Genomic DNA, 111,506 nt, shown 5'->3' with positions numbered 1-111,506 from the left:
TAGCCTTGGCATCGGCCGCATCGGTCTTGTTCGTCTGCACGAACGGTCGCACGTACCTGGCGTGCAACAGCACCGGCTCATGACCCAAGGCTTGCAGTTGGCGGGCCCACCAGTGCGCGCTGCCACATGCTTCGAGCGCGATACGCCCGGGCTCGCGATTCGAGAGGAACTCCAGCAGCTTGGGCCGGCTGAAGCGGCGGTTGGAACACTTGCCCGAAGGCTCGACCCAATAGAGCTGGAAGACAGTCTTTGCAATGTCCAGGCCGTAAGTCGTAGTATTCATCTCGGGTCCCTCCATCCTCGCGTGGTTGGTCACACTCCCACTCTGGCACATCGATGCCGTTTCGTGATGGGGGACCCGCCTACCCTGTCACGTTTCCCCGGATGCACAGCTGAACTACCGGCGCCTTTGATCGGAGGGCCGGGGTGCGTTCATTCCATCTTTTTGTCGCTCGGACAAAAAGTGACCCGCCCAGCAGGGCGGAACCAGGCGGTCCAACCTACGACAACATCGAACCCGACCGACATACCCAAGCACGCCAACAAGCAGGAGCCCCGCCGGCTACGCCGGCGAAACACCCCACGCCAGCCAAGAACGATATCGAATCAAGTCGCCATAAAACAAAAGCGGCCCAAAGGCCGCTTTCATATCACATAGCAGAACAGGCAAAAAATTACTTCAACGCCTCAAACACCCGTGCAGTAATCTCATCCACATTCCCCACCCCCAGGATCTTCCGATACTTGGGCGGCGCCACCTTGGCCGAAGCATCGCCCTTGGCAGCCCAGTCGGAGTAGTAATCCACCAGCGGACGGGTCTGCTGCGAGTAGACATCGAGACGCTTCTTGACGGTCTCTTCCTTGTCATCGTCGCGCTGGATCAGCGCCTCGCCAGTCACGTCGTCCACACCTTCGGTCTTGGGCGGGTTGTACTGGACGTGGTAGGTGCGGCCCGAGGCCACGTGCACGCGGCGGCCGCTCATGCGTTCGATGATGGCGTCGAACGGCACGTCGATTTCCAGCACGTAGTCAATTGCCACGCCCGCGTCCTTCATCGCCTCGGCCTGCGGAATGGTGCGCGGGAAGCCGTCGAACAGGTAGCCGTTCTTGCAGTCGTCTTGCTTCAGGCGGTCTTTCACCAGGCCGATGATGATGTCGTCCGACACCAGTCCGCCCGCGTCCATGACCTTCTTGGCTTCCACTCCCAGCGGGGTGCCAGCCTTCACCGCGGCGCGCAGCATGTCGCCCGTGGAGATTTGCGGAATGCCGAACTGCTCGCAGATGAACTTGGCTTGCGTGCCTTTGCCGGCGCCAGGCGCGCCCAACAGGATCAAACGCATTTACGGGTCCTCAGAGTTTTCAATCTGGTATGGCGGGAGATCAGAAGGAGGGTAACGCCGTAACTTGACGCAGGACTTACTGCGGTCCTGTCGCGTTCTGACTGCGTTCAGCGCGGGCGCTGCTCAGGCGCGCCCACGCGTACGGCCGGTGGCGGCTGCCAGGGGGATGGCGGCGCGGCGACCGGACGGGCTCTATCTTTATCTCCCCACCGAGCCTTGGCCGGCGGCGCGATTGCTCGCGCCAGCCGGGCGGCTCTGTATCGGCATGCATTATGCCATGAGGCGGCGCGAAATCGGCCTGAAATCCGCCCCCCGGTTCAGGTTGCAGCAGTATGAACCTGAGCGGGCAGGCGCCCGCGCGGGGATTTTTATCAGGGGCCTTCCTGGGCCATCGACTGCGCCCACAGCGCGCGCACCCGTTCCAGGTCGGCCGGGGTGTCGACGCCGGGGGCCGGCGCGGCGCTGGTCTGCAGCACTGCAATGCGCTCGCCATGCCACATGGCGCGCAGTTGCTCGAGCGCCTCGGTCTGCTCCAGCGGCGCCGCCGCCAGGGTCGGGAAACGCCGCAGGAAACCGGCGCGATAGGCGTACAGGCCGATATGGCGCAGCACCGGCATGCCGGGCAGCGGCACCTGGGCCAGCGCCGCGGGCACAGCCGGCACGCCCGACCAGGCATCGCGCGCCCAGGGGATCGGCGCGCGCGAGAAATACAGCGCGCGGCCGGCGGCGTCGCACACCACCTTGACCACGTTGGGATTGAAGACGTCGGCGATGTCCTGCAGCGGGTGCGCCGCGGTGGCGATGGCGAAGTCGGCGTGATGCGCCAGGTGCAGCGCCACCTCGTCGATCAGCGACGGCTCGATCAGCGGCTCGTCACCCTGCACGTTGACCACGATGGCGTCGTCGGCCAGGCCCAGTTGGGCCGCCACTTCGGACAGGCGGTCGGTGCCGGAAGGGTGGTCGGCGCGGGTCAGCACGGCTTCGATGCCATGCGCGGCGCAGGCCTGCGCCACCGCGGGCGCGTCGGTGGCGACCACGGTGCGCTGCGCCGACGACGCATGCGCGCGTTCGGCCACGCGCACGATCATCGGGCGTCCGCCGATATCGGCCAGGGGCTTGTCAGGCAGGCGCGTCGAAGCGAGCCGCGCGGGAATGACGACGGTGAACGCCGGGACAGTCATGGTGCGCTCAGTTGCCGGCGGCAGGGGCATCCGGATTGACCACGCGGCCAGGCACCGACTGGCGGGCCTCGTCGGCCAGCATCACGGGGATGCCGTCGCGGATCGGGTATGCCAGCTTGTCGGCATGGCAGATCAGCTCCTGCGCGGCGCGGTCGTATTCCAGCTTGCCCTTGCACAGCGGGCAGACCAGGATTTCAAGCAGCCGGTTGTCCATCTCGGTGTTCCTCGTTGCGGCCGGCGGCGCCGGCGGTGGCAGCCGGCGCGGTCGGCGCGGGTTTGATTTGCGCCAGCACGGCGCGGCGGATTTTGTCGATCAGGCCGGCATCGATCATGGGCCTGGTGGGGACGACCCAGATGCGCGGGTCGTCGAAGCGCTCGCATTTTACGGCATCCTTCTCGGTAATCAGGATCACGTCGGCATCGAGCGCGTCGGGATGATCGGCGAACGGGTCGGCGACAAAGTCATAGTGGTCCGGCAGCGGCAGCGTCTTAGGCGTCAGGCCCGCCCCGCGCAGGCTGGCGAAGAAGCGCTCGGGGTTGCCGATGCCGGCGGCGGCCAGCACGCGCCGGCCGGCAAAGGCGCCGACCGGCCGGGCCATGGTGGGATCGGCGAGCTGCCAGGCGTCATCCAGTTCCAGCCGCATGCCGTACACGCCGGGCCGGTCGGGCGTGGCGCGGAAGTCGGGGTCGTTGATCAGGGTGGCGTCGCGCGGGCGCGAGAGCGGCTCGCGCAGCGGGCCGGCCGGCAGCAGCAGGCCGTTGCCGCCCATGCGCGAGTCGAACATCACGATCTCGAAGTCGCGCTGCAGCTTGTAGTGCTGCAGGCCGTCGTCGAGCAGCAGCACGTTGACGCCGGGGTGCGATACCAGCATGGCCTGCGCGCACAGCGCGCGGTCGGGGAAGACCCAGACCGGCACGTCGGTGGCGCGCGCGATCAGCAGCGGCTCGTCACCGACGTCGGACGCTTTCGAGGTCGGCTTCACCCGGCGCGGATGCTTCAGCTGCACGCCGTAGCCGCGCGATACCACGCCGGGCCGCAGCCCGGCTTCGGTCAGCGCCTGCGCCAGCGCGATCACCGCCGGGGTCTTGCCGGTGCCGCCCACGGTCACGTTGCCGACCACCACCACCGGCATCGGCAGCCGCGTCGACTTGAACCAGCCGCGCTGGTAGCCATGGCGGCGTACCCGCGCGATCAGTCCGAACAGCAGCGAGAACGGCAGCATCACCCACGCGAACCAGCCGCGGCGTTGCCACTGGGCGGTCACGAAGTCGGCAAGGGCATGTCGGGGAACGGGCATGGGCGCGGCGGGCGGTGGGTCCGAGGTGGCAGGCGGTGGTCGGGATGCGATTGTAGTGCGCTCGCGGCTTCGCCCCTCGGGCGGCCCAACCATTATGGGCATTGCACAGCGCATGCGGCAAGCCCGCGGGCCGCATGCGCGTGCGTGGCAGGGGATCAGCGCGGCTGCGCGCTCTGCGTGGCGAAGGTCAGGCGCGACAGCCCGGCCAGCCGCGCGGCTTCCATCACGTTGATCACGGCCTGGTGGCTGGCCTGCGCGTCGGCGTTGACGATCACCACCGGCGGCTGGCCGCTGGCGTTGCCGCCCCTGGCGGCGCGCAGCTGGTCGGCCAGGCTGGTGACGTCTTTCTGCTCCATCACCTGCCGGTTCACGGAATAGACCCCGCGCGAGGACACCGACACTACGATCTCCTGCGGCCGCTGCTGGGCGCGCTCGGCGTCGGCGGTGGGCAGCTGGATCTGCAGCTCGGTAAAGCGCGAATACGTGGTCGTGATCATCAGGAAGATCAGGATCACGAGCAGCACGTCGATCAGCGGGATCAGGTTGATCTCCGGCTCTTCGCGCCGCTGGCGGGAACGGAAGTGCATGGTGTTCGGTTCCGTGCGGCGATCAGGCGCGGCGCTGCGGCAGGATCGCGTCGAGGAACGACGTGGCGCGGAATTCCAGTTCGGCCACGTAGTCGTCCACGCGGCGGCGGAAGTAGCGCCAGAAGACCAGCGCCGGGATCGCCACGATCAGGCCGAAGGCGGTGTTGTACAGCGCCACCGAGATGCCATGCGCAAGCTGCTCCGGGCTGGCGCCGGTGCCGCCCTGGTTGCCGAAGATCTCGATCATGCCGATGACCGTGCCCAGCAGCCCCATCAGCGGCGCCACCGACGCAATCGTGCCGAGCGCGTTCAGGTAGCGCTCCAGTTCATGCGCGACCACGCGGCCGGCTTCCTCGACCACGTCCTTGGCGGCATCGCGCGAGGTATGCGGCTGCAGCACCACGTGGCGCAGGCCGGCGGCCAGCACCCGGCCCAGCGGCGAGTTCTGTTCCAGGGTGTTGACCACTTCCGGCGTGGCGCGGCGTTGCTGGGCGGCCGCCAGCGCTTCTTCGTAGAGTTTGGAAGGCAGGACCTTGCTGCGCTTGAGCGTAAGAAAACGTTCGACGATCAGCGCCAGCGCGATGATCGAGGCGAGCAACAGCGGCCAGATCGGCCAGCCGGCCGCTTGAATGATGGAAAACAATTGGACCCCCGCGATCGACAACCGGATAACAAAACCCCAAACCACCTGTCGGCATGCCTTGAGGCGCGTCTGGATGATGCCTTGCTGCGCGCTCCGGCATTGCTCTGAAAAATCAGGCGCCACTCTAACCTGCGGCCTGTCGCGCGGCAAGGGACGGCATGCGCGGCTGTCTCGGGCGCGCATCGCGCGGCCACCGCTTTCCACAGCGCGCAGGGACAGTGCTGTGGATCGATTGTGGAAAGCTGGCTGACAAGCCTGCTAACACATTGATCCGTAAGGGTAAAGGTGATGCTGCTTAAATTTTATGCAAAAGCCCGCCAACGGCCCTGCGGCGCATCGTGCACGTTGAAAATCCTGCCTTTCCACAGACGTGCAGAGTGCGTCAGTGCGCTGGCGCACCTTTGGGTGAGGCTTTCCACACAGCAGCGGGACAGTGCTGTGGAGGGCTTGTGGAAAGCTGCCTGAGAGATCACCTAAGTCGTTGATTTTAAAGATGCCATGTAGGTGTGCTTAAAAAACAGGCAAACAGTCGTATCAGTCTGGACGGTGCACTTCCCAAGCCCTGGCGCGGCCGGAACCGGTTTTTTCCACAATCCGCAGGGAGAGGATTGTGGACGGCCTGTGGATAAATCCGGGAGAAGATATCCAAGTCGTTGATTTTTATGGCTTCACCCAGGCCTGCCCGGAAATTGTGCAATCGCAGCAAAGCCGTTCCGATCCGGCCGGCAGGCCGAACTGCCGGGTGCCACGCGCAGGGTGCGGCGCTTTCCATGAGAGCGCAAGCGCTGCAAAGGCCACTCGCGCCAGAAAAGTGGGTATTGCAGCGCCTTTTATCCAGAGAAGCTGTGGATAACTTTGTGAACAAGCCTGGCGGGCGCCATGTAAGTCGTTGACGCAAAAGAGAAATGGTTATATTGCCTAATTTTTGTTTTGCTTCTAAATCGCATAAGAATCAACGGGTTGCACGAGTTCATGCGGCTTTCGGGGCAGGGCTCTGGCATCAGCGCTACCCCCTTGACATAGCGGTTATGCTGTGGACATGTCCCATTCACGCCGCTTCCCGCCGCTGCTCCATGTCTGACTTGCCGAATTTTTCGCGCGATCCTTCCTCCACCGCGCCGCGTAGCGGCCGCGATGTCATCCCCGTCGGTGAGTTGAACCACAGCATCGCCAGGGTGCTTGAACGCAGCTTTCCGCTCGCCTGGGTACGCGGCGAAATCTCAAATTTCACGCGTGCGGCGAGCGGACACTGGTATTTCTCGCTGAAGGATGCGCGGGCGCAGATCCGCTGCGTGATGTTCCGCGGGCGCAATCAGCATGTCGACTTCCAGCCGCGCGAGGGCGAGGCAGTGGAGGTGCGCGCCGTGGTCACCATGTACGAGGCGCGCGGCGAACTGCAGCTGGGCGTGGAGGCGATGCGCCGCGCGGGGCTGGGCAACCTCTATGAGGCTTTCCTGCGGCTGAAGGAGAAGCTGGCGCAGGCGGGGCTGTTCGCGCCGGAGCGCAAGCGCCCGGTGCCGGCGCATCCGCGCACGATCGGCGTAGTCACATCGCTGCAGGCAGCGGCGCTGCGCGATGTGCTGACCACGTTGCGCCGGCGCGCGCCGCATGTGCCGGTGGTGGTCTATCCGGTACCGGTGCAGGGCGCGGGCGCGGCGCAGAAGATTGCCGACATGATCGATGCGGCCGGCGCGCGGCGCGAATGCGATGTGCTGATCCTGTGCCGGGGCGGGGGCAGCATCGAAGACCTGTGGTCGTTCAATGAAGAGGTGGTGGCGCAGGCGATTGCACGCTGCGTGCTGCCGGTCATCTCCGGCGTGGGCCACGAAACCGACTTCACCATCGCTGACTTTGTCGCCGACGTGCGCGCGCCCACGCCGACGGGCGCGGCCGAACTGGTCAGCCCCGATCGCGCGCACCTGCTGGCGCAGGCCATGCGCGCGCGCGACGCGCTCACGCAAAGCATGCGGCGCGGGATGGACCTGCGCGCGCAGCACCTGGACTGGCTGGCGCGGCGCGTGCGCAGCCCGCAGGCGCAATTGCAGGAGCGGCGCGTGCGCGTCGACAATCTGGCGCGACACTTGCGGTCGGCATTGCGTGACACCGTAGTGTCGCAGCGCCACCGGCAACAATTGCTGGCAATGCGCTGGAGCGCGTGCCGCCCCGATGCCAGCGTGGCCCATGCCCACGTGACACGCCTGTGGCAACGGCTGCAGGCCGCCGCTGCGCGCCAGCACGAGCGCGCCGGCCAGCGCCTGGCGCGCAGCGCCGGCGCGCTGGAACTGCTGGCGCCACAGCGCACGCTGGAACGCGGCTATGCAGTGCTGCTCGACCAGCGCGGACGCGCGCTGCGTTCGCCCGCCGAGATCCGCGCCGGCAGCGTGCTTGAAGCGCATCTGGCCGAGGGTGTGGCCGACCTGGCGATTGCCGGCGTGCAGGCCAAGCTGCCGGAATTCTGAGGGCTCGCGCGGCGCCGGGAACGCCTCCCATTCGCGTCAGACAGGCCCGCCGGAAATCTCCCGGAAACCCCCGCGCGGACAAACTAACATCGGAGCAGGGGGCTTTGTCCCGTGGTTTGCGCGGGTCTTGCAAGTCCCCTACAATCGGCAATTCCGGACCTACAACCCCAACCCACAGAGACAGAACAATGGAACACAAGCTCCCCCCGCTCCCGTACGCGCATGATGCCCTGGCTCCGCACATCTCCAAGGAGACCCTGGAGTTCCATCATGACAAGCACCACCAGACCTACGTCACCAACCTGAACAACCTCATCAAGGGCACCGAGTTCGAGAACTCGACCCTGGAAGAGATCGTCAAGAAGTCGTCGGGCGGCATCTTCAACAACGCCGCCCAGGTGTGGAACCACACCTTCTACTGGGAATCGATGAAGCCCAACGGCGGCGGCCAGCCGACCGGTGCCCTGGCCGATGCCATCAACGCCAAGTGGGGCTCGTTCGACAAGTTCAAGGAAGAATTCACCAAGACCGCGGTCGGCACCTTCGGTTCGGGCTGGGCCTGGCTGGTCAAGAAGGCCGACGGCTCGCTGGACCTGGTGTCCACCTCCAACGCCGCCACGCCGCTGACCACCGACGCCAAGCCGCTGCTGACCTGCGACGTGTGGGAACACGCTTACTACATCGACTACCGCAATGCCCGCCCGAAGTATGTCGAGGCATTCTGGAATGTCGTGAACTGGGACTTCGCCGGCAAGAACTTCGCTGGCTGATCCGCGGACCAACCGCACCGCAAGAAAGGGCCGTCTGGCCCTTTTTTGTTTTCAGGCGCATCGTCGGCGCCGGGACGGGCAGCCGGATCGGCTGCGCAGACCGTCGTCGACAACTGTCCCTGCGAGCGAAGACCTTCAGCGGATTTGAAGAAGTCGCACAATGGGGCCCGTCCCGGGGCCGCGGGCGGGACCTTACGATGATGCGGTCATTACCCGCCGTATCGCAACTGCCCCATGACTTTTGTCGTGACCGATGCCTGCATCCAGTGCCGCCATACCGATTGCGTCGAAGTCTGCCCGATGTCGTGCTTCCACGAAGGACCCAACTTCCTCGCCATCGATCCTGACCAGTGCATCGACTGCTCGATGTGCGTACCGCTGTGCCCCGTCGGTGCCATCTACTCGGAGCATGACCTGCCCGAGGACCAGCGCCACTTCATCGCGCTCAATGCCGAACTGTCGCGGCGCGCGGACTGGTTGCCGCTGTTGAAAGCCAAAGGCCCGATCCCCGGCCATGAGCAATGGGCCGGTCATCCTGACCGTTTGTCGTTGCTCAAGCACTAGCGCTGCGGCGTGGCGCCGTAGTCCGGAAAGGCTTCTTCCAATGTCAGCACGGTGCCGGTCAGCGTGCCGTCATAGCCGGGCAGCGCATTGACGCGCAGGCGGAAGGCCTCGCTGGTGAGCGCGTCCACTGCGCCGGCCAGTGCCGCGCTGCGCAGCTTGGCACGCTCGATCGCAAAGAAGTAGCGCTCCTTGATCACGGGCACGAACTCGAGCCCGAAGCGCCGCGCCGCGGTTTCCACGCCAAAGCCCACATCCGCCATGCCGCTGCCGATATACGCGGCCACCGCGGCGTGCGTGAACTCGCCATTGCTGTAGCCCTCGATGCGCGCCGGGTCGATGCCGCGCGCGGCCAGCATCAGATCCAGCAGCAGCCGCGTGCCCGAGCCCACCTGGCGGTTGACGAAGCGCACCTCGCGCCGGGTCAGGTCCTCCAGCGTGCGGATGCCCAGGGGGTTGCCCGGCCGCACGAACAGGCCCTGGCTGCGCACCGCCAGATGCACCAGGCAGTGGGTGTCGGGCTTGAGCCAGGTGGTGAAGTGCCGCCACATGCCGTGCTCGAACTCGCCCACCGGCACATGGAAGCCGGCGATATCGCAGGCGCCTTCGGCCAGAGCCGCCACGGCCTCGACGCTGCCGCAGTACTTCAGGTCGTGCCGCACCTGCTGTTCGTCGAGGAAGTCGCGCAGCGCCGCTACCGCGAAGCCGTGGCTGGCATGCAGCCGCGCCGTGGCTTCGGGCTGCTCCATCAGCTTCTTCAGCTCGATCTCAAGCTCAGACGCCAGGCTGTCCAGCGTCGGCGACAGCCGCGCGCCGATGCGCTTGCTGGCCCACACCAGCTGCTGCGCCAGCGGCGTCAGCGCGCTGCCGCGCCCGCGTGTCTTGTCGATCAGCGGGCCGCCGAACAGTGCCTCGGCGTCGCGCAGGATGCCCCAGGCGTAGCGGTAGGACAGCGAGACCGCCTGTGCCGACTGGCTGATGCTGCCGGATTCCTCGATATGGCCAAGCAGGGCCACCAGCCGGGACACGTCCAGCGCCTCCCCTCCAGGGCTGGTGTCGTCCCGGATCTGCAGGTGCGGGTGGATCGAAATGCGGATCATATGTAGAAAATAGCTTATTGAAGGGGCGCTGTCACTCTCATATAGTCCTTCCAACGGGAAAAACGGCAACGCCAATGCCCGTAAATAGGAAAAAAATAGCATATAAGAGGCCGCACTGCCGGTCTGTGCGACGCCTCACAGGAGACGCTATGCCAGAAATTGCCCCCCACGCACCGGCATCGGTCGATGCCACGCGCATCGCTGCCATCGTGGCGGCACGACAGGACATGCCGGGCGCCCTGCTGCCGATCCTGCATGAGATCCAGGACACACAGGGGTATATCCCCGACGCCGCCGTGCCCGTGATTGCCCGAGCGCTGAATCTGTCGCGCGCCGAAGTGCACGGCGTGATCACCTTCTACCACCACTTCCGCCAGCAGCCCGCCGGGCGCCACGTGGTGCAGGTCTGCCGCGCCGAAGCCTGCCAGTCGGTCGGTGCCGAAGCGCTGGCCGCGCACGCGCAGCGCGCACTTGGCTGCGGCTTTCATGAAACCACCGCGGACGGGCAAGTGACGCTGGAACCGGTCTATTGCCTGGGCCAGTGCGCCTGCGGCCCGGCAGTGATGGTCGGCGAGCAACTGCACGGCTATGTCGACGCGAAGCGCTTCGACACGCTGGTGCGCTCGCTGCGCGAGTCATCCGCGGAAAAGACCACGGCAGCGGCGGAGGCACAGGCATGATCACGATCACCACCATCTTCGTGCCGCGCGATTCCACCGCGCTGGCGCTGGGCGCCGACGACGTGGCCCGCGCCATCGCGCGTGAGGCCGCCGCGCGCGGCGAGCACGTGCGCATCGTGCGCAACGGTTCGCGCGGCATGTTCTGGCTGGAGCCGCTGGTCGAGGTGCAGACCGGAAGCGGCCGCGTGGCCTACGGCCCGGTCAGCGCCGCGGACGTGCCGGCGCTGTTCGACGCCGGCCTGCTGCAAGGCGGCCAGCACGCGCTGTCGCAGGGCCTGACCGAAGAAATCCCCTTCCTGAAGCAGCAGGAGCGCCTGACCTTCGCGCGCGTCGGTATCACTGACCCGCTGTCGCTGGATGACTACCGCGCGCATGAGGGCTTCGCCGGCCTGGAGCGCGCGCTGTCGATGCAGCCCGCCGAGATCGTGCAGGAGGTCACCGACTCGGGCCTGCGCGGCCGCGGCGGCGCCGCCTTCCCGACCGGCATCAAGTGGAAGACGGTGTTGGGCGCGCAGTCGGCGGTCAAGTACATCGTCTGCAATGCCGACGAAGGCGACTCGGGCACGTTCTCCGACCGCATGGTGATGGAAGACGACCCGTTCATGCTGATTGAAGGCATGACCATCGCCGCCCTCGCGGTCGGTGCGGAGCAGGGCTATATCTACTGCCGTTCCGAATACCCGCACGCGATCGCCGTGCTGGAAAGCGCGATCGGCATCGCCAACGCCGCCGGCTGGCTCGGCGACGACATCCGCGGCAGCGGCAGGCGCTTCCACCTGGAAGTGCGCAAGGGCGCCGGCGCCTATGTCTGCGGCGAGGAAACTGCGCTGCTCGAAAGCCTGGAAGGCCGGCGCGGCGTGGTGCGCGCCAAGCCGCCGCTGCCGGCGCTGAAAGGGCTGTTCGGCAAGCCCACGGTGATTAACAACGTAATTTCGCTCGCCACCGTGCCGGTGATCCTGGCGCGCGGCGCGCAGTACTACCGCGACTACGGCATGGGCCGTTCGCGCGGCACGCTGCCGTTCCAGCTGGCCGGCAACATCAAGCAGGGCGGGCTGGTGGAGAAGGCGTTCGGCGTCACGCTGCGCGAGCTGCTGGTCGACTACGGCGGCGGCACGCGCAGCGGCCGTGCTATCCGCGCGGTGCAGGTGGGCGGGCCGCTGGGCGCCTACCTGCCCGAGTCGCGCTTCGACGTGCCGCTGGACTATGAGGCCTATGCCGCCTTCGGCGGCGTGGTCGGCCACGGCGGCATCGTGGTGTTCGACGAGACCGTCGACATGGCAAGGCAGGCCCGCTACGCGATGGAGTTTTGTGCAATCGAATCGTGCGGCAAATGCACCCCATGCCGGATCGGATCGACCCGCGGTGTCGAGGTGATGGACCGCATCATCGCCGGCGAGCAGCCAGTCAAGCATGTCGCGCTGGTGCGCGACCTGTGCGACACCATGCTCAATGGCTCGCTGTGCGCGATGGGCGGCATGACGCCGTACCCGGTGCTGTCCGCGCTGAATGAATTCCCCGAGGACTTCGGCCTCGCATCCAATCCGGCCAAGGCCGCCTGAGCAACAGGTCCAGCAAGAGACACGGGAGACAAACCGCCATGAATGCCCGCAACGAGATCGATTTCGGCACGCCCGCCAGCGAATCCACTGAACTGGTCACCCTGGAGGTCGATGGCGTCAGCGTCACCGTGCCCGCCGGCACCTCGGTGATGCGCGCCGCGATGGAAGCGCAGATCGCCGTCCCCAAGCTGTGCGCCACCGACAGCCTCGAAGCCTTCGGCTCCTGCCGGCTGTGCCTGGTCGAGATCGAAGGCCGCCGCGGTTATCCGGCATCGTGCACCACGCCGGTCGAAGCCGGCATGAAGGTCAAGACTCAGAGCGACAAGCTGGCCGACCTGCGCCGCGGCGTGATGGAGTTGTATATCTCCGATCACCCGCTCGATTGCCTGACCTGCCCGACCAACGGCAACTGCGAGCTGCAGGACATGGCCGGCGTGGTCGGCCTGCGTGAAGTGCGCTACAACGACGGCGGGCCGGAACTCGGCTCAAGCGCCGCGCCGATCGCGACGCACACGCAGATGAAGAAGGACGAGTCCAATCCTTACTTCACCTACGACCCCTCCAAGTGCATTGTCTGCAACCGCTGCGTGCGCGCCTGCGAGGAAACGCAGGGCACCTTTGCGCTGACCATCAGCGGCCGCGGCTTTGATTCCCGCGTCTCGCCCGGCACCAGCCAGTCGTTCATGGAATCGGACTGCGTCTCGTGCGGCGCCTGCGTGCAGGCCTGCCCGACCGCGACCCTGACCGAGACCTCCGTCATCAAGCTGGGCCAGCCCTCGCACAGCACCGTGACCACCTGCGCCTACTGCGGCGTGGGCTGCTCGTTCAAGGCCGAGATGAAGGGCAATGAAGTGGTGCGCATGGTGCCGTACAAGGACGGCAAGGCCAACGAAGGCCACGCCTGCGTCAAGGGCCGCTTTGCCTGGGGCTACGCCACGCACAAGGACCGCATCCTCAAGCCGATGATCCGCGCGAAGATCACCGACCCGTGGCGCGAAGTGTCGTGGGAAGAAGCGATCGATTACGCTGCGTCGGAGTTCAAGCGCATCCAGGCGAAGCACGGCAAGGATTCCATCGGCGGCATCGTGTCGTCGCGCTGCACCAACGAAGAAGGCTACCTGGTGCAGAAGCTGGTGCGCGCGGCATTCGGCAACAACAACGTCGACACCTGCGCGCGCGTGTGCCATTCGCCGACCGGCTACGGCCTGAAGCAGACCCTGGGCGAATCGGCCGGCACGCAGACCTTCAAGTCGGTGGAGAAGGCGGACGTGATCATGGTGATCGGTGCCAACCCGACCGACGGCCACCCGGTCTTTGCCTCGCGCATGAAGAAGCGCCTGCGCGCCGGCGCCACGCTGATCGTGGTCGATCCGCGCCGCATCGATTTGGTCGATTCGCCGCATATCCGCGCCGACTATCACCTGCAACTGCGCCCGGGCACCAATGTGGCGCTGGTGACCTCGCTGGCCCACGTGATCGTCACCGAAGGGCTGCTCAATGAAGCGTTCATTGCCGAGCGCTGCGAGGACCGTGCCTTCCAGCAATGGCGCGATTTCGTCTCGCTGCCGGAGAACTCGCCGGAGGCCATGGAAAGCGTCACCGGCATTCCGGCGCAGCAACTGCGCGGCGCCGCGCGCCTGTACGCCACCGGCGGCAATGCGGCGATCTACTACGGCCTGGGCGTGACCGAGCATGCGCAAGGCTCCACCACCGTGATGGGCATTGCCAACCTGGCCATGGCCACCGGCAATATCGGCCGCGAAGGTGTGGGCGTGAACCCGCTGCGCGGGCAGAACAACGTGCAGGGTTCCTGCGATATCGGCTCGTTCCCGCATGAGCTGCCGGGCTATCGCCACGTGTCGGACTCGACCACGCGCGGCCTGTTCGAAGCCGCGTGGAACGTCGAGATCAGCCCGGAGCCGGGCCTGCGCATCCCGAACATGTTCGAAGCCGCGCTGGCCGGCAGCTTCAAGGGCCTGTACTGCCAGGGCGAGGATATTGTCCAGTCCGACCCGAACACGCAGCACGTGTCCGAGGCGCTGTCGTCGATGGAATGCATCGTGGTGCAGGACATCTTCCTGAACGAGACCGCCAAGTACGCGCATGTGTTCCTGCCGGGATCGTCGTTCCTGGAGAAGGACGGCACCTTCACCAATGCTGAACGCCGCATCTCGCGCGTGCGCAAGGTGATGCCGCCCAAGGCGCGCTATGCCGACTGGGAAGCGACCATCCTGCTGGCCAATGCGCTGGGCTACCCGATGGATTACAAGCACCCGTCCGAGATCATGGACGAGATTGCGCGCCTGACGCCGACCTTCGCGGGCGTCAGCTACAAGCGCCTGGAGGAACTGGGCAGCATCCAGTGGCCATGCAATGCCGAAGCGCCGGAAGGCACGCCGACCATGCATATCGATGCCTTCGTGCGCGGCAAGGGCAAGTTCATCATCACCAAGTATGTGCCGACCACCGAGAAGATCACGCGTGCCTTCCCGCTGATCCTGACCACCGGCCGCATCCTGTCGCAATACAACGTCGGCGCGCAGACGCGCCGCACCGACAACGTCTACTGGCACGCCGAAGACCGGCTTGAGATCCATCCGCACGATGCCGAGGAGCGCGGCATCAAGGACGGCGACTGGGTCGGCGTGCAGAGCCGGGCAGGGGATACCGTGCTGCGTGCGATCGTCAGCGAGCGCATGCAGCCGGGCGTGGTCTACACCACCTTCCACTTCCCGGAATCCGGCGCCAACGTGATCACCACCGACAACTCCGACTGGGCCACCAACTGCCCGGAATACAAGGTCACCGCGGTGCAGGTGCTGCCGGTGGCGCAGCCGTCGGCGTGGCAGCGGGAGTACCAGGAGTTCAACACCCAGCAGCTGCAACTGCTGGAAGCCGCCAGCGCCGACCCGGCGCAGGCCGCGGGCTGAGCGGAGGGCCACGCCATGATGCGCTGCATGCAGTCACCGGAAGTCGAGCCCGCCGCGGCGGAAGACGCCGTGCCCGCCACCCACAGCACCTTCGCCGTCAGCCGCTGGCGCAGGGGCGAACTGATGCTGAGCCCCGATGAAGTCGCCGAGGAAGTGCCGGTCGCGCTGGTGTACAACGGCATCTCGCACGCGGTGATGCTGGCCACGCCGGCAGACCTGGAGGACTTCGCACTCGGCTTCAGCCTGAGCGAAGGCATCGTGGCCAGTGCGCGCGACGTCTATGACATCGAGGTCGAAACGCGCGAGCAGGGCATCGCGGTGCAGCTCGATATCGCATCGGAAGCCTTCATGCGGCTCAAGGACCGGCGCCGCTCGCTGGCCGGGCGCACCGGCTGCGGGCTGTGCGGCACCGAATCGCTGGAGCAGGTGATGCGGTCGCCTGCGCCGGTGCAGAGCGATGCCAGCTTCCACACCGACGTGATCCAGGCCGCCTTCGTGCAACTGCAACTGCGACAGGCGTTGCAGCAACACACCGGGGCTACTCACGCCGCTGCATGGCTGCGTGCCGACGGCCATGTATCGCTGGTGCGCGAGGACGTGGGCCGCCACAATGCGCTGGACAAGCTGGCGGGCGCGCTCGCGCGCAGCGGCGAGGACATTTCCGGTGGCGCGGTGCTGGTAACCAGCCGCGCGAGCTATGAAATGGTACTGAAGACCGCCGCCATCGGCGCCGGCGTGCTGGCCGCGGTATCCGCACCGACCGCGCTTGCGGTGCGCCTCGCCGAGCAGGCCAACATCACTTTGGCCGGCTTCGTGCGCGCGGGTGCGCACGTGGTCTACGCCCATCCCCAACGTCTGCAGCACGAAGCGAGTCTGGCATGAAGATCGACAACCTCATCACCATGGCCAACCAGATCGGCAGCTTCTTCGAGGCCATGCCGGATCGCGAGGAGGCTGTTTCGGATATTGCCGGGCATATCAAGCGGTTTTGGGAACCGCGGATGCGGCGGGCTTTGCTGGGGCATGTGGATGCCGATGACGGGAGCGGACTGCTCGAGATTGTGCGGGAGGCGCTGGGGCGGTATCGGGGGGTGTTGGAGTAGGGGGGCGCTTGGCGGGTGTGGGCTGTTTCGCTGGTGTAGCCCGGCGGGGCTTGCTGCTCGTTGGCTTGGTTATGTCGGTCGGGTTTGATGTTGTCGTAGGTTTGACGGCCTGGTTCCGCCCTGCTGGGCGGGTCACTTTTTGTCCGAGCGACAAAAAGTAACCAAAAAACGCGTCGCCTCAGGCGGCTGGCCACCAATTCCACGGTGTTGGTGGGTCGGGCGGTGGTGATTTCCGGTCGATGGGGTAGGTGGTTCGACCCTGCTACGCTCCCGGGATGTGCCTTGCGTCCAGGGACTATTGGACGAACCCGACTTTAGGCCGTTGGCAGCCTGCTAACCAAGTCGTCGGTCGGACGCCTACGGCTGCGCTGCGCGCACTCAGTATCGTAGGTCGGGTGCTCGGGCACGGAGTGCGTCGCTGCGCTCGCACTGCGCTGTCGCGGATGATGCCGGGCCAAAGGAAAAATCAGGACGTGGCCGCTGGCTCTGCCACGTTAGGACGTGCGCGAAGCGCAGCCGAAGGCGTCCGACCGACGCCGTGGTTAGCAGGCGGCCAATAGCCTAAAGTCGGGTTCGTCCAATAGTCCGTTGATGTGGGCACAGACAGGGTGCGTAGCAGGGTCGAACCACCATCCCCATCGACCGGAAATCACCGCCGCCGGAACCACCCCCGCCGAGGAATTGGTGGCCAGCCGCCAGAGGCGACGCGTTTTTTGGTTACTTTTTGTCGCTCGGACAAAAAGTGGCCCGCCCAGCAGGGCGGAACCAGGCGGTAAAACCTATGACAACATTGAACCCGACCGACATAACCAAGCCAACGAGCAGCAAGCCCCACGAAGAGCCCCAATCCCCCCTCTAGCCACCAAACAGAAGCACCACTCACTTCAACCTCAGCGGCTCCAGCAACGCCCCATCATATTCCCCCCGCGAAATCCTCCCAAGCTCCAGCATCCGCTTCAGGATATAAACCTGCCGCTGCCGGGCCCGCCTGGGATTCGCCACCGGATTGTTGGCCGAAGGCGCCTTGGGCAGCCCGGCCAGCATCGCGCACTCAGCCAGCGTCAACTGGTCCAGCCGCTTGCCAAAGTAGGTCCGCGCCGCATCGGCAAAGCCATAGGCCCCCTGTCCCAGGTAGATCTTGTTCATATACAGCTCCAGGATCTCGTCCTTGCTCAGCGCCTTTTCAATCCGATAGGACAGCAGCACCTCATACAACTTGCGGGTATAGGTCTTGTCGCGCGACAAGTAGAAATTGCGCGCCACCTGCATGGTGATGGTCGACGCCCCCTGCGACAGCTCGTCCGACAGGTTGGCAACGCCGGCGCGGATGACGCCGATGTAGTCGATGCCGTCATGCACGTAGAAGCGTTCATCCTCGATCGCCACCACCGCTTCGGTCAGCTCGCGCGGGATCTTGTCGATGGGAACGTAGTCGGGTGTATGGCGGAAGGCGGTAAGCGCATCGAGCGATGGCAACTGCCGGTTGGCGGTCAGGATGGCGATCGCGGCCAGCAGTGCGCCGCCGATCACGGCGAGCACCAGCAGCTTGATGAAGGCGGACCAGAGGTTTCTCATGGCACGTATTGTGCCAGCCGCGGCCGGCCGCGATGGCCTCAGGCAAGATCAAATCCACGCGAGATCCATGGATACCCGGCCTGCCGCACGCGTCATACCCGTGAGAGGCCCGCCATATAAGGCCTGGCGGTGGTTCGTGTGCCCAACCGCCGCGCGCTGGCCCCGCCGGGTGATGCGTGAGCCGGAGTGATCTGAAATAATCGGAGCCGACCATGAAGGTTTGGTTACGTGGACTGAAAGCGGGGCAGGACGCGGCGGCGCTGCGCGAAGCGCTGGCGCGGTATGCGAAGATCCGTTCGGTGGAACTGGTGGAAGCGGGCGACCCCAGGCACCCGTTGGCGTGGGTCGATATCGATGCCAGTGCGCTGACGGTGTGGAAGCTGGTGGCGCGGCTGGGCCGGCGCTATATCGTGGGTTGCCACCTGCACTGGCATGTGCCGGCGTACCGCGCGCGCTGAAGCGGCGGCACGGCAGTGGCCCGCATCGCAAGGACAATCGGGAAAGAAAAATGATCAAGTGGCTTCAACGCGCAGGATGCCTGCACGCCAATGCGGTCGTGCCGCAGGCCCCGGCGAGCGCCGGCAGCGAGCAGGGCCGGCATGACCTGGTATTCGACACCATCAGCAATGCGCGCGACCTCGGCGGGCTGGCTGGTGCAGGCGGACGCCGCGTGCGCCAGGGCCGCCTGTACCGCAGCGGCAACCCCGCGCTGGCCAGCGCCGCGGACCTGGACCGGCTGCAGGCGCTCGGGCTCGACATGGTGGTGGATTTCCGTTCGCCCGGCGAGAAGTCGCCAGACGAAGCCGCTTTCGGCCAGCGTTTCCACTGGAAGGCGGTGCCGGTGCTGGAAGGCAGTATGGCGATGGAGGTGCTGATGCCGCGCCTGCGCGCCGGCACGCCGGCGCAGATGGATGCCTTCATGCTGGAGGTCTACCGCGATTTCCCGGTGCGCTACCGCGAAGCCTTCGGCGGCTTCATGCACACGGCGCAGGGCGGCAAGACGCTGCTGTTTCACTGCACCGCCGGCAAGGACCGCACCGGCTTTGCCGCGCTGTTGCTGCTGGCGGCGCTGGGGGTGGCGCAGGACGATATCCTCGCCAACTACCTGGAATCGAACCAGCGCAACGCGCAGTTCAACGAGTCGGCGCTGGCGCGCATGGCCGGGCTCGGCGTGGACCCCGCAGTGATGATGCCGCTGCTGGAAGTCCGGGCCAGTTATCTCGATGCCTCGATGCAGGCCATCGATGCGGCCTGGGGCAGCGTCGACAACTACCTGCGCGACGCCCTGGCAGTGGACGTCGCGCAACTGCGCGAGCACTACCTGGCAGACTGACTCAGAGCCTGGCGCTCTCACGCAGGATGCGGGCGGCGCTCAGCGCGATCATCTGCATTGACGTCGCGCCTGGCGCCGGCCGCGCGCGGCAGGATTGCTGCGATGCGCAAAGCGCACCGCGCCAGTATAGGCGACGATTCTTTCGCGTCGATGACCGGGCGCCCCTGCCAGCAGTGCGCCATTTCGCGCCACCCATCCGTGGGTTGCAGCGCGCTGCAGCGGCTGGTACGCTTGTTTTTGCTGCAGAGCAACATGCGTCACTCCGGCCGCTCCGCCAAGCGCGCGGATACGCCGGGCGGGGCGCAAACCAGGGGAGTGGAATGACCGCACGCGAACGCGCCGTCCTGCCGCAGGACAGCACCGCCACCTCGACCAGTCTGCCCATGCAGGCCAACCCGTTTGCGGCACTGGCGCAGCCGGTGCTTGAATACACCCTGGACGCCTGGCAGCGCACCGTGCTGCTGCTCGACATCCTGCGCCAGCGCGGCAACGAGTCCGCCGAGCATGAGCGCGAGGGCATGCCGGCGGTGCTGGTGTTCGAGCACGAACTGCTGGCCGATGGCCGGGAGCTCCCGGAGCCCGCCAACTACGCGCTGCTGCGCATCGTGCCGCCGGCGGACAGCCCGACCGATCCCGCCAGGCGCCCCTTCGTCGTGATCGACCCGCGCGCTGGCCACGGCCCGGGCATTGGCGGCTTCAAGGCCGACAGCGAGATCGGCATCGCACTGCGCACCGGCCATCCGTGCTACTTCATCACCTTCTTCCATGAGCCCTGCCCGGGGCAGACCATCGAATCGGTGGCGCGCGCCGAGGCCGCCTTCCTGCAGATCGTCGGTGAACGCCATCCGGACGCGCCGGGCAAGCCCTTCGTCATCGGCAACTGCCAGGCCGGCTGGGCACTGATGATGCTGGCCGCGGTGGCGCCGGAGCGCACCGGCCCGCTGCTGCTGGCCGGCGCGCCGCTGGCGTACTGGTCCGGCGTGCGCGGGCGCAACCCGATGCGCTACAGCGGCGGGCTGCTGGGCGGCTCGTGGCTGGCATCGCTGACTGCCGACCTGGGCAATGGCCGCTTCGACGGCGCCTGGCTGGTGGAGAACTTCGAGCAGCTCAATCCCGCCAATACCTTGTGGAAGAAGCTCTACGATGTCTATGCGCAGGCCGACACCGAAGGCCCGCGCTTCCTCGACTTCGAGCGCTGGTGGGGCGGCCATTTCCTGATGAACCGCGCCGAGATCGACTGGATCGTGCAGCAGCTGTTCGTCGGCAACCGGCTCACCGCGGGCGAAGTGCGCAGCACCGACGGCAAGACCGTGGTGGACCTGCGCAACGTGCGCTCGCCGGTGATCGTCTTTGCCTCCTGGGGGGATAACATCACGCCGCCGCAGCAGGCGCTGAACTGGATCCCGGACCTCTATGCAAGCGACGAGGAGCTGGTCGCCAACGACCAGGTAATCGTCTACTGCCTGCACCCGACCGTGGGTCACCTGGGCATCTTCGTTTCCGCGGGCGTGGCCAACCGCGAGCACAGCGAACTGTTCTGCGCGCTGGACCTGATCGACGTGCTGCCGCCGGGCTTGTACGAGGCGAAGATCGAAGACATCGCGCCGGATCTGCGGCATCGCGACCTGGTCGAAGGGCGCTACCTGGTGCGCTTCGAGCGCCGCGGCATCGCCGACATCCTGGCGCTGGACGACGGCCGCGACGACGAGCGCGCCTTCGAGGTGGTACGGCGCGTGGCCGAGATCAACCAGCACATCTACGACACCTTCGCCTCGCCGTGGGTGCGCGCCATGTCCAGCGAACCGAGCGCGCAGTGGCTGCGCGCGCTGCATCCCGCGCGGCTGGAGCGTTCGCTGGCGACCGACGCGAACCCGTGGATGGCGTGGATCGGCGCACTGGCGCCGCTGGTGCGCGAGCACCGCGCGCCGGTATCGTCGGACAATCCGCTGCTGACGCTGGAGCAGGCGGCCTCGGCGCAGATCGTCAGCGCGCTCGACCACTTCCGCGACCTGCGCGATGCCTGGTACGAGCGGACCTTCGAGGCGATTTATGAATCGCCGGTGATGGCGGCACTGGTGGGCCTGCGCGCGCAGGCGCCGGTCAACCTGGAATCGCCCGTCACCGTATTGTTGCGCAAGGAACTGGCCGAGCGCCGGCTGCATGATGCCGAGGCGGCGATCGGGCAGGGCGGCACGCTGGAGGCCTTTGTGCGGGTGCTGGCCTACGTGGCCGAACACGCCAGCGCGATCGAGGAGCGGCCGTTCAACCTGCTGCGCCGCATTGCGCGCGAACAGCAGCCAGCCACCGCGCAAGCCGGCGGCCATGCCGACCTGGCCGAGTTCAAGACGGCCGTGCGCCAGCAGAGCTTCATCGTCAGGCTCGATCCGCAGCGCGCGATCCGTGCATTGCCGGCGCTGGTGCCGGACCGCGAGACCCGCCGCAAGCTGATGGTGGCGGCGCATCGCGTGATGACGGTCGGCGGCCCGCTGGAGGGCGAGTGGCTGGCGCGCTTTCGCGAAGTCGCCGACGTGATGGGTACCGGTCATCCGCCCGCAGTTGGCGATGCAGCCGTGGGTCCGGCGGATGCCGCAATGGCCCCCAGCCACGCCGGGAACGGCAAGCCGCAGGCCTCGCGCGCCACCGGCAAGCGCAAGGCCGCGCCGCGCACCACGCGGCCGCGCAGCTGAGGATTGCGCACCGCAGTCCTGCAGGAGCCGCCATGGTCAACGTATCCAATCCGCCGCTTGCCGACCTGGCGCATGAACTGGGGCCCAGGGGCATCCGCGTCCACGCTATCTCGCCGGGGCCGCTGGGCGAGGTGGTCGACATCATGGACGTTGGCTTCGCCACCGCCTGCCTGGCCACGCCCTATGCGCGCCGCATTCCGGGCCATGCCGTGTACGTGGATGGGGGCGTGCACTTCATCGCGTAGCGCGCGCCGGACCGTCGGCACACGGCGCAGGCGGCGCCTACAATGCAGACGGGGGCGCCGACAGGGAGAATCCATGCAGGTACTGATCCGGGGTTTGCATCGCGATGTGACCGAAGACATGCTGCAGGAAAAGCTCAAGGGTCATGCCCCGGTCAAGTCCGTGGAAATCGTGCGCGAGGGCGATCCCGACCATCCGTGGGCGTGGGTGGACCTGGATATCGACCCGTTTGCCGCCTGGCGCCTGTTGCGCCGGTTCGACCGCCAGTACTTTGCCGGCAGCATCATGCGCTGGTATATCCCGGCGCACCAGGACTAAGTGCGCTGAGCGGTCCGCAAATCGGATTACCATAGCCGCGTTTCCGACTTCAATGCGGCGCCGGCCATCGACGCCCGACATCCATGCTTGAACTCCAGGGAGCCATCTGGTTCCGCTCCGGCTCGCAAGACTGGGGCGGCAAGGACCGCATCGCGCTGCTCGCCGCCATCGGCGAACACGGCTCGATCACCGCTGCCGCGCGCGCGGTCGGCATCAGCTACAAGGCGGCGTGGGACGCCATCGATGCCATGAACAACAGCGCCGGCGAGCCGCTGGTGGTGCGCGCCGCCGGCGGCAGGGGCGGCGGCGGCACGCGCCTGACCGTGCGCGGCGAGCAGCTGATCCGCACCTATCGCGCACTCGAGGACGAACACCGGCGCTTTGTCGCACAGCTGTCGCGCCTGGGCGAGGGCGCGGTCGACGATATCCACCTGATGAGGCGAATGATGATCAAGACCAGCGCGCGCAACAAGCTGTTCGGACGCGTGGCCAGCGTGCGCGGCGGCGCAGTCAATGATGAGGTCGTGCTGGAGTTGCCCGGCGGGCAGCAGGTCGTGTCCACCATCACGCACGAAAGCGTCGAGACGCTGGCGCTGGCCGAGGGCGCGGAGGCGTTTGCGCTGATCAAGGCATCATCGGTGCTGGTGGGGCTGCCCGATCCGGGCATGCGGCTGTCGGCGCGCAACCAGTTGCCGGGCGTGGTGTCGCGCGTGATGCCTGGGGCGGTGAATGCCGAGGTGGTGATCGAACTTGGCGGTGGCGGCACGATAGCGGCGATCGTGACCAACGGGAGTGTGGAGGCGCTCGGGCTGGAAGCGGGGGTGGCCGCGGTGGCGGTGTTCAAGGCATCCAGCGTGATCCTGGGCGTGGTGGGGTAGCTAGCGGCTCAGGCCACGCGCGCGGACACCGGCGCATAGACCGGCGGATGCTCGCGGCTGGTGCCGCTGCCGAAGATGCGGCCTTCGCGGATTTCCAGCACGTGTTCGCCCAGGGCTTCGACGTCGGCGGGATCGTGCGAGATCACCAGCATCGGCACGTCCAGGCTGGCCTGCAGCGCGCGCAGTTCCGCGCGCATGCGTGCGCGCAGCGCGGGGTCCAGCGCGGAGAAGGGCTCGTCCAGCAGCACGATGTCGGGCTGTGCCACCAGTGCGCGCGCCAGTGCCACGCGCTGTTTCTGGCCACCGGAGATCTCCGCCGGGTAGTTGCCGACGATCTCGGCCAGGCCGAAGGCGTCGACCCAGCGCTGCGCTTCGGGATGCACGGCTGCGCGGCGCGGGTTGCGCCAGCCGCGCGCCAGGCCGAAGGCGATATTCTGGCCTACGGTCAGGTGCGGGAACAGCGCGTATTCCTGGAACAGGTAGGCCACGCGCCTCTCTTGCGGGCGCACGTCGATGCCGGCGTCGGCGTCGAACAGCGTGCGCCCGTTCAGCAAGATGCGGCCGCTGTCCGGCGCCAGCAGGCCGGCGATGGCGCGCAACGTGAGGCTTTTGCCCGCGCCCGACGGTCCGAACAGCGCGATGCGCCGGCTCGCCGAATCGAAATCGATATCCAGCTCGAAGTGCCGGTCGGCCGAGACCATCCGCTTGCGGATGCTGACGTGCATGCTCATGGGGGGCAGCTCAGCGGGTACGCGGGCGCAGGCGCCGGCGTTCGTAGGTTTCAGCGGGACTGCGCGCGGTGGCCGGCACCAGGCGCCCGGCAATCACCAGCAGCAGCACGCAGGTGAGCGAGGTCACCAGCACCAGCAGGTTGGCGGTATTGTCGTCGCCGGCCTGCACGGCCTCATAGATGGCAACCGACAGCGTCTGCGTGCGCCCGGGCAGGTTGCCCGCGACCATCAGCGTGGCGCCGAATTCGCCCAGCGCGCGCGCAAAGGCCAGCAGCACGCCGGCGATGATGCCGCGCGCGGCCAGCGGCAGCGTGACGCGGAAGAAGATGCCGGCTTCGGGCACGCCCAGCACGCGGGCGGCGTTTTCCAGTTGATGGTCCACGCCTTCAAAGGCGGCGCGCGCGGACTTGAGCACCAGCGGGAAGGCGACGATGGTGGAGGCCAGCACCGCGCCCTGCCAGGTGAAGACCAGTTCGATGCCCAGGCGCGCCAGCCACTCGCCGAATACGCCACGGCGCCCGACCAGCACCAGCAGGTAGTAGCCCAGCACCGTGGGCGGCAGCACCAGCGGCAGCGTCAGCACGGCGTCGACCACGTCGCGCAGCGGCGAGCGCCAGCGCGCCAGCGCCCAGGCCGCGCCGACGCCGAGCACGGCGTTCAGCGCGGTGGCCCAGCCGGCCACCTTCAGCGACAGCAGCAGCGGTACCCAGACGGCGTCCATGGTGCGGCGAGGGCTCGGTCAGGGCTTATGGAAACCGAAACGCGACAGGATGGCCTGGCCTTCGGGCGAGGCCACGTAGTCGACGAACTGTGCCGCCTCCTTCTGCTGGCGCGTCTGGCTGGTGACGGCGATCGGGTAGGTCACCGGCGTCTGGCTTGGCACCTGCACTGCGACCTTGACCTTGTCCGGCATCACCGCGGCATCGGTGGCGAAGACGAAACCGGCCTCGACCTCGCCGCGCGCCACGTAGTCCAGGCTCTGGCGCACGTTCTGCGCCGGCACGCCCTTGGCGGCGACAGCGTCCCACAGCCCGGCCGTTTCCAGCGCGCCGCGGGTGTAGCGGCCCACCGGCACGGAGGCGGGGTTGCCATAGGCGATGCGCTTCACTTCCGGGCGCGTCAGGTCCTGCAGCTTGCCGATCCCCAGCTTGCTGTCGGCGGGCACGATCAGCACCACCTGGTTGGCGGCAAAGTTGCGGCGTGAAGCCGCGGCGATCACCTTCTCGGCCTCGGCCTTGTTCATCGCTTCCTGGTCGGCCGAGGCAAACACGTCGGCCGGCGCGCCCTTGACGATCTGCTGCATCAGCACGTCGGAGGCGCCGAAATTCAGCACTACGTGCGTGCCGGGATGCGCGCGCTCGAACGACTCGGCCAGCGACTTGAAGGCATTGGTCAGGCTGGCGGCGGCGGACACCACCAGGTCGGCGGCAAAGGCTGGCGGGGCGGCCAGCGCCAGCGTGGCGACGGAGGCGGCCAGCAGGAACCCGCGGCGGCAGGAGCGGAAGGCAGGCATTGGAATCCTCGGGAATCGGCCGGCCGGCATGTGCGACATGCGCGGCAAGGCCCGGGCAGGTGGACTGTCAGGCGCAATATACGTCTGTATATAGCGATGCGTCAATGATGCGCCATGACGGCTGTCATGGGTATTCGGACCGGCATAAGTGCTGTATCAGGGGCAGCGAATGCGCCCCGTGAGGGAGGATGGGCTGGCACCTGTCCGGCGCCAGCCTTGCCGCTTTCAGGCCGGCGGCGTGCCTTCCTTGAACAACGATTTCAACTGGGTGCGCAGCTCAGGCGTGTCCTGATGCTGGTGCACCGCCACCGCATGCTGGACCGCGGCTTCGAGCAGTTCGTCCTCGCTGTCGGCGCTCAATGCCACCGTGCAGTGGGTGTCGCTCGGGTACTCGCGGCAATCGATAAATTTGCGTGCCATGATGCCTCCTGACGCCGGCCCGCAGAGTGGGCTGGAGCCGGTGCATCCAGTATAGGCACGCCAGGCACGCGGAATGGCGCCTACAGTACCGGCGTCAGCACCTTGCCGCCGTCCAGGAAGGCATCCAGGTTCCGCAGCGTCAGCGCGGTCATGGCGGCGCGCGTTTCATGCGTGCCGCTGGCCATGTGCGGCGCCAGCACGACATGGTCCAGCGCCAGCAGCGCGGGCGGCACGTTGGGCTCGTCCTGGAACACATCCAGGCCGGCGCCGCCGAGGCGTCCTTCGACCAGCGCTGCGACCATCGCCGCTTCGTCGATCACGCTGCCGCGCGACACATTGACCAGGATGCCCTTGGGGCCAAGGGCGTCGATGATCTCGCGCGACACCAGCCCGGCCGTAGCGGGACCGCCGACGGTGGCCACCACCAGGAAGTCGGCCCATGACGCCAGCGCCTTCAGGTCCGGCTCGAAGCGCCACGGCGCGCCCTCGCGCGGGCGGCGGTTGTTGTAGGCGATCTCCATGTCGAAGCCCTGCGCGCGGCGCGCGACGATCTCGCCGATGCGGCCCAGCCCCACGATGCCGAGCTTCTTGCCCGACACGCGCGTGGTCAGCGGGAAGCCGCCCTGCGGCCAGCGCCCGGCGCGCACGAAGCGGTCGCCGTGGGCGATGCCGCGCGCCGCATCCAGCAGCAGCCCGAAGGCCAGGTCGGCGACGCAGTCATTGAGCACGTCAGGCGTATTGCTGACCTGGATGCCGCGCGCGCGGGCCGCGTCCAGCGCGATCGCGTCATAGCCCACGCCGAAGCTGACGATCGCTTCCAGGCGCGGCAGCGCATCGATCAGCGCGGCGCTGCAGCCGTGGCGCGCCGAGGTCACCAGCACGCGCACCTGCTGGCCCGCGCTGCGCGCCCACGCGAGCGGATCGGCGTGCTGCCACAGCGCGGCGGCGCCGTACTGTTGCTGCAGGGTGGTATTGGTCTGGGGCGCGAGCGGGCCGACCTGGAGGATCTGGGGAGCGGACATGGGGTGGCGGAGACAGGGAGGGAACGGGCAATGGTAGCGCAAGGGCTCCCCGTGCGCGCGCAAGCTGTGCGATGTTCGTGCAGGCCGGTAGTACCGTGCCGGTGGGCGGCGGGTTATGCTGCGACCTTATCCCCGCTGCCACGCTCACATGCCATGAAAACCATCTACCTGGCTGGCTTTGACGTCTTTCGCAAGGATGCGCTCGCCTGGGGCGAGCACCTCAAGGCGCTGTGCGCGGCGCATGGTTTCGCCGGCCTGTATCCGCTCGACAAGGCCGCGCCCGGGGGCATGTCCGGCCCCGACACCGCGCGCTGGATCCATGACGCCAATATCGCGCTGCTGCGCCGCGCGGACATGGTGATGGCCAACCTGGATGACTTCCGCGGGCCGGGCGAGCCGGATTCCGGCACGGCATTCGAGGTGGGCTTTGCGGTGGCGCTGCAGAAGCCGGTGTGGGGCTACAGCGCCGACGCGGGCACGCTGCGCGAGCGCGTCACCGTGGCGACCGACACGGACGGCATGCCGCTGGATGCGCGCGGCTTCGTGGTGGAGGACTTCGGCCTGGGCAAGAACCTGATGCTGGCCTGTTCGGTGAAGCTGGTGCAGGGCGGGGCCGCCGAGTGCCTGGCGGCGATGGCCGAGGCGATTCACCGGCGTGCCGCTGAAGCCGCCGCGCGCCGCGAGCGCGACGCGGCGGCGTGGGGCGACGACTAGGGCCTGAGCAGGCCCTGAGGCCGCAGCGACTGCACCCCGGCCGCGATATCGGCCGCCGTGCTGGCGACGATCTCGCGGTACGCCGCGACGACGCCATCGACCGCGCCGGGCGCCGGCAGTTCTGCCTGGGTGCGGCCGCTGACTACCTTGCCGTCCGGCAGCCGCCGCACGGTCCAGTTGATGGTGGCGCCGGCACGCTGGCCCACGTCGGCATCCAGGCGCAGCACTTCGGTGGTGATCCGGTACAGCGGCTGCACGTCCGACATCCCTTGCTGATAGGTGTCGACCGCGCCCAGCGTGGCCTGCAGGCGTTGCGACAGCGCGTCGCGCAGCTCGTCGGGCAGCGGCGCGGACCAGCGCGCCAGGTCCAGCAGGCGCACGCCGGCGTCGCTGCCATCGCGCACCACCAGCTGCGGGCGGTTGAGCCGCTCCGGCACGCGCACCGGCGCGACTTCCAGCCATAGCGTGCTGGTCGATCCCGGCGTCGTCGTGGCCGGGAGCGGTGCGACCGCGCCCTGCGCCAGCGTGTAGTAGCGCGGCTCGGGCGACGCGCATCCGGCCAGCACGCCCGCGGCCAGCACGCCGGCCAGGGCGGCGGCGAGCGGGCAGGTAAGAGGACGGCGCTTCATCATTCTTTCTCCGGCTTGCCGCGCACCAGCGCTTCAGGGTGGCGTTCGAGGTAATCGGTCAGCGTGCGCAGCGACGTGGCGGTGCGCGTCAGCTCCTGCAGCATGCGGCGCGTGTCCTGCTGCAGCGGCGCGTCCGAGGCCAGCGTGCCGCTGGCCGCGGTCAGCGTCTTGCGCGCGTCCTGCAGCGCGGCCAGCACCTGCGGCGCGACATCGCCGTTGAGCTGCTGCACCAGCTGGTCGGCGGTGGCCAGCGTCTTGTTCAGGCTTGCCACGGTGGTGCGCAGGTCCTGGCCGATCTGGTCGAACGGCACCTTGTCGATGCGGTTGACGATGTCGCCCACCTGCGCCTGCAACTGGTCGAAGGTGCCCGGCGTGGTGGCCAGCTCGGGAATCGGTGCGTCCAGGTCGACCTTGGCCGGGGCCGCTTTCGGGAAGAAGTCGAGCGCCACGTACAGCTGGCCGGTGAGCAGGTTGCCGGTGCGCAGCTGCGCGCGCATGCCACGCTGCAGCAGGCCCTGGATGATCTTGCGCGCGTGCTCGCGGTCCCCGACATCGCGTTCGCGGAAGCCCATGCGCGACGGATACAGCTCTACCACCACCGGCATGCGGAATGCTTTCTTTTCCCGCTGGTACTCGATGCCGATCGAACGCACCTGGCCCACGATCACGCCGCGGAAGTCCACCGGCGCGCCTGGCGACAGCCCGCGCACGGACTGGTCGAAATTGAGCACCGCCAGCGTGGGCGCAAGTTCCTCCGGTTTCTTCATCGCCTCGGCCTGGTCGTTGGCGAGCAGGAACTGGGTGTTCTCGGCGGCGGCGTCGGTGGCGGTGGTGTGGTCCGGCGCCTGGAAGGCGACGCCGCCCAGCAGCACCGTCACCAGCGACTGCGTCGACAGCTTGAGCCCGCCAGCGTCGAGCTTCAGGTCCACGCCGCTGGCATGCCAGAAGCGTGTGTCGGCGGTAACCAGCTTGTCATAGGGTTTGTTGACGAACACGCGCAGCGTGAGGTCGCGCCCGTTGGGATCAAGCTGGTAGGCCACCACCTGCCCCACCAGCACGCGCCGGTAGTAGACCGGCGAGCCGATATCGAGCGAGCCCAGCTCGGAGGCGCGCAGCACGAACTGCTTGCCGGAGGCATCGGTGGTCACCGCCGGCGGCACTTCAAGCCCCTTGAAGTTGCGCGCGGATTCCGGCGACTTGCCCGCGTCCACGCCGATATAGGCGCCTGACAGCAGCGTCTCCAGCCCCGACACGCCGCTGGCCGCAAAGCGCGGGCGCACCACCCAGAAGCGCGTGTCGGCCACGGCGAAGTTCTCGGCGTCCTTGGTCAGGTCGATCGATGCCACCACGTGCGAGCGGTCGCGCGCCAGCCGCACCGACTTGACCAGTCCGATGTCGACATCCTTGTAGCGCACCGCGGTCTTGCCGGGCGTGAGACCCTCGGCCGTGCGGAAGGTGACGGTGATCTCGGGCCCGCGCGAGGCCAGCGTATGCACCAGCAGCGAGATGCCGACCACCGCCGCCACGATCGGGATCAGCCAGACCAGCGAGGGCAGCCAGCGCGCGCGGCGCCGGAGCTCGGGCCGCGGCAGGCCCGGCGGTGCCGGCGGGGATGCGCCCGCGGGCGGGGTGGCTTGATTGTCAGTGTCGGGCATTGTCGTCTTCCAGCGAATCCCACAGCAGGCGCGGATCGAAGCTGAGCGAGGCCAGCATGGTCATGACCACGACCGCGCCAAAGGCCATGGCGCCGCCGCCGGGGATGATGGTGGCCAGCGCCCCGGCCCGCACCAGCGAGGCCAGCAGCGCCACCACGAAAATATCGAGCATCGACCAGCGGCCGATCACCTCCACCAGCCCGTACAGCCGGGTCTGCTGCCGGATCCGCCAGGTCGAGCGGAAATGGACGGACAGCAGCAGGAAGGTGAGGATCACCATCTTCAGCAGCGGCACGACGATGCTGGCGATCAGCACCAGGCCGGCCAGCATGTGCGAGCCGGACAGCCACAGGTAGAGCACGCCGGACAGGATGGTGTCCTGCTGCGTGCCGAGGATGGATCGCGTCACCATCACCGGCAGCACATTGGCCGGAATATAGAGGATATAGGCGGCCAGCAGGAAGGCCCAGGTGCGCACCAGGCTGTCGGGCTTGCGATGGTGCAGGGTGGCGCCGCAGCGCGGGCAGGGCTCGCCCTCCAGCGTGCGCGGGCTGACCAGGTCGCAGGCGTGGCACGACAGCAGGCCCAGCCGGCTCGCGGTCGGCACCTGCGGCAGCGGCGTGCTCTCGTCGTCGTCGGTGAGCTCGGCCACCACCTCGCGCGCCAGCTGGCGCGGACGGGCCAGGCGCCCGCCCGGTTGGCGGGGTGGCTGCGCCGGCGGTTGTGCCGGAGGTTGCCGCGGGTCCGTCATCGGCCTTCCTCGGTCGCGGTCGCGACGTCGTCATCGGGAGGTTCCAGATGGCGCCACAGGTCGCGCGGATCGAACGACAGCATCGCGGCCAGCACGATCACCAGCGCGGCAAACGACCACAGCGCGATGCCGGGCAGCACGCGCGCCATGGTGGACAGCTTCACCAGCGTGACCAGCACGCCGATCATGAAGACTTCGATCATGCCCCAGGGCCGGGTCTGGCGGATGCCACGCACGATGCGGTCGAAACCCACCGGCATGCGGTGCTGCGCCATCGGCACCAGCAGGTAGGCCATCATCAGCATTTCGGCCAGCGGGAACAGGATGGTGGTGGCGAACACCAGTGCCGCCACCAGCCCCATCTTGTCGGTGTACAGGGCCTGCACCGCGCCCAGCAGCGTGGTCTGGGTGCGGACCCCCTGCAGGTCCATCTCGACGATCGGGTAGGCGTTGGAGACCAGGAACAGGATCAGCGCGGTGATGACCAGCGGCAGCAGCCGCTGATACTCGCGACGGCTTTCGCGATAGAGCTGGCCGCCGCAGCGCAGGCACAGCGCGCGCTCGCCGGGCGCGATCGGCGTGCGCTCATAAATCGCGTCACAGTATTCGCATGCCACCAGCCGGTGCAGCGCTGCCGGCGAGGTGTCGGCGGTTGCGGTTGCGGCTGCCGGCGTGTCCGGCGCTTCGTGTCCCGCCATCAGCCGGGATGCTTGCCGGTGGCCGCGGGCGGGACATCGGGGTTGTCGACCACGGCCGGGGCCGCCGCGGGTGCAGGCGCGGACGCCAGCGCCGCGCCTTGCTTCAGGTCGTGGTGCAGTTCGCCTTGCGAGCCGATGGTCCAGTCGCGCAGCAGCGCATAGGCCACCGCCAGCAGCGTCGGGCCGATGAACACGCCCAGGAAGCCGAACGCCAGCGCGCCGCCGAGCACGCCCAGCATGATCCAGATCAGCGGCATGCCGGTGCCCTTGCTGATCAGCAGCGGCTTGATGATGTTGTCGGCCATGCCGACCACGCCCACGCCCCACACCACCAGGAAGATGGCCCAGCCGGCGGTGCCGGTGTGGTACAGCCACAATGCGGCCGGAATCCACACCAGCGGCGGACCGACCGGGATCACCGACAGGAAGAAGGTAACGAAGCCCAGGATGGCAGCACCCGGCACGCCGGCGATCCACAGGCCGATGCCCATCAGCACCGCCTGGACGAAGGCCGTTCCCAGCACGCCGTAGACCACGCCCTTGACGGTGCTGCCGGCCAGTTCCAGCAGGTGGTCGGCGCGCTCGCCGGCAATGCGGCGCATGCCCGCGCGCAGCCAGGCAATGGCGAACTCGCCGCCGGTATAGAAGAAGAACGCCAGGATGATCGACAGCGCCAGCTGCCCCAGCCCGGCACCGATCGACAGGCCGGCCCCCAGCAGCGCGTGGCCGACCGGGGCGATCAGCTTGCGCAGGTTGGCGACCATCTCGGAATCGGCGTTGATGACGCTGTTCCAGGAGCTTTGCAGGTAGGGGCCGACAAAGGGCAGGCCGCTCAGCCAGACGGGCAGTTGCGGCAGGCCGTGTTCCATATAGCGGTCGACCAGCGCGGACAGGTCGTCCAGGTGCGCGGAGAAGCTCGCGCCGGCATAGACGAACGGACCGAGCACGACCACCGTGGCCAGCAGCACGCAGATCAGGGCAGCCAGCCCGCGGCGGTTGCCGAGCCAGCGCGACAGCACGGTGTAGGGGTACCAGGAGCTGAATGCCAGGATCGCGCCCCACAGCAGTGCGGTGGTGAACGGTGCCAGTACCAGCAGCGAGCCGCCGATCAGCACGATCAGTGCGAAGACGGCTGCGATTTTTTCAATTAACTGGCCGGAACTCATGGTTGGCTCTCCCTTGGACACCGCCGGGGTGACGGGAACGGCGTAAATATAGCTTACGTGGGGTGGGGGGGATGTGAAACCCTGGTTATGTCGGTCGGGGTCGATGTTGTCGTAGGTTTTGGCGCCTGGTTCCGCCCTGCTGGGCGGGTCACTTTTTGTCCGAGCGACAAAAAGATGGAATGAACGCGCCCCGGCCCTCCGATCAAAGGCGCCGGTAGTTCAGCTGTGCATCCGGGGAAACGTGACAGGGTAGGCGGGTCCCCCATCACGAAACGGCATCGATGTGCCAGAGTGGGAGTGTGACCAACCACGCGAGGATGGAGGGACCCGAGATGAATACTACGACTTACGGCCTGGACATTGCAAAGACTGTCTTCCAGCTCTATTGGGTCGAGCCTTCGGGCAAGTGTTCCAACCGCCGCTTCAGCCGGCCCAAGCTGCTGGAGTTCCTCTCGAATCGCGAGCCTACCCGCGCCATCGAGGCCGGGGCGCGTTCATTCCATCTTTTGTCGCTCGGACAAAAGTGACCCGCCCAGCAGGGCGGAACCAGGCGGCAAAACCTACGACAACATCGAACCCGACCACCGACACACCCAAGCAACCCAACGAGCAGGGCCCCCTCCGGCCACGCCGGCGAAACAGCCACGCTAGCCAAGAACGACACCCCAATCACATGCCCCCAAAACCAAAACTCAATCAACCACCGCCATCACCCCACTCTTAAGCAGCGCAGCAACAAGATCGGATTGCGTCACCATCCCCACCACCCGCCGCTGGTCGTCGATCACCGGCGCATGGTGCAGCCCGCCATCGGAGAATGCCTGCGCCAGTTCCACCATCGGCTGCTCGGGACGGGCGGTGACGACGGCACGCGTCATCAGGTTGCGCACGGTCCCTGCCAGGCGGCGCGCGCCGGTATCGCGCTGCGCCGCGAAAAAGTCGCTCTGGGTAATGATGCCCACCAGCTTCCGGGTGGCGTCCACGACCGGCAGGGCCTTGATGCGGTGCTGGGACAACAGGTGCCCGGCTTCATGCGCGGGCTGGTCCGGCGTGACCGTGATCACGTCGCGCGACATGATCTCGCCGCACAGCACGTTTCCGAAGTGGCGCCGGTAAGCACGCAACTGCGCTGCCACCAGAATCTGCTCGAGATCGTCTTCCTCGATATCGAGGAATTCGCCGCGCACCTTCAGCGCTTCGTCGAGGTCGGCGCGGGTGACGCCCAGGCGCTGGGATGGCGGCACGTCTTTCGTACCATGCTGCGCTGCGGACTCGGGCGGGCGGTGCGGGTAGCGCCGCCGCGACAGGTTGTTGAAGGCGAGCGCCATCAGCAGCAGCAGCATCGAGTTGAACAGCACCGGCACGGCAACGAAGCCGAAGCCCAGTGCACTGACCGCCGGCCCGCCGAATACGGCGGTGATGGCCACGGCGCCGCTGGGCGGGTGCACGCAGTGGAACTGGAACATCAGGGCGATGGCGATGGCCACGGCGACGGCTGCCGCCAGGCCGGGGTCGGGGATCCAGCGCGCGCACGCCACGCCGATGACCGAGGCGATCAGGTTGCCGCCGATGATCGACCACGGCTGTGCCAGCGGCGAGGACGGCACCGCGAACAGCAGTACCGCGGAGGCGCCCATCGGCGCGACAAACCAGGGATTGAAGCCACCCAGGGTCTGGTGGCTGATCCACTCAGTGCAGAGCAGGCCCAGCAGGGCGCCCAGGCAACTCTTGAAGCGCTCCTTGCGGCTGGCGGGAACGGGCAGCGGAATGAATGTGCGCAGCCATGCACGGGCATTTTGCGCCAGGGCGGAGACGGCGGGGGCGGTGGGCATTCTTGTGACGGGGAGCGCGTTGGAATGGTGCGCGTAATATATCACGGAGTGATATATTTGGCCGCCTTTGGTGCAGTGCATCCCAAGCGTGGGGCATGCCGCACCGCACAAGAGAACACAAGCGCAAGGAGCTCCCAATGTCGTCTGTCATGCCGGTCGAGAAACGCGACTATGCCGTCAACCGCCGCCTGCTGATGCTGTCCGTGATCGCGCTGGGCATCGGTGCCGTCAGCACCGTGGCGGCGGATGTGCTGGTGAACCTGATCCGGTTCTTCACCAACCTGTTTTTCTACCAGACGCTGTCGCTGGCTCAGCGCTCGCCGGCCAACCACGCGCTGGGTGCGTGGGTGATCGCGGTGCCGGTCATCGGTGGCCTGATCGTCGGCCTGATGGCGCGCTATGGCAGCGACAAGATCCGCGGCCATGGCATTCCCGAGGCGATCGAGGCGGTGCTGTTCGGCAAGAGCAAGATGTCGCCGCGGGTGGCGGTGCTCAAGCCGCTGTCGTCCGGCATCGTGATCGGCAGCGGCGGGCCGTTCGGCGCGGAGGGGCCGATCATCATGACCGGGGGCTCGCTGGCGTCGCTGCTGGCGCAGTACCTGCACCTGACCGCGGGCGAGCGCAAGGCGCTGCTGGTGGCGGGCGCGTGCGCGGGCATGACCGCGATCTTCGGCACCCCGGTGGCGGCGGTGCTGCTGGCGGTCGAGCTGCTGCTATTCGAACTGCGCCCGCGCAGCCTGTTGCCGGTGGCGCTGGCGTGCGCGGTGGCGGGCTTCCTGCGGCCGCTGTTCTTCGAGGCCGCGCCGCTGTTTCCGCTGCAGACCGCCGCGGCGGGCACGCCGGCGCTGCTGTCCTGCGTGCTGGCCGGTCTGCTGTGCGGCGTGCTGGGCGCGGGGCTGACGCTGGCGCTGTATCGCACCGAAGACGCGTTCTCGCGCCTGCCGCTGCACTGGATGTGGTGGCCGGCGCTGGGCGGGCTGGTGGTCGGCATCGGCGGTTATTTCGAGCCGCGCGCGCTGGGCGTGGGCTATGACGTGATCGGCGACCTGCTGAACAACCGCATCGCCATCGAGATCGCGCTGGCGCTGCTCGCGGTCAAGGCGGTGATCTGGATCGCGGCGCTGGGCTCGGGCACCTCGGGCGGCGTGCTGGCGCCGCTGCTGATGCTGGGCGCGGGACTGGGCGTGGTGCTGGCGCCGTGGCTGCCGGGCGGCTCGCCGCAGTTGTGGGCGCTGGTGTGCATGGCCGGGGTGCTGGGCAGCGTGCTGGGCGCGCCGCTGACGGCGATCGTGTTCGCCTTCGGGCTCACGCATGACTCGCAGGCGCTGCTGCCGCTGCTGTTGACCACCGCGGTGGCCTATGGTTTCTCGGTGCTGGCCATGAAGCGGTCGATCATGACCGAGAAGATCGCCCGGCGCGGCCTGCATATCTATCGCGAATATGGCGTGGACCCGCTCGAGCGCGCCCATGTGGAAGAACTGATGACGCGCGACGTGGTCGCCATCGACGCCGACCTGCCGGTGGCCGAGGCGATGGCGCGCTACTTTGGCGAACACGCGGCCCATCGCGCCTACCCCGTGGTGGCGGACGGGCGCGTGCTGGGCATGCTGGAGCGTGCCGCCATCCGTGGCCTGGCCGCCGGTGAAATGCCGCCCGGCATGCGCTGCCGCGACCTGCTCAGTGCGCCGGCGCATGTGCTGCTGCCCGGCCAGACCGCGCGTGCCGCCGCCGGCAGCATGGCGGCGCTGAGTGTGGCGCGCCTGCCGGTGGTGGAAAGCGCGGAGACCATGCGCCTGGCCGGCATCCTGTCGTTGCGCGACCTGCTGCGTCCCAGCGGCAGCGTGTTCCACGAGGAATCGCGGCGCGAGCGCCTGCGCGGCCGCGCCGCGGCCTGAGCGCAGGCTTGCGGCGCCTTACTTGTAGGTCGACAGCAGGATGCTGGTCTCGGTGGCGCTGATGCCGTCGATCAGCCGGATCCGGTCGAGCGCACGGTCGAACGCCTCCAGCGTCTCGGCGCGCAGCTCGGCAATGATGTCCCAGCGGCCATTGGTGGTATGCAGCGCCTGCACGTTGGGCTCGCCGCGCAGGGCCTGCAGCACGGTGCGGGCCTTGTTGCCTTCCACGGCAATCGTCATCCAGGCGCGGATGCGGTGGGCCTCGGCCTCGGGCCGCAGGCGCACCGTGTAGCCGACGATCACGCCCTCCTGTTCCAGTTTGTCGATGCGGTTCTGCACGGTCGCGCGCGACACGCGCAGCGCCTGCGCCAGCGCCGTGACCGGGGTGCGCGCGTTGTCGCGCAGGAGGGAAATCAGCTGCTGGTCGGTGGCATCCATGGGGGCCGGAGCGGTGGTTTGGCAAAACGCCAGCGCAATCTGGCGTTTTGAATAATGGTAGGCGCAAATTGCGCAAATTGCTGGCTATTGGCTAACGCACGCTTGCCCGAGAATTCAATCGACCGATTGATTTCCCCGAATGCCATTTCAACCCCCTGCCATCTGAAAAAGGAGCCGCCGTGATCCAGACCCCCACGATCCTGCTTGTCGAGCCGACTTTCTACGACGTGTCGTACAGCATCAATCCGTGGATGGACCCGGCCGCCTGGGCGCGCGACCCGCACGGCATGCATCGCAGCGCGATGCAGTCGTTCGACGCGCTGCGCGAGGCGCTGGGCCGCGCCGGCTTTGCGGTGGAGGTGGCGCCCGGCGCACCGGGGCTGCCCGATATGGTGTTCCCGGCCAATGCCGCCGTGGTGCTCGACGGCCGCGCGCTGCTGGCGCGCTTCCGCTACCCGCAGCGCCGCGGCGAGGAAGCGCCGTTTGCCGACATCTTCGGCAAGCTGCGCGAGCGCGGCATGCTCGACGAAGTCGCGCTGCTGCCCGAAGGCTGCTACCAGGAAGGCGCGGGCGACTGCATCTGGGATGCGGGCCGCGGCCACTTCTGGGCCGGGTTTGGTCCGCGCTCCTCGCATGAGGCGGCGGTGGCGGTGTCGGACTACTTCGGCAAGGACGTGGTGGCGCTGGAGCTGGCCACCGAGCAGAGCTACCACCTCGACGTGTGCTTCTGCCCGCTGTCCGGCGGCGAGGTGCTGTACTACCCGCCGGCCTTCAGCGAAGCGGCGTTGCGCGAGTTGCGCGCGCGCGTGCCGGCGCGGCTGCGCATCGAGGCCAGTGCCGATGACCTGCGCCACTTCAGCGTCAACGCCGTCAATCTCGACGACCAGGTGGTGATGACCCGCACTACCCCGCACCTGCGCACCGAACTGGGGCGCCGCGGCTACCAGCTGCATGAAGTCGACCTGTCGCCGTTCATGCTGTCCGGCGGCGGCGCCTATTGCATGACCTTGCGCCTGGACCGCAGCAGCGGGCGTGGCGTGGCCGCGGCGGCGGCCTGAGCAGGCCATCAGGGAGGGAGTATGAAGAACACCGCCAGAACGTTGTTTCTCGATGCGACGGATGTTGCCCGGCTGGTGGCCGCAATCGGCCCGCAGGCCGCCATCGTCGAGCTGGCCGGGCAGGTCCGGGAGGCATTCCTGCACTGGGACGATTTCGACAAGTCTGCGCGGCTGGCAAGCCATTCCGCGCGCGGCGTGATCGAGCTGATGCCGGTCAGCGACGGCAGCCAGTATGCGTTCAAGTACGTCAACGGCCATCCGCGCAATGCGCAGCACGGCATGCCCACGGTGATGGCCTGCGGCATGGTGGCCGAGGTGGAAACCGGCTTCCCGCTGATGCTGGCCGACCTGACGCTGGCCACCGCGCTGCGCACCGCGGCCACCTCGGCGCTGGCGGCGCGCGCCATGGCGCGGCCCGGCGCGGCGACCATGGCGCTGATCGGCAACGGCGCGCAGGCCGAGTTCCAGGTGCTGGCCTTCCACGCAATGCTGGGGGTGCGCGAGATCGCCGCCTATGACATCGACCCGGCTGCCACGGCACGGCTGATGCGCAACCTTGCCGGCGTGCCTGGCCTGTCGATCCGCCGCGCCGGTTCGGTCGAGGCCGCGCTGGCCGGGGCCGACATCGTCTCCACGGTCACGGCCGACAAGACCCGCGCCACCATCCTGACGCCGGCGATGGTGCAGCCCGGCATGCACCTGAACGCGGTCGGCGGCGACTGCCCCGGCAAGACCGAGCTGCATGCGGATATCCTGCGGCGTGCGCGCATCGTGGTGGAGTACGAACCGCAGACGCGTATCGAGGGCGAGATCCAGCAGTTGCCGGCCGACGCGCCGGTGACCGAGCTGTGGCAGGTGCTGGCCGGCCACGCGCCCGGCCGCGCCGCAGCGGACGAGGTGACCGTGTTCGATTCAGTGGGGTTTGCGCTGGAAGACTACGCCGCGCTGCGTTGGCTCTACGCCGCGGCGCAGGCGCACCGGGCGGGCAGGGCCGTGGACCTGGTGGCGATGCCGCCCGACCCGCGCAATCTGTACGGCTGGATGCTGGCGCAGGCGGGGGGCAACGAAACGGGGCGGGCAACGCCCCGGCAGGAGGCTGTGGCCTGAGGCCGGTGGCCTCAGGAAGCGCGCCCCATCATCAGCTGCGCACGCAGGAAGCCCTTGACCTCTTCCAGCGACGGCGTCTTCAGGAACACCATGATGCCCCAGTGCTGCAGCGCGTCGGCCACGCCTTCATAGGCCTGGCGGTTGGTGATCACGGCAAAGATCACGTGCTGGCTGGCAAAGAAGTTCTGAAGTTTTTCAATGGTGGCCGACTCGGCGTCGTTGAGTTCATCGACGTAGTACAGCACCACGCGCGGATGCGCGCTCACCGAGGTGATGACGGTGTCCAGCACATCGTCGACCACCACGCTCTTGAGCGGCAGCCCCCACTTGCCGAGCTGGCCATGGATGCGCTGCGCCTCCTGGTGGTTGGGGTGGAACACCACCAGGTCCAGGCCGTGCGGCGACGCCGACTCCGGCCCGATGCGCGTCGCCAGCAGGCGATGCACGGTTTCCTTGTGGATGCGCCGATGGCCGCCGTTGGTCTTCCAGGCGCCAAGTTCGCCGCGCTCGACCATCTTCTGGACGGTGCCCAGGGAGACGTTAAGCAGTTTTGCCGCTGTACGCGTGCTGTAGTAAGGCTTTTCAGCCAGTGCCGGATCCAGTTTCATCCCATCACCCGTAGTCCTGAAGGCAGCCGCGCCTGAACGGCGCGCGCGGCTCCTGGCACTTGCGCCGCGCGGTTGTCACTGCCAATAGTTGACTGACCCAATGTGCCGGCCCGGTCCCCCGCCGGCCAAACTGCTTTTTGTGATTTTTTTGGTTTTTTCTTCATTTCCAGCAGACCTTGGCGTCTCCGCATGTATTGGATGTCTTCAATGCCGGATTTGCTGGAAGCCAATAATATGCCGCAAACGACAAAGTATCTGTAGGGAAAAACATAATTCCGTCGCGCTTTTGTTTCTTAACGCACATTGCGTGCGTTCTGATGACACAGAAGCAGTAACGCAGACAATCTTTGTGCCGGCGTGGTTCCCCGCGTTCGATGCGAAGTCTGTAGCGCGTGCTGAATTCAGCGGGTGTTTCAAAGTCCTGTCACGGTGTGACAGATCGCTCGGCGAGCGGCGGCCCTCACCTTACGATTACCTTTCAGGGGGCGCATGACGGCCCATTTTCACAGCCCGTACTTGCGCACCTTGTCGAACAGCGTGGTCTTGGCCACGCCCAGGGCTTCGCTGGCGCGGCTCAGGTTGCCGTCGTGGCGGCGCATGGCGTCGGCAATCAGCGCGCGCTCGAACTGCTCGACGGCCTGTGCGAGCGGCATGGCCTCCGGGGCAGCGGCTCCATGGCCCGGGTTGCAGCCCAGCCCCAGCACGTGGCGCTCGGCCAGGTTGCGCAGCTCGCGCACATTGCCCGGCCACGGGTAGGCCACCAGCCCGGCCAGTTCCGCCGGCGTCGCGGGCACCGCATCGCGCCCGAAGCGCAGCGCCGCCTGCGCGACGAAATGCTCGAACAATGCCGGCACGTCCTCGCGACGCTCGCGCAGCGACGGCAGTTCCAGCGTGATCACGTTCAGGCGGTAGTACAGGTCGGCGCGGAACTGGCCGGCATCGGACAGCGTGCGCAGGTCCGCCTTGGTGGCAGCCACCACGCGCGTGTTGACCGGCACCGGCTGGTTGGAGCCGAGCCGTTCCACCACGCGTTCCTGCAGCACCCGCAGCAGCTTGATCTGCAGCGGCATCGGCATGCTCTCGATTTCATCGAGAAACAGCGTGCCGCCTTCGGCGTGTTCGATCTTGCCGATGCGGCGGCGCGCGGCACCGGTGAAGGAGCCGGCCTCGTGGCCGAAGATCTCGCTCTCGAACAGCTGCTCGGGCAGGCCGCCGCAGTTGATGGCGACAAAGTTGCGCGCATGGCGCTGGCTGGCTTCGTGCAGGCAGCGCGCGACCAGTTCCTTGCCGGTGCCGGTCTCGCCGTGGATCAGCACGTTGGCGTCGGTGCCGGCAAGGTCGGCAATCAGGCGCCGCAGCCGTTCGACCGCGGGCGAATGGCCGATCAGGCGGGTTTCGAGCTTCTGGCGGCCCGCCAGCCGTTCTCGCAGTTCTGACACTTCCAGCGCCAGCCGGCGCTGCTCCAGCGCACGGCGGGTGGCGTCCACCAGCTGCTCGGGCGAGAACGGCTTTTCCAGGAAGTCGTAGGCGCCTTGCTTCATGGCCTGCACGGCCAGCCCCACGTCGCCGTGGCCGGTGATCATGATGACCGGCAGGGCGGGGTCGCGCGCGCGCAGTTGCGTGAGCAGTGCCATGCCGTCCTGACCGGGCAGGCGGATGTCGCTGACCACCACGCCGGCATAGCCCGCTCCAACCTCGCGCAGCGCGGCCTCGGCGCTGCCCACGCCGCGCGTGGCGATGCCTTCCAGGCGCAGCGCCTGTTCGCAGCCCAGGCGCACATCGGCATCGTCCTCGACGATCAGTACGGTCAGGTCAGCCGGCATGCTCTGCATCCTGCGGGTTGGCGTCGTACGGCGCCAGCGGCAGCACCAGCGTGAAGCAGGCGCCGCCGTCCGGGTGGTTGGCGGCGGACAGGCTGCCACCGTTCTCGTTGAGAATGCCGGCCGACAGCGTTAGCCCGAGCCCCAGCCCCTGTCCGGCGGGCTTGGTGGTGAAGAAGGGTTCGAACAGCCGCGCGAAGGCTTCCTCGGACAGTCCGGCGCCGTTGTCGCGCACGGTCAGGTGGACCATGCCGCCTGCCAGGTGCGCATGCAGCGCAATACGCGGTCCGGGCGGCCTGGCCTTGCCGGCCACGGCGTCGAGCGCATTGCCAAGCAGGTTGACCAGCACCTGTTCCAGCCGGTTGGGGTCGCACAGCACCGCCAGTGTCGGATCGACATCGCGCTGCAGCGCCGGCTGCACCGCGTCAACGCGGGTCTGCAGCAGGAACAAGGCGTTGTCCACCGCCTCGGTCAGCCTGGCCCGGCGCCTGCCGTTGCCGGACTTGCGCGCAAATGACTTGAGCGCGCCGGTGATGCGGCCCATGCGCTCGACCAGCCCGATGATGGTGTCGAGGTTGGCGCGCACCGTGGCGTAGTCGGCGCGCTCGAGGAACTTGCTGGTATTGCCGGAGATGGTGCGCAGCGCGGCCAGGGGTTGGTTCAGCTCATGCGCGATGCCGGTCGACATCTGCCCGACGGCAGCCAGCTTGCCTGCCTGCAGCAGCCCGTCCTGGGCCTGGCGCAGCACGGTTTCGGCGCGCACGCGTTCGGCGACCTCGGCCTGCAGGCGCTGGTTGGAGGTCGACAGGTCGGCGGTGCGCTCGGCCACCTTGCGCTCCAGCTCGCTGTTGGCCGCCTCCAGCGCGGCGCGTGCCGCCAGGCGCTCATTGATAATGCGCCGGCGCACGTTCCACGCGGCGCCCAGCAGCAGCACGAAGGCGGTCAGCACGCCGGCCAGCGCCGCCGTATTGAGCGCGGCGACGCGTGCCTGCGAGGTATTGGTCAGCAGCGTCAGTTGCCAGTCGGTGCCGGGCAAGGCGGCGTGCTGGGCCAGCATCGGCGGGCCGAGGCGCAGGCGCACCAGCTCGTCGCTGTTGGCGTTGCCGGCGCCGAGCGTGCGCACGGTGGTGAGCGGCAGTTGCGGCAGCGGGGAGCGGTTGTATTGCAGGCTGCGCATGAACCGGTCGCGCGCCTCGGCCGACAGCGGGCGCAGCGCGGCCAGCTTCCATGACGGGTCCGAGGCCAGGATCACGACGCCGTTCTCGTCGGTCAGCAGCATCTGGCTGTCGGCGCCCTGCCAGCGGTTTTCCAGTGGCTCCAGGCCGATCTTGACCACCGCCACGCCCACCGGGTTGTCACGCTCGCCCAGCGGCGCGGACAGGTAGTAGCCGGACTCGCTGCGGGTGGTGCCCACGCCGTAGAAGCGGCCCAGCTGGCCGTCCATGGCGGAACGGAAGTACGGGCGGAAGCTCAGGTCTTCGCCCAGGTAGCTGTCCGGGCGCTGCCAGTTGCTGGTGGCCAGCACCTTGCCATGCGCATCGAGCACATAGACCACGCGCGTGCCGGCGCGGGTGTTGAGGGCGCTCAGGTAGTCGTTGGCGCGCGCCGCGCGGGCCGCGTCGTCCGGGCGCAGCAGCAGGGCGGCGATGCGCTCGTCCAGCGACAGCAGGCCGGGCACGTAGTCGTAGTGGGCCAGCTCGCTTTCCAGGGCCTGGGCGTACAGCCGCAACTGCACCTGGCCGCGCTCGGCCTGGCGGGCCAGCGCGACGTCGTAGCTGTAGCGGTAGCCGAGCGAGCCCGCCAGGGCCACCAGCACGGCCAGGGCCAGCAGCGCGAGCAGCGGCGCCGCGCCGCGCAGGCCGTGGGGCAGCCGCGATCCGGCGGGTGCGGGGGACGCAGGTGCGGTGGCGCGGGCGGTATCGCCGGGAGGGTGTAGCGGGCCGGTCATCAGGTGTTGGGTGAGGCAGGTGGCAAAGCCGCCGCGCGGGCAAAAAGGGCAGGGGGCCGGCGCGGGTGCCTACTTTTACCACACCGGGGAGGCAGCGCCTCGCCAGAATGCAAAAAGGCCCGGTTGCCGTATCGGCAACCGGGCCCTGGCACGCCTGGCAGAAGGTATTACTTGCCCGCCAGGACCTGGGCAGGTGCCAGGCCGGTGGTGGTATCCGCGGCGGGTTCATCCTCCTCGGACGGTACCGGCGCGCCGATGGCGCCTTCGCTTTTGGCGACGACGGCGGTGGCAATGGCATTGCCGAGCACATTGGTCACGGTGCGACCCATGTCGAGTACGTGGTCGATGCCCAGCACCAGCAGGATGCCGGCCTCCGGCAGGCCGAACATCGGCAGCACGGCGGCGACCACCACCAGCGAGGCGCGCGGCACGCCGGCGATGCCCTTGCTGGTGACAAGCAGGACCAGCAGCATGGTGATCTGCTGGGACAGCGACAGCTGGATGCCATACACCTGCGCCACGAACAGCGCGGCAAACGAGGTGTACATGATCGAGCCGTCCAGGTTGAACGAATAGCCCAGCGGCAGCACGAAGTTGGTGATGCGCTCCTTGACGCCGAAGTGGGTCAGCTGGTCGATCACCTTCGGATAGGCCGATTCGCTGCTGGCGGTGGCGAAGCCGATCATCAGCGGCGCGCGCATCAGCTTGAGCAGGCGGAACACGTCGCGGCCCAGGAAGAAGTAGCCGCCGGCGATCAGCGCCACCCACAGCAGCGCCAGCGCCAGGTACAGGCTGCCCAGCAGCTTGGCGTAGACCACCAGCACGCCCAGGCCCTGCGCGGTGATCACCGCCGAGATCGCGCCGAACACGCCCACCGGCGCAAACGCCATCACGTAGTTGGTGACTTTCAGCATCACCTGGCCCAGGCCTTCAATGCCTTGCAGCACCGGCTTGCCGACGCCGTCCTTGAGCGTGCCCAGGGCAAAGCCGAAGAACAGCGAGAACACCACGATCTGCAGGATCTCGTTGGTCGCCATCGCCTCGACGAAGCTCTTGGGGAACATGTGGGCGATGAAGTCGCGCAGGTTCAGCGAGCCGGTCTTCAGGTTCGAGGCGGCGTCAGCCGGCGGCAGCGGCAGGTTCATGCCGTGGCCGGGATGCAGCAGGTTGGCCATCAGCAGGCCCAGCAGCAGCGAGGTGATCGAGGCGCCGACGAACCACATCATCGCCTTCATGCCGATGCGGCCCACGGCGCGGCCATCGCCCATGCTGGCGATGCCGGCCACCAGCGTGGCGAACACCAGCGGCCCGATGATCATCTTGATCATGCGCAGGAACACGTCGGTCAGGATGGACAGGTGGTCCGCAATCGATTTGGCGGTGGCGGCGTCCGGCGCCAGGTTGTGGGCGGCGGTGCCGACCAGCACGCCGAGCAGCATCGCAATGAAGATCAGGGTGGGCAGTCGATTCAGTTTCATGGATCAGGCCTGTGCGTCCGTTTCCTGTGGCAGGGACGGGCGACTGTGTATTGCAGGAAGGCTGGGCGGCGATGTCGGGGCGCCGGGCCGGCCGTGTCTTGGTTCAGCGCGGCAACAGGTGCCGGGGGGGCGCCGCGGTGGCGAAGGGGGTGGGCAAGGCGGGGTCGGTCATGTGTGTCCTCCTTTGTTTTTTGGCATCGGCCGGGACGCTGGGGGCGTGCCGGCGTACCTGTCTGGCGCTGTGAGCGGCGGCCTATATTGCACGCGCCGTGCCAGCCCGAAGGAGTTGCTGGCGTTGTGCAAGCTATTGAATACAAAGGGGAAAAAGATGTGATCCCGGCGCGCGATTCGGGAATCCGGACCCGCAAGCGACAAAGCCGTTCGGAAACCCGAACGGCTTTGTAGGTGTTAACCCGCGGTTTTAAGGGGCGCTGGCGGCAGGCCCTCTCCTCATGACTGCGCTTATTTCAGCCGCCGTCCCAGCGTTTCCGGCACCATCGCCAGGCCGACCAGCGACACCAGGCCGCAGCCGATCACATACAGCGCGGGCGCGTTGACGTCGCCGGTGATCTGGATCAGCCGGGTCGAAAAATATTGCGCAAAGCCGCCGAAGATCGCGATCGCCACGCAATACGCGATCGACAGCCCGGTGGCGCGCAGCCGCTGCGGCAGCACTTCGCTGACCAGCACCATCGAGGCCGGCGCGGTCATCGACATCGGCACCGACAGGCAGCCCACCACCACCAGCAGGCGCGCCAGCGACGGCTCGGCGTTGATCAGCACGAAGGCCGGGTAGACCATCGCCAGCAGCGCCACGCGCGACCACAGCACCACGGTCTTGCGGCCGATGCGGTCAGCCAGCCAGCCCGCGAACGGCGACAGCGCCACCTGCACCAGCGCCGCCACGCACGCCGCCCAGATGCCCAGCGACAGCGGCATCTTCAGCACGCTGACCGCGTAGTTGCTGAGGTAGTACACGACGATATAGGTGGACGAAGCCAGGCCGATCATCAGCAGGATGCAGGCGATCACCTCGCGGCCATGGCGGCGCAGCAGCGGCCATTGCGCCGCGTGCTCGCCGTGGTGCGCGGGCGCGGCGGTCTCTTCCAGCCGGCGGCGGATCACCAGGCCGACCGGGATCACCAGGATGCCGATCAGGAAGGCGAGGCGCCAGCCCCAGGCTTCCAGCGCGGCCGGCGCCAGCATGTTGCTCAGCACCAGCCCGGTGATCGCGCCCAGCAGCGCCGCCAGGCCCTGGCTGAACGGCTGCCAGGCGGTATAGAAGGCGCGCGAGCGGTCATCGGCGTATTCCAGCAGCAGCGCGGTCGATGCGCCCATCTCGCCGCCGATGGCAAAGCCCTGTACCAGCCGCGCCAGCACCACCATCACCGGCGCGAAAATGCCGATCTGCGCGTACGGCGGCGTCACCACAAAGATCAGCGAGCTCAGCCCCATCAGCCACAGCGTCAGCGCCACCGCGGGCTTGCGCCCGGCGCGGTCGGCGTACATGCCGATCAGCAGGCCGCCCAGCGGGCGCATCAGGAAGCCGACGCCAAAGGTGGCGAACGACATCAGCAGTTGCCCGGTTGGGTTGTCGACCGGGAAGTAGAGCCGGCCGATCAGCGTGGCAAAGAAGCTGTAGACGACGAAATCGTAGAACTCCAGGCCGTTGCCGATGGTGATGGCGGCAATGGCGCGCGTGCGTGACAGCTGCGCCTGCGGCGCCGCGACCGCAGCGCCGGCGGTGGTGTCGATGGACATGGGTGTCTCCGTAGAACGAAAAGGCGCCGGCCGGGGCACACGTGGCGGCCCGGCGGCGGAACGGCTCTTGCTGGCCGCGGTGTCAGTCGTGCGATGCGCGGTTCAGCATCGGCAGGTCCAGCCCTTGTTCGCGCGCGCAGTCGACGGCGATCTGGTAGCCGGCGTCGGCATGGCGCATCACGCCGGTGGCGGGGTCGTTGTGCAGCACGCGGGCGATGCGGGCGGCAGCCTCATCGGTGCCGTCGCAAACGATCACCACACCCGAATGCTGCGAGAAGCCCATGCCCACGCCGCCGCCGTGGTGCAGCGACACCCAGGTGGCGCCGCTGGCGGTGTTGAGCAGCGCGTTCAGCAGCGGCCAGTCGGACACGGCGTCGGAGCCGTCCTGCATGGCTTCGGTCTCGCGGTTGGGGCTGGCAACCGAGCCCGAGTCCAGGTGGTCGCGTCCGATCACGACCGGTGCCGACAGCTCGCCGCTGCGCACCATCTCGTTGAAGGCCAGGCCCAGCCTGGCGCGCAGGCCCAGGCCCACCCAGCAGATCCGCGCCGGCAGGCCCTGGAAGCTGATGCGCTCGCGTGCCATGTCGAGCCAGCGGTGCAGGTGCTCGTCATCCGGGATCAGCTCCTTGACCTTGGCGTCGGTCTTGTAGATGTCCTGCGGGTCGCCCGACAGCGCGGCCCAGCGGAACGGCCCGATGCCGCGGCAGAACAGCGGGCGGATATAGGCCGGCACGAAGCCCGGGAAGTCGAAGGCGTTCGCCACGCCTTCTTCCTTGGCCATCTGGCGGATGTTGTTGCCATAGTCGAAGGTGGGCACGCCCATCTGTTGGAACGCCAGCATGGCGCGCACATGTGCGGCCATCGACGCCTTGGCGGCCTTGACCACGGCAGCCGGCTCGCGCTGCGCGCGCTCGCGGTATTCGTCCCAGCTCCAGCCCGCCGGCAGGTAGCCGTTGAGCGGGTCATGCGCGCTGGTCTGGTCGGTGACCATGTCCGGGCGCACGCCGCGGCGCACCAGTTCGGGCAGCACCTCGGCGGCGTTGGCGCACAGCGCGATCGAGATCGCCTTGCCCTGCGAGGCATAGCGGTCGATGCGGGCCAGCGCGTCATCCAGGTCGGTGGCCTGCTCGTCGACATAGCGGGTCTTCAGGCGGAAGTCGATGCGGCTCTGCTGGCATTCGATGTTCAGCGAGCAGGCGCCGGCCAGCGTGGCGGCCAGCGGCTGCGCGCCGCCCATGCCGCCCAGGCCGGCGGTCAGCACCCAGCGGCCCTTCAGGTCGCCGCCGTAGTGCTGGCGGCCGGCTTCGACGAAGGTCTCGTAGGTGCCCTGCACGATGCCCTGGCTGCCGATGTAGATCCAGCTGCCGGCGGTCATCTGGCCGTACATGGCCAGGCCCCTGGCGTCGAGCTCGTTGAAGTGCTCCCAGTTGGCCCAGTGCGGCACCAGGTTGGAGTTGGCGATCAGCACGCGCGGCGCGTCGCGATGGGTGCGGAACACGCCGACCGGCTTGCCGGACTGGACCAGCAGGGTCTGGTCGTCTTCCAGGCGGGTCAGGGCCTCGACGATGCGGTCATAGCATTCCCAGTTGCGCGCGGCGCGGCCGATACCGCCATAGACCACCAGTTCCTTCGGGTTCTCCGCCACCTCGGGGTCGAGGTTGTTCATCAGCATGCGCAGCGGGGCTTCCGTGAGCCAGCTCCTGGCCGTGAGCTTGTTGCCGCGGGGGGCGCGGATTTCGATATCGCGGAAACGCGTGGCGGGCGCGTTGGGGGTGGTCTTGGTCACGGGAACTCCTTCGGTCGGGCTGGTCTGGAACGCTCGCTTTTCCGAGCGATGCATAGGTATGTATAGTCCTGTATATACAACTTCGCATAAATCGGGGTATTCCCGTAAAGAAGGATGAGATTCAATGCGGCGTTTCAGGCACAACCAGGACGGCGTGCGATGATGGGGCGGCCCGCTGGCATCGCCACGGGCACTGGATTGACATGGTCCTGCGCCCCGGCCGGTGAAGCCCTAGGATGCCTGCGTGTCCCGCTGCTGGCATCCGGCCAGGAACACGTCCAGCGCCACCGGCCGGCCGATCACATACCCCTGCGCATAGTCCACGCCGATCGCGCGCAGCGCATCGAGGGTGCGTTCGTCCTCCACCCATTCCGCCACCGTGCGCACGCCCAGCCGGTGCCCGATGTCGTTGATCGAACTGACGATCTCGCGGTCGACCGCGTTGTCGGCCAGTTGCCGGATAAAGCTGCCGTCGATCTTCAGGAAGTCCACCGGGAACTGCTTCAGGTAGGCAAACGACGACAGGCCCGAGCCGAAGTCGTCCAGCGACACGGTGCAGCCGGCACGCCGCATCTCCGCCACCAGCCGGTTGGCCGCGGCCATGTTGTTGATCAGCGCGGTCTCGGTGATCTCCAGCCGGATGCGGCTGGCGGGCAGGGCGCTGGCCTCCAGTTCGGCATGCAGGAAGGGCAGCAGGAAGGGCTCGCCGAGCGAATTGGCCGACAGGTTGATCGATACCGACAGCCCCGTCACGGCGCCCAGGCGATCGCCGTAGCCGCGCAGCACGTTGCGGATCACCCAGCGGTCGACATGGCCCATCAGGTCGTAACGCTCGGCGGCGGGAATGAAGGCGCCAGGCATGATCAGTTCGCCGTGCTCGTCGACCATGCGCACCAGGATCTCGATGTGGCGGGCGTCGCCGTCTTCGTCGGCTTCCGGCTGCAAGGCGCGGATTTCCTGCGCGAACAGGCGGAAGCGGTTGGCTTCCAGCGCCGAGTGGATGCCGGCGGCGACTTCGAGCTCGCGGTGGTGGCGGCGGGCATCGCTCTCGTCGCGGCGGTACACCGAAACGCGGCTGCGGCCCGCGGCCTTGGCGGCGTAGCAGGCCACGTCGGCGCGGCTCATCAGTTCGCTGACCGGGGGCACGTCCAGGTCGATCGCGGCGATGCCGATGCTGGCGCCCACGTCGTATACGCGCCCTTCCCACGGGAAGCGGCGCCCGCGGATGGCGTCGATCACGCCCTGGCAGACCTGTTCGGCCTGGTCCACGGTGCAGTCCTTGAGCAGCAGCGCGAACTCGTCGCCGCCCAGGCGCGCCAGCACATCGTCCGGGCGCACATGGTTGCGGATCATGTAGCCGAGCTCGCGCAGCAGCACGTCGCCGGCGCCGTGGCCGGCGGTGTCGTTGACGATCTTGAAACGGTCCAGGTCGATAAAGCACAGCGCGGCGCGGTGGCCGTGCAGCCGCGCCGCGTCGCAGGCCTCGCGCAGGCGTTTCTCGAACCAGGTGCGGTTGGGCAGGCCCGTGAGCGCATCGTGCATGGCCGAGCGCGCTAGCTCGCGCTGCAGCGCGCGCGCGGTGGTGATGTCCTGGAACACCAGCACCGCGCCCAGCACCTCGCCGCGCGCGGTCAGCACCGGCGCGGCCGAGTCCTGCACGTCGTGGCGCTCGCCGGTCAGGCTCTGCAGCACGGCGCCGTCCTGCAGGTAGGCGGGCGCGATCGTGCGCAGGCAGGTCTCGACCGGGCTCGGGATGGGCTCGCCGCTGGCTTCGTCGACGATGCGGAAGACCCGCTCCAGCGGCAGGCCGGTGGCGCTGGCCATGGTCCAGCCGGTCAGCTGTTCGGCGATCGGGTTCATGAAGGTCACGTGCATGGCCGCGTCGGTGCAGATCACCGCATCGCCGATCGAGCGCAGCGTGATGTGCAGGCGTTCCTTCTCCTCGAACAGCGCCTCGGTCAGGCGCCGCTGCTCGGTGATGTCCCAGTTGGTGCCAACCAGTGCGTGCGCGGTGCCGTCGGGGGCGCGGGCCACCATGGCCATGGCGCGCACGTGGCGGACTTCGCCGCCGGGGCGCACGATGCGGTATTCGGTGTCAAACGGCGCCTCGCCCCGGATGGCCCGGCGCATCTCGCTGGTGACGCGGCTGACATCCTCCGGATGCAGCAGCGCGATCCATTGCTCCGACAGCGGCGCGCCGCCGGCGGGGTCGGTGCCGTGCAGCGCATGCATGCGCGCATCCCAGGTGACATCGGTGCTGGTGAGATCCCGCTCCCAGATGCCCACGCCGCCGGCCTCCACCGCCAGCTGGATGCGGCGCGACAGCCGTTCCAGCTCTTGCTGCGCCAGCTTGCGCGCGTGGATGTCTTCGACCTGCGTGATGAATTGTTGCGGCTCCCCGGTCTCTTCGTCACGCACCAGCGATACCGCCAGCAGGACCCAGCGGTAGTGGCCGTCCTTGTGGCGGTAGCGCTTTTCCAGGCGGTAGGACTCGATCTTCCCGGACAGCAGGTTGGCGACCTGGCGCAGGTCGCCGGTCAGGTCGTCGGGATGGGTCAGCTGCTGGTACCTCAGCTCGCGCAACTCCGCCGCGCTATAGCCCAGCAGCTCGATGATGGCACGGTTGACGGTGTGCCAGCGGCCGTCCATGTCGACCAGCGCCATGCCGATGGCCGAATGCTCCATCGCCTGGCGAAAGCGCTTGTCGCTGCTGCGCAGGCTGGCGCGGCCATGCCGGTTCTGTTCGGTCAGGTAGGCGATGCAGACCGGGAACACCATGATCACCGCCGCCGACAGCGGCACCGCTTCATGGCGGTGCGTGAGCAGCATCAGCGCCTGCAGGCAGAGCGTGGCCACCAGCGTCAGCAGCGCGGTGGCAAACGGATTGCCGGCCAGCGCCACCAGCACCAGCGGCAGCGACATCACGGCAAACGGGTCGTGGCCCTCCCACTGCGCGAAGGCGCCGATGACCAGGCACAGCGCGAGCGCGCCCGCCTGCGGCGCCAGCAACGGCCGCGCGAAGGCGGCCCGCACGCGTACCGCCGTCATCGACAGCATCATCGGCAGCAACAGTGCCATGCCGATCGCGTCGGCCTGCCACCAGGTCCACCAGACCGAGGCGAAGCTGGAGCCCTGGGTGGCCGCAATCGCCGCCGCGCCGGCCGTGGCGCCGATCGCCGGCGCCAGGATGCCGCCCACCGCCAGCATCACCGCGAACGCGGCCAGTGGACCGTGGCGCCCCACGAAGGCCTGCCGCTCCAGCAGGCCCAGCAGCCCGAGCGCAAATAGGATCTCAGCCAGGTTGGCGCCGGTCAGCATCAGCGCCGTGCCGGCGCTGTCGCCGGCCATGTAGTTGGCCAGCACGCTCGCGACCAGCATGCCCGCCAGCAACCACGGCCTCTCCGCGCGCGGCCGGTGCAGCAGCAGGCCCAGCCCGAAAGCGTTGGGCAGCCACACCGCCGCGACAGTACCGGGCAGCCGCGCCAGCCACAGCGCCGCCGCCGCCAGCACGAAGAAGCCGGCGCCGGCCAGCAGCAAGGGCAGCCAGCGGCGCTGCGGGGCGGAAGGGCCTGGAGCGGCCTGGTGGCTCGGCGGGGCCGTGTCGAGCGTCATGGACGAGAACGATGCAAAGGCGGTGCGTCTGAGTGGAAAGGAAGCGGCTTGACCGGCGCGCCCGGCGGCACGGCCGCGGAACGCCCGGACGGACTGCCGCCCAGCGTAGGGGCAATGTAGCGAGGATAGGGGGGTTGCGATCGGGGGGACAGGGGGTAGGTTGGGGGGTATCTTGCCTCTGGTGTTCTGGGGGATTTTTTGGTAGGGCGGGCACGGGTGCTCACTATGGCCCAGGCCATCGCGATCCGTTACTGTGCTGGCATTCCTTTACTGTTGCGGCAAGAATTCCAGAGCGAAACCCAACCTGGGCTTTCCCTTCTTCGGTGCAAATATCATGTCTTCAAGTGCGAATGAGCCGATACCTGGCGAGGATGTCGATCTGCTTTGGGAGCGCGCTTGCCCCGGGTTGGTCCCCGGTTCTTGCAGCCTTGCGGTTCGGAATCTCAGGGATGGTGACGTTGAGCGACTTGTCCCGCTGGTTCACGCCGCCTTTGCAAGCACGGTAGATGTCGCGCCGATGGAGATATGGAGGCGCAAGCTCTGGTCTATCGTAGGCAATCAGTACGGCCCGTTTCTGTCGACGGCGTCTTTCGTTGCGGAATTGCCTTCAGGTCAGTTGGCTGGGGCGATCCTTGCCACGGATTTTGCGCTTTACAAGGCTCCCGTTATCGCGTTGATAGCGGTCGCTCCCGGCACGCAGCATCAAGGCCTGGGTTCGTACCTTCTGCGCCGGTCCATCCAGGCGCTGGCTCTCGAAGGCTTGCCCAATTGTCGGGCCAGGATTTCCCCTGGGAACGACGCCTCGCTGCGGCTATTCCGAAAGACCGGCTTCCAGCTTCGCCGCGTCGAGCTGAACGAATCCTCGCATTGAGCCGTTCTGCAAGCGGTGCCTCCTGCTTAGGGCGGCATCGCCGCCAGCATTTCCGGTAACTTCGCCAGTAACCCCGCCGATAACCTCCCCGGTAATCGCGCCGCGGCGGCGCCGCGCCCATCATGCAGCCATGGCCTGACGCCAGGCCCTGCCGGATTCCCAACCCAAGACCAGGAGAATGCCATGTCCGCTGCCATCCAAGCCCAGCCCGCCCCGGTTGCCGATGCCGCCACGCTTGCCGACCGCTACCTCGCGGCCTGGAACGAAACCGACGCCGCGCGCCGGCGCGAGCTGATCGCGCTGGCGTGGACGGAATCGGCAAGCTATGTCGATCCGCTGATGCGCGGCGACGGGCATGCCGGCATCGACGCCATGATTGCCGCGGTGCAGGCGAAATTCCCCGGCTTCCGCTTTACCCGCGTGAGCCCGGTCGATGCCCACGGCGATCACCTGCGCTTTACCTGGGAACTCGGCCCGGCGGGAGAGCCGGCGCTGGTGGTCGGCACCGACTTTGCCACGATGTCCGCCGACGGCCGGCTGGCGCGCATGACCGGCTTTATCGACCGTGCCCCGGCCGGGCTGGCCTGACCGGGGCACGGGCCGCCGCTATGTGGCCCTTCCCACCGACAGCCCCCCGCCCACCGGCTGCAAGCTGCGGCATCCGGTGCGGCGGACAGGGGAAGGCAAATGGCGCGAGTTCTGCGGGCGGTGGCATGGGGGCTGGCCGGCACGGCGGCCGTCGTGGCCGTGGCGGCCTATGCCGCGGCATGGGTCGGCGAGCACAAGGCACAGCGCATTCTCGACGTCAGGGTCGCGCCGGTCGCCATCCGTGAGGACGCCGCCGCCATCGCCCATGGTCAGTACCTGTATGAATCGCGCGGTTGCATGGAGTGCCACGGCGCCGGCGGGGGCGGCAAGCAGGTGATCGACGATCCCGGCGGCCTGCGCGTGCGCGCGCCGGACCTGACGCGCGCCAATCCGGCCATTGCCGCCTACCAGCCGGTCGACTGGGTGCGCAGCATCCGCCATGGCGTGGCACCCTCGCACCGACCGCTGCTGATCATGCCCAGCGAGGACTACAACCGGCTGAGCGATGAAGACCTGGGCGCGCTGGTGGGCTACCTGCGCAGCCTGCCTCCCGGGATGGGGGCACCCGCGGAGATCACCATGCCCTGGCTGGTGCGCGCGCTGTATGGCGTGGGCGTGGTGAAGGACGCGGCGGCCAAGATCGACCACAGCCTGCCGCCGCAGCCGGCGTTGGAGCCGGCGCCGACGGCCCGCTATGGTGGCTATGTGGCCAACGTCTGCATGGGATGTCACGGGCCGGAGTTCCGTGGCGGCAAGATCCCGGGGGCGCCGCCCGACTGGCCAGCGGCGGCAGACCTGCGCCCGGTGCCAGACGGCGCGATGGCGCGCTACGGCCAGGCGTCGGCCTTCATCGAGATGATGCGCAGCGGCAAGCGGCCCGATGGCACGGCAGTGAGCCGCGTGATGCCGTTCGATTCATTCGGGCGTATGAACGATACCGACCTGACAGCCTTGTACCTGTTCCTGGCGGGATTGCCGCAACACTGAGGCTTAACCCCGTGCCAGCCGCCGGCCGGCCGCGATGCCGGGCAGCTCCACCCAGCGGTGCAACAGCAGGGCCAGCGCCAGGGCCAGGCCGGCATCGATGGCAAAGCGCAGCAGCTGCAATGCGGTCTGATCCGGCGTCAGCGCCGGCATCAGGCGCTTGACGCCTTCAATCACGGTAGGGTGGGTCAGGTAGAGCGCGTAGGACAGCTCGCCCAGCCATATCAGCGCGCGTGGCACGCGCAGCATGCCGGTGTGCTCGGCCGCGACCACGCCGGCCAGCAGCAGCGCCGCCGGCAAGCCGCGTCCCGGCAGGCTGAAATCGGGCCCGACCAGCGCCAGCGACAGGGCAAAGGCCGCGCTGCCGACTGCCAGCATCGCCAACGCAAGGGCCGGCGACAGCAGGTGGCGCCAGCGCGCGTAGGCCCACGCCAGCCCGCTGCCAAGCAGGAACTCCAGCACCAGCGGATTGCTGGCCATGGCCAGCCACGGCGCGGCGAACGGGTAGCCCTGCGCGGGATCCGCCACCAGTGTGCCGAAGCGCCACCACGGCAGCACCAGCGTGAACAGGGCGAACAGGCCCAGCACCACCAGCAGCGCGCGCCGCCCGGCCAGCCACAGGCCGAGCGCGAAGGCCGCGTAGAACGCCAGTTCATAGTTGAGCGACCAGCCCACGTACAGCGCCGGATAGCCGTAGTAGGGCCCATGCCCGGCGGAAGTCGGCAGGAATGCCAGCGACGCCGCAAATACCGCCGGCGTGACCGGGTTCAGCAGCAGCGCGTGGATGGCCGACATGGTCCAGTACGGCGGTGCCAGCCGGCAGCAGCGCCGGATCGCGAAGCTGAGCGGGCGCTCTGGCCGGGGCCGGGCCAGCACCGCGACCCAGGCGATGATGAAGCCGCTGATGACAAAGAACACGTCCACGCCGACATGGCCGCGCTTGATCACGTTGCTGGTCAGCCAGTTGAGCACCGGTGCATCGGCGCCGCCCAGCGTGAGCCCGGAGTGGTAGACCACCACGAAGGCAGCCGCCAGCCCGCGCAGGGCCTGGATGCCGTCGAGCCGGGTCACCGATGGCGACTGCGCCGCCGGAGGGTGCGCGGCGGCGGCCTGCGGGGCCGATGCCGTGCCGGCCCCGGGAAGATGGTGTTCTGGAATAGTCGACGGCACTGTTTCAGCGACAGCAATCGGATAGCAGGGAACCCATGAGGGACAGCCGTTCCTTGCACAAAGTTCGTGCAAAGACCGCTGGCGGGCAGGGTAGTGCGCAAAGCGCCCGGCAAGGTGCGGGAAATTGCACTATCCTCACTTGTCCTTTGCGCCAGGCTGCGGCGCACCGGAATGAACCAGCGGGCAACGTACCCAAGGAGTGTCCCCCAAATGACCACCCTTTCCATCAACGTCAACGGCAAGACCCGTGAAGTCGACGTGGACCCGTCCACGCCGCTGCTGTGGGCGCTGCGTGACAACCTCGAAATGACCGGCACCAAGTTCGGCTGCGGCATGGCCGCATGCGGTGCCTGCACCGTGCACGTCAACGGCCAGGCCACGCGCAGCTGCGTGACGCCGGCGTCCGCGGTCGCCGGAGCGCGCATCACCACCATCGAAGGCGTTGCCACCGATAAGGTCGGGCGCGCCGTGATGGACGCCTGGCTCAAGCACGACGTCGCGCAATGCGGCTACTGCCAGAACGGCCAGGTGATGAGCGCGATCGGCCTGCTGCGCACCAAGCCCCGGCCCACCGACGCCGACATCGACCAGGCCATGGCCGGCAACCTGTGCCGCTGCGGCACGTACCAGCGCATCCGCGCGGCGATCAAAGACGCCGCCCGTGCGCTGGCCTGAGCGGGAGGAAACCGATATGCGTATCCGAGGCATTGAAGCCCTGGCAGGCGGCCAGGCCGGCAATAGCGGCGAAGCCCGCCCGAACTCCGGCGTGGCGACGCTGGACCGCCGCAGTTTCCTGAAGCTGACCGGCCTGGCCGGTGGCGGGCTGGCGCTGGGCGTGGCCCCGCTGGCACAGGCACAGGAGGGCGCCAGGCCCAAGGCACCGCCGGCGCCGCCGCAGGCGTTCCTGATCATCGCGCCGGACAACACCGTGACCGTGGCCGTGAACCGGCTGGAGTTCGGCCAGGGCGTGCACACCGCGCTGCCGATGGCGCTGGCCGAAGAACTGGATGCCGACTGGCGCAACGTGCGCGCCGCGCTGGCGCCGGCCGGCGACCCGTACAAGGACCCCGGCTTCGGCATGCAGATGACCGGCGGCTCCACCGCGCTGAATCACTCGTTCCAGCAATACCGCGAACTGGGCGCGCGCGCCCGCGCGATGCTGGTGGCGGCAGCGGCGCAGCAATGGAAGGTTGATGCGGCCAGCTGCAAGGTCGAGCAGGGTGTGGTCACCTCCGGCAGCCATCGCGCCACCTTCGGCGAACTGGCGCCGGCCGCGATGGAAATGCCGGTGCCGCAGCAGGTCACGCTGAAGGACCCGTCGCAGTTCCGCATCATCGGCAAGCCCACGCCGCGGCTGGATGCGCGCGGCAAGATGGAAGCAACCACGCCGTTCGGCATCGACACCCACCTGAAGGGGATGGTGGTCGCCGTGGTGGCGCGCCCGCCGCGCTTCGGCGGCAAGGTGAAGAGCTTCAGCGCCGACAAGGCCCGTGCGGTGCAGGGCGTGCGCGGCGTGCTGCAGGTGCCGGTCGACCGCGGCGGCAGCGGCGTGGCCGTGATTGCCAGCGGCTACTGGCCGGCCAAGATGGGCCGCGACGCGCTCGACATCCAGTGGGAAGACGCGGGCTCGAAGGTATCGTCGCAGGCCCTGTTCGACGAATACGCGAAGCTGGCCGGGCAGCCGGGCACGGTGGCGCGCGCTGGCGAGAGCGATATTGCCGCGGCCATCAACGGCGCGCCGCGCAAGATCGAGGCCGACTTCCGCTTCCCGTACCTGGCGCACGCGCCGATGGAGCCGCTGAACTGCACGCTGCAGGCGGAAATCGCCGGCGGCAAGATGCAGTCGGTCAAGGTCTGGGTGGGCTCGCAGTTCCAGACCGTCGATCAGGCCGCCGTGGCGCGCACGCTGGGGCTGGCGCCGGACAAGGTGGCGCTCAGCACCATGATGGCCGGCGGCGGCTTTGGCCGGCGCGCGGTGCCGACCTCGGACTACATCGTGGAAGCGGCCAACGTGCTCAAGGCCTGGGTCGCCGCCGGCCACACCGAGCCGCTCAAGGTGGTGTGGAGCCGCGAGGACGATATCCGCGGCGGCTACTACCGTCCGCTGCACCTGCACCGCGCCCGCATCGGGCTGGATGCGCAGGGCAAGGTGGTGGGCTGGCAGCACACCATCGTCGGCCAGTCGATCCTGAAGGGCACGCCGTTCGAGCCCTTCATGGTCAAGAACGGCGTGGACGCCACCATGACCGAGGGCATCGTCGAGAACGACTATGACCTGCCGCTGCAGATGTCGGTGCACCATCCGCAGGTGGATGTCCCGGTGCTGTGGTGGCGCTCGGTGGGCAATACGCACACAGCCTTCGTCAAGGAAACGCTCGCCGACGAAATGGCCGCCGCAGCGAAGCAGGACCCGGTGGCGTTCCGCCTGGCGCGGCTCGACGAGAAGAAGCACGCGCGCCACCGCGCCGCGCTGCAGCTGGCGGTGGACAAGTCCGGCTACGGTAAGCGCAAGCTGCCCAAGGGGCATGCCTGGGGCGTGGCCGTGCATGAGTCGTTCAACACCGTGGTCGCCTACGTGGTCGACGTTTCAGTGGTGAAGGGCGAGCCGCGCGTGCACCGCGTGACCGCCGGCGTGCATGCCAACCGCGTGGTCAACCCGATGTCCGCCGAGGCCCAGATCCAGGGCGCCTGCGTGTTCGGGCTGGCCATGACCAGGCCGGGGTTTGCCATCGAGATCGAGAACGGCGCCGTGAAGAACAGCAACTTCCCGGACTATCCGCCGCCGCGCATCACCGATGCGCCGGTGGTGGACGTGTTCTTCGTGCCCTCGCAGGAGAACCCCACCGGCCTGGGCGAGCCGGGCGTGCCGCCGATCGCGCCAGCGGTGGCCAATGCGCTGTTCACGCTGACCGGCAAGCGCCAGCGGCAGCTGCCGTTCGTGATGGCGTAACCGGGCCAGGCAGGATGACCGGCGGCGGCGCGCACTATGGCGTGCCGCCGCTGGCCACGCGCCATGCCTGGCTGAAGCGTTGCAGGTCCGCCGCCGAGGCATCGGTCACGGCCCAGTAGTCCATGCCGCCCGCTTGCCAGTGCGTGATCTGGTAACCCTGCCGGGTCAGGGTGCTGTCGAAGTCCGGCGCCGCCTCGCGCGCGCCCGCGCCGCGCAGCACGAAGACATCGATCGGATGCTGGTTGCGCCGATAGACCAGCACCGCCACCCGCTGCCCGCTCAGGTAGTCGAGCCGTCCGCCAACCAGCGGAAAGCCCTCGGCCGCCATGTCATGCACCGGCGGCGCGTAATCCAGGCGTCCGTTGAACCACGGTTTGACCGTGTGGCGATCGGTGGAAGCCACGTCGATGGCGTGGTCGGCGATCAGCGCACGCACGTGGCTGGTGACGATTTCACGCGCCATGGCGTCTTGCGGGGAATCCTGCAGCATGAACGAGGTCAGCCCGAATGCCAGCGAGGCTACGGTCAGTGCCGCCAGCCCGGCATTGGCGGCCGGGCGCCAGGCAAACCACTCGAGCCAGCGCGGACGCGATGCCGGGGCAGGGGCAGGCACGGCGGCCGCGGGCAGCGCGGCCGCAATCCGGGCGCGCAGCGCGGGGCTGGCACGATGATAGGTCGCGCCTTCCCGTACGGCCGCGCGCAGCGCGCGCAGGCGTCCCAGTTCAGCCGTGCATGCGGCACATTGCGCCAGGTGCTGCTCCAGGCGCAGGCTTTCCGCCGCGCCGAGTTCGTCATCGGCGCAGGCAGGCAGCAATTCGCATGACTCATTGCAGTCCATGACCTGTCTCCCCGGCGGGGTGCGGTGCCGGCGCCAGCGCACCGGATGGTGTGCGAGCATGCGCCGGCCCTTGTGCCGTGCTCCCGTGTTGCAGCGCGGTGACCGCCGCCGCCAGCATTCGCCGCCCGCGCGCGAGCCGCGACATGACCGTGCCGATGGCGATATCCGCGACGTGCGCGATATCGCGGTAGGGCAACTCCTCCAGTTCGCGCAGCACCAGCACTTCGCGGAACGCTACCGGCAACTGCTCCAGCGCCCGGTGCACCAGCCGCACGTTTTCCTGCCGCAGCAGCCACTGCTCGGGGTCGTCCCGGCCATCGTGCCAGGCCGGCAGGGGCTGGTTCTCGTGCAGGTCGTCATAGCCGCACACCTCGCCGGCCGATTTGCGCTTCTGGCAGGTGGTGAACCACGTATTGCGCACGATGGCCAGCAGCCACGGCCGCGCCTGGTCGCCACGGAAACTGCCGAAGAGCCGGTAAGCGCGCAGGAAGGCCTCCTGGACCACGTCGTCGGCCTCGCTGGCGCTGCCCGACAACCAGCGCGCGAGGTTGTAGGCGGCATCCAGGTGCGGCAGCACCAGATTATCGAAGCGGCGGCGTTCGTCGGATGCGTGATCCATGCGTGCCCTGGTCGGTTTGTGCGCAGGCGCCGGTGACGCTCGTCGCGGCGCGTGTGCGGGGTATACCGGTGTTCCATGCAGTTTATTCCCGCCGCGCCTGAATTTTTCGCGGATCCGAATTATCGGGAATAAAACGGTTCGCAAGCCGGTATGACAAGAACCCCCCTGTGACCATGGACGGAGGCACCATGAATACACTGAAGCGACGCGATTTCCTGAGGCTGGCAGGCGCTGCCGGAGGCGCGGTGTTTGCGTCCGGACTGCCGGGCTGGGCCTTCGGGCGCGATGAGGACTTTTACTTCGTGCAGTTGTCGGACTCGCACTGGGGCTTCCAGGGGCCGCCCAATCCCGATGCGCGCGGCACCCTGCCCAAGGCCGTCGCCGCCGTCAATGCGCTGCGTCAGCCGCCCGACTTCATCATGTTCACCGGCGATCTCACCCACACCACCGACGATCCGCAGGAACGGCGGCGGCGCCTGCGCGAGTTCCAGTCGGTGATTGCCGCCCTGGAGGTCAAGACGGTCCACCTGATGCCGGGCGAGCACGATGCCGGCCTCGACGCCGGCGCAGCCTACCAGGAGCTGTTCGGGCCGACGCACTACACCTTCGATCACAAGGGCGTGCATTTCATTGTGCTGGACAACGTCTCCGATCCGGCCGGACGGGTCGGGGATGCACAGCGCGCATGGCTGGCCGCGGACCTGGCACGGCAACCGAAGGGGGCGCGCATCGTGGTGTTCACGCACCGTCCGCTGTTCGACCTGTATCCGCAATGGGACTGGGCCACGCGCGACGGCGCGCAGGTGATCGATACCCTGATGCCCTATCCGAACGTGACCGTGTTCTATGGCCATATCCATCAGGAACATCACCACATGACGGGCCATATTGCGCATCATGCCGCGCGCTCGCTGATGTTCCCGCTGCCGGCGCCCGGCTCGCAGGCGCAGCGCCTGCCACCGCCCTGGGATGCCGCGCAGCCCTATCGCGGCCTGGGCTGGCGCGAGATCGAAGCGAAAGCGGCGCCGGGCTCGTTCGAACTGGCCGAGCAGCCGATCGTGACCTGAACCGGAGCCTGTCATGAGGATTTCATCGATGGTCGGGCGGCGCACTGCGCTGGGCTGGATGCTTGGCCTCGGGGCGGCCATGCTGGCCGGCGCCAGCCGCGGCGATGCGGCGGCGCCGCGCGTCATTCGCGTTCACGCGCGCAAGTTCGTCTTCACCCCGAACCGCATCCCGCTGCGTGCCGGCGAGGCGGTCGTATTCGAACTGACTGCGCAGGACGTGATCATGGGCTTCAGCGTGCCGGATTTCGGCGTGCGTGCCGACGTGCCGCCAGGCGTGACCGTGCGTTTGCCGGCAACGGCGCCAGGCAGCGGCAACTACGGCTTCCTGTGCGACATCTTCTGCGGATCGGGGCATGAGACCATGAACGGCGTGATCGAGGTCACATAGGCGCCGCGGGTCGGATCCATGGCGAGCCCGCGTGCGTGACGGTCGGTGTTGTAATCGCGCAGCCCGTGGGCGGGCCTATTGCCTTTGCCCTGCGAGCCGCGTAGAACGTTGGAGAACGGCACCTGGAGAGGGCCGGCAGCCGCCCGCTGTGAGCGGCGGCGCACAACGCCAGAGGACCGAGGTGTGGCCATGGAGACCCAAGAGAGCGCGTTGACGCTTGCCCTGATGACCGAACCCGCGCGCGCCACGATCTGCCGCGCGCTGCTGGACGCCGGCGAGGACGGGCTGCCCGCCTCGGCACTGGCGCAACTGGCCGGGCTGAGCCTGCCGCGTGCCGCACACATGTTCCAGGAACTGCTGCAGGCCGAAGTGGTGGCACTGTCCATCCGCGAACGCCAGGTCTGCTACGTGCTCAAGGCCCGGCGCGCAGTGCGCGAAGCGCTGGGCTATATCGACAGCAGCGGCCTGGCCGACTGATCCTCGCGGGGTGGCCGGGCGGGCCCGGCCATCATCATGCAATGGCTGATGCTATTGCTTCGGCGCAGCCATTTCCTCCTTGGCCGTTGCGTCCGCTGCCTTGTTCTCGACCTTGCGTTCCTGTCTGGCAGCGCCGACTTCTCCCTTGTACTCACTCTTGGCTGCCTTCTTCTTGGCCTTGTACTCGGCGGCCGCCTTCTGGCGCGCCTCGCGGCGCTCGACCAGCGGATCCTTCGGCGGCTGGATCTGGGTCATGCCGGGTGGCACGCCCTGGCCACCGGAGGGGCTGGCCGCGGTTGCCGGCATGGCCGGCATTCCCTGGGCAGCAGGCGCTGCCTGCGTGTTAGGGGTAGCGGTGGTCTGCGCAATGGCCGCGGCACCGCAGAGGCCTGCCAGGCCTGCCGCAATCACGCTGGCAATTCGGGTATGGCGAGCGGGCTGTTTCGGATCCATGGAATACCTCCAGGGTTATTGTCGAAAGCGCCGGCGCGTGGGCCGGGGCGCGACGTATGCCGCACAAACCTGCCAGGACAGGTCCGGCGACAAGCCCAGTCTAGGCGGCAGGGCCAGGTTGCGCTGTCAGGCATACGCCGATGAATCGTCGGAATTGCTCCTACAAGCCTGCCGCTGCGTGACGGCGGCGACGCGCTCGCGCACCTGCCCGGGTGGTCAGCTTGCGACCCCGACCGGGGCGCCCGACATCAGCACAAAATGGCTGTCGGTTGCGCTCGTGATTGCGAACCGCGTGCTGTCGCGAGGTGTCTGGATTGCCAGCGCCTGCCCCGCTGAAAGCCGGACCGTCTCGCCATGCAGAAGAATCCCGGGGTCGCCGGCGAGTACGTAGAGCCATGTGCTCGCGTGCAGCTGACCCGAGAAGTCAAAGGTCGCCCCACTGTCAAAGAAGCAGTCAAGCAGCAGGAACTCCTGCGGGAGGGCGATGGGGGATGCAAGGTTGCCGAGCTTGCCTGCTGCGACACGGACCCTCAGGCCAGCCTCGACCAGCGCTGGAATATCCTCGGAGTTCAGGTCGATGGCGTACGGTGACGCCGATTTCAGTTCCTGCGGAAGCTCGACGAAGATTTGCATCCCATGCGTTTCGGCACCCGCGGTCGCCGGCCATTCGTCGTGGACAGCGCCGCTGCCTGCGACCATCCAATGGAGCGCGCCCGGCCGAATCGGGCCGAAGTTTCCGATGGAGTCTCGGTTCTGGTGCGCGCTGGTCGAATCCTCGAAGACATAGGTGATGGCAGAGAATCCGGCATGAGGATGCGGCCCGAAGGTAGGCGCCCGCATCCGGAAGTGGTCGACCATCAGCAAGGGATCGGGCGTGCCGTTCTTGCGATTGAAATTCAGTGCATCAAAATGGTCGCCGATAACCAGCTCGTTTCCTTTCACGGGACCGGCAATCTTCACATCATCTGCAGCATGCATGGTTCGAACCTCATATGGCCGTGAACGTCTTCGGGGAGGTCCGGCGGATCAGCGTCACAGCGCCCTTTTCGCCGAACCCATTTCAACCTCACTTGGCTGCGCTGTTCTTGAGCTGCCATACCAGGCCGGCGAAGGGCATGTCGAGGTCGGCGTAGACCTGCTGCGCTTTCGGATCATTGTTCCCGTGCAGCATCTCCACCCCGGCCGTGGCGTAGTCGGTCACCGTGATGCCGGCGGTGGCCAGGCGCTGCAGTCCGGCAGTGCGCTTGGCATCGCTGAACGTACCCGATGCGTCCAGCACCACGCGCGGATCGTAGCCCGCTGCCTTCAGCGTCAATGCCGGGAACGTGGCGCAGACCTCCAGCGACACGCCGGCAATCAGCACTTGCTTGCGGCCGGTCTTTTCAATGGCAGCCCGAACCTTCGGGTCATCCCACGCATTGATTGCCGTACGGTTGATCACCGGCACCCCGGGAAGCGCGGCAGTCAGTTCGGGAATGGTGGGGCCCCACATGCCGTCCGGCATCGTGGCGGTGACCACCACCGGAATCCCGAGCGTCTTCGCCGCCTTGGCCAGGCCCACCACATTGTGCTTGAGCTGGCCGAGGTCAATGTCGCGCACGCCGGTGAACAGACCCACCTGATGATCAACCAGCAGCAGTACCGTGTTGTCCCGGGACAGCAGGGAGGATGCCGCGCCGGCAGGGGCCGCGGCATTGCTGGCGGGGGCGGCGGTAGCCACGCCCGTCATGGCAGCGGAAGTGGTGACAACGGCCAGCGCGAGAACCGTGGCTTTCAGGAATGAATGAAGTTTCATGATCGATAAAACCCTTGATGGTTGGAGAAGGCCGCGACGTATCCGCGCCGCCCGTTACCGTCCGGTACATCACGTGACCGGGTTGAATCCATCATAGGTAGGCAACGACAAACGATAAATATGGTATATAGCAACCTATCGTTTCCGTCAGGAAACGATGCCCGGTGAAAGCGAGCCAATGCCATGCCTGTCGATCTGAACGATCTCTACCTCTTTGCAAAGGTGATCGAGCACCGCGGCTTCACCGCTGCAGGCGAGGCCCTCGGCGTCAGCAAGTCGCACATTTCACGGCGTGTAACCGGCCTGGAAAACACGCTGGGCGTCCGGCTGCTGCAGCGGACTTCCCGTCGGCTGAGCCTGACAGATGCCGGACAGGAGCTGTTCGACCATTGCCGGGCCATGATTTCGGAGGCACAAGCCGGTGAAGAAGCGGTTCGTCGGCGAACGGCCGAGCCGACCGGGCTGGTGCGGGTCAGCGTGCCGGTTCCGCTGACCGACACCGTGCTGGCCAGGCTGGTCCCTCGCTTCATGCAGCGCTACCCCAAGGTCCGGCTCGCGATCCAGGCCAGCAACCGGCAGGTCGACCTCGTCGAGGAACATATCGACGTGGCAATACGCGGCCTGGGCATGGAGATGGAATCATCCAGCCTGGTGCAGGCTCCCCTGTGTACCGCTCGCTGGGGGCTGGTTGCCAGCCGGGCGTATCTGGCGCGGACCACCGTGATCGACTCGCCCGAAGCGCTGCCGCCTGGCGACTTCCTGATGTATGCCTCGATCCATGAACCCACGACCGTCTTGCGCCTGGTCTGCACGACCGGCGACGTAGCCACCCGGCCGATCCAGCCGCGCCTGCAGAGCGACAATATCGCCTCATTGAAAGAAGCGGCGATTGCGGGGATGGGTATCGCGAGCTTGCCCCTCTATGCCTGCCGCAGCGAGATCGAGGCGGGAACCTTGTCCGTCTTGCTGCCGGACTGGCGGCCTCGGGAGGGGAGGCTGGCGGTGCTGTTTCCGACCCGCCGGGGCATGATGCCTGCCGTGCGTGCCCTTGTAGACTTTCTGAAGGACGAGCTGCCGCGGGAGGTCAGCCTGGCAGCTTAGCGCCTGTCTGAGTTGGTTGCGCCATGGCGAGTCGCTAGGTGGCTACGTCATGGACGATGCTTCCGGCTTCCATTCGTATCAGGATTCTCATGCGCGACGGCTACAAGGTTTCTGTCGTACAGCAGCCGGAAACCTCATTCGACGATGACGTGAAAGCCACCACCCGCGTGATCGAGGCGCAGGACGGCCCCAGCATCCTCGTTGGCCACAGCTACGGCGGTGCAGTCATCACCGAAGCCGGTAACCATGACAAGGTCGCTGGCCTCGTCTACGTGGCTGCATTCCAGCCTGACACCGGAGAAAGCCCGCTCGACCTGACCAGGAAGATGCCGCCCGCCACCCAGGCCATCAAGCCAACCCCCGATGGTTACCTGCACTTTGACCCGGCGTCCTTCCACGCAGACTTTGCCGCCGACGTGCCCGCCGCTGACGCCAGGTTCATGGCGATCTCGCAGGTAATGCCGGCCGCGCAGTCATTCGGAGTTCCCATTAAACAAGCCGCCTGGAGGACGAAGCCGAGCTGGGCGGTCGTGGCCACAGCGGACCGCGCGATCAACCCTGACCTGGAGCGCTTCATGACCACGCGCGCCGGCAGCAAGACGATCGAGATCAAGAACGCCAGCCACGCTGCTTACATCTCGCATCCGGCCGAAGTGGCGAAGCTTATCCAGCGGGCCGCCACGCATTCCGGCAAGGACTGAAGAAGGGGCGTGAAGCGCCGCCTCAGGCCGGCGATCTGGTCTGGGCGGCCAATTTCCCGCCCATTGCGATTTCGGGCTGGGCTACACTGGCAAAAAATGCAAAGCTCGGACAGGGGGGTACGCATGGACGTCACCTCAAAAGTACGCACAACGCCTGCGCAGCGGGGTTCCTATTGGCTAACGCCGCTCCGCGTCAAGATTTACTGTGCGGTCGCCATTTTTATCTCTTTCGGTTGGCTAATTAAGCTCGGCATTCATTATTACGTTCTTCACGACGTGCCGATGCTATTTTTCGCATCAGACTTTGCCGTCTTTTGGTCAGCGGCGCGGGTCGCCTTTGAACACGGCGGCGCAGCCGTATTTTCGCATGACCTTATGCGCGCAGTTGAAATGTCGGTTCGCCCGTATGGCGACTATAGCCCGTGGCCCTATCCGCCGACATTCTTACTCGTCGTCTTTCCTCTCGGCTTCCTGCCGTTCAATCTCGCGCTTACGGCGTTCTTTACATTCGGCGCTGCCGCGTACGTCGCTTTCATCCGCCGTATCGCCAAACCGTTTGACGCAATAGCCTTCCTGCCAATCGTTGCATTTCCTGGTTTGTTCTTTGTCGTTCTCTATGGCCAGAATTCATTGATTACGGCGGCGCTCTGCGCGGCGGCGCTTATGTTTTTGCCTCATCGGCCCGTGCTTGCAGGCGCGTTCATCGCGTTATTAGGAATCAAGCCACAGTTAGGTATCCTAGTCCCACTTGTTCTGATAAGCGGTTGTCATTGGCGTGCGCTCGCGTCCGCCATCGCGTTTTCGTTGCTTTTTTGGGGGGCAGCCATCCTCGCGTTTGGCACGGAAACGCCATTCGCGTTCTATCGGGCCGCATCAGCTTTTCAGAGTGTGTGGGTGGCCGGTAACGCAAATATGTGGCCGCTCATGCCAACGGTCTATGGCGTACTGCGAATATGCGGAGTGTCGTATATAACGGCTTATGCGCTTCACGTCACGGCAGCGTTGTTCGTCGTCAGTGGGGTCACATGGTTTTGGTCAAGACCAGCGCGCTACACGCTCAAGGCGGCGGCGTTCGTCTGCGGGACCCTTTTCATTCAGCCATATATGGGGTTCTACGACCTTGTCTGGTTGGCAATTGTCATTGCGTTTCTCGCCGTGGATATGCACGAACACGGCGCACGTCCCGCAGAACATGCATTGCTCGTCGTCACTTGGCTAATGCCATTGCAGGCATTCGCCGCATTGCGGTTTCCTATGGTTCTTCAATGGACGCCTGCCGTCCTCATCATGCTATTGGCCGTCATCATTAGGCGGTACCTGCGCACCACTGGGCAAGCCTCAGTAGCTTGCCGTCAGCAAGCTTCGCAAACAAGGTGTTGAAAAAACAGTCGGTGCCATCAAAAGCGCCCAACGAAGCTTGGCGGCCCTAGTCCAGCTAAGTCCCGGTCCTCCTGCTCGCGCGTCCCCCGTTCAGGTATCTTCATGTCAGGTTCGAGGCGCTGCGGATTTCCTCCAAGGCCTCACCTAGCGGGGCATTGCTGGGGTGGTCGAATGCGGCGGTGTCGCGAAGCTTGAGGCGGATTGCGTGGCATGGGGTCCCGCACGTTCAACGGCGAGGTCGGACCATGCATAGCTGCGTTCTTCCAACTCGTGCGAGCCCAGCCACTTCCAGTCGCCTGGAATTTGCCAACGCGTCGCGTAGCTGAAATCTGCCGAGGTCGTTGCGGGCCTTGTCGATGTAGGCGCTGCTGGGCACATCCCGATGCTCGTAGCCAGCGCTCGACGACCGAGGGATGCCAAGTGGGTGGCTTGCGCATGGCGCTGGGGTCCCGTTTCAGCGACGGCTTCGAAGTCGCTGTGGACCATGTTTGCGAACTGCCTTACTTGGTCAGGGGCGGCTGGCTGCAACGCGTGCAGCCACCGGGAAGCGAACGTAGTCCTGCTTGGCCGTTGCCATGTGCTTCTCCTCAGTGGTTTACCCGCCAAGTTTAGATGTGACCTCTAGGCGGTTCCAATCGAGGTATAGCAGGGCTGGCTTCATAGACCGGCCCGAGGGCGGAGTACCTAACTCATTGAAAAATATGGGAAGAGTGGCGAAATGGTGATCTAGGCAGTTCAGAGTTGGGTGAATAAGGTTCAAAGTTCAGTGAATCTCGATAACCCCCCTCGGGAAAACCCGCATCACCCGCCTGTCTTGAAATGCCCCTACCCCGTCCCTATAATTAGCACTCGTCAGGGGTGAGTGCTAACAGCCTCCTGCGACACCTGAACATTTCTGACGGCCGTCGCCTCGGTAGCCGGCCGATTTGTGATTAAAAACTCACTTTTGTATCTAGGAGTCCGTATGAATCTGCGTCCTTTGCACGACCGCGTGATCGTGAAGCGTCTGGACAACGAAACCAAGACCGCGTCCGGTATCGTGATTCCCGACAATGCTGCCGAAAAGCCCGATCAAGGCGAAGTGCTCGCCGTCGGTCCCGGCAAGAAGGATGACAAGGGCAACAACATTGTCCTCGACGTCAAGGTGGGTGACCGCGTGCTGTTCGGCAAGTATGCCGGCCAGGCCGTGAAGGTGGAAGGCCAGGAACTGCTGGTCATGCGCGAAGAAGACATCATGGCCGTGGTGAACAAGTAATCCGTTACTTGCAGAACCCCACCCGTACAGAATTCAGGAGAATCAGAACATGGCAGCAAAAGACGTAGTGTTCGGCGACGCCGCCCGTGCCAAGATGGTCGAAGGCGTGAACATCCTCGCCAACGCAGTGAAGGTGACGCTGGGCCCGAAGGGCCGCAATGTGGTGCTGGAGCGCAGCTTCGGCGGCCCGACCGTGACCAAGGACGGTGTGTCCGTGGCCAAGGAAATCGAGCTGAAGGACAAGCTGCAGAACATGGGCGCCCAGATGGTCAAGGAAGTGGCTTCCAAGACCAGCGACAACGCCGGTGACGGCACCACCACGGCTACCGTGCTGGCCCAGTCGATCGTGCGCGAAGGCATGAAGTACGTTGCCGCCGGCATGAACCCGATGGACCTGAAGCGCGGCATCGACAAGGCTGTTGCCGCTGCCGTGGAAGAGCTCAAGAAGGTCAGCAAGCCCACCACCACCAGCAAGGAAATCGCCCAGGTTGGCGCGATCTCGGCCAACAGCGACACCTCGATCGGTGAGCGCATCGCCGAAGCCATGGACAAGGTCGGCAAGGAAGGCGTGATCACGGTTGAAGACGGCAAGTCGCTGGCCGACGAGCTGGAAGTCGTGGAAGGCATGCAGTTCGACCGCGGCTACCTGTCGCCGTACTTCATCAACAACCCGGAAAAGCAGGTTGTCCAGCTGGACAGCCCGTTCGTGCTGCTGTTCGACAAGAAGGTTTCGAACATCCGCGACCTGCTGCCGGTGCTGGAGCAAGTGGCCAAGGCTGGCCGCCCGCTGCTGATCATCGCTGAAGACGTCGAGGGCGAAGCCCTGGCGACCCTGGTGGTCAACAACATCCGTGGCATCCTGAAGACCGCTGCCGTCAAGGCCCCGGGCTTCGGCGACCGCCGCAAGGCCATGCTGGAAGACATCGCCATCCTGACCGGCGGCACCGTCATCGCTGAAGAAATCGGCCTGACGCTGGAAAAGGCTACCCTGAACGACTTGGGCCAGGCCAAGCGCATCGAGATCGGCAAGGAAAACACCATCATCATCGACGGCGCCGGCGACGCAGCTGCGATCGAAGGCCGCGTGAAGCAGATCCGCGCCCAGATCGAAGAAGCGACCTCGGACTACGACCGTGAGAAGCTGCAAGAGCGCGTGGCCAAGCTGGCCGGCGGTGTTGCCGTGATCAAGGTTGGCGCTGCCACCGAAGTCGAAATGAAGGAAAAGAAGGCCCGCGTGGAAGACGCCCTGCACGCCACCCGCGCTGCGGTGGAAGAAGGCATCGTCCCCGGCGGTGGTGTGGCCCTGCTGCGTGCCCGCGCTGCGATCTCGGCACTGACCGGCGACAACGCCGACCAGAACGCCGGTATCAAGATCGTGCTGCGCGCCATGGAAGAGCCGCTGCGCCAGATCGTGCTGAACGCCGGTGAAGAAGCTTCGGTCGTCGTTGCCAAGGTCATCGAAGGCAAGGGCAACTACGGCTACAACGCGGCTTCGGGCGAGTACGGCGACCTGGTGGAAATGGGCGTGCTGGATCCGACCAAGGTTACCCGCACCGCACTGCAGAACGCTGCTTCGGTGGCTTCGCTGATGCTGACCACCGATTGCGCAGTTGCCGAAACGCCGAAGGAAGAGTCGGCTCCGGCAATGCCGGGCGGCATGGGCGGCATGGGCGGCATGGAAGGCATGATGTAATTCATCGCCGACCGACTGCCCTCACGGGCAGGCTGTCAAAGAAAAACCCCCGCGGGTGCGAGCCCGCGGGGGTTTTTCTTTCCGGGCAGCACGACGTTCACGCCCTGGCAGGCATGGGAGCCGAAAATTCCCACCCCAATCTAAGGGTTGCCTTATTTGTGGCGCGGAAGGCGCTGGCTACATTTTCAGTCGCCGCCGATTGAATGCGCCGGCAAATTCCGGCTCAACCCACCTCATTGCCTGGCTGCCATGGAAAACAGAATCACTGCATCGCTACGACGCTGGACGGTTCATGCAACGGTGTGCACCAGGCGCGTGCCTTCACTGCTTGCTGGCGTGGCACTCATGTTCCTGGCATCCGCCCAGGCCCATGCCGCGTGCTCGGGGACCACCGTGACCTCGCCCTTCCTGCCGTCCACGGTCAGCATCAGCAAGACCACCGGCATCGGCCAGGTGATCTCCAGCGCCACCATCACCGTGACAGTGACGTGCGACGACACCGGACTGCGGCAACCATCCATCACTGGCTGGGCCCTGAACTACACGCCGCAGGCGCCGCTGGTGGCGACTTCGATCTCGCAGCAGACCTTTGCCACCGCCATGCCGGGGCTGGGCTATCGCATGTATCTGCCTGATGGCAACCTGATTGCACCTACCAGCTACGGCACCAACGGGGGCGACAATTTTGGTGCGAACTGCATGGGACCCGCCGTGGGCGGCGTTGCCTGCACGATGCCCTTGGGCGCCTCGACACGTTCGTTCCGCTTCCGGCTGGACCTGGTGCGCACCGGTACGGCACTGACCAGCGGCACGTTCAGCGACAGCCTGGTGCGCTTCGGCTACCAGGACAGCTGGACGGGGAGCTCGGGACCGGGGCCGGGCACGATCCAGTTCGGCGAGGAGATGACTTCGCCCGTGACCTTCCGCTTCATCGCGCCAAGCTGCAAACTCAGCGCCGGCACGGCAAACCAGGTCATTACCTTGCCCAGGATCAGCGCTTCGTCCCTGCCCACGGTCGGCTCGACCGCGGGCGCGACGCGCTTCGGGCTCAATCTTGAGAATTGCGTCACCCAGTCGATCGTCACCATGAACATCAGCGGCGATGCCACTGCCGTGGGCAGCGTCCTGCAGAACCACGGCTCGGCGCAGGGCGTTGGCGTGCAGCTGCTGAATGGCGGCCCGGCGGGCACCCCGCTGCCGCTCAATACCGATGTCGGCATGGGCAATGTCGGCGCGGCGACGACCATGTCCATTCCGCTAGGGGTGAGGTACTACCGGCTTGGCACGGTCACGCCCGGCACGGTCGACAGCGTGGCAACGGTCAACTTCAACTACAACTGAGGGGCGCGCGCGGAGAAGGCCGGGGGCTGGCTCTGACGCGCGTCAGACGTCGGCTTCCTCTGCTGGCCCCGCACTGACGGAACGCTGTCTGACCGCCGCACGCGTGAGGCTCAGCTTGTGGGCCGAGGTATGAGTCAAATCTGTAACGCTTTTGCTGCGACAGGAGACCTCTTGCCCCTTGCTTGTCGGGCTGAGCAGGCACAGTCAGCCGGTTTTTGATCCCGGCAAGTGCTCTTGATCGCACCATTGCGCCGAACTATGCCAATTTGCGTTGCCTGTGAGCTCGAACGGGGCATCGCCGGACCGGGCCATCAATATCCCGGCGCACCGCCCGACGTGCTCCCTCCGGGCTGTGTCCCTACATACTGATTCCGCCATAGGGCCGATACCAATTGCCGCTGGCGTGACCAAGAATGCTTGTACGAAGCCGGCTATTGGGATGTTCCCAACGTAGCCTGCCGGTGGCCCACGTGTCGCTGGCAGCCGTGGAGCCTGGCTATGACAGCGGACCCGCGCCGGGTGCTCTGTCTCCTATCCAGGGGCGAAGCTTATGTCCAGGTATAGCAAAAAGAAGGCTAAGGGGGTCATTCTGCCGATTGTGGGACTGATCCTGGCCGTGTTGCTCGGCATGGCCGGACTGGTCATCGACCTCGGCGCGATGTTTGTCGCGAAGACGGAGCTACAGTCCGCCGTCGATAGCTGCGCGCTGGCGGCGGCGCAGGAACTCGATGGTGCGACGGATGCCCTGACAAGGGGTACGAATGCCGGACTGACTGCCGGGAACGCCAACAAGGTGCAGTACCAGAAGACCTCCGCGGCCATCGTCGATACAGACGTCACCTTCAGCGATACGCTTGGCGGCTCCTATAGTTCGACCTTTGCGCCGGTGGCGAAGGCGCGCTATGCAAAATGCAGTCATGCCACCTCGGGGATTGCGGCCTATCTGATCCAGATGGTCGGAGGTCCAACCAGCACCAGCGTCGCCGCAGTCGGTGTTGCGACCCGGACCCATGCTCAGAGCACTTGCCCGATTCCGGTCGGCCTGATTCCCAAACCGGCAACCAGCTCGCCCGATTATGGCTTCACGGCTGGTGACTGGGTAACCGTGCTTTATGACGGCACGAAGTCGCCGACCCCTGGGGAGATGGGCTGGTTCAATCTTGATGGATCCAAGAACGCCAACGAGACAAAGAACGAAATGGCCATCGGATACTGCAACTCCAAGGTCAACGATACGGTTGGAACCCCCGGCGCCAAGGTCGCGGTGGACGACCAGTGGAACAGCCGCTTTGGCATCTACAAGAACAACGGCGACATGACGCTCTTGCGGCCGGACTTTACGGGTTACGCGTATACGAGTACGAACTGGCCGAGCGGCAAGCAGGCATATTCCGGTTCGTCAGGCGGGACCGATCCCACAGCGGTCAATTTCAAGGCGAAGCGGCTCGCATACGCGAGCTATGCGGACACCAGCACCGATGTCAAGGTCGGCGATACGATCACCGGTCTGAATATGAAGGGCGGCTACAGTACCCTGGCGGCACCAGGTAGTACCGGAGATTTTGCAAAACTGGGGATGAGCCGCCGCCTGGTGATCGTGCCGGTCGTCTCGACCGCCTCGAAAGTCCTGGATTTCGCTTGCATGCTCATGCTCCAGCCGATCAGCGGGCCTACCGTATCGGTCCAGTTCGAATATCTGGGCAATGCCGCATCGATCAGCAGCCCGTGCACGACGAATGGTCTCGCCGGCGGGAATTTCGGCCCCATGATTCCGGCCCTTGTTGAGTAGGGGAAATCGATGAAGAAGCGACAAAAAGGCGTGGCGCTCGTCGAGCTCGGCATCACCATCTCCTTGCTGCTGGCGATCTGCTTTGCAGTCACGGAATTCGGCCGGGCCATCTACACATACAACACGCTGGCGAAATCGGTTCGTGACGCGACGCGCTACCTGAGTACGCAGGCCGCGGGCAGCGCGGCCGCACACGCCACGGCGCAACAGCTGGCGGTGTACGGTACGCCGGTAGCCAGCGCCAACCAGCCGACACTGGTGCCGGGCCTGACCACCGCCATGGTGAGCATCTGTGATGCGGCCAATCCGGCATGCACGTCGAATATGGGCCAGGGCAGCAATCCCGCCATCAACACGGTAACGGTCCGAATCTCCGGCTATACGTTTACGCCGATCCTGGACCTGCTTGGATTTACCCGCTTCTATGCCGGTGGCAACGCTTCTCTTACCTCGATTCCCTTCAGCGATATCTCAGCGACGATGAGGCAGGCTTATGAATAGGCGCGAAAGAGGTATGGCAGCGGTTGAGTTCGCCCTTGTGGCGGTGCTCTTCTTTTCCTTGCTGCTTGGCATACTTGAGTTCGGGCGGGTGCTGTACACCTGGAATGCCGTCGCGGAAGCCACCCGGTGGGGAGCGAGGCAGGCGGTAGTCTGCGGCCGGGGATCGTCGTCAGTGCTCAGCCGTATGCAACAGATTCTGCCAACCATCCAGGCCAGCAACGTTGCTGTCAACTGGTACGACTCCAACGGAATCAGTGCCAGTTGCGACAGCACGTCCTGCACGGGGGTCTCCGTCAGCGTGGCAGGATTGGCTATTTCCCCGGTATCTCCGGCGTCCTGGGTCGGCTTTAACAACCTGGCTGTACCCGGTTTCCTGACTTACCTTCCGCGGGAAATCATGGGGCAGGATGCGGGGAGCAGCACTGTCTGCGGCACTTAGGACGCGGGCCAGGGACGCCCCCGCCGGCGCGAGCCGGCGGGGGCGTTTTGCTGCCAGCGCCGCCATCAGATGTCCACCACGCAGCACCAGTCGAAGCGCTGGTTCTCCAGCGCGCCGGTGCGGCGGCTGACATAGCCGCGTGGGTTGCAGACCACGCGCGAATCGTCGAGGCAGTAGTCGAAGCTGGTGTGGGTGTGACCGTGGATCCACAGGTCTGCCTGAGCCACCAGGTCTGGCCGGCGCGACAGGAAGCCACCCGAGACCAGGTCATGCGCATAGCGCGGGTCCAGGCTGCCCAGGTCCGGCCCGTGGTGGGTGACCACCACGGTCTTGCCTGCGTAAGGTTGCGACAGTTGCGCTGCCAGCCAGCCGGACGCCGCCGTGTGACGCGCCAGCGCATCCTGGGGCGTGAAATGGCGCAGCCGGCCGTCGTCGCCGCCGAGCTCGATCAGCCGGTGGTCCAGCATCACTGCCGCGCAGGCCTGCATCGCTTCCTCGCGCCGGTCGGCACCGAACAGTGTGTAGTCCGTCCACCAGGTCGTGCCGATGATGCGCACGCGGCCGCGCTCGCCGTCGAACTCGGCCACCGAGCCGTTGAGCAGATGTATCCCCGCATGCGCCGCGGCGGCGTCGGCCATCAGCCGGTCCACGGCGTCGAAGTTGCCTTCGTAGTACTCGTGGTTGCCGGGCACGTAGACTACCGGCTGGCTGAACGTGCGGGCAGCCCAGTCGATGCCGTCGCGCCCGTTGGCGATATCGCCGGCCAGCACCACGATGTCGGCATCGCAGGCGGGTACGGACTGCGGCAGGTTGTGTTCGATGTGGAGGTCGCTCAGGATGCGAAGCTTCATGGGGACTCCGAACGCGAGCGCGGCTCGCTGCATGGGCCGCCGCGGCGGCAGGCGGACTGCCTGCATTCTTAAAGAGGCGGCCGGTCAGGTCAAGTCCCAGGGCGTCCGGCAGGAAAACCGCAAGCAAAAAGGCCCGGAACCAGTCCGGGCAAGTGACTGTCTTGCCGGCATTGCACCGGGAGACAGCCGGGGGAAACGTTCGCGGTTTCCCGTGAGTATCAACCGCCCTGTCCGGTCATGGTCGGCAGCAGGACGCGATAGATCTGGATGAAGGCGGGCCCGAGCAGCACCAGGAGCAGCGACGGGAAGATGGTGAAGATCAGCGGGAACAGCAGCTTCAGCGCAATCTTGGCGGCCTGTTCCTCGGCGCGCATGCGGCGCTTGGTGCGCAGCATGTCGGACAGCACGCGCAGGGACTCGCCCAGACTGGTGCCGAAGCGATCCGCCTGGACCAGCATGGAGGCAAACTTGTCCACGTCTTCCACACCGGTGCGCAGCGCCAGGTTGGTCAGCGCTTTCTCCTTGGAGAATCCCGACCGAAGTTCCAGCAGCATCAGTTGAAGTTCGTCGGCAAGCACCGGGCAGCGCAGCGCCAGCTCGTCGGCCACTCGCATCAGCGCGGCATCGAGCCCGAGGCCGGCTTCCACGCAGACGGTCAGCAGGTCGATCACGTCCGGGAACTCTTCAAACACCGTGCGCTGTCGCAGCGAGACCTTGCGTGCCAGCACAACGTTGGGCAGGTAATACCCGATCGCGCCGAGCAGCGCCAGCAACGCGAACATGATGCTCCGTTCCTGCAGCTCGGGCTGTCCGGCAGTTGCCAGCAGTCCGATCATCGGCAGCGCAATGGCCAGCACGGTCTTGGCCGCGAAATACAGCGGCGCGGCACTGGCGCCGCGCCAGCCGGCGTTCATGAAGCGCACGCGCAGCTGCGAGCCTTCCCAGCCTTCCTTGGGCAGGGACAAGCGCGACACGGGCTGGGCCCATTGCACCAGTTTCTCGATCAGCGCATGCTGCCGGCCGGCGTCGGTTCCGAGCGAACCCGCCTGGCCCGCGATCTGCTCCGCCCGGCCGCGCAAGCGGTTGGGCGAGAACACGTAGAGCACACCGAGCACCGTGCCGAATGCCGCCACGAAGATCAGCGCGAGCACGACAAGCTGGTCGGCCTGAAACCCCTGGATAATGCCTTGCATGATGGTCTCCCGTCAGGATGGCTGCCCAAGCCCTGCTGCCTCGAGCACTGCATGTAGTGGTACCGCGCGCTGCGCCTTCAGACCCGGATCCGGATGATCTTGCGCATCCACAGCACGCCGAGAGCCATCGACACCAATGCGGCGCCGATCATCCGCAACCCGATCGGGTCTTCCCACAGCACCTTCATGAAGCCGGGATTGACCACCATGATCATCCCCGCGGTGCCGAACGGCAGCAGACCGAGCACCCACGCAGACATCTTGCCTTCCGCTGACAGCACGCGGATCTTGTCGAACAGCTTCAGCCGCTCGCGTACCATCGTGGCGATGGTGTCAAGGATCTCCGCCAGGTTGCCGCCGCTTTCGCGCTGGATCAGCACCGCGATGACAAAGTAGCGCAGGTCGCCTACCGGAACCCGCATGGCCAGGTTGGTCATGGCCTCGTCCAGCGCCACGCCGTAGTTGATCTCTTCGAAGGTGGTGCGGAACTCGGGCCCGAGCGGTGCCTTCATTTCCTGTCCGACCATGCTGAGCGCGCCGCTGAACGAGTGGCCGGCACGCAAGGCCCGGCTGATCATGTCGACAGCATCGGGCAATTGCGCTTCCATCTGCTTGAGCCGCTTGACGCGCAGGCCCATGACGTGGAGCACCGGCAGCACGGCGGCCAATGCCGCGCCGGCCAGCACCAGTGGTACCGGAATTGGCAACAGCGGAATCAATGCGACCGTGCAGAGCGCCACCATGGCACAGTATCCCAGCAGCTGTGCCACTGACCAGGTACTTCCGGATTGCTCCAGCCAGCGGTCAAGTGCGCCCACGCGCGGCATGCTCATCAGCCACTTCTGCATGCGCGGCGAGCCGGACAGCAGGCGCTTCTTCAGGATCGACAACTGCTCTGCGCCGACATGGCCGCCCGCCGACAGGGCTCGCAGCCGCGCTTCGATACGCTTGGCCGCCGGGCCGTGGGCGTTGTTCCACCACAGGTAGATGCCCTCGACGCAGAGCACCACGGCAACGAACAGCAGGATGCCGAAGGCGTAGAAGATCGTGCTCATGTGTATCTCCCCGGGGTCGTTCTTGGTTCTCTCGGTTCAGGCGAGTCAGACTTCGTAGCGCTTTGCCGGGTCATAGGTCTCGTCCGGCAGACCCACGCCGAACACGCGCAGCCGCTCGGCAAACTTGGGATACACCCCCGTAGCCCGGAAGTTGCCGCGCACCGTTCCGTCCTTGTCCACCCCGGTGCGCTGGAAGGTGAAGATCTCCTGCATGTTGATGATGTCGCCTTCCATGCCAGTGATTTCCTGGATGCTGACGATCTTGCGCCGACCGTCGGTCATGCGAGCCGCTTGCACGATCACGGTGATGGCTGACGCGATCTGCTGGCGCATGGCCTTGGCCGGCATGGTCAGGCCGGCCATGCTGACCATGTTCTCCAGGCGCGTCAGCGCATCACGCGGCGTGTTGGCGTGGATGGTGGTCAGTGAGCCTTCGTGGCCGGTGTTCATGGCGTTGAGCATGTCCAGCGCCTCGCCGCCGCGCACTTCGCCCAGGATGATGCGATCCGGGCGCATCCGCAGGGCGTTGCGCACCAGTGCACGCTGCGTGATCTCGCCCTTGCCTTCGATATTTGGCGGGCGCGTTTCCAGCCGCAGCACATGGGGCTGGCGCAACTGCAGTTCGGCCGCGTCTTCAATGGTGACCACGCGTTCGTCTTCCGGGATAAAGCCCGACAGGATGTTCAGCAGCGTGGTCTTGCCGCTGCCGGTGCCGCCCGACACCAGCACGTTGATCTTGGCCTGCGACAACGCCTGCAGCAGCTGCGCCATCTGCGGCGTCAGGCTGCGCAGGCTCACCAGGTCGGATACCTGCAGGGGATTCACGGCAAAGCGCCGGATCGACAGCAGCGGACCGTCGATGGCCGAAGGCGGGATGATCGCGTTGACGCGCGAGCCGTCGGGCAGGCGTGCGTCGACCATCGGGCTGGTCTCGTCGATGCGGCGCCCGACGCGCGAGACGATCTTCTCGATCACCTTCATCAGGTGGGCGTCGTCGTAGAACACCACGTCGGTCAGCTCCAGCTTGCCGCGCCGCTCCACATAGGTCTGGCGCGCCGTGTTGACCAGGATGTCCGATACGGTGGGATCCTTCAGCAGCGGCTCGAGCGGGCCGAAGCCGAACATCTCGTCGTAGATCTCCACCGTCAGCTGGCGCCGCTCGTTGTCGTTGAGCAGCACCTTCTGCTCGTCGATGATCAGGTTGACCAGCGAAGCGATCTCCTGCCGCACCTGCTCCTGCGGATAGAGCGCCAGCCGCTCGAGTTCCACGCGGTCCAGTACGGTTTCGTGCACGTCCCGCTTGAGTTGGTGATAGCCGCCCGCTACGGAGGCCGCCGACGTCGCGAAGTGGATCGCGGCATGGCCGTTTGCAGTGAAGGCGGACCCGGCACTGGCCAGCTGTTCGCGGATGGACATGATGGACTCCTCGTTATTGGCTTGTGTGGGCCGGCACCGGGCCGACCATCGTCATCACAATCAGGTGCTCCGCGCGCGCAACATCAGCCGGCGTAGCGGGGATACGGCTTCGGCCTGGCTGCGCCGCTCGGCCTCCGGGGCTGCGCACAGCTGCGTGGCCATGGCCTGCAGGGCGCGCGCCATGGCGCTGCGCCGGCTCAGCTTGGCGACGGGCTCGCCGTGGCTGACGGCCTCGTCCACGGCGGCGGAATCGTCGGGCAGGGCAAAGGCGACCTTCATGCCGAAGATCTCTTCCATCGTCGCTCGCGGCATCTCGTTCTTGCGGCCGGCGCGGTTCAGCACCAGCCGGATCTTGTCGGCGGGGTAGTGCAGCGCGCGCAGGATATCGAGCAGGCGGCGGCCCGGGCGTCCGAACGCAATCGCGGCCTCGGTCACCACGCAGATGCGGTCGCTGTGATCCAGCACGCCGATCGACAGAGGGTCGACGCTCTGGCCCAGGTCGAAAATGACAAAGTCATAGGCCGGCTGCACCACGGACAGGATCCATTCCAGCTTGTCCTTCTGGATCTGGCTGGCCTTGACCGGATCGGCCGCGCCCGCAAGCACGTCGAAGCCGTTGCCCACATGCACCAGGCAGGCCTCCAGGAAGGCACCGTCCATGCGGTCGATCTGGTTGCAGATATCCGGCAGCGTCGAAGGCGGCGTCTTGTCGCTGACGATATAGGTCAGGTCGCCGAAATGGCGGTTCAGGTCCACCACCAGCACGCGCTTGCCAAGGTGCCGGGCCAGCGCATCGCCCAGGTTGGCCGCCACGAAGCTGGTGCCCGCGCCACCCTTGCACGAGATCATCGAGATCACCTGGCCGGCCTCATGCACGCGCGGCACGTGGGAGGCTTCCACGCGCTTCAGCGCCTCGGCCAGTTGTCCCTTGTCCAGCGGCCACGACAGCACGTCGCGGATGCCCGCACGCATTGCCTTGATCAGCACCTCGGAACCCGGTGCCTGGGTAACCAGGATGCAGGGCAGCTCAGGGTGCTGCTGGCGCAGCGTCTCGATGGCCTGCATCTGCGAGGCATTGATCGCTGGCAGTTCCAGGATCAGCAGATCGGCCATGCGCAGCCGGCTGGCGTGGAATGGAAAGCGCGCCAGGCCCTCCTGCAGCGACATGGTCTGGAAGTTGCCGACCACGGCGCTGAGGCGGTTGATCTCGACCAGGCGATCGGCGTCTTCGGATGCGATCAGGATCTTCAGCATGGTGTCCTCACAAATTCTCTTCCGCATTCCCGGGTTGGATGTGCCGGCGTCACCCCCGGCGGTCTCAGCGCGAGCTGCCGCCGCCCATGCCAACGCCCCCGTAGCCACCAGCGCCGAAGTCGATGTTGAAGCCGCCCCCTGTGCCGGTGCCGGTCTGCATCCGGATCAGCGAACGGTCAAGGTTTCTCATTGCCGCCACCGCCGTCTTGCCATCCGTACCGGTGACCGTGGGCAGTCCGGCAGGCGCGTCCGGATTGATGATCTGCAGTTGCGTAACGGTGGCCAGCGCCACCCCGCGCTGGCTGTCCCACACCGGGGTCGAGGTCATGCAGGCCGACAGCCCCAGGCAGGCCAGGCTGCCCAGCATCAGGGCGGCGGCGCCGCGCGAAAGCTTCAGTGTCTTGTTCATGGTCGTTCTCCGATTCTGCTGGTGGCGCGGCGGCTCAGTTGCCGTCCGGGGCATTGCGGCCGGCCGTGCCTGCTGCCCTGGCCTGGGCCAGGCGGGCGGCGGTAGCCTCGATGCGGGCGATGCGCGCGGCGGTGTCGTCGGCCGGCGGCGCAGCCGCCGTGCCGAGGTCGGGCGACGGGGCCGGCAGAGCCGGGGGCGCGCTGGCTACAACCGCGGGCTCGCGTGCGGCCGGCGCGGGCTCATCCAGCGGCTTGCCCGTGGGCATGGCCGAGACCGAGGTGCCGGGCGTGCTTTCGCTGCGCGGTGCCGGTGGCGGCGAGGCAGGCGCCGCGGCGGGGGCGGCGGGCTGCGACGGCGCCGGCATGGGCTGCTGAGGACGCTTGCCGTCGCCTTCCATATTGCCCATGAAGTACAGCGACAGCGGATTGGGCGTGGAGAAGCTGTCGGTCGGCAGCGGGTAGTTGCTGGTCTGCATCGGCTTGACGAGGCGCGGTGTGATGATGAACACCAGTTCGGTCAGGTCCTGCTGGTACTGCGTGCTGCGGAACAGCGTGCCCAGCACCGGCACTTCGCCGGCACCCGGCAGCGCCTTGAGCGAGCCGCGTGCGCTGTCGGTCAGCAGGCCGCCGATGGCGAAGCTTTCGCCATCGCGCATCTGCACGGTGGTGGAGGCGCGGCGGGTAGTGATCACCGGCAATACGGTCTGGCCTGTCAGGGAGCTACCGCTTACGGTGGCGCCGGTGGGCGACAGCTCGGACACTTCCGGCGCTACCTTCAGGTGAATGCGGCCGTTGGCCAGCACCGTGGGCGTGAACTTCAGCCCCACGCCGAACTCTTCCTCCTGCAGCGTGACCGTGCCGGCACCGTTCAGCACATTGGCCTGTGCCACCGGGATATAGATCTTGCCGCCGGCGAGGAAGCTGGCTTCCTGGCCGCTGATCGTGACCAGGTTCGGCTCGGCCAGGATCTTGACCAGGCTGTCGTTCTTCTGCGCGTCGATGGAGACATTGAAAGGCCGGTGGTTGGCCTTGTTGCCGAAGATTGCCGCCGAGGCGCCGGTCAGCAGCGACGTCATCAGCCCGCCGCTCCAGGAACCGAAGCCGCCCTGCAGATTCACGGCGGAGCCGAGCTGGTTCAGCAGCGTCTTGGAGACCTCCGCCACTTTCACTTCCAGCATGACCTGTTGCGGTGTATCTACCGACAGCATGTTGAGCACATTGCCCTTCTTGCTGGCGTCGCCACCCTGCGCCGTACCCTGCGCCGCGTTGGCATAGGCCTGGGCGATGTCCATGGCCTGTAGCGCGGCCTGTGCGTTGGTGACGCTGCCGGTGAGCACCAGATTGTCGGCGGCGGTCATGACGCGGATGCCAGGCTCGCCGGGCAGCAGTTGCGCGAGCGAGGTCTGCAGGCCGCCCGCATCGGCATTGACCACCACGTTGATGATGCTGCAGGTGCCGCTGCGACCCTGCACGATCATGTTGGTGGTGCCCACCGCACGGCCCAGCACGTAGAGCGTCTGCGGCGACACCATGGTGGCCTGCACGACGTTGGGGTTGCCCAGGGTGCGGTTGCGCACCGGCTCATGCAGCGAGATCAACTGCGATTTTCCGACCGCTACCATCACGCTGGACTCACTCCGGATCGCCCCGGTGCAGTTCGGGCCGCGTGCCTCCGCGGACGTCACCGGCGGAGCGGACGCGACCGGCGCCATCCCCGCGGGCGTCATGCTGATGGTCATCTGCATCGGGCCCTGAGGCGCCTTGGCGGCAGCCGGCGCGGTCGCCTTGGTCAGGTTGCCCGCCTCGACGGCGGTCTGCGCGGCGGCGGCCAGCGGCGTGCAGAGGATGGCGGCCAGCACCAGGATGCGGGCGCCGCCTGTGGCTTCGGATCGTTTCTGGTTCATTTTGATCTCCCCCCGGAGAAGCTGTGTTGCAGCTCAGAATTCGTTGAATGCCATGTCACGCGTGTTCAGAAACATTCGAGACCGCCCTGCATGCCGGCGAGCACGCCGATGCAGTTGCCACGAGCGGGCGCAGCCGCCACCGTGCGAGTCTTGACGATGGTGCGCGTCTCGGTTTTGGTCACTACCTTGGCCGGTACCTCGGGCGTCTTGCCCAGCAGCGTGCCCTTGGTGGCGCCGCCGGTATTGATGTCGGCCACATCCATCTGGTTGCGCAGCACCAGCGACAGCGTGCCGACGCTGCGGGCCACGTCCAGCTTCTCGGCCTGCTCAGGGGTGACTTCCAGCGTCACCGCATTGACCACCTTGGGCTGGGTGTCGTCGCGGCTGACCTGCTGCGCCACTGCCAGCACCAGGATCTTCTCGAGCACGATCTTCGAGATGCTGCCGTTCTGCGTACTCTTGGCTTCGTCATTGGTATTGACGATCACGTCGACGTAGTTGCCCGGCAGCGCGAAGCCGGCCACGCCAACCACGTCATTGACGCGCACGGTAATGGCACGCTTGCCGTCATTGATCACCGCGGACAGGCCGCCCTTGGTGCCTACCGGCGCCAGCTTGGCGTCGAGGACGGGCTCGCCGCGCAGGAGGCTGGTGCGGACCACGCGGCCCTCCAGCGCCTTCATGTCTTCGAACGCGCCGGGTGGCACGCTGCCTGTCGGCCAGCTGACCATGCGCAGCTGGCTGCCGTTGAGCGGCTGGCCGAGGTTGAGGTCGTTGGCGGCAACGACCACCTGCTTCACCGAGCTGGACGACTGCTGGACCAGCCATCGCGACGCCGACACCACCGCCGCCACGCCGGCGACGAGGGCAATCAGCAGCATCAGGATTGCACGTGTGTTTTTCATGATGACTCTCCCCTACGGTTGTCCGTGTGTTCGATGGTGCGATTCAACTTGCAGCACGGTGGTCGTCGGACCACTGATGCATGGAGCCGGTCGCCGGGATGGCGTCGGCCGAGGTGCGCAGTCCGTAGTAGCTCTGCCAGGCAGACAGCAGGGCTGACTCGGTGACGTGCGGCGCATGCCCGTGATAGCGCACGCCGGAGTCCACAAGACGCAGCAGGTCGCGCGGGATGCAGGCGAGCAGCGGCGTATCGCTGGCGTAATGCAGGCTTTCCACCAGGAAGCCGAACATCGCATCCGAACTGGCCAGCCCGAACTCCGCCGCCGTGCGCTGGTAGACCTCGCGATAATCGTCGACGGAAAGCGGGCCTACGTATAGCTTGCTGCCAAGGCGGCGCAGGAAGGCGTCGTCCTCGAGTGCCGACGGTTCAAGGTTGGTGGAGAACACTGGCCACACGTCGAAGGGCACCGCGAAGCGAACACCGGTCTGCAGCGTGAACATGTCGATGCCGCGATCCAGCGGCACGATCCAGCGGTTCAGCAGTTCGGAGACGCCCACCATCTGACGGCCCAGGTCGTCGACGATATAGATGCCATTGTTGGCCTTCATATGCGGGGGCGCCTGGTAGAAGCCGGATGTGCGGTCATAGCGCAGGTCCAGCATGGACAGCGTCAGTTCTCCGCCTGACAGCACCACCGGGCGATGGCACAGGACCCAGCGGCGGTCGAGCGAGCGGCGCGCCAGCGATGCTTCGTTGTCGTCGAAGGGAACATGCACAAGCGGGTCGAAGACCTGGACGATCTCTCCGGCCACGGTGATGGCATGCGGCACCGGCACCGCACCGGGCAACAGCGTGCCCAGGCGCTGCGCCAGGTAGGTCTTGCCGCTGCCAGCCGGGCCATAGATCATGAGCGCGCGGCAGGTATTGAGTGCCATGCCGATCGCGTCCAGCAGGTAGACCGGGATCACCAGGTCGTGGAAGGCCGCGGTGACGTCTGCCTTGGTCACCGACGCATGGTTGACCGAGTGGCGCTTGACGGCATCGAGGTAGGCATCCAGCGTGACCGGTGCGGCGCCGGTGTAGCTGCAGCGCGCGGAAGATTCGGCCGCGCGCGCATAGCCGGCATCGGTAAGGCGGAAGCGCACATCCAGGTCGCTGGCGCCCCGGTGCGCGATCTCCAGCAGTCGCTCGCGCACCGCCACGGAGGCGATCTCATTGACCACCGTAGCGGGCAGCTTGAGCGTTTCAGTCAGCACCGCCAGCGTCACGGTGCGGTGCTGGTAGGCGGCCTTCATCAACAGGCCAAGCAGTTGCGCGGTCTCCAGGCCGGTGTCGGCGATGGTGCGCGGCAGCACGTGCCAGGGTGGCGGCGGCAGTGTGCCATGTTCGACATGGGCACTTCTGCTGGTCGCGACGGGCTCGAGGAGCCGTGGGGCATGACCTGTATCGTGATGCTCGTTCATTGCCGTTCCCCGTTTTCTGGTCTGCGAATTCACTTCAGCGCGCCCGCCGCTGCAGGCGCGATTGTCTTGGCTGCTTCACGTGCTGGCAAAGAGCATGGCCAGCGTGCCTGCGGCGATGGCAACGCCGTAGGGTATGGAGCCGGCGGATGCCTTGGCTTCGGGTTGCACGGGCCCCGCGCCATGCTGAATGGCCGTGTTCAGCAGCATGTGGCCGACTCTCGACAGCGTCGCGCGCATCTGTCCTGTGATCAGAAGCTGTGCCAGCGCCCAGACACCGCCGATCAGGCAGGTTGCAAGCGCGATCTTCGGCACCATGCCTGCGCCAAGCCAGGCGCCCACGGCTGCCATCAGCTTGACGTCGCCCGCGGCCATGCCGCGCAGCAGGTAGAAGGGCAGGAATATCGCCAGGCCAGTCATCCAGCCATAGAGCCATGCGAGCGACCCTGCGGCGATGCCGTGGATGGCAACCTGCATGGGCAGGGCCACGCCCCATGCGCCGACAGTCAGCCAGTTCGGAATGCGACGCTGGTCCAGGTCAATGGCCGCGGCGGTCGACACGATGCCGATCGTGATGGGGCCGACTAAGGTCGCGAGAGTTGCGGATTCCATGGTGACAGGTCGGTAAGTTTGGATGGCGGCGAATCCGTTGGTCAGACGCATCAGGGCATCTTGGAGGCAATTAACTCGTACATGGACTTCACGCTATTGCCGACCGAGGTGACGGTGGCGACAATGGCTACTGCGATCAGCATGCCGAGCAACGCGTACTCGATGGACGAGACGCCCGCGTCGTCGTGCAATAGATCCGTAATGACGGTGAGGAGTTTTTGCATCTCGCGTCCCCAGTAACCAAAGTGCTGCGTTGAGCGTAGTGCGGCCCGCATGGCTGGGCTGTCGTGGACAGCCATGCGGGCGCGCCGACTAGTTGGCGGCCGTAAGCGCGCTGCCAATCTTGCTGAACGTGAGGTTCAGTTGCGTGCCGACGATCTGGAGCGACGCAATAATGACGATTGCAATGAGGGCGGCAATCAGGCCATATTCAATGGCCGTTACCCCCTCTTCGTCGCGCATGAATTGCTGGAACATGGTGGTCAGGGCTTGCATGACAATCTCCTTTTTCGGGAACAGGTACTCGGTACTACAGGACAGCGGAACCACGGTGAGGGGACGCTGGTATGACACGTCAATGCCAGGGGGTGCGGGAGCACGGCGGCGCGCAGATGGCGCATGCATGGAACGGCCAGCGGCCAGGGCCGCCGCGCACACCTTGAGGGCTGCGCGCCTGCAACCGACGCTCTGCCGAGGCGTGCATGCATCGCGCCGCATGCTGCGCATGCTCGGCGCGGGCCATGCAACGGAACGGCGCGCTGCCGCCCAGGCGAGCGGCGGCAGCGTAGCGTGCGTGCAGGTGCGGTAACGCCGGTTGGCGGACGGCAGGCATGGTGAAGCTCCCCGTATCTTTCTTCTGTTGCCGGCCAACTGCGCCGGCATTGCGGCAACCCGATGCTGATGGCGATGCAGCGTGCCATGACATAGGCAAGCGCCGGGCCAGCTGAGGTGAAACCGTTGTCCCACAAGGCTTTCCAGCATGCGTGGAGGGATCGGTGCCGGCCTCGTCAGCGCGGCAGCGGCGATTTGACCGCGCTTCGTTGCCGGCCGGAAACGCGCGCCGAACAAGTCAATTTGGATGACGCAACCGATGGACTAGGGCGCGCCCCGGCGCGTCGCCCGCAACCGCCCGGGATGGCGCGCTTCTTTCAGCCAAAAGCATGAGCCGGCGAGGTGGGCCGGATGCAACGCATACGGCGGTTGGATGACCCAATTGGCCTTCTCGGTGGAGCGTTGCTGCATTGGGCTGCCTGATGGATGAGGATGCGGTGCCTCGGGTCAGCGTTTCCGAATAGAAACATCGTGGCTGCCCGGTAGCGCCTGCGCTGTCGCCAGAGGATGGCTCAGGATCCCCGCCACCCTTGTGAGATCGACGGTTCCCGGCAAACCGGCACGCATGATTCAGGATGGAAACGTTGGGGGCAGATGGGCTGGCTGATGCCGAGAAAGCGCGTGCCCTGGCCTGTCCGCTGGCTTGCGTTCCGTCGCATGCGCGACAACACTGAGCCTGTAGGTCGGCTGTTAACGACCGCTCCCAGGAGCCGATTGTGGCTACGACAGGCGCGATGGCGAACGGAGCGAGTCATGAGTCGACGATGCATGCATGTAGGCAGGCACAGGGCACGCGGCGAAGGCGGGGATGGGGTAGCCGGCATCCGCCCCGAATGTGAGCCTCCGGAGCGAACGACATGGCCTTTCAGAACACAACCGACAGCAAGCCACCGTTCGGCGCGCCAGACGGGCACTGGCTCGACGCGGGCCGCCTGCGGTTGTATACGTGCGCGGCGCTGATCTGCTACGTGTTTTTTTTCGGGATCTGGATGGTTCGTGCCTGGGTACTGATCGTCCCGGGGCTTATCGCGCCGGGAGCAGACTTTGTCGTCTTCTGGAGTGCGGCGAGCGTGGCGCTCGAGCATGGCGCGGCCGCTCCGTACAGCTATGACCTGCTGCACGCCAGAGAGATCTCGATCGTGCCTGACCTTGCGGTCGGCGGTGGCATGCTGCCGTGGCTTTATCCGCCCACCTTCCTGCTGCCCCTCCTGCCACTTGGCTTGTTGCCATACGGGGGCGCCGCCTGTGTATTCCTGCTGGGCGGAGTCATCTGGTATGGGTGGGCAATGCGGCGGACATTGCCGTGGCGCGGCGCGTGGATTGCGGCACTGGGATTCCCGGGGGTCGCCGTAGGCGTTGCGACGGGACAGAACGCACTTTGGCTGGCCGGCACCGCCGGCCTGGCGCTGACGCTCCTGCACCGACGTCCGATGGTCGCCGGGTTGCTGCTCGGGCTTGTTACGGTCAAGCCACACCTTGCGATCATGTTCCCGCTTGCCTTGCTCTGTGCCGGCGAGTGGCGCGTGTTGCTGGGGCTGGTTGCGAGCGCGGCGGCATTGGCGGTGCTGTCGCTGGTGTGCTTCGGAGTCGAGCCGTTCCTGGCATTCCTGAATGCAACAGGCGTCGCACGCATGGCAGTCGAGCACGGTACGGCAATGCTGGTGCGGATGCCCACGATGTTTGCGGCCACCAAGCTGCTGCTCGGAGGTGTCGTCGTGCCTTATGTCGTGCACGCGATATTCGCTTGTGCGGCGGTGGCCTCGGTGATCTACGCATGGTCACGTCCCTGCAGCTTTGCGCTCCGTGTGGCGGTGCTATGTACTGCAATGCTGTTGGTCCCTCCCTATTTGTACGACTACGACCTGGCTTTCCTGGGTATTGCCATCGCGTGGTTGGGTATTCATGGCTATCGCCACGGGTGGCTGGCTGGCGAGCGTGAGTTGCTGGTGATGTTGTGGCTGCTGCCTCTGTATGGGCTGTTGGCGGGAGAATGGGTCGGGATACAGTTGATGCCGCTCGGACTGATACTGGCGCTGGCGCTTGCCGTCTGGCGCATCCGGTTGGAACGGACAGGCAAGGTATTTGCGGAACAGGAAACTGGGATTCCCGGCCACAGGCTGGCGGTGCCTCAGGATTAAGAGGGAGGGGGAGCGATGCGCGCGGACCGGGATCCGGAAGCTGCACCGGTTCGGTGATATCGCGGCATTGACCGGGGCAGGCCCTGCGATCGCGCTCGCGTGCGAAATGCGTGGCTCCGGGCCCCAGGGTTGACAGCAGAGCTACGGTGGGAGCTATCCGATAGCCGCGCCGGGCCCAAGACAAGGCGCTTGAAAGCGCAATCATGACGGCGTGTGCACAGGCCACGCCGTCTCGGGGAGGGGATCATGCCGGGTCCATACGATGTCAGGCTGCTTTCGTTGGTTGTGCCTTGCTACAACGAGTCAGAGAGCATCAGCAAATTTTTCGACTGTGTCATTCCGGTGCTCGAATCCATCGATGCGATCCGCTTCGAGATTGTGCTGGTCAATGACGGCAGCTCGGACGACACGCTGGACCGGCTCATTGCCTATTCGCACCGGGATGCGCGCGTGCGGGTCGTTGACCTGACGCGGAATTTCGGCAAGGAAGCGGCCCTGACAGCGGGGCTCGACGAGGCCCTGGGCGACGCGGTGATTCCCATCGACGCGGATTTGCAGGATCCACCCGCGCTGATCCCCGAACTGGTCAGGCGCTGGCGTGAAGGGGCAGAGGTGGTGCTGGCGCAGCGCAGCAGCCGCGCCTGCGATTCCTGGCTCAAGCGTGTGACCGCGGGCGCCTACTACCGTATTCATAACAAGCTGTCCGACCAGAAGCTGCCGGTGAACGTTGGGGATTTCCGCCTGATGGACCGGGTGGTGGTCAACGCGCTCAAGCAGATGCCGGAGCGCCGCCGCTTCATGAAGGGCTTGTTCGCGTGGGTGGGTTACCGGACCGTGATCGTTCGCTATGAACGCGAAGCGCGCAGCGCGGGACACTCCAAGTTTTCGGGCTGGCGCTTGTGGAACTTCGCGCTCGAGGGCATCACCAGCTTCAGCACCATGCCCTTGCGCAGCTGGACCTATATCGGGGTCGCGATCGCGCTGGGCGCGTTTGGTTACGGCACCTTTATCGTGGCGCGTACCCTGGTACTGGGGATCGATGTCCCCGGCTATGCGTCACTGCTGTCGGTGCTGCTGTTCCTGGGTGGCATCCAGCTGATCGGGCTGGGGGTGGTCGGCGAATATGTCGGCCGTATCTATGATGAAGCCAAGGGACGGCCAATCTACCTGGTACGGCGCCGCTATCAGGAAACCGGCCAGGACCGGCTGATCGCTTCCGGAAGGCGTGTGATCCGGATCGACCGCGGGCGCGTGAACAGTGGCCGCTGATGCGCAGGACCGGCCTGGCCGCGGGACTAGTCCCGATATGTCCAGGCCCGGTGCGCAAGATAGGTGAAGACCGGCACGATCAGCACGACGCAGGCCAGCCCGGCCCAATAGCTGGCCCCCAGGGTTTGGGCCATCCATGAAATGCCCATGGTCAGCCCCAGCCCGAGCAGCGATACGCCGGCAAAGCGGCCCAGGGTCCGGTTGCGCAGCCGCGACGAGAAGCTCCACAGCGTGTTGAGAAGATAGGAGCAGGCTGTCGCGCACAGGAAAGCGACGCAGTTTGCCGTCACCGGTGAGGCCGCCAGCGTGGTCACCAGCGTCGCGGTGATGCCAACGTGCACGCCGGTCGAGGTGACGCCCGACACCAGGAATCGAGTGAATCTGCGCAGCTCGGGTGCGGTGCCGCTGGCATTCACGATGCGCGCAGGATGGCCATCAGGGAAATGCCGAACGGCAGCGAGCCGCGCGCCAGCCAGTGGCGTTCCGTGCTGAACAGGCGATGCAGCGCGTGGTTGACCGGTCCGGGAGGAAGGCCCGCTCCGGTTGCCTTCTGGTTGCCGCTCAGCCGGTCGCTGAGGCGCGCGGCTACCGCAAGCGGGAACAGCACCGTGTTGAAGTACGACATCCGATCCACGCGCATGCCGCACCGGCTGGCCAGCGCATGCAGCGACCGCTTGCTATAGCGGCGCTGGTGATGCAGGAAGACGTCGTGCGCGCTCCATAGCCATTGGTAGGCAGGCACGGTGATGAGTACCGCGCCACCGGCCTTCAGCAGCCTTGCCGCGCAGTCCAGCGAGCCGGCATCGTCGGCGATGTGTTCCAGGCAGTCGAGCAGGCAGACCAGGTCGAAGCTGTGCTCAGGAAACGGCATGTCGTCGGGGCACCTGCCGCTGCGGATATCGTAGGCGTCCAGGGTTTTCTCGCGTGCCAGCCGCAGGGCGGTACCGTCCATTTCCACAGCACTGACCTCGCCGAACTGCGACAGCATCGCCAGGTTGCCGCCAGTGCCCGCGCCGATCTCCAGGATGGATGCGGGGCGCGGCAAGGCCAGGCCGGACAGGATCGTGGCGACGATCTCGCGCCGGCCCCGGAACCACCAGTGGCTGGCCTCGGTCTCGGCCATTTCAAGATAGGCGTCAGGCGACATGGCTTGGTTGCTCCGCAATGGGTGTGCTAGCCCTGCACGCAGATCAACCCCAGGTCTCCCTTCTTCACTTGCAGCTTGTAATCGCGCATCAGCCTGAACAACGTCACCCGCGAAATCCCAAGCTCCGCCGCCACATCGATCAGCCGTTCATGATGCCGTTGCAGCGCCTCGACGATCGCGGTCTGTTCGGCCGCCTCACGGATCGCGGCAAGCGTGAGCGGGCGGTCGTCGGCGGGCGCGGTCAGTTCCAGGTCGTCCGGCTGGATCACGCCGTCCTCGCACATGGCGGCGGCATGGCGGATGCGGTTGATCAGTTCGCGCACATTGCCGGGCCAGCTATGCAACTGGATCGCGCGCAGCGCCATCGGCGAGAAGCCGCGGATGCGTGCCGGCGATTGCTTGCGCACGTGGTCCAGTACGTGTTCAGCGATCAGCAGGATGTCGCTGCCGCGTTCGCGCAGCGGTGGCTGGCGCACGCGCAGCACGCACAGCCGGTGGTAGAGGTCGCCGCGGAAGCGTTCGGCTGCAATCGCGGCCTCCAGGTCGACGTGGGTGGCGGAGATGATCCGCACATTCACCTCCACCGATTCCGTGCCGCCCAGCCGCTCGATGCGGCCGGTCTCCAGGAAACGCAGCAGGCTGGTCTGGCTCTCGAGCGGCATGTCGCCGATTTCATCGAGAAACAGCGTGCCGCCCTGTGCCATCTCGATGCGGCCGGGCTTGCGCTTGGTGGCGCCGGTGAAGGCCCCGCGCTCGTAGCCGAACAGCTCGGACATCAGCAGCGTGGGCGGGATCGCCGCGCAGTTGACCGCGACGAAGGGACGCGAGGCCCGTTCCGAGGCGCGGTGGATGGCCTGGGCGGCGAGTTCCTTGCCGGTGCCGGATTCGCCCGAGATCAGTACCGGCGTGTCCCAGCGCGACACCTTTTCGATGCCGCGGAACAGCGACTGCATGGCAGGGCAGCTGCCGATCATGCCGTCGGGCCGCGCGGTGCCGGGGCGGGCCTGTGGCGTGCCCGGGCGCAGCTGTGCCATGCCCAGCGCGTGGCCGAGCGCCTCCGCCAGGCGTGGGTGCTCGATGGGGGCCGTGTAATAGTCGACGAAGTACAGGCCGAGCAGCCGGCGCGCTGACTCGGTCAGGTCATCCTGGCCCGCGACGATGCCGATCCAGCCGATATGGGGTTGCGCGAGCCAGGGCTCGAACGATTCCAGGTCGGCATCGCTGAATCCGCATTGGAGGTCCAGCAACGCGGCAAGCGGCTGGTTGCCCGGGGGCAGGGCCTGGAGGTCTTGCGGACTGGACGCGAAGCTGATTTTCCAGCCGCGCTGTGCGAACAGGCGGCATAGCGTGGCGTCATGGTGCTGCGACAGGTACAGCAGCGGGCGGTTGGCGTACGCGCTCATGAATTTTCCCCGGATTATTGTTTTTCGGAGCTGGCGCCGATGCTGCCGGTCGCTGGCTTCGTTGGCCCTAAGGCTTGCGCCAGCCGCATCGTGAGGATGCCGCGCCCGCGCTATCCCTAATTCCTGTTGCTTCACCCCTTTTCTTATCCAGACGCGCCGGCATGCCGGTACGGCCGCTTGTCATCTGCGTGCCACCAGCCTGGCTGGCATGCCGCAGGAATCAGGATTCACGGGCCGCTCCCCTGAGCTCGTGGCCCGTGTCCCTGAAAGACCCCCGTTGATCTTGGGCGAACGCTAGCCAGTGTGTTTGGCGGTTTGGTTTCGGCTGCCCCTTCTGTGCGGGGCTTCTGTTCGCGGAGACATATGTGCGACGAACGTGCCAGAACTGGCTAAGCCCTTGATAAACAAGGGGAAGCAAATTATCCGTCGGGCTTGGGAGGGGGCGGGCGATGAATAACGTTCCGCTTTTGATACACGCGGCAGCATTTTTATGCTGCATTGCAAAATCCCCTGCCGCAGAAAAGTGGCTCAGGGCACATAAGAATGTAACGATGCGTGCCGGGTAAGCTACCTGGCGCCGGCTCGTGCCCATCCGAAGGAGGGGAGCGGGATTTCAAACGCTGGGGCGGCAGGGCTCCGATGCTGCACGCGAGGGCAGCCCAAGGAAGTTTCATTTCCGTTACAAGCATTTGAAGCCCATACATCTTCCGCCAACATCGGGTGGCGTGACTGGCCTCAGCCTTTTGGTGCCGCACGCACCGTGCCGGCGGCAGCGGGATGGAGACAATGGGCGCGTTGACAAGCCTTCGCACGAACTGGGGTCGGGCTGCCTCACCCGATTCTCATCTTTAAGGATGGGACCGGCAATTTTTCCAATGCCGCTGGCACGCAGTGCCAGACGGTTGCATCCGTGAAACTCCGGCCGGAAATGCGAGATCGCCGCGCACCTGAGGCTCAGAGCGCCATAGGGCCCTGGCAGGCTGGCAAGCCATTGATTCTGCTGACCTGGACGAAAATGATTCGTATTGCCAACATCGATGCGCCAAATAATTTCATGATTGAAACCTCCCGGCATCGTTGCCGGCGACAGGGCTCGCCTGCGAGGCTTCCTGTCGCACCTGTTCCTGCAACCAGCCATGGAATTGCTGGATCGCCTTTTCGCGCGGATTGCCTTCGCGCCAGGTGACCCAGTAGTGCAGGCTGGACGGGATGCGGGTAGGCCCGATCTGCACCAGCTGGCCGTTGGCAAGGTAGTCGTGCGCCAGCTGCGCGCGCGCCGTGGCCACGCCCAGCCCGGCCACGGCGGACTGCAGCATCAGGCCGGCGTCCTGGAAGATCGGGCCGCGCTCGGGCTCGTCGCCGGGCAGGCCGGCGGCTTCGAGCCAGTCGCGCCAGGGGCGCAGGGCAAAGCGCAGCATCGGCATGCGCGGCACGTCGGCCAGCGTAAAGCCGGGGTAGCGCGCCAGCAGCGCGGGGCTGGCTACCGCGATCACGTGGTCTTCGATCAGGTTGTGGCACTCGAAGCCCGGCAGGTCGATGCGCTGGTGCCAGATGCCGACGTCGACGCTGTATGGGTCCGGCGGCGAGATTTCGGCGTGCAGCCGCAGGTGCAAGTCCAGCGACGGCACCTGGGCATGCAGGCTGGGCAGGCGCCGGATCAGCCAGGCATTGGCCAGGTCGGCCATCACGCTGATCTGCAACCTGACCACCGGTGGCCCCGAACTGTTGCCGGCCTCGCGCAGTGCGCTTTCGATGCCGTCGAGCGCGCCGCGCACCTGTTCGGCCAGCCGCGCGCCCACGCTGGTGGGCGTCATCTGGCTGCCGGTGCGCTGGAACAGCTTGGTGCCCAGGCTGGTCTCCAGCGCGCGGATATGGTGGCTGATGGCGCTGTGCGTCAGGGCCAGTTCTTCCGCCGCGCGCGAAAAGCTGCGGTGGCGCGTGGCGGCCTCCAGTGCACGCAGCGCTTGCAGCGGCGGCAGGTGGACGGGGCGATTGGCGAGACTGGCAGGGATTTTGGCCATAGCCGTCAAATTCTACTCACAATTGCGGCGGGTATCTTTCGTTGGTGCTGCAATGCAATAAGGAAGACAATGCGGGCCATCATGACGACGATGACCTCAAACGTATCCTCCGCGCCTTCGAATGCGCAAGCCGCCACCGATGCGCGTTGGCGTGTGCTGGCGGTATTCTCGCTGGGCTTCCTGGTGTCTTACCTGTTCCGCGGCGTCAACCTGGGCTTTGCCCCGCACCTGACGCGCGAGCTCGGGCTCAACGCCGGCGACCTGGGCCTGCTCACCAGCTTCTATTTCCTGGGCTTCGCCTGTGCGCAGTTGCCGGCGGGTATCCTGCTGGACCGCTACGGCCCTCGCCGCACCGAGGCAGTGATGCTGCTCGTGGCCGTGGCTGGCGCGCTGGTGTTCTCGCTGGCGCCCGGCATGGCGGGCCTGGCCGCCGGCCGTCTGCTGATCGGCGTGGGCGTGTCGGTTTGCCTTGGTGCCACCATCCACGCGCTGTCGATGTGGTTCCCGCTCTCGCGCATGCCCTTGCTGAATGGCGTGGTGATGGCCATCGGCGGCATGGGCGCGGTACTGGTCGGCGCGCCGCTGTCGTGGCTGCTGTCGTTCACAGACTGGCGCACCATCAGTGTGGGGCTGGCCTGCATGACGCTGGCGATGGCCGCGTTGCTGTGGTTCGGCGTGCCTGACAAGCCGCGCGCGGGCAAGGAAAGCCTGCGTGAACAGTTGCGCGGCACGCGCCAGATACTGGCCAGCGAACGCTTCTGGCGCGTGGTGCCGCTGACGCTGCTCAACCAGGGCGTGTTCATGGCGGTGCAGACGCTTTGGGTGGGTGCCTTCCTGCGCGATGTGTCCGGCTTCGATGCGGCCGGCAGTGCGCGGCTGGTTTCGGTGATCGGCTTTGCCATGATGGCCGGCTGCGTCGGCTCGGGCTGGGCCGCGCGCCACCTGGAGCGCATGGGCGTGAGCCTGTATGCCTTTGCCGGCAGCGGCATGACCGCCTTTATCGTGATCCAGCTGCTGCTGATGGCACAGGTGCCGCTGCCGCCGGTGCTGCTGTGGGTGGCCTATGGCGTGTTCGGCTCCAGCGGCATCCTGACCTATGCGGTGCTGGCGCGCAGCTTCCCGGATGCGCTGATCGGCCGTGCCACCACGGCGCTGACACTGACCGTGTTCCTGTCGACCTTCGCTTGCCAGATCGGCGTAGGACTGGTGCTGGACCAGTGGCCCGCCGCTGCCGGACATTATCCGAAGGCTGCGCACCTGACGGCGTGGGGCGGACTGGTGGTGCTGCAGGCGCTTGCAGCGGTGTGGTACCTGATGGGAGCGCGCCGCCGCCGTTGACGACGGCGGGCGGTCCCCAGCCGCTTTCGTATCGTGCCCGGAATCGCGATCCCATGGATGGGCGGAAACCTCAGTAAAGGCGCGGCAGCACGCGGTACCGCACTTTTTCGCGATAGCGAAGGTATTCGGGATCGTCAGACAGCAGCTTCTCTTCCCGGTTGATCCGCACATACTGCAGCGAGTACAGCCCGGCGTAGACAAGCAGGTTTTGCAGCCCGAAGTTTGTGAGCAGGAAGCCGGTGTCGGCGATGACGTACCCCAGGTAGATCGGATGCCGAACGAATCGGTAAGCCCCGTGCGACACGATGCCGCGATTGGCAGGCAATATGCCGAACGAGAAGCGGAGCGTGAGCTTTGCATAGATCTGCCAGGTGAGCCCTGCGACCTGCAGGCCAGCGCCAACCATTTCCGGTACGAGGTGAGCCCCTGGTGCCAGCTGAATGGCAAGGAAATAGTATGAAGCGCCCAGCGAGCAGATGACGGTGACCGGGTTCCAGTCTCGTTTCTTTGGAACCCGGACAAACAAAGAAAGCCCGAGGGTCAGGCAATGTGCCAACACCAGCAGCAGCAAGGTGAATCGCGTTGGATCGGCGAGCCAGTGCCGGATTGCCCCGTATGCGAACCCTGCAAGCAGTATGGCGGTGGTACTTCTGAGACCGGCCTCCACGAGGAGTTCTCGAAGGTCCATCCTGGTCGCAGGGCTGGGGCCGCACTGATCCGTGTACGCCTGGTATTCTTGCATGGCTTCCCCTTGTCTCAGCGGAATCCGGGCGCTCCGCCTCGCTGGCTTTCGTGCAGCTGTTCACCAAGGGTAGCCCGCGAGCGCCAGACGCCATATCGGGCAGAAGTATGTTTCTCCAGTGAAAACTGCCTAGTCCTTTTAGCGCTGAGCTACCTGGCAGGAACGATGCCCGGCCAGGCGGACGGAGGGTCCGGGGATCGCCAGTGCGATTGGACCAATCCTGACGATGTGACCCTAGAGAAAGACCGGCCGATCGTCCAGCTCGTTGGGGTTTGGCCCGCCGTCCGACGGAAAGTGCGTGGCCAGCAGCGCGTGGATGCGCGCCACCGTGGCCAGCACGGGCCGCACCGACAGGTCCTGCTTCAGCCCCTGCGCCAGTTCGTCGCACAGCTCGCGCCAGGTCGCGGGCCCGACGCTGGCGTTGATGCCACGGTCTGCCAGCAGCTCGACGGCGTGGTCGGCCAGGTTGATATAGAGCAGTACGCCGGTATGGTCCATGGTGTTCCAGACCTCGAGCGCGCCAAACAGGAAGCGGGCGCGCTCGCGTGGGGTCACCCCGGCCCAGGCGTGGCCGACCGGCAGGCTGGCCTCGATCACCACGCGGATCTCGCCGCGGTGGTGCGCCTCGCCGGCATGCACGGCCTCATGCAGTTGCTTCCGCGCTTCGGCCGGGAAGCGCTTGCGCGCCGCGCCTGAGGTAGTGGCGATATGCTGCAGGGCGCGTCGGAGATTTGGCATCGTCGTCGTTCCTTGTGCTGTCACCAGTTGCCCGAGGCGCCGCCGCCGTCGAAGCCGCCGCCGCCCCCGCCACCGAAACCGCCGCCGCTGTCACCGCCGCCTGCGCCCCCGCCCCCGCCAAATCCTCCGCCGCCACCCCAGCCGCCGCCGCGGCGGCCCCAGTCCTGCCCCATGCCATAGCCGCCCAGTCCGCCCAGGCCGCCGGCGATCACGTCGCGCCCGCGCGGGGTGGTGACGATCTGCGGCCCGCGCGAGCGCAGGATCGCGCCGACGAAGAAGAACAGGATGATTGCCAGCGGGAACAGCACCGGCAGCCAGTCAGCCAGCGCGGACGATTGCTGCGCCTTGCGCTGCGGCGCCGCCAGGCCTTCCTTGTCAATGGTGGCCTGGATTGCGGAGACGCCCGCGGCCAGGCCGCCGTAGAAGTCGTTCTGGCGGAAGTGGGGGGCCATCACGTCCTGCAGGATGCGCTTGGACATGGCATCGGTCAGCGACCCCTGCACGCCGCGCCCGACCTCCAGCCGCATCTTGCGCAGCCCGGGCGGGTTGTCCTTGGCGATCAGCACGATCACGCCGTCGTCGATGCCCTTGCGCCCGGCGCGCCAGGCGTCGGCCACGCGGATGCTGTAGGCATCGATCGGTTCGGGATCGGTGGTGGGCACCATCAGCACGAAGATCTGGCTGCCGCGCTGCTGCTCGTATTCCGCCAGCACGTTCTCGAGCGCGCTGCGCTGCTGCGGCGTGAGCGTGCCGGTCAGGTCGGTGACGCGCTGGGTCAGCGGCGGCACCGCGACAAAGCCGTCGGCCGCCAGCGCCGGGCCGGACAGCAGAGCCGCCAGCCACAGCATCGCGGCGGCCAGCCAGGCGTGCCGCCAGGGTGAGCGCAGGAGGTGGCCCATGGTGTGGCCCGCCTCAGAACTTGACCGCGGGCGGCGTGGAGATGGCCTTCTCGTTTTCCACCGCGAACGACGGCTTGACCGGGTACTTGAAGATCATCGCCGTCAGGTTGGTCGGGAAGCTGCGCGCCAGGATGTTGTATTGCTGCACAGCAGCGATATAGCGCTGGCGGGCCACGGTGATGCGGTTCTCGGTGCCCTCGAGCTGCGACTGCAGGTCGCGGAAGGAGGCGTCGGCCTTCAGCTGCGGGTAGTTCTCGGACACGGCCAGCAGGCGCGACAGCGCGCCGGACAGCTCGCCCTGGGCTTGCTGGAAGCGCTTGAAGGCCTCGGGGTCGTTCAGAGTCTCGGGCGAAACCTGGATGCTGGTGGCGGCGGCGCGCGCCTTGGTCACGGCCTCGAGTGTCTCGCGTTCGTGCGTGGCATAGCCCTTGACCGTGTTGACCAGGTTGGGGATCAGGTCGGCGCGGCGCTGGTACTGGTTGATGACCTCGCCCCAGGCTGCCTTGACCGCCTCGTCCCTGGCCTGGAAGTCGTTGTAGCCGCAGGCGGACAGCAGGCTGGCCACGACGGCCAGCAGCAGCCAGCGCAAGACTGACATCGGCGAACCGTTGGACAGGGAAAGGGGCGAAGATGCGCGCATCGGAGACTCCGGCGGTTGGACGAATCCCAAGTGTAGCGCACCGCCCTTGCCGCCATGCGCGCGGGCGGCGGCGCACCGGGCGCCGCCTGCCGCGGGGGTCTAAGGCTGCCGCAAGCTGCCTCAGCCCGCCGCGAATGCCTTGCGCGCGGCGTCGAGCGTGGCCGCCAGGATGGCGTCGTCGTGCTGCGCCGAGACAAAACCGGCCTCGAAGGCCGACGGGGCCAGGTAAACGCCATGATCCAGCATGGCGTGGAAGAAGCGGTTGAAGCGCGCGGTGTCGCTCGTGGTCACTTCTGCGAAGCTGCCCGGCACGCCGTCGCGGAAGTAGATCCCGAACATGCCGCCGATCGCGTCCGCCGCGAACGGCACCCCGGCGGCCCGGGCGGCTTCGGCCAGGCCGTCGGCCAGCTTGCGGGTCTGCGTGGCCAGGCGGTCGTAGAAGCCGGGCGCCTGGATCAGCTTGAGCGTGGTCAGGCCCGCCGCCACCGCCAGCGGGTTGCCCGACAACGTGCCGGCCTGGTAGACGCCGCCCAGCGGCGCCAGCCTGGCCATGATGTCGCGGCGCCCGCCGAAGGCCGCCGCCGGCATGCCGCCGCCGATCACCTTGCCCAGGCAGGTCATGTCCGGCCTGATGCCGTAGTGTGCCTGCGCGCCGCCCAGCGCCACGCGGAAGCCGGTCATGACCTCGTCGAAGATCAGCACCGCGCCGTCGCGGGTGCACAGTTCGCGCATGGCCTGCAGGAAGGCATCGCTGGCGCGCACCAGGTTCATGTTGCCGGCCACCGGCTCGACGATCACCGCGGCGATCTCGCCGGCGTGCCTGGCGAAGGCCTGTTCCAGCTGCTCGACGTTGTTGTACTCCAGCACCATGGTGTGGCGGGTCACGTCGGCCGGCACGCCGGCCGAGGAGGGCGCGTTCCGGGTGGTGTCGGCAAAGGTCAGCAGGCCGGAGCCGGCCTTGACCAGCAGGCTGTCGGCGTGGCCGTGGTAGCAGCCTTCGAACTTGATGATCAGGTCGCGGCCGGTGAAACCGCGCGCCAGGCGCAGCGCGCTCATGGTGGCTTCGGTGCCGGACGAGACCAGGCGCACCTGTTCGATCGAGGGCACCAGCTTGCAGATTTCCTCGGCCATGGTGATCTCGGCCTCGGTCGGGGCGCCGAACGAGAAGCTGTGCGCGGCGGTTTCCTGTACCGCCCGCACCACTTCCGGATGGGCGTGGCCGACGATCATCGGGCCCCATGAGCCGATGTAGTCGATATAGCGCTGGCCGTCGGCATCCCACATATAGGCGCCCTCGGCGCGCGTGATGAAGCGCGGCGTGCCCCCCACCGAACGGAAGGCGCGCACGGGCGAATTGACGCCCCCGGGAATGGTCTGCTGGGCGCGGTCGAAGAGCTGCTGATTACGGGACATGGCGGTGAGGTGTGGACAACAACTGCGGGGATCGTGTGCGGCGGGCCCGGGACTTATCGTTGACATGCGGCAAAAACAGCAAAAATTCGCTGCAATTGCCCACTAATCAGGTGCTAACAGGGCGCTAACATGCGCGAACACGGCGGAACTGGCACGATTCTGGCGGCCGCTGGCTGGCGCCGGCGGCACGGTTTCGGTACCATCTGCGCTGGATTTTAATGGAGAGTGGCCAGAGCCTGTTATGGAATACAAGACTTGGATGTGCCTGATCTGCGGCTGGATCTACGACGAAGCCGCAGGCGCGCCGGAAGACGGCATCGCCCCCGGGACCCGGTGGGAAGACGTGCCCATCAACTGGACCTGCCCGGAATGCGGCGCGCGCAAGGAAGACTTTGAGATGGTCGCCATCTGAGGCGGCCTCTCCTGTTAGAAGAACAATAGGGCCCCATTACGGCGGGCGGGGCGGTCGGGGCGGTCGCGCGCGTCGCGCCAATGCGACAGAACGCTGGCAGGGGCTGGCCTGACCGGATTGACGGCCCCCCGGCGTCTTGTCACACTCTGTTGCAAAATGAATGGCCGTCCATCCGCCTTTGGTAGGGAGGACGGCGGGCAGATGCGGGTACCACGCGTCGCCGCTGCCGGGCACGGCCTGGCCTTGCAAGGGAAGCAAGATTTTTTCGGGGGTCCGTCGGGGCGCGCATGGGTCGCGTTGCTCCGCACGGGTGTTCTCTGGTGCTTGCCGGCACTCCGCTTGGGGTAGCCGGTCGCGGGAACAACATGCGGGTCGCTCAGACAGAAGAAAACCAGCGGGTCAATACCGCCGGCGTCCAGGTTGTGGCGCCTGGCGCTCCTATTCCAGACACCACGCCGGACACCATGGCGCAACCGCGCCGCAAGGTGCTGGTCGTCGATGATTCCAGCACCATCCGCCGCACCGCGGAGATCTTCCTGTCGCAGGCGGGATACCAGGTGATGCTGGCCGAAGACGGCTTCGAGGCGCTGGCCAAGGTCGGCGAGCTGCACCCGGACCTGATCTTCTGCGACATCCTGATGCCCCGGCTGGACGGCTACCAGACCTGCTCCCTGATCAAGAAGAGCGCGCGCTTCCACGCCATCCCGGTGATCATGCTGTCCTCGCGCGACGGCGTGTTCGACCGCTCGCGCGGCCGCCTGGTCGGCGCGCACGACCATCTTGCCAAGCCTTTTACCCGCGACGCGCTGCTGCAGGCCGTGCAGGCCTGCCTGCCATGCCTGGCCGCGGGCGATGCGTTGCCTGCCTGAAGGGCACGCCCGGTACGAATCGAAGGAAAACCTCATGACCACCATTAACAAGATCCTGATCGTCGACGACTCCCCGACCGAAGCCCTGTTCATGTCCGACCTGCTCGGCAAGCGCGGCTTCAAGGTCTCGGTTGCCAGCAACAGCGAACAGGCCTTCGCGCGCCTGCAGGCCGAGAGCTTCGACCTGATCCTGATGGACGTGGTGATGCCCGGCCAGAATGGCTACCAGGCCACCCGCGCGATCAAGCGCGACGACCGCTTCAAGGACATCCCCGTGATCATGTGCACCAGCAAGGGCCTGGACACCGACCGCATCTGGGGCATGCGCCAGGGCGCGTCGGACTACATCGTCAAGCCCGTCGACGGCGAAGAGCTGCTGGGCAAGATCGCCGCGCTGACGCACTGAGCTGCCAGCGCAGGCCGTACGGGAAGCCATCGCCACCTGTTCCGGGGACCGCCAGATGAACGCGCCACGCCAAGACCTCCGCGCCCGCCAGACCCGCCTGCAGGACTACCAGGCCATGCTGGCCCGGCGCCTGCGCGAGGCGCGCAGCCTGCCCGCGGCCGACAGCTACCTGGCGCTGCAGGTCGGCGCGCGCAACTGGCTGCTGCCGCTGGCCGATACCGGCGAAGTGCTCGACATGCGCCAGCCCAGCCCGGTGCCGCTGACGCAGCCGTGGTACAGCGGGCTGGTCAATGCGCGCGGCAGCCTGCTGGGCGTGATCGATTTCAGCCTGTTCTGCGGCGGCGCGCCGACGCCGCTGCAGCCCGGCAGCAAGATCGTGGTGCTGTCGCGTGAGGCGGAGCGCGCCTGCGCGATCCTGGCCACGCGCGTGGCGGGTTTGCGCCATGCTGCCGACCTGAGCCTGCCGCACGGCGACGCGCCGCCGCCGCCGGACCGCACGCCGGCATGGGAAGGGCAGCGCTTTGGCGACCGCGAGGGGCGCGACTGGCAGGTGCTGGACGTGCGCGCGCTGCTGGATGCGCCGGCCTTCCTGCAGGTGGGACGGGCCAGCGCCTGACGCGCGCGCCGCGTCACACGAACAAGAAACAATAACGACGCGCAGGCCGCCGCCTGCCGCACCCGGCACGAGCCGCCGGGCATGACAACGAACAAACGGAAGAGGGTGCCATGGGTTTCAAGAAATTCAGCCTGGGCCGGCGCACGCCGGCAGCCGACGCCGCCACCGGCCTGGTGAGTGGGCCTGGCATGGCCTATGCCGGCAACCCGGAACCCGCACCCACGCCGCCGGCCGCCGAGGGGCTGGGCGCGCCGCCGCTGCAGCATGTCGCCCGCTGGCTCGGACGCATCCCGTTCTCGTCGCAGCAGCGGCTGCTGACAGTGGGCGTGGTGGTGTCGCTGGTTGCGCTGCTCGGCTCGGTGTACCTGGATAACCGCATCGCCAACAACGCCGCCGCGCAGATCGAGATCGCCGGCGACATGCTGATGCACTCGCAGCGCCTGGGCAAGGCCGTGCCGGTGGCGCTGCTGGGCAATGCGCAGGCCTTCACGCAGCTGCGCCAGTCCAAGGACGCGCTGGCGGACGACCTGAAGGCGCTGCAGGAAGGCAGCGACGACAAGCACGTGCGCGCCACCGCCGGCGCGGCCGAGCCCTTGCTCGAGACCGCGATGGAGTCGTGGAAGCGCTCCGAGAAAAGCGCCGCCGACGTGCTGGCGCAGCAGCCGGTGCTGACCACCATCGGCCAGACGCTGCAGATCTTCAACGCCTCCAACCCCGAACTGCTGGAATCCGCCGAACAGGTGGCCGCGATCAAGCTGCAGTCCGGCGCCAATGCGCGCGAGGTGGCGGCATCCGCGCAGCTGGTGATGCTGACGCAGCGCCTGGGCAAGAACCTGAACGAGTTCCTGGCCGGCGAAGGCGTCAACCCCGAGACCGCGTTCCTGCTGGGCAAGGACACCAACACCTTCCGCGAAACGCTGGACGGCCTGCTCAACGGCAGCGAGGCGCTGCGGCTGTCGGCGGCTACCGATGAAGAGACGCGCGGCTACCTGCAGCAGCTGTCGCAGCGCTTTGAAGCCGTGCAGAAGACCACGCAGACCATCCTGCAGAACCTGCCAGGCCTGATCGCGGCCAAGCGCGCCCAGCAGCAGATCTTCAACGACAACGAGGCGCTGCGCGGTGAACTCTCCACGCTGCAGCGCGCCTATGCGCAATCGGCACGGTCGCGCCCCGTGACGCTGGGCGCGACCGTGGTGTCGGCGGCGCTGACGCTGCTGTGCCTGGTGGGCCTGGCGGCGCTGTACCTGCGCGATTCGCGCATGCGCGCGCTGGAAGCCGAGGCGCGCGAGCGCGAGGCCGAGTCCCGCCGCCTGGACGAAAAGCGCAACAACGACAATACCCAGAAGGCCATTCTGCAGCTGATGAACGAACTGCAGGATATCGCCGACGGCGACCTGACGCGCCAGGCCACGGTGACCGAGGACATCACCGGCGCCATCGCCGACTCGGTGAACTACACGGTGGAAGAGCTGCGCGAACTGGTCGGCCGGGTGCAGCAGACCGCCGGCGAGGTGACGCAGGCGTCGGGGCAGGTGCAGTCCACCTCGACCCAGCTGGTGTCGACCACCGAAGAGCAGTCGCGCCAGATCCGCCAGACCGGTGAATCGGTGGTGGAGATGGCCGACCGCATCACGCAGGTGTCGCGCGGCGCGGCCGAGTCCGCCAACGTGGCGCGCGCCTCGCTGGCCGCGGCCGAGCAGGGCCAGAACGCGGTGCAGAACGCCATCACCGGCATGAACGACATCCGCGAGCAGATCCAGGAAACCTCCAAGCGGATCAAGCGCCTGGGCGAGTCGTCGCAGGAAGTCGGTGAAATCGTCGAGCTGATCTCGGACATTACCGAGCAGACCAACGTGCTGGCACTGAACGCCGCCATCCAGGCCGCATCGGCCGGCGAGGCCGGGCGCGGCTTCTCGGTGGTGGCGGAAGAAGTGCAGCGGCTGGCTGAACGCTCCGGCGAGGCCACCAAGCAGATCGGCGCGCTGATCCGCACCATCCAGACCGATACCCAGGACGCCGTGCACGCCATGGAACGCAGCACGCAGGGCGTGGTGGAGGGGGCGCGGCTGTCGGACAATGCCGGTGCCGCACTGGTCGAGATCGGGCGCGTGTCGCGCCAGCTGGCCGAGCTGATCGAGCAGATCTCGAAGTCGACCTCGCACGAGGCCGACCTCGCCACCACCGTGGCCCGCCATATCGAACGCATCCTGCAGGTCACCGAGCAGACCACCACCGGCACGCGCCAGACCGCGCAGTCGGTGCGCCAGCTGACGCTGCTGACCGAAGAGCTGCGCAACTCCGTGTCGCGATTCAAGATCGCCTGAGTGGCCGGATGACGCCTGCGACCGCTTCCGCGCACCGCGGCCCCGTGTTTTATGCCAACTCCGCGCCCGCCGCCCGCTGCGGCGGGCTGCTTGCGGCCGCCGTTGCGGCGCCGCACTGGAAGCCGTCATGTCCCTGAATTTCCCTGTCCCGCGCGATGGCGCCGGAGCCGGTGCTCCGGCTGAGCCGTTCGCCATGTCCGCTCCAGAGCCGGCGCCACTGCCGGCCAGCGCAGACTTTCTGCCCGACACCGGCGGCGCCGCGCGCGACCTGTCCGGCCTGGCGTGGCTGGCGCCCAGCCTGCGCGGCGCGCTGGAAGATGCCGCCGTCGAGCTTGGCCACTATGTCGATGAAGTGCGCCAGGCGCCCGAGGCGCTGGGCGCGCGCGACACCACCTCGCTGCGGCTGGCCGGCCAGCACCTGCACCAGGCCGCCGGCGCGGTGCATATCGTCGGCCTGCGCGGGACCGATCCGTATTGCCAGGCGCTGCGCCGCCTGCTCGATGCCATCGACGCCGGCACCATTGCCGCCGGCCCCGAGGCGCTGGCGGTGTTCCGCGCCGGCGTGCAGGCGCTGGCCGAATATGTCGACGACCTGATGGCCGGCGACGACGAAGCGCCGCTGCGCCTGTTCCAGCCCTATGTGGACGTGCTCGCGCTGCTGGGCGAGGAACGCGTGCATCCGGCCGACCTGTGGCTCGATGAACTGCAGATGCTGCCCGGCATGCTGCTGCCGGCAAGAGGCCCGGCAGCGGTCACGCGCGCGCGCCAGCAGTTTGAATCGGCTTTGCTCAAGGCCTTGCGCCTGCCCACGCCCTGCACCGACGCGGCGCTGCTGCGCGAAGCCTGGTTGCCGCTGTGCGTGGCGCTGGACCACGTGCGATCCAATGAGCAGGAGCCGCGCCGCGCCTCCGATCATCCGGACCGCGACGTCTGGCACGTGCTGGGGCTGGTGTTCCGCGCGCTGGGCCTGGGCCTGCTGCCGTCCGACCTGCTGGCCAAGCGCTTCGCCGGCCGTGCCAACCTGCTGCTGCGCCAGTACCAGCAAGGCCATGTGCGCGTGCCGCAGGCGCTGCTGAATGATGCCGTGTTCCTGCTGGTCTGCACGGCGCTGGCGGAGGCCGGGGCCGGCTTCGATGGCGACGCGGCGGCGCTGCATGCCGATATCGCCCGCACGCTCGAGGCATTCCGCCTCGACTCCGCCCACGCGCAGGTCCCTGCCGATTTCCGGCTGCGCTACTACGGCTGGCTTGACCCGATCGACACGCGCAACCTGCAGCAGGCCGCCGCAGGGCTGGAGCGCGCCGCCGCCGCCGACCAGGCCACCTGGGAGATCGCGCTGGCCGCGCTGGCCGAGGCCGCGCAGCCGCTCGCGCAGCTGTCGCTGCAGCGTTGCCTGGCGCGGGCCGCCGCGCCGGGCAGGGAAACTGATGCCGGCGATGCGCTTGGCGCCGCTGGCATCGCGCTGTTCCTGTCGCGCGCGCTGGCGTTGCCGTGGCGCGTGCACGGGCGATCCGCGCATCCGGCCGCGGCGCGCTTTGCCGCGCAGTGCGATGCCCTGGCCGCGTGCCTGGCCGATCCCGCCGCGCCCGCGCCGGCGTGGCTCGCGCGCATGGTCGACGAAGCGCGCGCGCAGGCGCTGCGCAGCGAAGCCGTGGCGCAGCTGCGCACGCAACTGGACAGCGGCGAGTCGTGGCTGGACAGTTATGACCGCAACGCCGCGCGTGCCGATGGCGACGGGCACCTGCGCGACGCGTGCCAGGCCTTCGCGGCGCTCGGCGATACGCTGGCGCAGCTGCAGCCGTCGGCGGCGCTGCCGCCCGCGCTGGCCGACGATGCCGCGCGGGCATGCGCGGCCGTGCAGGCCGTCAATGCACGGCTGGCCGAGCCAGGCGACCTTGCCGATGCCGGCGCGCGGGCCGAGTTGCTGGGTGCGGTGGCGGCAGAGCTGGGCGTGGTTCACGCCTTTGCCGATGCCCTTGAATTTGGCCGCGTGCGCCGCGCCGACGCGCTCGCGGGTGCCGGCGCCGCCGAGGATGCGCATGCGCCGCAGCATCCGCTGGCCGCGGCGCGCGCTGCCGCGGACGAGGCGCTGCGCGCCGGCCCTGTTGCCGATGCACCGGCCGTGCAGCGCCTGCGCGCCGCGCTGCACGCGCTGGCTGACCAGGCCGCCATCGACGACGATGCCATGCTGCGCCGCCAGGCCGCCGACGCGACCACGCAGTGCAACGCCTGGCTGGCCGGCAGCGACGACGCCGGCGCGCGCATGGTGATGGTGCTCGCCGCCAGCCTGCCCGAGCCGGCGCCCGTTCCCGCCGGCGCCGGGTCCGATGCGCCGGCCATGCCCGCGGCCGGCGACCACGCGGCCATCGACGCGGAACTGCTCGACATCTTCCTGAACGAAGCCGACGAGGTGCTGGGCGGCATTGCCGGCGACCTCGGGGCGGGCGTCGAGGCGCTGCGCGATGCCGACATGCTCAGCCGCCTGCGGCGCGCCTTCCATACGCTCAAGGGCTCCAGCCGCATGGTCGGCCTGCATCGCTATGGCGAAGCGGCCTGGGCGGTGGAGCAGGTGATGAACCTGTGGATTGCCGAAGCGCGCGAACCGGTGCCGGCGCTGCTGTCGCTGCTGCGCCGCGCGCATGCCGAGCTGTCGGCATGGGTGGCGCGGCTGCATGGCGATGCGGCGGCCTGGCACGACATCGCGCCGCTGGTGGCGGCCGCCGAAGTGGTGCGCGATGCTGGCGTTGCCCAAGCCGTGGAAGCACCGCCGGCGTTGCCTGAAGCGGACGGCGACGACGCACAGCGGGATCAGGCTGCGCCGGCTGAGCCGGCCGACAGCAGCCTGGGCACCGGCATCGATGCCGGTGCGGCCGACGACAACGTGATCCCCTTCCGCCTGGCCGGCGGCCTCTCGGACGAGGACGATCACTACAAGGTCATCGGGCCGGTGCGCATCGGCCTGGCGCTGTACAACGTCTATTTGCAGGAGGCCGACGGCCTGTTGCGCCAGTTCGCCACCGATATCTCCGAATGGCGGCATGAAGGCCATCCATGCCCGAGCGAGCTGGGCCTGCGCGTCGCGCACACCCTGCAGGGCAGCGCGGCCACCGTCGGGCTGGAGCCGGTGCGCGAGATCGCCGAAGCGCTGGAAGCCCTGTTGCTGCAGCTTGGTTCGCACCCGGTGGCAATGCACCCGGGCGATTTCCGTCTGCTGGAGCAGGCGGTCGAGCGCCTGCGCGGCATGCTGCACCAGTTTGCCGCCGGCATCTGGCCGCAAGCCGATGCCGGCCTGTGCCGCAGCCTGGTCGAGTTCGGCGAACGCGCGCTGCTGCGTCCGCGCGTAGCGGTGCCCGCGCCGCAGGCGCCGGCCGAGCCCGACGGCTCGGTGGCGCAGCTGTTCGGCCAGGCGCCGCCGGCCGCGGAGGAAACGCCTGCCGCGCAGTCAGCGCCCGAGGCCGCCACGCAGCCGCCAGGCGCGCCAAATCACGCGGTCGTGATCGCGCTGTCGACTCCGCACCGTGCGCCTGCCGCGCCGGCCGCGGAAGCCGACAGCGCGCCGGATCCCGAGCTGGTGCAGATCTTCCTGGAAGAAGCGCAGGGCACGCTGCCGGAGCTGGGCAAGCTGCTGCGCGGCTGGGAAGCCACGCCCGAGGAGGCGCGCCATGGCGGCCTGGTGCTGCGCGCGCTGCATACGCTCAAGGGCAGTGCGCGCATGGCCGGTGCGATGGCGCTGGGGCAGGCTGCGCACGAAATGGAGACGCTGCTCGACGCCAGCCTGCGCGGGCAGGGGCAGCAGCCGGTCGGGCCGAAGCTGTTCGAGCGGCTCTATGCCTGGTACGACCGCATCCTGGCGCATGCCGAGGCGCTGCAGGCCGGCCGCCTGCTGCCTGCCGACGATCCCGATGTGGTCAACGGGCTGGCCGAGGCGCCGCAGGAAGCCGACGCCGCCATACCGCAGCCGGATGCCACCGAGGCTGCGGCATCCACGCCGAACCTGCCTGCCGCACCGGGGCCCGCCGATGTCATGGTGCCCATGCCGCCGGCCACGCCGCTCGCGCCGGCCGAACCGCAGCGCGCGCTGGTGCGCGTGCAGGCGCGCGCCCTCGACACGCTCATCAACGAAGCCGGCGAAGTCGGCGCCACGCGGGCGCGCCTGGACAGCGAGCTGGAGGCGATGCGCACCTACCTGGGTGAACTGAACGACAACGTCGCGCGCTTGCGCGGCCAGTTGCGCGAGATCGAGATCCAGGCCGAATCGCAGATGGCGTCGCGCATTGCCGACGCGCAGCACAAGCAGGAGTTCGATCCGCTCGAGTTCGACCGCTTCACGCGCTTTCAGGAACTGACGCGGATGATGGCCGAGTCGGTCAACGACGTGTCCACCGTCGAGCAGAACCTGCAGCGCGGCTTCGACCGCGCCGCCGGCGACCTGGCCGCGCAGGCACGGCTGACGCGCGGGCTGCAGCGCGGGCTGATGCAGGCGCGCATGGTGCAGTTCGACGCCCTGGCCGAACGGCTCTATCGCGTGGCGCGCCAGGCCGCGGCCGAGACCGGCAAGGAAGTGCGGCTGCTGATCAAGGGCGGCACGGTGGAAATCGACCGCTCGGTGCTGGACCGCATGGCCGGCCCGATCGAGCACCTGATCCGCAACGCGGTCGTGCACGGCATCGAAGCCGCCGCGCAGCGCAGGGCCGCGGGCAAGGCCGCCACCGGCGCGCTGACGCTGGAGGTGCAGCAGGAAGGCAACGAGGTGGTGCTGCATTTCGTCGATGACGGCGGCGGGCTGGACCTGGCGCGCATCCGTGCGCGCGCGGTCGAGCGCCGCCTGCTGGCGCCGGACGACGACGCCAGCGAAGCACGCCTGACCGAGATGATCTTCACGCCGGGCTTTTCCACGGCCGAATCCGTGTCCGAACTGGCCGGCCGCGGCGTGGGCATGGACGTGGTGCGCGCCGAGACCGTGGCGCTGGGCGGGCGCATCACGCTGGCGTCCCGGCCGGGGCAGGGCACCACCTTTACCTTGCACCTGCCGCTGACCACGGCGATCACGCAGGTGCTGGTGATCTCACTGGGCGCGCGCCGCTATGCCGTGCCCAGCGGCATGATCGACCAGGTCCAGCAGTTGCGCGCACCGGCGCTGCTGGATGCGTACAACCAGGGCCGCCTCACCGTGGCCGGTGCCGAGGTGCCGTTCTTCTACTTCGGCGCGCTGCTCGAAGAGGGCAACGCGGTCATGGCGGGACGCAAGTATTCGCCCGTGGTGGTGGTGCGCAGCGGCGCCGAGCGCGTGGCGGTGCATGTGGACGATGTGGCCGGCAACCGCGAAGTGGTGGTCAAGCACATCGGCCCGCACCTGGCGCGCCTGGAGGGCATCGCCGGCGCGACCACGCTGGGCGACGGCGAGATCGTGCTGATCTACAACCCGGTGGTGCTGGCGCAGCGCCTGGTGCGCGAACGTGGCCAGCCGGTGCCGCAGGCCCTGCCGCAGACGCCGGCGCAACCTGCCGTGCCGGCGCAAATGGGCGCGGTCGCGGAGCTGGCGAGCGACGGCACGGCCGAGCCCGTGCGCGGCCTGGCCGTGCAGCCGACCGTGATGGTGGTGGATGATTCGCTGACCGTGCGCAAGGCCACCCAGCGCCTGCTGGGCCGCGCCGGCTACCAGGTGGTGCTGGCGCGCGACGGCGTGGATGCGCTCAAGCAGCTGCAGGACGTGATGCCGGACGCGATGCTGGTGGATATCGAGATGCCGCACATGGACGGCTTCGATCTCACGCGCAACGTGCGCTCGGACGCGCGCACCGCGCATATGCCGCTGGTAATGATCACCTCGCGCACGGCCGACAAGCACCGCCGCTATGCCGAGGAGATCGGCGTCAACGTGTACCTGGGCAAGCCTTATAACGAGGACGAGTTGCTGGGCACGCTGCACCGGCTGCTGGGTGAGCGGGCGGCGGGCACGGCGGGGTCGGTGGGGCAGATGCTGGGGGATGCGCCCGCAGGCTGAGGGTTTGCTCCCCTCTCCCGCAAGCGGGAGAGGGGAGCAGGCGGTCGGCATGCAAAGGACCGCGGCTTTCTCAGGAGCCTTTTTCCTTCTCCACAGGCCGCGCCGTTCCAGTCGACTACCAGCGCATCTGCGCGTTCTTGCTGCCGGTGCTGACCGTCGCGGTCCTGGTCCGGCCCTGGTAGGTCGCGCTTACGTTGTACGTGCCCGACGGCGCCTTCAGCAGGCAGCGCGGGCCGTCGGCGACGAAGCTGGCGACATCCCTGCCGCCGCGCGTCAGCTTGACGTCGACATCGGACAGGTACTCGCCGCGTGCGCCCTGCGTGAACAGCAGGCTCATGTTGTACTTGCGTGCCTGCGATTGCAGCGCGACCTGCTCGTCTTCGGCAACGCCGCCGCAGATATAGGCCACCGAGCCGGCGGTACGCTGCACCATCGCGTCGCGCGGTGGCGGCGGGGGCGGGACGGTCAGCGGCGGGCGCGGCGGCGCTGCGGCAGCAGGCGCGGCCATGCCGGGCGCTGGCTGTGTGGCGGGAGGCATGCTGCCGGCCGGCGGTGCGGCTGGCATCGTGGCACCCGGCGTGGGTGCCATCGTGCTGCCCGGGGCAGCTGGTGCCGGGGCGGCAGGCACAGCGTTGGCGTCCACCACCGGCGCCTGTGCATGACTGGCAGCCGGCATGATGGCGAGCAGCGCGACCACGCCAGCGCCGAGTGCGATGACCAGCCGCTTCGCGCGGGTGCGGCGTGCCACACGCGCTTCGACAACCTCCAGCGAACGGGTAGGGGCAAACGGGAGCAGTTGCGGCATCGTGGCCTCCTTGGGCAGGCTTCGGAATCAGATGCCCCGGAGGACCCCCTCGGGATCACTCCGGGTGCCTCTTTTCCATCCTAGGACCCAAGGGTGGGCGACACTGCCGGGTTTGGTCCTACATCCGCGTCAGCCGACGGCGCTTTC

General features: G+C 67.2%; 100 protein-coding genes and 3 pseudogenes (1 of these 103 cut by a window edge). 45 read left to right on the top strand and 58 right to left on the bottom strand.

All coding sequences use genetic code 11. The features are described 5' to 3' along the window. From ACZ5MJ_RS15010 to ACZ5MJ_RS14980, 7 genes are all read right to left on the bottom strand, one after another. A protein-coding gene (locus ACZ5MJ_RS15010; protein ID WP_464220378.1) for an IS110 family RNA-guided transposase crosses the window boundary here: on the bottom strand, nt 1–283 show its 5' portion. 743 nt of this gene lie to the left of the window's left edge; only the first 283 of its 1,026 coding nucleotides appear in the window; the start codon lies at nt 281–283; the stop codon falls past the left edge of the window. A 391-nt stretch (nt 284–674) separates the two neighbouring features. Continuing rightward, the gene (gene adk / locus ACZ5MJ_RS15005) at nt 675–1,340 is read right to left on the bottom strand and encodes an adenylate kinase (protein ID WP_464220376.1); all 666 of its coding nucleotides are present in this window, start codon (nt 1,338–1,340) and stop codon (nt 675–677) included. 371 nt (nt 1,341–1,711) lie between these two features. Continuing rightward, nucleotides 1,712–2,521 carry a 3-deoxy-manno-octulosonate cytidylyltransferase gene (kdsB, locus tag ACZ5MJ_RS15000; RefSeq protein ID WP_464220374.1) on the bottom strand — a complete coding sequence of 270 codons (810 nt, stop codon included), beginning with the start codon at nt 2,519–2,521 and terminating at the stop codon, nt 1,712–1,714. Between the two features lie 7 nt (nt 2,522–2,528). After that, on the bottom strand, nt 2,529–2,735 hold the full coding sequence (locus ACZ5MJ_RS14995; RefSeq protein ID WP_013955684.1) for a Trm112 family protein: 207 nt from the start codon (nt 2,733–2,735) through the stop codon (nt 2,529–2,531). Beyond that, nucleotides 2,716–3,819, bottom strand: a complete 1,104-nt coding sequence (lpxK, locus tag ACZ5MJ_RS14990; protein WP_464220371.1) for a tetraacyldisaccharide 4'-kinase — start codon at nt 3,817–3,819, stop codon at nt 2,716–2,718. The genes ACZ5MJ_RS14995 and lpxK overlap by 20 nt, the downstream gene beginning before the upstream one ends. A 155-nt stretch (nt 3,820–3,974) precedes the next feature. Next, on the bottom strand, nt 3,975–4,406 hold the full coding sequence (locus ACZ5MJ_RS14985; protein ID WP_464220369.1) for an ExbD/TolR family protein: 432 nt from the start codon (nt 4,404–4,406) through the stop codon (nt 3,975–3,977). A gap of 22 nt (nt 4,407–4,428) precedes the next feature. Beyond that, complete coding sequence (locus tag ACZ5MJ_RS14980) at nt 4,429–5,049, bottom strand: MotA/TolQ/ExbB proton channel family protein (protein ID WP_464220367.1); 621 nt, start codon at nt 5,047–5,049, stop codon at nt 4,429–4,431. A 1,073-nt stretch (nt 5,050–6,122) separates the two neighbouring features. Here ACZ5MJ_RS14980 and xseA point away from each other — a divergent pair. From xseA to fdxA, 3 genes are all read left to right on the top strand, one after another. Continuing rightward, nucleotides 6,123–7,508: an exodeoxyribonuclease VII large subunit gene (gene xseA / locus ACZ5MJ_RS14975; protein ID WP_464220365.1), complete on the top strand. Its 1,386-nt coding sequence runs from the start codon at nt 6,123–6,125 to the stop codon at nt 7,506–7,508. Between the two features lie 188 nt (nt 7,509–7,696). After that, nucleotides 7,697–8,278 (top strand): superoxide dismutase [Fe], encoded by a 582-nt coding sequence (gene sodB, locus ACZ5MJ_RS14970; RefSeq protein WP_078195403.1) that lies wholly within the window; start codon nt 7,697–7,699, stop codon nt 8,276–8,278. Between the two features lie 234 nt (nt 8,279–8,512). Beyond that, entirely contained in the window at nt 8,513–8,842 is a 330-nt protein-coding gene (gene fdxA / locus ACZ5MJ_RS14965) for a ferredoxin FdxA (protein ID WP_464220362.1), read from the top strand. On the opposite strand, the gene ACZ5MJ_RS14960 is transcribed toward fdxA, so the two are convergent. Further along, nucleotides 8,839–9,939: a substrate-binding domain-containing protein gene (locus ACZ5MJ_RS14960; RefSeq protein ID WP_464220360.1), complete on the bottom strand. Its 1,101-nt coding sequence runs from the start codon at nt 9,937–9,939 to the stop codon at nt 8,839–8,841. The genes fdxA and ACZ5MJ_RS14960 overlap by 4 nt on opposite strands. Before the next feature lie 149 nt (nt 9,940–10,088). Here ACZ5MJ_RS14960 and ACZ5MJ_RS14955 point away from each other — a divergent pair, with 149 nt between their 5' ends. The 5 genes from ACZ5MJ_RS14955 to ACZ5MJ_RS14935 are packed head-to-tail and all read left to right on the top strand — an operon-like array spanning nt 10,089 to nt 16,211. After that, nucleotides 10,089–10,619 carry a formate dehydrogenase subunit gamma gene (locus ACZ5MJ_RS14955; RefSeq protein WP_464220358.1) on the top strand — a complete coding sequence of 177 codons (531 nt, stop codon included), beginning with the start codon at nt 10,089–10,091 and terminating at the stop codon, nt 10,617–10,619. Beyond that, entirely contained in the window at nt 10,616–12,178 is a 1,563-nt protein-coding gene (locus ACZ5MJ_RS14950; protein WP_464220356.1) for a formate dehydrogenase beta subunit, read from the top strand. The genes ACZ5MJ_RS14955 and ACZ5MJ_RS14950 overlap by 4 nt, the downstream gene beginning before the upstream one ends. 38 nt (nt 12,179–12,216) lie before the next feature. Continuing rightward, nucleotides 12,217–15,108, top strand: coding sequence for a formate dehydrogenase subunit alpha (gene fdhF / locus ACZ5MJ_RS14945; RefSeq protein WP_464220354.1), 2,892 nt, complete (start codon nt 12,217–12,219; stop codon nt 15,106–15,108). Between the two features lie 15 nt (nt 15,109–15,123). Beyond that, nucleotides 15,124–15,990: a formate dehydrogenase accessory sulfurtransferase FdhD gene (fdhD, locus tag ACZ5MJ_RS14940; protein WP_464220352.1), complete on the top strand. Its 867-nt coding sequence runs from the start codon at nt 15,124–15,126 to the stop codon at nt 15,988–15,990. Further along, complete coding sequence (locus tag ACZ5MJ_RS14935) at nt 15,987–16,211, top strand: formate dehydrogenase subunit delta (protein ID WP_464220350.1); 225 nt, start codon at nt 15,987–15,989, stop codon at nt 16,209–16,211. The genes fdhD and ACZ5MJ_RS14935 overlap by 4 nt, the downstream gene beginning before the upstream one ends. Nucleotides 16,212–17,090: 879 nt before the next feature. Here ACZ5MJ_RS14935 and ACZ5MJ_RS14930 read toward each other — a convergent pair. Further along, nucleotides 17,091–17,786, bottom strand: coding sequence for a transglycosylase domain-containing protein (locus tag ACZ5MJ_RS14930; protein WP_464220348.1), 696 nt, complete (start codon nt 17,784–17,786; stop codon nt 17,091–17,093). Nucleotides 17,787–17,998: 212 nt separating this feature from the next. On the opposite strand from ACZ5MJ_RS14930, the gene ACZ5MJ_RS14925 reads away from it, so the two are divergent. Both ACZ5MJ_RS14925 and ACZ5MJ_RS14920 read left to right on the top strand, forming a co-directional pair. Continuing rightward, nucleotides 17,999–18,244: an RNA-binding protein gene (locus tag ACZ5MJ_RS14925; protein WP_464220346.1), complete on the top strand. Its 246-nt coding sequence runs from the start codon at nt 17,999–18,001 to the stop codon at nt 18,242–18,244. 50 nt (nt 18,245–18,294) lie between these two features. Next, a complete protein-coding gene (locus ACZ5MJ_RS14920) occupies nt 18,295–19,119 on the top strand; it encodes a tyrosine-protein phosphatase (protein ID WP_464220344.1) in 825 nt (274 codons plus the stop codon). A 17-nt stretch (nt 19,120–19,136) separates the two neighbouring features. Here ACZ5MJ_RS14920 and ACZ5MJ_RS14915 read toward each other — a convergent pair whose 3' ends face one another. Beyond that, nucleotides 19,137–19,373: a hypothetical protein gene (locus ACZ5MJ_RS14915; RefSeq protein WP_464220343.1), complete on the bottom strand. Its 237-nt coding sequence runs from the start codon at nt 19,371–19,373 to the stop codon at nt 19,137–19,139. A 66-nt stretch (nt 19,374–19,439) separates the two neighbouring features. Here ACZ5MJ_RS14915 and ACZ5MJ_RS14910 point away from each other — a divergent pair, with 66 nt between their 5' ends. The 4 genes and pseudogenes from ACZ5MJ_RS14910 (at nt 19,440) to ACZ5MJ_RS14895 (ending at nt 23,245) form a co-directional block, all read left to right on the top strand. Continuing rightward, complete coding sequence (locus tag ACZ5MJ_RS14910; protein WP_464220341.1) at nt 19,440–21,806, top strand: DUF3141 domain-containing protein; 2,367 nt, start codon at nt 19,440–19,442, stop codon at nt 21,804–21,806. A 65-nt stretch (nt 21,807–21,871) separates the two neighbouring features. Further along, nucleotides 21,872–22,051, top strand: a pseudogene (locus ACZ5MJ_RS14905) (enoyl-ACP reductase FabI); the annotation flags it as partial. 73 nt (nt 22,052–22,124) lie between these two features. Next, nucleotides 22,125–22,367, top strand: a complete 243-nt coding sequence (locus tag ACZ5MJ_RS14900) for an RNA-binding protein (protein ID WP_432259369.1) — start codon at nt 22,125–22,127, stop codon at nt 22,365–22,367. Between the two features lie 83 nt (nt 22,368–22,450). Further along, nucleotides 22,451–23,245 carry a TOBE domain-containing protein gene (locus ACZ5MJ_RS14895; protein ID WP_464220339.1) on the top strand — a complete coding sequence of 265 codons (795 nt, stop codon included), beginning with the start codon at nt 22,451–22,453 and terminating at the stop codon, nt 23,243–23,245. A gap of 8 nt (nt 23,246–23,253) precedes the next feature. On the opposite strand, the gene ACZ5MJ_RS14890 is transcribed toward ACZ5MJ_RS14895, so the two are convergent. From ACZ5MJ_RS14890 to ACZ5MJ_RS14870, 5 genes are all read right to left on the bottom strand, one after another. Next, entirely contained in the window at nt 23,254–23,976 is a 723-nt protein-coding gene (locus ACZ5MJ_RS14890) for an ATP-binding cassette domain-containing protein (protein ID WP_464220338.1), read from the bottom strand. Between the two features lie 10 nt (nt 23,977–23,986). After that, nucleotides 23,987–24,697 carry a molybdate ABC transporter permease subunit gene (gene modB, locus ACZ5MJ_RS14885; RefSeq protein WP_464220336.1) on the bottom strand — a complete coding sequence of 237 codons (711 nt, stop codon included), beginning with the start codon at nt 24,695–24,697 and terminating at the stop codon, nt 23,987–23,989. Nucleotides 24,698–24,715: 18 nt separating this feature from the next. After that, nucleotides 24,716–25,489, bottom strand: a complete 774-nt coding sequence (gene modA, locus ACZ5MJ_RS14880) for a molybdate ABC transporter substrate-binding protein (protein WP_464220335.1) — start codon at nt 25,487–25,489, stop codon at nt 24,716–24,718. 225 nt (nt 25,490–25,714) lie between these two features. Then, a complete protein-coding gene (locus tag ACZ5MJ_RS14875) occupies nt 25,715–25,909 on the bottom strand; it encodes a DUF1059 domain-containing protein (protein ID WP_464220333.1) in 195 nt (64 codons plus the stop codon). A gap of 80 nt (nt 25,910–25,989) precedes the next feature. Continuing rightward, nucleotides 25,990–26,931: a 2-hydroxyacid dehydrogenase gene (locus ACZ5MJ_RS14870; protein WP_464220332.1), complete on the bottom strand. Its 942-nt coding sequence runs from the start codon at nt 26,929–26,931 to the stop codon at nt 25,990–25,992. 153 nt (nt 26,932–27,084) lie between these two features. Between ACZ5MJ_RS14870 and ACZ5MJ_RS14865 the strand changes: the two genes are divergently transcribed. Next, entirely contained in the window at nt 27,085–27,645 is a 561-nt protein-coding gene (locus ACZ5MJ_RS14865) for a nucleoside 2-deoxyribosyltransferase (protein WP_464220330.1), read from the top strand. On the opposite strand, the gene ACZ5MJ_RS14860 is transcribed toward ACZ5MJ_RS14865, so the two are convergent. Genes ACZ5MJ_RS14860 through ACZ5MJ_RS14840 form a run of 5 tightly spaced genes read right to left on the bottom strand, consistent with a single transcriptional unit; the run spans nt 27,642 to nt 32,544 of the window. Next, on the bottom strand, nt 27,642–28,277 hold the full coding sequence (locus tag ACZ5MJ_RS14860) for a PqiC family protein (protein WP_464220328.1): 636 nt from the start codon (nt 28,275–28,277) through the stop codon (nt 27,642–27,644). The two genes, ACZ5MJ_RS14865 and ACZ5MJ_RS14860, sit on opposite strands and share 4 nt — an antisense overlap. Next, nucleotides 28,274–29,929 carry a PqiB family protein gene (locus tag ACZ5MJ_RS14855; protein ID WP_464220326.1) on the bottom strand — a complete coding sequence of 552 codons (1,656 nt, stop codon included), beginning with the start codon at nt 29,927–29,929 and terminating at the stop codon, nt 28,274–28,276. Before ACZ5MJ_RS14855 ends, ACZ5MJ_RS14860 begins: the two co-directional genes overlap by 4 nt. Further along, nucleotides 29,916–30,680 (bottom strand): paraquat-inducible protein A, encoded by a 765-nt coding sequence (locus ACZ5MJ_RS14850; protein ID WP_464220324.1) that lies wholly within the window; start codon nt 30,678–30,680, stop codon nt 29,916–29,918. Before ACZ5MJ_RS14850 ends, ACZ5MJ_RS14855 begins: the two co-directional genes overlap by 14 nt. Then, on the bottom strand, nt 30,677–31,378 hold the full coding sequence (locus tag ACZ5MJ_RS14845) for a paraquat-inducible protein A (protein WP_464220322.1): 702 nt from the start codon (nt 31,376–31,378) through the stop codon (nt 30,677–30,679). The genes ACZ5MJ_RS14850 and ACZ5MJ_RS14845 overlap by 4 nt, the downstream gene beginning before the upstream one ends. After that, entirely contained in the window at nt 31,378–32,544 is a 1,167-nt protein-coding gene (locus ACZ5MJ_RS14840) for an AI-2E family transporter (RefSeq protein ID WP_464220320.1), read from the bottom strand. The genes ACZ5MJ_RS14845 and ACZ5MJ_RS14840 overlap by 1 nt, the downstream gene beginning before the upstream one ends. 332 nt (nt 32,545–32,876) lie before the next feature. Here ACZ5MJ_RS14840 and ACZ5MJ_RS14835 point away from each other — a divergent pair. Further along, a pseudogene (locus ACZ5MJ_RS14835) lies at nt 32,877–33,068 on the top strand (IS110 family transposase); the annotation flags it as partial. 168 nt (nt 33,069–33,236) lie between these two features. On the opposite strand, the gene ACZ5MJ_RS14830 reads toward ACZ5MJ_RS14835, so the two are convergent. Continuing rightward, nucleotides 33,237–34,376, bottom strand: a complete 1,140-nt coding sequence (locus ACZ5MJ_RS14830) for an HPP family protein (protein WP_464220318.1) — start codon at nt 34,374–34,376, stop codon at nt 33,237–33,239. Between the two features lie 137 nt (nt 34,377–34,513). Between ACZ5MJ_RS14830 and ACZ5MJ_RS14825 the strand changes: the two genes are divergently transcribed. After that, nucleotides 34,514–36,271, top strand: coding sequence for a chloride channel protein (locus ACZ5MJ_RS14825; RefSeq protein ID WP_464220316.1), 1,758 nt, complete (start codon nt 34,514–34,516; stop codon nt 36,269–36,271). An 18-nt stretch (nt 36,272–36,289) separates the two neighbouring features. Here ACZ5MJ_RS14825 and ACZ5MJ_RS14820 read toward each other — a convergent pair whose 3' ends face one another. Continuing rightward, nucleotides 36,290–36,709 (bottom strand): Lrp/AsnC family transcriptional regulator, encoded by a 420-nt coding sequence (locus ACZ5MJ_RS14820; protein ID WP_078195437.1) that lies wholly within the window; start codon nt 36,707–36,709, stop codon nt 36,290–36,292. A gap of 179 nt (nt 36,710–36,888) precedes the next feature. On the opposite strand from ACZ5MJ_RS14820, the gene ACZ5MJ_RS14815 reads away from it, so the two are divergent. Both ACZ5MJ_RS14815 and ACZ5MJ_RS14810 read left to right on the top strand, forming a co-directional pair. Then, on the top strand, nt 36,889–37,767 hold the full coding sequence (locus ACZ5MJ_RS14815; protein WP_464220314.1) for a dimethylarginine dimethylaminohydrolase family protein: 879 nt from the start codon (nt 36,889–36,891) through the stop codon (nt 37,765–37,767). Nucleotides 37,768–37,788: 21 nt separating this feature from the next. Beyond that, a complete protein-coding gene (locus ACZ5MJ_RS14810) occupies nt 37,789–38,874 on the top strand; it encodes an ornithine cyclodeaminase (protein WP_464220312.1) in 1,086 nt (361 codons plus the stop codon). A gap of 11 nt (nt 38,875–38,885) precedes the next feature. Here the strand turns inward: ACZ5MJ_RS14810 and ACZ5MJ_RS14805 are convergent, their stop codons facing one another. The 8 genes from ACZ5MJ_RS14805 to ACZ5MJ_RS14770 form a co-directional block, all read right to left on the bottom strand. Further along, the gene (locus ACZ5MJ_RS14805; protein ID WP_464220310.1) at nt 38,886–39,482 is read right to left on the bottom strand and encodes a helix-turn-helix domain-containing protein; all 597 of its coding nucleotides are present in this window, start codon (nt 39,480–39,482) and stop codon (nt 38,886–38,888) included. After that, nucleotides 39,479–39,712 (bottom strand): hypothetical protein, encoded by a 234-nt coding sequence (locus ACZ5MJ_RS14800; RefSeq protein ID WP_464220309.1) that lies wholly within the window; start codon nt 39,710–39,712, stop codon nt 39,479–39,481. Before ACZ5MJ_RS14800 ends, ACZ5MJ_RS14805 begins: the two co-directional genes overlap by 4 nt. Nucleotides 39,713–39,985: 273 nt before the next feature. After that, complete coding sequence (locus ACZ5MJ_RS14795; protein WP_464220307.1) at nt 39,986–41,305, bottom strand: sigma-54-dependent transcriptional regulator; 1,320 nt, start codon at nt 41,303–41,305, stop codon at nt 39,986–39,988. Then, nucleotides 41,295–43,250 (bottom strand): sensor histidine kinase, encoded by a 1,956-nt coding sequence (locus tag ACZ5MJ_RS14790; RefSeq protein WP_464220305.1) that lies wholly within the window; start codon nt 43,248–43,250, stop codon nt 41,295–41,297. The genes ACZ5MJ_RS14795 and ACZ5MJ_RS14790 overlap by 11 nt, the downstream gene beginning before the upstream one ends. A 167-nt stretch (nt 43,251–43,417) precedes the next feature. Continuing rightward, nucleotides 43,418–44,728: a dicarboxylate/amino acid:cation symporter gene (locus tag ACZ5MJ_RS14785; protein ID WP_464220303.1), complete on the bottom strand. Its 1,311-nt coding sequence runs from the start codon at nt 44,726–44,728 to the stop codon at nt 43,418–43,420. A gap of 462 nt (nt 44,729–45,190) precedes the next feature. Continuing rightward, nucleotides 45,191–46,489 carry an MFS transporter gene (locus ACZ5MJ_RS14780; protein WP_464220301.1) on the bottom strand — a complete coding sequence of 433 codons (1,299 nt, stop codon included), beginning with the start codon at nt 46,487–46,489 and terminating at the stop codon, nt 45,191–45,193. Between the two features lie 82 nt (nt 46,490–46,571). After that, nucleotides 46,572–48,329, bottom strand: a complete 1,758-nt coding sequence (hutU, locus tag ACZ5MJ_RS14775) for a urocanate hydratase (RefSeq protein ID WP_464220299.1) — start codon at nt 48,327–48,329, stop codon at nt 46,572–46,574. Between the two features lie 177 nt (nt 48,330–48,506). After that, complete coding sequence (locus ACZ5MJ_RS14770) at nt 48,507–51,887, bottom strand: diguanylate cyclase (RefSeq protein WP_464220297.1); 3,381 nt, start codon at nt 51,885–51,887, stop codon at nt 48,507–48,509. A 253-nt stretch (nt 51,888–52,140) separates the two neighbouring features. Between ACZ5MJ_RS14770 and ACZ5MJ_RS14765 the strand changes: the two genes are divergently transcribed. The 3 genes from ACZ5MJ_RS14765 (at nt 52,141) to ACZ5MJ_RS14755 (ending at nt 54,333) form a co-directional block, all read left to right on the top strand. Continuing rightward, on the top strand, nt 52,141–52,758 hold the full coding sequence (locus ACZ5MJ_RS14765; RefSeq protein WP_464220295.1) for an N-acetyltransferase family protein: 618 nt from the start codon (nt 52,141–52,143) through the stop codon (nt 52,756–52,758). Between the two features lie 183 nt (nt 52,759–52,941). Next, the gene (locus ACZ5MJ_RS14760) at nt 52,942–53,346 is read left to right on the top strand and encodes a nuclear transport factor 2 family protein (RefSeq protein WP_464220293.1); all 405 of its coding nucleotides are present in this window, start codon (nt 52,942–52,944) and stop codon (nt 53,344–53,346) included. Nucleotides 53,347–53,445: 99 nt separating this feature from the next. Next, nucleotides 53,446–54,333, top strand: a complete 888-nt coding sequence (locus ACZ5MJ_RS14755) for a c-type cytochrome (protein WP_464220291.1) — start codon at nt 53,446–53,448, stop codon at nt 54,331–54,333. Between the two features lie 3 nt (nt 54,334–54,336). Here the strand turns inward: ACZ5MJ_RS14755 and ACZ5MJ_RS14750 are convergent, their stop codons facing one another. Next, nucleotides 54,337–55,401 (bottom strand): acyltransferase family protein, encoded by a 1,065-nt coding sequence (locus tag ACZ5MJ_RS14750; RefSeq protein WP_464223731.1) that lies wholly within the window; start codon nt 55,399–55,401, stop codon nt 54,337–54,339. A gap of 309 nt (nt 55,402–55,710) precedes the next feature. On the opposite strand from ACZ5MJ_RS14750, the gene ACZ5MJ_RS14745 reads away from it, so the two are divergent. Both ACZ5MJ_RS14745 and ACZ5MJ_RS14740 read left to right on the top strand, forming a co-directional pair. Beyond that, entirely contained in the window at nt 55,711–56,175 is a 465-nt protein-coding gene (locus ACZ5MJ_RS14745) for a (2Fe-2S)-binding protein (RefSeq protein WP_464220289.1), read from the top strand. A gap of 16 nt (nt 56,176–56,191) precedes the next feature. Beyond that, on the top strand, nt 56,192–58,450 hold the full coding sequence (locus ACZ5MJ_RS14740) for a xanthine dehydrogenase family protein molybdopterin-binding subunit (RefSeq protein ID WP_464220287.1): 2,259 nt from the start codon (nt 56,192–56,194) through the stop codon (nt 58,448–58,450). A 34-nt stretch (nt 58,451–58,484) separates the two neighbouring features. Here the strand turns inward: ACZ5MJ_RS14740 and ACZ5MJ_RS14735 are convergent, their stop codons facing one another. Both ACZ5MJ_RS14735 and ACZ5MJ_RS14730 read right to left on the bottom strand, forming a co-directional pair. Next, a complete protein-coding gene (locus tag ACZ5MJ_RS14735; RefSeq protein ID WP_464220285.1) occupies nt 58,485–59,288 on the bottom strand; it encodes an anti-sigma factor family protein in 804 nt (267 codons plus the stop codon). Further along, nucleotides 59,275–59,907 carry an RNA polymerase sigma factor gene (locus ACZ5MJ_RS14730; protein WP_464220282.1) on the bottom strand — a complete coding sequence of 211 codons (633 nt, stop codon included), beginning with the start codon at nt 59,905–59,907 and terminating at the stop codon, nt 59,275–59,277. Before ACZ5MJ_RS14730 ends, ACZ5MJ_RS14735 begins: the two co-directional genes overlap by 14 nt. A gap of 188 nt (nt 59,908–60,095) precedes the next feature. Between ACZ5MJ_RS14730 and ACZ5MJ_RS14725 the strand changes: the two are divergent. The 3 genes and pseudogenes from ACZ5MJ_RS14725 to ACZ5MJ_RS14715 form a co-directional block, all read left to right on the top strand. After that, a pseudogene (locus ACZ5MJ_RS14725) lies at nt 60,096–60,984 on the top strand (metallophosphoesterase family protein); the annotation flags it as partial. Between the two features lie 3 nt (nt 60,985–60,987). Continuing rightward, nucleotides 60,988–61,362, top strand: a complete 375-nt coding sequence (locus tag ACZ5MJ_RS14720) for a cupredoxin domain-containing protein (protein WP_464223730.1) — start codon at nt 60,988–60,990, stop codon at nt 61,360–61,362. Nucleotides 61,363–61,551: 189 nt separating this feature from the next. Then, nucleotides 61,552–61,839: an ArsR family transcriptional regulator gene (locus tag ACZ5MJ_RS14715; RefSeq protein WP_464220280.1), complete on the top strand. Its 288-nt coding sequence runs from the start codon at nt 61,552–61,554 to the stop codon at nt 61,837–61,839. Between the two features lie 51 nt (nt 61,840–61,890). On the opposite strand, the gene ACZ5MJ_RS14710 is transcribed toward ACZ5MJ_RS14715, so the two are convergent. From ACZ5MJ_RS14710 to ACZ5MJ_RS14700, 3 genes are all read right to left on the bottom strand, one after another. Further along, the gene (locus ACZ5MJ_RS14710) at nt 61,891–62,292 is read right to left on the bottom strand and encodes a hypothetical protein (protein WP_464220278.1); all 402 of its coding nucleotides are present in this window, start codon (nt 62,290–62,292) and stop codon (nt 61,891–61,893) included. Between the two features lie 216 nt (nt 62,293–62,508). Then, on the bottom strand, nt 62,509–63,270 hold the full coding sequence (locus tag ACZ5MJ_RS14705) for a pirin family protein (protein ID WP_464220276.1): 762 nt from the start codon (nt 63,268–63,270) through the stop codon (nt 62,509–62,511). Nucleotides 63,271–63,358: 88 nt separating this feature from the next. Further along, nucleotides 63,359–64,087, bottom strand: a complete 729-nt coding sequence (locus ACZ5MJ_RS14700; RefSeq protein ID WP_464220274.1) for an isochorismatase family protein — start codon at nt 64,085–64,087, stop codon at nt 63,359–63,361. Nucleotides 64,088–64,270: 183 nt separating this feature from the next. On the opposite strand from ACZ5MJ_RS14700, the gene ACZ5MJ_RS14695 reads away from it, so the two are divergent. From ACZ5MJ_RS14695 to ACZ5MJ_RS14655, 9 genes are all read left to right on the top strand, one after another. Continuing rightward, nucleotides 64,271–65,188, top strand: coding sequence for a LysR substrate-binding domain-containing protein (locus ACZ5MJ_RS14695; RefSeq protein WP_464220272.1), 918 nt, complete (start codon nt 64,271–64,273; stop codon nt 65,186–65,188). 89 nt (nt 65,189–65,277) lie between these two features. After that, on the top strand, nt 65,278–65,889 hold the full coding sequence (locus ACZ5MJ_RS14690) for an alpha/beta hydrolase (RefSeq protein WP_464220270.1): 612 nt from the start codon (nt 65,278–65,280) through the stop codon (nt 65,887–65,889). A gap of 123 nt (nt 65,890–66,012) precedes the next feature. Beyond that, nucleotides 66,013–67,269 (top strand): glycosyltransferase family 87 protein, encoded by a 1,257-nt coding sequence (locus ACZ5MJ_RS14685; RefSeq protein ID WP_464220268.1) that lies wholly within the window; start codon nt 66,013–66,015, stop codon nt 67,267–67,269. A gap of 964 nt (nt 67,270–68,233) precedes the next feature. Continuing rightward, nucleotides 68,234–68,524 (top strand): co-chaperone GroES, encoded by a 291-nt coding sequence (groES, locus tag ACZ5MJ_RS14680; RefSeq protein ID WP_018312524.1) that lies wholly within the window; start codon nt 68,234–68,236, stop codon nt 68,522–68,524. A 49-nt stretch (nt 68,525–68,573) separates the two neighbouring features. Beyond that, on the top strand, nt 68,574–70,217 hold the full coding sequence (groL, locus tag ACZ5MJ_RS14675; RefSeq protein ID WP_464220265.1) for a chaperonin GroEL: 1,644 nt from the start codon (nt 68,574–68,576) through the stop codon (nt 70,215–70,217). A 345-nt stretch (nt 70,218–70,562) separates the two neighbouring features. Beyond that, nucleotides 70,563–71,558 carry a fimbrial protein gene (locus tag ACZ5MJ_RS14670; protein WP_464220262.1) on the top strand — a complete coding sequence of 332 codons (996 nt, stop codon included), beginning with the start codon at nt 70,563–70,565 and terminating at the stop codon, nt 71,556–71,558. Nucleotides 71,559–72,108: 550 nt separating this feature from the next. Beyond that, nucleotides 72,109–73,347, top strand: coding sequence for a Tad domain-containing protein (locus ACZ5MJ_RS14665; protein ID WP_464220260.1), 1,239 nt, complete (start codon nt 72,109–72,111; stop codon nt 73,345–73,347). A gap of 9 nt (nt 73,348–73,356) precedes the next feature. Beyond that, nucleotides 73,357–73,848 (top strand): TadE/TadG family type IV pilus assembly protein, encoded by a 492-nt coding sequence (locus tag ACZ5MJ_RS14660; protein WP_464220258.1) that lies wholly within the window; start codon nt 73,357–73,359, stop codon nt 73,846–73,848. Beyond that, nucleotides 73,841–74,287, top strand: a complete 447-nt coding sequence (locus tag ACZ5MJ_RS14655) for a TadE/TadG family type IV pilus assembly protein (RefSeq protein WP_464220256.1) — start codon at nt 73,841–73,843, stop codon at nt 74,285–74,287. Before ACZ5MJ_RS14660 ends, ACZ5MJ_RS14655 begins: the two co-directional genes overlap by 8 nt. A gap of 65 nt (nt 74,288–74,352) precedes the next feature. On the opposite strand, the gene ACZ5MJ_RS14650 is transcribed toward ACZ5MJ_RS14655, so the two are convergent. From ACZ5MJ_RS14650 to ACZ5MJ_RS14595, 12 genes are all read right to left on the bottom strand, one after another. Continuing rightward, nucleotides 74,353–75,138, bottom strand: coding sequence for a metallophosphoesterase (locus ACZ5MJ_RS14650; RefSeq protein WP_464220253.1), 786 nt, complete (start codon nt 75,136–75,138; stop codon nt 74,353–74,355). A gap of 218 nt (nt 75,139–75,356) precedes the next feature. Beyond that, on the bottom strand, nt 75,357–76,331 hold the full coding sequence (locus tag ACZ5MJ_RS14645; protein ID WP_464220251.1) for a type II secretion system F family protein: 975 nt from the start codon (nt 76,329–76,331) through the stop codon (nt 75,357–75,359). 77 nt (nt 76,332–76,408) lie between these two features. Next, on the bottom strand, nt 76,409–77,386 hold the full coding sequence (locus ACZ5MJ_RS14640; RefSeq protein WP_464220249.1) for a type II secretion system F family protein: 978 nt from the start codon (nt 77,384–77,386) through the stop codon (nt 76,409–76,411). 45 nt (nt 77,387–77,431) lie between these two features. Then, nucleotides 77,432–78,802: a CpaF family protein gene (locus ACZ5MJ_RS14635; protein ID WP_464220247.1), complete on the bottom strand. Its 1,371-nt coding sequence runs from the start codon at nt 78,800–78,802 to the stop codon at nt 77,432–77,434. A gap of 60 nt (nt 78,803–78,862) precedes the next feature. Beyond that, nucleotides 78,863–80,056 (bottom strand): AAA family ATPase, encoded by a 1,194-nt coding sequence (locus ACZ5MJ_RS14630; protein ID WP_464220245.1) that lies wholly within the window; start codon nt 80,054–80,056, stop codon nt 78,863–78,865. A 64-nt stretch (nt 80,057–80,120) separates the two neighbouring features. Next, on the bottom strand, nt 80,121–80,465 hold the full coding sequence (locus tag ACZ5MJ_RS14625; RefSeq protein WP_464220243.1) for a hypothetical protein: 345 nt from the start codon (nt 80,463–80,465) through the stop codon (nt 80,121–80,123). 34 nt (nt 80,466–80,499) lie between these two features. Next, nucleotides 80,500–82,368 (bottom strand): type II and III secretion system protein family protein, encoded by a 1,869-nt coding sequence (locus tag ACZ5MJ_RS14620; protein WP_464220241.1) that lies wholly within the window; start codon nt 82,366–82,368, stop codon nt 80,500–80,502. 65 nt (nt 82,369–82,433) lie between these two features. Beyond that, a complete protein-coding gene (gene cpaB, locus ACZ5MJ_RS14615; RefSeq protein WP_464220239.1) occupies nt 82,434–83,273 on the bottom strand; it encodes a Flp pilus assembly protein CpaB in 840 nt (279 codons plus the stop codon). Between the two features lie 43 nt (nt 83,274–83,316). Next, entirely contained in the window at nt 83,317–84,735 is a 1,419-nt protein-coding gene (locus ACZ5MJ_RS14610; protein ID WP_464220238.1) for an ATP-binding protein, read from the bottom strand. Nucleotides 84,736–84,810: 75 nt separating this feature from the next. Further along, nucleotides 84,811–85,344 carry an A24 family peptidase gene (locus tag ACZ5MJ_RS14605; protein WP_464223729.1) on the bottom strand — a complete coding sequence of 178 codons (534 nt, stop codon included), beginning with the start codon at nt 85,342–85,344 and terminating at the stop codon, nt 84,811–84,813. Nucleotides 85,345–85,394: 50 nt separating this feature from the next. Beyond that, nucleotides 85,395–85,643: a Flp family type IVb pilin gene (locus tag ACZ5MJ_RS14600; protein WP_464220236.1), complete on the bottom strand. Its 249-nt coding sequence runs from the start codon at nt 85,641–85,643 to the stop codon at nt 85,395–85,397. Nucleotides 85,644–85,656: 13 nt separating this feature from the next. After that, the gene (locus ACZ5MJ_RS14595) at nt 85,657–85,839 is read right to left on the bottom strand and encodes a Flp family type IVb pilin (protein WP_464220234.1); all 183 of its coding nucleotides are present in this window, start codon (nt 85,837–85,839) and stop codon (nt 85,657–85,659) included. A gap of 1,193 nt (nt 85,840–87,032) precedes the next feature. Between ACZ5MJ_RS14595 and ACZ5MJ_RS14590 the strand changes: the two genes are divergently transcribed. Both ACZ5MJ_RS14590 and ACZ5MJ_RS14585 read left to right on the top strand, forming a co-directional pair. Continuing rightward, the gene (locus ACZ5MJ_RS14590) at nt 87,033–88,313 is read left to right on the top strand and encodes a glycosyltransferase family 87 protein (RefSeq protein WP_464220232.1); all 1,281 of its coding nucleotides are present in this window, start codon (nt 87,033–87,035) and stop codon (nt 88,311–88,313) included. Nucleotides 88,314–88,559: 246 nt separating this feature from the next. After that, the gene (locus ACZ5MJ_RS14585; protein WP_464220230.1) at nt 88,560–89,582 is read left to right on the top strand and encodes a glycosyltransferase family 2 protein; all 1,023 of its coding nucleotides are present in this window, start codon (nt 88,560–88,562) and stop codon (nt 89,580–89,582) included. Between the two features lie 26 nt (nt 89,583–89,608). On the opposite strand, the gene ACZ5MJ_RS14580 is transcribed toward ACZ5MJ_RS14585, so the two are convergent. The 4 genes from ACZ5MJ_RS14580 to ACZ5MJ_RS14565 form a co-directional block, all read right to left on the bottom strand. Next, on the bottom strand, nt 89,609–89,998 hold the full coding sequence (locus ACZ5MJ_RS14580; RefSeq protein ID WP_464220228.1) for a GtrA family protein: 390 nt from the start codon (nt 89,996–89,998) through the stop codon (nt 89,609–89,611). Beyond that, nucleotides 89,995–90,729, bottom strand: coding sequence for a class I SAM-dependent methyltransferase (locus tag ACZ5MJ_RS14575; protein ID WP_464220226.1), 735 nt, complete (start codon nt 90,727–90,729; stop codon nt 89,995–89,997). The genes ACZ5MJ_RS14580 and ACZ5MJ_RS14575 overlap by 4 nt, the downstream gene beginning before the upstream one ends. A 26-nt stretch (nt 90,730–90,755) precedes the next feature. Continuing rightward, complete coding sequence (locus tag ACZ5MJ_RS14570; protein WP_464220225.1) at nt 90,756–92,132, bottom strand: sigma-54 dependent transcriptional regulator; 1,377 nt, start codon at nt 92,130–92,132, stop codon at nt 90,756–90,758. 1,052 nt (nt 92,133–93,184) lie between these two features. Further along, nucleotides 93,185–94,153, bottom strand: a complete 969-nt coding sequence (locus ACZ5MJ_RS14565) for a LysR substrate-binding domain-containing protein (protein WP_464220223.1) — start codon at nt 94,151–94,153, stop codon at nt 93,185–93,187. Nucleotides 94,154–94,234: 81 nt separating this feature from the next. Here ACZ5MJ_RS14565 and ACZ5MJ_RS14560 point away from each other — a divergent pair, with 81 nt between their 5' ends. Next, on the top strand, nt 94,235–95,491 hold the full coding sequence (locus ACZ5MJ_RS14560) for an MFS transporter (protein ID WP_464220222.1): 1,257 nt from the start codon (nt 94,235–94,237) through the stop codon (nt 95,489–95,491). Nucleotides 95,492–95,561: 70 nt separating this feature from the next. Here ACZ5MJ_RS14560 and ACZ5MJ_RS14555 read toward each other — a convergent pair whose 3' ends face one another. From ACZ5MJ_RS14555 to hemL, 5 genes are all read right to left on the bottom strand, one after another. Further along, on the bottom strand, nt 95,562–96,233 hold the full coding sequence (locus tag ACZ5MJ_RS14555; protein ID WP_464220220.1) for a methyltransferase family protein: 672 nt from the start codon (nt 96,231–96,233) through the stop codon (nt 95,562–95,564). A 234-nt stretch (nt 96,234–96,467) separates the two neighbouring features. After that, nucleotides 96,468–96,971, bottom strand: a complete 504-nt coding sequence (locus ACZ5MJ_RS14550; RefSeq protein ID WP_464220218.1) for a TPM domain-containing protein — start codon at nt 96,969–96,971, stop codon at nt 96,468–96,470. 20 nt (nt 96,972–96,991) lie between these two features. After that, a complete protein-coding gene (locus ACZ5MJ_RS14545) occupies nt 96,992–97,870 on the bottom strand; it encodes a TPM domain-containing protein (protein WP_464220216.1) in 879 nt (292 codons plus the stop codon). A 13-nt stretch (nt 97,871–97,883) separates the two neighbouring features. Next, nucleotides 97,884–98,510 carry a LemA family protein gene (locus ACZ5MJ_RS14540; RefSeq protein ID WP_464220215.1) on the bottom strand — a complete coding sequence of 209 codons (627 nt, stop codon included), beginning with the start codon at nt 98,508–98,510 and terminating at the stop codon, nt 97,884–97,886. Nucleotides 98,511–98,630: 120 nt separating this feature from the next. Further along, entirely contained in the window at nt 98,631–99,923 is a 1,293-nt protein-coding gene (hemL, locus tag ACZ5MJ_RS14535; RefSeq protein WP_464220213.1) for a glutamate-1-semialdehyde 2,1-aminomutase, read from the bottom strand. A 241-nt stretch (nt 99,924–100,164) separates the two neighbouring features. Between hemL and ACZ5MJ_RS14530 the strand changes: the two genes are divergently transcribed. The 6 genes from ACZ5MJ_RS14530 to ACZ5MJ_RS14505 all read left to right on the top strand — a co-directional run bounded on the left by ACZ5MJ_RS14530 (nt 100,165) and on the right by ACZ5MJ_RS14505 (nt 110,554). Beyond that, complete coding sequence (locus tag ACZ5MJ_RS14530) at nt 100,165–100,335, top strand: rubredoxin (protein ID WP_010813017.1); 171 nt, start codon at nt 100,165–100,167, stop codon at nt 100,333–100,335. 365 nt (nt 100,336–100,700) lie between these two features. Continuing rightward, the gene (locus tag ACZ5MJ_RS14525; RefSeq protein ID WP_464220212.1) at nt 100,701–101,204 is read left to right on the top strand and encodes a response regulator; all 504 of its coding nucleotides are present in this window, start codon (nt 100,701–100,703) and stop codon (nt 101,202–101,204) included. Between the two features lie 34 nt (nt 101,205–101,238). Then, a complete protein-coding gene (locus ACZ5MJ_RS14520) occupies nt 101,239–101,610 on the top strand; it encodes a response regulator (RefSeq protein ID WP_464220211.1) in 372 nt (123 codons plus the stop codon). A 55-nt stretch (nt 101,611–101,665) separates the two neighbouring features. Continuing rightward, nucleotides 101,666–102,226, top strand: a complete 561-nt coding sequence (locus ACZ5MJ_RS14515) for a chemotaxis protein CheW (RefSeq protein WP_464220210.1) — start codon at nt 101,666–101,668, stop codon at nt 102,224–102,226. A gap of 110 nt (nt 102,227–102,336) precedes the next feature. Next, nucleotides 102,337–104,550 carry a methyl-accepting chemotaxis protein gene (locus ACZ5MJ_RS14510; protein WP_464220208.1) on the top strand — a complete coding sequence of 738 codons (2,214 nt, stop codon included), beginning with the start codon at nt 102,337–102,339 and terminating at the stop codon, nt 104,548–104,550. A gap of 127 nt (nt 104,551–104,677) precedes the next feature. Continuing rightward, the gene (locus tag ACZ5MJ_RS14505) at nt 104,678–110,554 is read left to right on the top strand and encodes a hybrid sensor histidine kinase/response regulator (protein ID WP_464220206.1); all 5,877 of its coding nucleotides are present in this window, start codon (nt 104,678–104,680) and stop codon (nt 110,552–110,554) included. Nucleotides 110,555–110,669: 115 nt separating this feature from the next. Here ACZ5MJ_RS14505 and ACZ5MJ_RS14500 read toward each other — a convergent pair whose 3' ends face one another. After that, nucleotides 110,670–111,092 (bottom strand): hypothetical protein, encoded by a 423-nt coding sequence (locus ACZ5MJ_RS14500; RefSeq protein ID WP_464223728.1) that lies wholly within the window; start codon nt 111,090–111,092, stop codon nt 110,670–110,672. Nucleotides 111,093–111,506 lie beyond the last annotated feature (414 nt).

It is taken from the genome of Cupriavidus sp. LA-1, from assembly GCF_055385985.1.
Note: the sequence above shows the minus strand (reverse complement) of the source record. Positions and strands in the feature narration are given on the sequence as shown.

What these genes read in the sequence shown, in the direction of transcription:
- adk (WP_464220376.1), bottom strand. Translation starts at nt 1,340, where the DNA reads ATGCGTTTGATCCTGTTGGGCGCGCCTGGCGCCGGCAAAGGCACGCAA.
- kdsB (WP_464220374.1), bottom strand. Translation starts at nt 2,521, where the DNA reads ATGACTGTCCCGGCGTTCACCGTCGTCATTCCCGCGCGGCTCGCTTCG.
- ACZ5MJ_RS14995 (WP_013955684.1), bottom strand. Translation starts at nt 2,735, where the DNA reads ATGGACAACCGGCTGCTTGAAATCCTGGTCTGCCCGCTGTGCAAGGGC.
- lpxK (WP_464220371.1), bottom strand. Translation starts at nt 3,819, where the DNA reads ATGCCCGTTCCCCGACATGCCCTTGCCGACTTCGTGACCGCCCAGTGG.
- ACZ5MJ_RS14985 (WP_464220369.1), bottom strand. Translation starts at nt 4,406, where the DNA reads ATGCACTTCCGTTCCCGCCAGCGGCGCGAAGAGCCGGAGATCAACCTG.
- xseA (WP_464220365.1), top strand. Translation starts at nt 6,123, where the DNA reads ATGTCTGACTTGCCGAATTTTTCGCGCGATCCTTCCTCCACCGCGCCG.
- sodB (WP_078195403.1), top strand. Translation starts at nt 7,697, where the DNA reads ATGGAACACAAGCTCCCCCCGCTCCCGTACGCGCATGATGCCCTGGCT.
- fdxA (WP_464220362.1), top strand. Translation starts at nt 8,513, where the DNA reads ATGACTTTTGTCGTGACCGATGCCTGCATCCAGTGCCGCCATACCGAT.
- ACZ5MJ_RS14960 (WP_464220360.1), bottom strand. Translation starts at nt 9,939, where the DNA reads ATGATCCGCATTTCGATCCACCCGCACCTGCAGATCCGGGACGACACC.
- ACZ5MJ_RS14955 (WP_464220358.1), top strand. Translation starts at nt 10,089, where the DNA reads ATGCCAGAAATTGCCCCCCACGCACCGGCATCGGTCGATGCCACGCGC.
- ACZ5MJ_RS14950 (WP_464220356.1), top strand. Translation starts at nt 10,616, where the DNA reads ATGATCACGATCACCACCATCTTCGTGCCGCGCGATTCCACCGCGCTG.
- fdhF (WP_464220354.1), top strand. Translation starts at nt 12,217, where the DNA reads ATGAATGCCCGCAACGAGATCGATTTCGGCACGCCCGCCAGCGAATCC.
- fdhD (WP_464220352.1), top strand. Translation starts at nt 15,124, where the DNA reads ATGATGCGCTGCATGCAGTCACCGGAAGTCGAGCCCGCCGCGGCGGAA.
- ACZ5MJ_RS14935 (WP_464220350.1), top strand. Translation starts at nt 15,987, where the DNA reads ATGAAGATCGACAACCTCATCACCATGGCCAACCAGATCGGCAGCTTC.
- ACZ5MJ_RS14930 (WP_464220348.1), bottom strand. Translation starts at nt 17,786, where the DNA reads ATGAGAAACCTCTGGTCCGCCTTCATCAAGCTGCTGGTGCTCGCCGTG.
- ACZ5MJ_RS14925 (WP_464220346.1), top strand. Translation starts at nt 17,999, where the DNA reads ATGAAGGTTTGGTTACGTGGACTGAAAGCGGGGCAGGACGCGGCGGCG.
- ACZ5MJ_RS14920 (WP_464220344.1), top strand. Translation starts at nt 18,295, where the DNA reads ATGATCAAGTGGCTTCAACGCGCAGGATGCCTGCACGCCAATGCGGTC.
- ACZ5MJ_RS14915 (WP_464220343.1), bottom strand. Translation starts at nt 19,373, where the DNA reads ATGTTGCTCTGCAGCAAAAACAAGCGTACCAGCCGCTGCAGCGCGCTG.
- ACZ5MJ_RS14910 (WP_464220341.1), top strand. Translation starts at nt 19,440, where the DNA reads ATGACCGCACGCGAACGCGCCGTCCTGCCGCAGGACAGCACCGCCACC.
- ACZ5MJ_RS14900 (WP_432259369.1), top strand. Translation starts at nt 22,125, where the DNA reads ATGCAGGTACTGATCCGGGGTTTGCATCGCGATGTGACCGAAGACATG.
- ACZ5MJ_RS14895 (WP_464220339.1), top strand. Translation starts at nt 22,451, where the DNA reads ATGCTTGAACTCCAGGGAGCCATCTGGTTCCGCTCCGGCTCGCAAGAC.
- ACZ5MJ_RS14890 (WP_464220338.1), bottom strand. Translation starts at nt 23,976, where the DNA reads ATGAGCATGCACGTCAGCATCCGCAAGCGGATGGTCTCGGCCGACCGG.
- modB (WP_464220336.1), bottom strand. Translation starts at nt 24,697, where the DNA reads ATGGACGCCGTCTGGGTACCGCTGCTGCTGTCGCTGAAGGTGGCCGGC.
- modA (WP_464220335.1), bottom strand. Translation starts at nt 25,489, where the DNA reads ATGCCTGCCTTCCGCTCCTGCCGCCGCGGGTTCCTGCTGGCCGCCTCC.
- ACZ5MJ_RS14875 (WP_464220333.1), bottom strand. Translation starts at nt 25,909, where the DNA reads ATGGCACGCAAATTTATCGATTGCCGCGAGTACCCGAGCGACACCCAC.
- ACZ5MJ_RS14870 (WP_464220332.1), bottom strand. Translation starts at nt 26,931, where the DNA reads ATGTCCGCTCCCCAGATCCTCCAGGTCGGCCCGCTCGCGCCCCAGACC.
- ACZ5MJ_RS14865 (WP_464220330.1), top strand. Translation starts at nt 27,085, where the DNA reads ATGAAAACCATCTACCTGGCTGGCTTTGACGTCTTTCGCAAGGATGCG.
- ACZ5MJ_RS14860 (WP_464220328.1), bottom strand. Translation starts at nt 28,277, where the DNA reads ATGATGAAGCGCCGTCCTCTTACCTGCCCGCTCGCCGCCGCCCTGGCC.
- ACZ5MJ_RS14855 (WP_464220326.1), bottom strand. Translation starts at nt 29,929, where the DNA reads ATGCCCGACACTGACAATCAAGCCACCCCGCCCGCGGGCGCATCCCCG.
- ACZ5MJ_RS14850 (WP_464220324.1), bottom strand. Translation starts at nt 30,680, where the DNA reads ATGACGGACCCGCGGCAACCTCCGGCACAACCGCCGGCGCAGCCACCC.
- ACZ5MJ_RS14845 (WP_464220322.1), bottom strand. Translation starts at nt 31,378, where the DNA reads ATGGCGGGACACGAAGCGCCGGACACGCCGGCAGCCGCAACCGCAACC.
- ACZ5MJ_RS14840 (WP_464220320.1), bottom strand. Translation starts at nt 32,544, where the DNA reads ATGAGTTCCGGCCAGTTAATTGAAAAAATCGCAGCCGTCTTCGCACTG.
- ACZ5MJ_RS14830 (WP_464220318.1), bottom strand. Translation starts at nt 34,376, where the DNA reads ATGCCCACCGCCCCCGCCGTCTCCGCCCTGGCGCAAAATGCCCGTGCA.
- ACZ5MJ_RS14825 (WP_464220316.1), top strand. Translation starts at nt 34,514, where the DNA reads ATGTCGTCTGTCATGCCGGTCGAGAAACGCGACTATGCCGTCAACCGC.
- ACZ5MJ_RS14820 (WP_078195437.1), bottom strand. Translation starts at nt 36,709, where the DNA reads ATGGATGCCACCGACCAGCAGCTGATTTCCCTCCTGCGCGACAACGCG.
- ACZ5MJ_RS14810 (WP_464220312.1), top strand. Translation starts at nt 37,789, where the DNA reads ATGAAGAACACCGCCAGAACGTTGTTTCTCGATGCGACGGATGTTGCC.
- ACZ5MJ_RS14805 (WP_464220310.1), bottom strand. Translation starts at nt 39,482, where the DNA reads ATGAAACTGGATCCGGCACTGGCTGAAAAGCCTTACTACAGCACGCGT.
- ACZ5MJ_RS14795 (WP_464220307.1), bottom strand. Translation starts at nt 41,305, where the DNA reads ATGCCGGCTGACCTGACCGTACTGATCGTCGAGGACGATGCCGATGTG.
- ACZ5MJ_RS14790 (WP_464220305.1), bottom strand. Translation starts at nt 43,250, where the DNA reads ATGACCGGCCCGCTACACCCTCCCGGCGATACCGCCCGCGCCACCGCA.
- ACZ5MJ_RS14785 (WP_464220303.1), bottom strand. Translation starts at nt 44,728, where the DNA reads ATGAAACTGAATCGACTGCCCACCCTGATCTTCATTGCGATGCTGCTC.
- ACZ5MJ_RS14780 (WP_464220301.1), bottom strand. Translation starts at nt 46,489, where the DNA reads ATGTCCATCGACACCACCGCCGGCGCTGCGGTCGCGGCGCCGCAGGCG.
- hutU (WP_464220299.1), bottom strand. Translation starts at nt 48,329, where the DNA reads ATGCATCGCTCGGAAAAGCGAGCGTTCCAGACCAGCCCGACCGAAGGA.
- ACZ5MJ_RS14770 (WP_464220297.1), bottom strand. Translation starts at nt 51,887, where the DNA reads ATGACGCTCGACACGGCCCCGCCGAGCCACCAGGCCGCTCCAGGCCCT.
- ACZ5MJ_RS14760 (WP_464220293.1), top strand. Translation starts at nt 52,942, where the DNA reads ATGTCCGCTGCCATCCAAGCCCAGCCCGCCCCGGTTGCCGATGCCGCC.
- ACZ5MJ_RS14755 (WP_464220291.1), top strand. Translation starts at nt 53,446, where the DNA reads ATGGCGCGAGTTCTGCGGGCGGTGGCATGGGGGCTGGCCGGCACGGCG.
- ACZ5MJ_RS14745 (WP_464220289.1), top strand. Translation starts at nt 55,711, where the DNA reads ATGACCACCCTTTCCATCAACGTCAACGGCAAGACCCGTGAAGTCGAC.
- ACZ5MJ_RS14740 (WP_464220287.1), top strand. Translation starts at nt 56,192, where the DNA reads ATGCGTATCCGAGGCATTGAAGCCCTGGCAGGCGGCCAGGCCGGCAAT.
- ACZ5MJ_RS14735 (WP_464220285.1), bottom strand. Translation starts at nt 59,288, where the DNA reads ATGGACTGCAATGAGTCATGCGAATTGCTGCCTGCCTGCGCCGATGAC.
- ACZ5MJ_RS14730 (WP_464220282.1), bottom strand. Translation starts at nt 59,907, where the DNA reads ATGGATCACGCATCCGACGAACGCCGCCGCTTCGATAATCTGGTGCTG.
- ACZ5MJ_RS14720 (WP_464223730.1), top strand. Translation starts at nt 60,988, where the DNA reads ATGAGGATTTCATCGATGGTCGGGCGGCGCACTGCGCTGGGCTGGATG.
- ACZ5MJ_RS14715 (WP_464220280.1), top strand. Translation starts at nt 61,552, where the DNA reads ATGGAGACCCAAGAGAGCGCGTTGACGCTTGCCCTGATGACCGAACCC.
- ACZ5MJ_RS14710 (WP_464220278.1), bottom strand. Translation starts at nt 62,292, where the DNA reads ATGGATCCGAAACAGCCCGCTCGCCATACCCGAATTGCCAGCGTGATT.
- ACZ5MJ_RS14705 (WP_464220276.1), bottom strand. Translation starts at nt 63,270, where the DNA reads ATGCATGCTGCAGATGATGTGAAGATTGCCGGTCCCGTGAAAGGAAAC.
- ACZ5MJ_RS14700 (WP_464220274.1), bottom strand. Translation starts at nt 64,087, where the DNA reads ATGAAACTTCATTCATTCCTGAAAGCCACGGTTCTCGCGCTGGCCGTT.
- ACZ5MJ_RS14695 (WP_464220272.1), top strand. Translation starts at nt 64,271, where the DNA reads ATGCCTGTCGATCTGAACGATCTCTACCTCTTTGCAAAGGTGATCGAG.
- ACZ5MJ_RS14690 (WP_464220270.1), top strand. Translation starts at nt 65,278, where the DNA reads ATGCGCGACGGCTACAAGGTTTCTGTCGTACAGCAGCCGGAAACCTCA.
- ACZ5MJ_RS14685 (WP_464220268.1), top strand. Translation starts at nt 66,013, where the DNA reads ATGGACGTCACCTCAAAAGTACGCACAACGCCTGCGCAGCGGGGTTCC.
- groES (WP_018312524.1), top strand. Translation starts at nt 68,234, where the DNA reads ATGAATCTGCGTCCTTTGCACGACCGCGTGATCGTGAAGCGTCTGGAC.
- groL (WP_464220265.1), top strand. Translation starts at nt 68,574, where the DNA reads ATGGCAGCAAAAGACGTAGTGTTCGGCGACGCCGCCCGTGCCAAGATG.
- ACZ5MJ_RS14670 (WP_464220262.1), top strand. Translation starts at nt 70,563, where the DNA reads ATGTTCCTGGCATCCGCCCAGGCCCATGCCGCGTGCTCGGGGACCACC.
- ACZ5MJ_RS14665 (WP_464220260.1), top strand. Translation starts at nt 72,109, where the DNA reads ATGTCCAGGTATAGCAAAAAGAAGGCTAAGGGGGTCATTCTGCCGATT.
- ACZ5MJ_RS14660 (WP_464220258.1), top strand. Translation starts at nt 73,357, where the DNA reads ATGAAGAAGCGACAAAAAGGCGTGGCGCTCGTCGAGCTCGGCATCACC.
- ACZ5MJ_RS14655 (WP_464220256.1), top strand. Translation starts at nt 73,841, where the DNA reads ATGAATAGGCGCGAAAGAGGTATGGCAGCGGTTGAGTTCGCCCTTGTG.
- ACZ5MJ_RS14650 (WP_464220253.1), bottom strand. Translation starts at nt 75,138, where the DNA reads ATGAAGCTTCGCATCCTGAGCGACCTCCACATCGAACACAACCTGCCG.
- ACZ5MJ_RS14645 (WP_464220251.1), bottom strand. Translation starts at nt 76,331, where the DNA reads ATGCAAGGCATTATCCAGGGGTTTCAGGCCGACCAGCTTGTCGTGCTC.
- ACZ5MJ_RS14640 (WP_464220249.1), bottom strand. Translation starts at nt 77,386, where the DNA reads ATGAGCACGATCTTCTACGCCTTCGGCATCCTGCTGTTCGTTGCCGTG.
- ACZ5MJ_RS14635 (WP_464220247.1), bottom strand. Translation starts at nt 78,802, where the DNA reads ATGTCCATCCGCGAACAGCTGGCCAGTGCCGGGTCCGCCTTCACTGCA.
- ACZ5MJ_RS14630 (WP_464220245.1), bottom strand. Translation starts at nt 80,056, where the DNA reads ATGCTGAAGATCCTGATCGCATCCGAAGACGCCGATCGCCTGGTCGAG.
- ACZ5MJ_RS14625 (WP_464220243.1), bottom strand. Translation starts at nt 80,465, where the DNA reads ATGAACAAGACACTGAAGCTTTCGCGCGGCGCCGCCGCCCTGATGCTG.
- ACZ5MJ_RS14620 (WP_464220241.1), bottom strand. Translation starts at nt 82,368, where the DNA reads ATGAACCAGAAACGATCCGAAGCCACAGGCGGCGCCCGCATCCTGGTG.
- cpaB (WP_464220239.1), bottom strand. Translation starts at nt 83,273, where the DNA reads ATGAAAAACACACGTGCAATCCTGATGCTGCTGATTGCCCTCGTCGCC.
- ACZ5MJ_RS14610 (WP_464220238.1), bottom strand. Translation starts at nt 84,735, where the DNA reads ATGAACGAGCATCACGATACAGGTCATGCCCCACGGCTCCTCGAGCCC.
- ACZ5MJ_RS14605 (WP_464223729.1), bottom strand. Translation starts at nt 85,344, where the DNA reads ATGGAATCCGCAACTCTCGCGACCTTAGTCGGCCCCATCACGATCGGC.
- ACZ5MJ_RS14600 (WP_464220236.1), bottom strand. Translation starts at nt 85,643, where the DNA reads ATGGCTGTCCACGACAGCCCAGCCATGCGGGCCGCACTACGCTCAACG.
- ACZ5MJ_RS14595 (WP_464220234.1), bottom strand. Translation starts at nt 85,839, where the DNA reads ATGCAAGCCCTGACCACCATGTTCCAGCAATTCATGCGCGACGAAGAG.
- ACZ5MJ_RS14590 (WP_464220232.1), top strand. Translation starts at nt 87,033, where the DNA reads ATGGCCTTTCAGAACACAACCGACAGCAAGCCACCGTTCGGCGCGCCA.
- ACZ5MJ_RS14585 (WP_464220230.1), top strand. Translation starts at nt 88,560, where the DNA reads ATGCCGGGTCCATACGATGTCAGGCTGCTTTCGTTGGTTGTGCCTTGC.
- ACZ5MJ_RS14575 (WP_464220226.1), bottom strand. Translation starts at nt 90,729, where the DNA reads ATGTCGCCTGACGCCTATCTTGAAATGGCCGAGACCGAGGCCAGCCAC.
- ACZ5MJ_RS14570 (WP_464220225.1), bottom strand. Translation starts at nt 92,132, where the DNA reads ATGAGCGCGTACGCCAACCGCCCGCTGCTGTACCTGTCGCAGCACCAT.
- ACZ5MJ_RS14565 (WP_464220223.1), bottom strand. Translation starts at nt 94,153, where the DNA reads ATGGCCAAAATCCCTGCCAGTCTCGCCAATCGCCCCGTCCACCTGCCG.
- ACZ5MJ_RS14560 (WP_464220222.1), top strand. Translation starts at nt 94,235, where the DNA reads ATGACGACGATGACCTCAAACGTATCCTCCGCGCCTTCGAATGCGCAA.
- ACZ5MJ_RS14555 (WP_464220220.1), bottom strand. Translation starts at nt 96,233, where the DNA reads ATGCAAGAATACCAGGCGTACACGGATCAGTGCGGCCCCAGCCCTGCG.
- ACZ5MJ_RS14550 (WP_464220218.1), bottom strand. Translation starts at nt 96,971, where the DNA reads ATGCCAAATCTCCGACGCGCCCTGCAGCATATCGCCACTACCTCAGGC.
- ACZ5MJ_RS14545 (WP_464220216.1), bottom strand. Translation starts at nt 97,870, where the DNA reads ATGGGCCACCTCCTGCGCTCACCCTGGCGGCACGCCTGGCTGGCCGCC.
- ACZ5MJ_RS14540 (WP_464220215.1), bottom strand. Translation starts at nt 98,510, where the DNA reads ATGCGCGCATCTTCGCCCCTTTCCCTGTCCAACGGTTCGCCGATGTCA.
- hemL (WP_464220213.1), bottom strand. Translation starts at nt 99,923, where the DNA reads ATGTCCCGTAATCAGCAGCTCTTCGACCGCGCCCAGCAGACCATTCCC.
- ACZ5MJ_RS14530 (WP_010813017.1), top strand. Translation starts at nt 100,165, where the DNA reads ATGGAATACAAGACTTGGATGTGCCTGATCTGCGGCTGGATCTACGAC.
- ACZ5MJ_RS14525 (WP_464220212.1), top strand. Translation starts at nt 100,701, where the DNA reads ATGCGGGTCGCTCAGACAGAAGAAAACCAGCGGGTCAATACCGCCGGC.
- ACZ5MJ_RS14520 (WP_464220211.1), top strand. Translation starts at nt 101,239, where the DNA reads ATGACCACCATTAACAAGATCCTGATCGTCGACGACTCCCCGACCGAA.
- ACZ5MJ_RS14515 (WP_464220210.1), top strand. Translation starts at nt 101,666, where the DNA reads ATGAACGCGCCACGCCAAGACCTCCGCGCCCGCCAGACCCGCCTGCAG.
- ACZ5MJ_RS14510 (WP_464220208.1), top strand. Translation starts at nt 102,337, where the DNA reads ATGGGTTTCAAGAAATTCAGCCTGGGCCGGCGCACGCCGGCAGCCGAC.
- ACZ5MJ_RS14505 (WP_464220206.1), top strand. Translation starts at nt 104,678, where the DNA reads ATGTCCCTGAATTTCCCTGTCCCGCGCGATGGCGCCGGAGCCGGTGCT.
- ACZ5MJ_RS14500 (WP_464223728.1), bottom strand. Translation starts at nt 111,092, where the DNA reads ATGCCTCCCGCCACACAGCCAGCGCCCGGCATGGCCGCGCCTGCTGCC.